At 70.0% G+C, this 93138-nt stretch carries 81 protein-coding genes, 3 tRNA genes, 1 rRNA gene and 1 pseudogene (1 of these 86 only partly in view); 44 read left to right on the top strand and 42 right to left on the bottom strand.

Features of this window, described 5'->3' with window-relative positions; translation table 11 throughout:
• Window positions 1-102: 102 nt before the first annotated feature.
• The 4 genes from rrf to CK500_RS02710 all read left to right on the top strand — a co-directional run bounded on the left by rrf (window position 103) and on the right by CK500_RS02710 (window position 1687).
• Window positions 103-224, top strand: a 5S ribosomal RNA gene (gene rrf, locus CK500_RS02725).
• Between the two features lie 139 nt (window positions 225-363).
• Window positions 364-439 (top strand) — tRNA-Cys (locus tag CK500_RS02720).
• Window positions 440-880: 441 nt separating this feature from the next.
• Window positions 881-1369, top strand: coding sequence for a hypothetical protein (locus CK500_RS02715; protein WP_095635731.1), 489 nt, complete (start codon window positions 881-883; stop codon window positions 1367-1369).
• A gap of 108 nt (window positions 1370-1477) precedes the next feature.
• Window positions 1478-1687: a hypothetical protein gene (locus CK500_RS02710; protein ID WP_095635704.1), complete on the top strand. Its 210-nt coding sequence runs from the start codon at window positions 1478-1480 to the stop codon at window positions 1685-1687.
• Between the two features lie 43 nt (window positions 1688-1730).
• On the opposite strand, the gene CK500_RS17305 is transcribed toward CK500_RS02710, so the two are convergent.
• Window positions 1731-1877 carry a hypothetical protein gene (locus CK500_RS17305; protein ID WP_198951484.1) on the bottom strand — a complete coding sequence of 49 codons (147 nt, stop codon included), beginning with the start codon at window positions 1875-1877 and terminating at the stop codon, window positions 1731-1733.
• Window positions 1878-2049: 172 nt separating this feature from the next.
• On the opposite strand from CK500_RS17305, the gene CK500_RS02705 reads away from it, so the two are divergent.
• On the top strand, window positions 2050-2664 hold the full coding sequence (locus CK500_RS02705) for a VOC family protein (protein WP_095635703.1): 615 nt from the start codon (window positions 2050-2052) through the stop codon (window positions 2662-2664).
• Entirely contained in the window at window positions 2661-3359 is a 699-nt protein-coding gene (locus CK500_RS02700) for an alpha/beta hydrolase (RefSeq protein ID WP_095635702.1), read from the top strand. The genes CK500_RS02705 and CK500_RS02700 overlap by 4 nt, the downstream gene beginning before the upstream one ends.
• A gap of 150 nt (window positions 3360-3509) precedes the next feature.
• Here CK500_RS02700 and CK500_RS02695 read toward each other — a convergent pair whose 3' ends face one another.
• The 4 genes from CK500_RS02695 to CK500_RS02680 are packed head-to-tail and all read right to left on the bottom strand — an operon-like array spanning window position 3510 to window position 11476.
• Window positions 3510-5591 carry a SpoVR family protein gene (locus tag CK500_RS02695; protein WP_095635701.1) on the bottom strand — a complete coding sequence of 694 codons (2082 nt, stop codon included), beginning with the start codon at window positions 5589-5591 and terminating at the stop codon, window positions 3510-3512.
• Window positions 5588-6970: a DUF444 family protein gene (locus tag CK500_RS02690; RefSeq protein ID WP_095635700.1), complete on the bottom strand. Its 1383-nt coding sequence runs from the start codon at window positions 6968-6970 to the stop codon at window positions 5588-5590. The genes CK500_RS02695 and CK500_RS02690 overlap by 4 nt, the downstream gene beginning before the upstream one ends.
• Entirely contained in the window at window positions 6961-9399 is a 2439-nt protein-coding gene (locus tag CK500_RS02685) for a PrkA family serine protein kinase (RefSeq protein WP_095635699.1), read from the bottom strand. Before CK500_RS02685 ends, CK500_RS02690 begins: the two co-directional genes overlap by 10 nt.
• Window position 9400: 1 nt before the next feature.
• On the bottom strand, window positions 9401-11476 hold the full coding sequence (locus CK500_RS02680) for a PrkA family serine protein kinase (RefSeq protein ID WP_095635698.1): 2076 nt from the start codon (window positions 11474-11476) through the stop codon (window positions 9401-9403).
• 432 nt (window positions 11477-11908) lie between these two features.
• Here CK500_RS02680 and CK500_RS02675 point away from each other — a divergent pair, with 432 nt between their 5' ends.
• A complete protein-coding gene (locus tag CK500_RS02675) occupies window positions 11909-12592 on the top strand; it encodes a DUF1028 domain-containing protein (RefSeq protein WP_095635697.1) in 684 nt (227 codons plus the stop codon).
• A 40-nt stretch (window positions 12593-12632) separates the two neighbouring features.
• Here CK500_RS02675 and CK500_RS02670 read toward each other — a convergent pair whose 3' ends face one another.
• On the bottom strand, window positions 12633-13496 hold the full coding sequence (locus tag CK500_RS02670) for an endonuclease/exonuclease/phosphatase family protein (RefSeq protein ID WP_095635696.1): 864 nt from the start codon (window positions 13494-13496) through the stop codon (window positions 12633-12635).
• A 144-nt stretch (window positions 13497-13640) separates the two neighbouring features.
• On the opposite strand from CK500_RS02670, the gene CK500_RS02665 reads away from it, so the two are divergent.
• From CK500_RS02665 to CK500_RS02655, 3 genes are all read left to right on the top strand, one after another.
• The gene (locus CK500_RS02665; RefSeq protein WP_095635695.1) at window positions 13641-14579 is read left to right on the top strand and encodes a DUF1616 domain-containing protein; all 939 of its coding nucleotides are present in this window, start codon (window positions 13641-13643) and stop codon (window positions 14577-14579) included.
• 105 nt (window positions 14580-14684) lie between these two features.
• The gene (locus tag CK500_RS02660; protein ID WP_144049512.1) at window positions 14685-16475 is read left to right on the top strand and encodes a glycosyltransferase family 2 protein; all 1791 of its coding nucleotides are present in this window, start codon (window positions 14685-14687) and stop codon (window positions 16473-16475) included.
• A 56-nt stretch (window positions 16476-16531) separates the two neighbouring features.
• Window positions 16532-17221: a hypothetical protein gene (locus CK500_RS02655; RefSeq protein ID WP_233138661.1), complete on the top strand. Its 690-nt coding sequence runs from the start codon at window positions 16532-16534 to the stop codon at window positions 17219-17221.
• Here the strand turns inward: CK500_RS02655 and CK500_RS02650 are convergent.
• Complete coding sequence (locus CK500_RS02650; protein ID WP_095635693.1) at window positions 17205-17477, bottom strand: hypothetical protein; 273 nt, start codon at window positions 17475-17477, stop codon at window positions 17205-17207. The two genes, CK500_RS02655 and CK500_RS02650, sit on opposite strands and share 17 nt — an antisense overlap.
• 185 nt (window positions 17478-17662) lie before the next feature.
• On the opposite strand from CK500_RS02650, the gene CK500_RS02645 reads away from it, so the two are divergent.
• Both CK500_RS02645 and CK500_RS02640 read left to right on the top strand, forming a co-directional pair.
• On the top strand, window positions 17663-18190 hold the full coding sequence (locus CK500_RS02645) for a metal-dependent hydrolase (RefSeq protein WP_095635692.1): 528 nt from the start codon (window positions 17663-17665) through the stop codon (window positions 18188-18190).
• 49 nt (window positions 18191-18239) lie between these two features.
• On the top strand, window positions 18240-19202 hold the full coding sequence (locus CK500_RS02640; RefSeq protein ID WP_095635691.1) for an NAD-dependent epimerase/dehydratase family protein: 963 nt from the start codon (window positions 18240-18242) through the stop codon (window positions 19200-19202).
• On the opposite strand, the gene CK500_RS02635 is transcribed toward CK500_RS02640, so the two are convergent.
• Window positions 19199-19687: a plastocyanin/azurin family copper-binding protein gene (locus CK500_RS02635; RefSeq protein ID WP_095635690.1), complete on the bottom strand. Its 489-nt coding sequence runs from the start codon at window positions 19685-19687 to the stop codon at window positions 19199-19201. The two genes, CK500_RS02640 and CK500_RS02635, sit on opposite strands and share 4 nt — an antisense overlap.
• Before the next feature lie 92 nt (window positions 19688-19779).
• Between CK500_RS02635 and CK500_RS02630 the strand changes: the two genes are divergently transcribed.
• A complete protein-coding gene (locus tag CK500_RS02630; protein WP_233138659.1) occupies window positions 19780-21750 on the top strand; it encodes a hypothetical protein in 1971 nt (656 codons plus the stop codon).
• Here the strand turns inward: CK500_RS02630 and CK500_RS02625 are convergent.
• The 4 genes from CK500_RS02625 to CK500_RS02610 are packed head-to-tail and all read right to left on the bottom strand — an operon-like array spanning window position 21726 to window position 25899.
• The gene (locus CK500_RS02625; RefSeq protein ID WP_095635689.1) at window positions 21726-22499 is read right to left on the bottom strand and encodes a glycosyltransferase family 2 protein; all 774 of its coding nucleotides are present in this window, start codon (window positions 22497-22499) and stop codon (window positions 21726-21728) included. The two genes, CK500_RS02630 and CK500_RS02625, sit on opposite strands and share 25 nt — an antisense overlap.
• Window positions 22493-23734 (bottom strand): glycosyltransferase family 4 protein, encoded by a 1242-nt coding sequence (locus CK500_RS02620; RefSeq protein WP_095635688.1) that lies wholly within the window; start codon window positions 23732-23734, stop codon window positions 22493-22495. Before CK500_RS02620 ends, CK500_RS02625 begins: the two co-directional genes overlap by 7 nt.
• Window positions 23727-24665 (bottom strand): glycosyltransferase family 2 protein, encoded by a 939-nt coding sequence (locus tag CK500_RS02615; RefSeq protein ID WP_095635687.1) that lies wholly within the window; start codon window positions 24663-24665, stop codon window positions 23727-23729. The genes CK500_RS02620 and CK500_RS02615 overlap by 8 nt, the downstream gene beginning before the upstream one ends.
• Window positions 24658-25899 (bottom strand): glycosyltransferase family 4 protein, encoded by a 1242-nt coding sequence (locus tag CK500_RS02610; RefSeq protein WP_233138657.1) that lies wholly within the window; start codon window positions 25897-25899, stop codon window positions 24658-24660. The genes CK500_RS02615 and CK500_RS02610 overlap by 8 nt, the downstream gene beginning before the upstream one ends.
• A 176-nt stretch (window positions 25900-26075) precedes the next feature.
• On the opposite strand from CK500_RS02610, the gene CK500_RS02605 reads away from it, so the two are divergent.
• From CK500_RS02605 to CK500_RS02595, 3 genes are all read left to right on the top strand, one after another.
• Window positions 26076-27242: a glycoside hydrolase family 55 protein gene (locus CK500_RS02605; protein WP_233138656.1), complete on the top strand. Its 1167-nt coding sequence runs from the start codon at window positions 26076-26078 to the stop codon at window positions 27240-27242.
• An 82-nt stretch (window positions 27243-27324) separates the two neighbouring features.
• Complete coding sequence (locus CK500_RS02600) at window positions 27325-28350, top strand: glycosyltransferase (protein ID WP_233138654.1); 1026 nt, start codon at window positions 27325-27327, stop codon at window positions 28348-28350.
• An 85-nt stretch (window positions 28351-28435) separates the two neighbouring features.
• Window positions 28436-28717, top strand: a complete 282-nt coding sequence (locus CK500_RS02595) for a hypothetical protein (RefSeq protein ID WP_158224020.1) — start codon at window positions 28436-28438, stop codon at window positions 28715-28717.
• A gap of 137 nt (window positions 28718-28854) precedes the next feature.
• Here CK500_RS02595 and CK500_RS02590 read toward each other — a convergent pair whose 3' ends face one another.
• From CK500_RS02590 to CK500_RS02580, 3 genes are all read right to left on the bottom strand, one after another.
• Complete coding sequence (locus CK500_RS02590; RefSeq protein WP_233138652.1) at window positions 28855-29976, bottom strand: glucosamine inositolphosphorylceramide transferase family protein; 1122 nt, start codon at window positions 29974-29976, stop codon at window positions 28855-28857.
• A 127-nt stretch (window positions 29977-30103) separates the two neighbouring features.
• The gene (locus tag CK500_RS02585) at window positions 30104-31435 is read right to left on the bottom strand and encodes a hypothetical protein (protein ID WP_095635684.1); all 1332 of its coding nucleotides are present in this window, start codon (window positions 31433-31435) and stop codon (window positions 30104-30106) included.
• Between the two features lie 18 nt (window positions 31436-31453).
• Entirely contained in the window at window positions 31454-33187 is a 1734-nt protein-coding gene (locus CK500_RS02580; protein WP_095635683.1) for a LamG domain-containing protein, read from the bottom strand.
• A 336-nt stretch (window positions 33188-33523) separates the two neighbouring features.
• Here CK500_RS02580 and CK500_RS02575 point away from each other — a divergent pair, with 336 nt between their 5' ends.
• A complete protein-coding gene (locus tag CK500_RS02575) occupies window positions 33524-34939 on the top strand; it encodes a PQQ-dependent sugar dehydrogenase (RefSeq protein ID WP_095635682.1) in 1416 nt (471 codons plus the stop codon).
• A gap of 3 nt (window positions 34940-34942) precedes the next feature.
• Here the strand turns inward: CK500_RS02575 and CK500_RS02570 are convergent, their stop codons facing one another.
• Genes CK500_RS02570 through CK500_RS02560 form a run of 3 tightly spaced genes read right to left on the bottom strand, consistent with a single transcriptional unit; the run spans window position 34943 to window position 38427 of the window.
• Window positions 34943-36412: a flippase gene (locus CK500_RS02570; RefSeq protein ID WP_233138651.1), complete on the bottom strand. Its 1470-nt coding sequence runs from the start codon at window positions 36410-36412 to the stop codon at window positions 34943-34945.
• Window positions 36413-37420, bottom strand: a complete 1008-nt coding sequence (locus CK500_RS02565; RefSeq protein ID WP_095635680.1) for an NAD-dependent epimerase/dehydratase family protein — start codon at window positions 37418-37420, stop codon at window positions 36413-36415.
• Window positions 37417-38427, bottom strand: coding sequence for a Gfo/Idh/MocA family protein (locus tag CK500_RS02560; protein WP_095635679.1), 1011 nt, complete (start codon window positions 38425-38427; stop codon window positions 37417-37419). The genes CK500_RS02565 and CK500_RS02560 overlap by 4 nt, the downstream gene beginning before the upstream one ends.
• A 94-nt stretch (window positions 38428-38521) precedes the next feature.
• On the opposite strand from CK500_RS02560, the gene CK500_RS02555 reads away from it, so the two are divergent.
• On the top strand, window positions 38522-38722 hold the full coding sequence (locus tag CK500_RS02555) for a hypothetical protein (protein ID WP_095635678.1): 201 nt from the start codon (window positions 38522-38524) through the stop codon (window positions 38720-38722).
• Between the two features lie 65 nt (window positions 38723-38787).
• Here CK500_RS02555 and CK500_RS02550 read toward each other — a convergent pair whose 3' ends face one another.
• Window positions 38788-40842: a glycoside hydrolase family 15 protein gene (locus CK500_RS02550; RefSeq protein WP_233138649.1), complete on the bottom strand. Its 2055-nt coding sequence runs from the start codon at window positions 40840-40842 to the stop codon at window positions 38788-38790.
• A gap of 155 nt (window positions 40843-40997) precedes the next feature.
• Here CK500_RS02550 and CK500_RS02545 point away from each other — a divergent pair, with 155 nt between their 5' ends.
• The 3 genes from CK500_RS02545 (at window position 40998) to glmM (ending at window position 43744) form a co-directional block, all read left to right on the top strand.
• The gene (locus tag CK500_RS02545; protein WP_095635677.1) at window positions 40998-41942 is read left to right on the top strand and encodes a hypothetical protein; all 945 of its coding nucleotides are present in this window, start codon (window positions 40998-41000) and stop codon (window positions 41940-41942) included.
• Window positions 41943-42076: 134 nt separating this feature from the next.
• Window positions 42077-42289, top strand: a complete 213-nt coding sequence (locus tag CK500_RS02540) for a hypothetical protein (protein ID WP_095635676.1) — start codon at window positions 42077-42079, stop codon at window positions 42287-42289.
• A gap of 120 nt (window positions 42290-42409) precedes the next feature.
• Window positions 42410-43744 (top strand): phosphoglucosamine mutase, encoded by a 1335-nt coding sequence (glmM, locus tag CK500_RS02535; protein ID WP_095635675.1) that lies wholly within the window; start codon window positions 42410-42412, stop codon window positions 43742-43744.
• Between the two features lie 88 nt (window positions 43745-43832).
• On the opposite strand, the gene CK500_RS02530 is transcribed toward glmM, so the two are convergent.
• On the bottom strand, window positions 43833-44315 hold the full coding sequence (locus CK500_RS02530) for an RNA-binding protein (RefSeq protein ID WP_095635674.1): 483 nt from the start codon (window positions 44313-44315) through the stop codon (window positions 43833-43835).
• Window positions 44316-44559: 244 nt separating this feature from the next.
• On the opposite strand from CK500_RS02530, the gene CK500_RS02525 reads away from it, so the two are divergent.
• The 3 genes from CK500_RS02525 to CK500_RS02515 all read left to right on the top strand — a co-directional run bounded on the left by CK500_RS02525 (window position 44560) and on the right by CK500_RS02515 (window position 46096).
• The gene (locus CK500_RS02525; RefSeq protein ID WP_095635673.1) at window positions 44560-45165 is read left to right on the top strand and encodes a 2Fe-2S iron-sulfur cluster-binding protein; all 606 of its coding nucleotides are present in this window, start codon (window positions 44560-44562) and stop codon (window positions 45163-45165) included.
• A gap of 167 nt (window positions 45166-45332) precedes the next feature.
• Complete coding sequence (locus CK500_RS02520; protein WP_095635672.1) at window positions 45333-45659, top strand: hypothetical protein; 327 nt, start codon at window positions 45333-45335, stop codon at window positions 45657-45659.
• 101 nt (window positions 45660-45760) lie between these two features.
• A complete protein-coding gene (locus CK500_RS02515) occupies window positions 45761-46096 on the top strand; it encodes a NifU family protein (RefSeq protein ID WP_095635671.1) in 336 nt (111 codons plus the stop codon).
• A gap of 30 nt (window positions 46097-46126) precedes the next feature.
• Here the strand turns inward: CK500_RS02515 and CK500_RS02510 are convergent, their stop codons facing one another.
• From CK500_RS02510 to CK500_RS02500, 3 genes are all read right to left on the bottom strand, one after another.
• Entirely contained in the window at window positions 46127-50119 is a 3993-nt protein-coding gene (locus tag CK500_RS02510; RefSeq protein ID WP_394338249.1) for a glycoside hydrolase family 97 catalytic domain-containing protein, read from the bottom strand.
• A 196-nt stretch (window positions 50120-50315) separates the two neighbouring features.
• On the bottom strand, window positions 50316-51779 hold the full coding sequence (locus CK500_RS02505; RefSeq protein ID WP_095635669.1) for a DUF402 domain-containing protein: 1464 nt from the start codon (window positions 51777-51779) through the stop codon (window positions 50316-50318).
• Window positions 51776-52216 carry a DUF7532 family protein gene (locus tag CK500_RS02500; protein ID WP_095635668.1) on the bottom strand — a complete coding sequence of 147 codons (441 nt, stop codon included), beginning with the start codon at window positions 52214-52216 and terminating at the stop codon, window positions 51776-51778. The genes CK500_RS02505 and CK500_RS02500 overlap by 4 nt, the downstream gene beginning before the upstream one ends.
• Before the next feature lie 145 nt (window positions 52217-52361).
• Between CK500_RS02500 and CK500_RS02495 the strand changes: the two genes are divergently transcribed.
• Window positions 52362-53372, top strand: a complete 1011-nt coding sequence (locus CK500_RS02495) for a PrsW family intramembrane metalloprotease (RefSeq protein ID WP_095635667.1) — start codon at window positions 52362-52364, stop codon at window positions 53370-53372.
• A 39-nt stretch (window positions 53373-53411) separates the two neighbouring features.
• Here the strand turns inward: CK500_RS02495 and CK500_RS02490 are convergent, their stop codons facing one another.
• The 4 genes from CK500_RS02490 to CK500_RS02475 form a co-directional block, all read right to left on the bottom strand.
• Window positions 53412-54392 (bottom strand): ROK family protein, encoded by a 981-nt coding sequence (locus tag CK500_RS02490; RefSeq protein WP_095635666.1) that lies wholly within the window; start codon window positions 54390-54392, stop codon window positions 53412-53414.
• Window positions 54393-54510: 118 nt separating this feature from the next.
• A complete protein-coding gene (locus CK500_RS02485) occupies window positions 54511-54966 on the bottom strand; it encodes a universal stress protein (protein WP_095635665.1) in 456 nt (151 codons plus the stop codon).
• Window positions 54967-55117: 151 nt separating this feature from the next.
• Complete coding sequence (locus CK500_RS02480; RefSeq protein ID WP_095635664.1) at window positions 55118-55501, bottom strand: DUF5611 family protein; 384 nt, start codon at window positions 55499-55501, stop codon at window positions 55118-55120.
• Between the two features lie 138 nt (window positions 55502-55639).
• Entirely contained in the window at window positions 55640-56794 is a 1155-nt protein-coding gene (locus CK500_RS02475) for a DUF7093 family protein (RefSeq protein ID WP_095635663.1), read from the bottom strand.
• A gap of 144 nt (window positions 56795-56938) precedes the next feature.
• Here CK500_RS02475 and CK500_RS02470 point away from each other — a divergent pair, with 144 nt between their 5' ends.
• On the top strand, window positions 56939-57253 hold the full coding sequence (locus CK500_RS02470) for a 2Fe-2S iron-sulfur cluster-binding protein (RefSeq protein ID WP_095635662.1): 315 nt from the start codon (window positions 56939-56941) through the stop codon (window positions 57251-57253).
• A gap of 225 nt (window positions 57254-57478) precedes the next feature.
• On the opposite strand, the gene CK500_RS02465 is transcribed toward CK500_RS02470, so the two are convergent.
• Window positions 57479-57673 (bottom strand): cold-shock protein, encoded by a 195-nt coding sequence (locus tag CK500_RS02465; RefSeq protein WP_004048101.1) that lies wholly within the window; start codon window positions 57671-57673, stop codon window positions 57479-57481.
• A 230-nt stretch (window positions 57674-57903) separates the two neighbouring features.
• On the opposite strand from CK500_RS02465, the gene CK500_RS02460 reads away from it, so the two are divergent.
• Complete coding sequence (locus CK500_RS02460; protein ID WP_095635661.1) at window positions 57904-58419, top strand: hypothetical protein; 516 nt, start codon at window positions 57904-57906, stop codon at window positions 58417-58419.
• Between the two features lie 90 nt (window positions 58420-58509).
• On the top strand, window positions 58510-58821 hold the full coding sequence (locus tag CK500_RS02455) for a zinc ribbon domain-containing protein (RefSeq protein ID WP_095635660.1): 312 nt from the start codon (window positions 58510-58512) through the stop codon (window positions 58819-58821).
• Here the strand turns inward: CK500_RS02455 and CK500_RS02450 are convergent.
• Window positions 58779-59270 carry a DoxX family protein gene (locus CK500_RS02450; protein WP_095635659.1) on the bottom strand — a complete coding sequence of 164 codons (492 nt, stop codon included), beginning with the start codon at window positions 59268-59270 and terminating at the stop codon, window positions 58779-58781. The two genes, CK500_RS02455 and CK500_RS02450, sit on opposite strands and share 43 nt — an antisense overlap.
• A gap of 309 nt (window positions 59271-59579) precedes the next feature.
• On the opposite strand from CK500_RS02450, the gene CK500_RS02445 reads away from it, so the two are divergent.
• Window positions 59580-60662, top strand: a complete 1083-nt coding sequence (locus CK500_RS02445) for an ICP22 family protein (protein ID WP_095635658.1) — start codon at window positions 59580-59582, stop codon at window positions 60660-60662.
• 286 nt (window positions 60663-60948) lie between these two features.
• Here CK500_RS02445 and CK500_RS02440 read toward each other — a convergent pair.
• Window positions 60949-61022: transfer RNA gene (locus CK500_RS02440), tRNA-Phe, on the bottom strand.
• A gap of 304 nt (window positions 61023-61326) precedes the next feature.
• Here CK500_RS02440 and CK500_RS17150 point away from each other — a divergent pair.
• Window positions 61327-62286, top strand: coding sequence for a WD40/YVTN/BNR-like repeat-containing protein (locus CK500_RS17150; RefSeq protein WP_095635657.1), 960 nt, complete (start codon window positions 61327-61329; stop codon window positions 62284-62286).
• A 52-nt stretch (window positions 62287-62338) separates the two neighbouring features.
• Here CK500_RS17150 and CK500_RS16750 read toward each other — a convergent pair.
• The 9 genes and pseudogenes from CK500_RS16750 to CK500_RS02385 all read right to left on the bottom strand — a co-directional run.
• Window positions 62339-63454, bottom strand: a pseudogene (locus CK500_RS16750) (group I intron-associated PD-(D/E)XK endonuclease); the annotation flags it as partial.
• Between the two features lie 371 nt (window positions 63455-63825).
• A tRNA-Pro gene (locus CK500_RS02420) sits at window positions 63826-63896 on the bottom strand.
• A gap of 78 nt (window positions 63897-63974) precedes the next feature.
• A complete protein-coding gene (locus tag CK500_RS02415) occupies window positions 63975-66029 on the bottom strand; it encodes a DEAD/DEAH box helicase (RefSeq protein WP_095635654.1) in 2055 nt (684 codons plus the stop codon).
• Between the two features lie 138 nt (window positions 66030-66167).
• Window positions 66168-66698, bottom strand: a complete 531-nt coding sequence (locus CK500_RS02410; protein ID WP_095635653.1) for a 50S ribosomal protein L16 — start codon at window positions 66696-66698, stop codon at window positions 66168-66170.
• A gap of 169 nt (window positions 66699-66867) precedes the next feature.
• Window positions 66868-67677: an endonuclease NucS gene (gene nucS / locus CK500_RS02405; RefSeq protein WP_095635652.1), complete on the bottom strand. Its 810-nt coding sequence runs from the start codon at window positions 67675-67677 to the stop codon at window positions 66868-66870.
• 432 nt (window positions 67678-68109) lie between these two features.
• Window positions 68110-69399 (bottom strand): adenosylhomocysteinase, encoded by a 1290-nt coding sequence (locus tag CK500_RS02400; protein WP_095635651.1) that lies wholly within the window; start codon window positions 69397-69399, stop codon window positions 68110-68112.
• A 101-nt stretch (window positions 69400-69500) separates the two neighbouring features.
• Window positions 69501-70859, bottom strand: coding sequence for a DNA primase (locus CK500_RS17145; RefSeq protein WP_158224019.1), 1359 nt, complete (start codon window positions 70857-70859; stop codon window positions 69501-69503).
• Between the two features lie 347 nt (window positions 70860-71206).
• Window positions 71207-72139, bottom strand: coding sequence for an NAD-dependent epimerase/dehydratase family protein (locus tag CK500_RS02390; protein ID WP_095635650.1), 933 nt, complete (start codon window positions 72137-72139; stop codon window positions 71207-71209).
• 76 nt (window positions 72140-72215) lie between these two features.
• Window positions 72216-73826: an ABC transporter permease gene (locus CK500_RS02385; RefSeq protein WP_095635649.1), complete on the bottom strand. Its 1611-nt coding sequence runs from the start codon at window positions 73824-73826 to the stop codon at window positions 72216-72218.
• Window positions 73827-73941: 115 nt separating this feature from the next.
• Here CK500_RS02385 and CK500_RS02380 point away from each other — a divergent pair, with 115 nt between their 5' ends.
• The 3 genes from CK500_RS02380 (at window position 73942) to CK500_RS02370 (ending at window position 77008) form a co-directional block, all read left to right on the top strand.
• Complete coding sequence (locus CK500_RS02380; RefSeq protein ID WP_095635648.1) at window positions 73942-74541, top strand: gluconate 2-dehydrogenase subunit 3 family protein; 600 nt, start codon at window positions 73942-73944, stop codon at window positions 74539-74541.
• A complete protein-coding gene (locus CK500_RS02375; RefSeq protein WP_095635647.1) occupies window positions 74538-76163 on the top strand; it encodes a GMC family oxidoreductase in 1626 nt (541 codons plus the stop codon). Before CK500_RS02380 ends, CK500_RS02375 begins: the two co-directional genes overlap by 4 nt.
• A gap of 191 nt (window positions 76164-76354) precedes the next feature.
• Entirely contained in the window at window positions 76355-77008 is a 654-nt protein-coding gene (locus CK500_RS02370) for a dolichyl-phosphate hexose transferase (RefSeq protein ID WP_233138663.1), read from the top strand.
• Between the two features lie 187 nt (window positions 77009-77195).
• Here CK500_RS02370 and CK500_RS02365 read toward each other — a convergent pair whose 3' ends face one another.
• Window positions 77196-78533: an amidohydrolase gene (locus CK500_RS02365; RefSeq protein ID WP_095635645.1), complete on the bottom strand. Its 1338-nt coding sequence runs from the start codon at window positions 78531-78533 to the stop codon at window positions 77196-77198.
• Window positions 78534-78663: 130 nt separating this feature from the next.
• Between CK500_RS02365 and CK500_RS02360 the strand changes: the two genes are divergently transcribed.
• The 8 genes from CK500_RS02360 to CK500_RS02325 all read left to right on the top strand — a co-directional run bounded on the left by CK500_RS02360 (window position 78664) and on the right by CK500_RS02325 (window position 87641).
• Window positions 78664-79041, top strand: coding sequence for a dihydroneopterin aldolase family protein (locus CK500_RS02360; RefSeq protein WP_095635644.1), 378 nt, complete (start codon window positions 78664-78666; stop codon window positions 79039-79041).
• A gap of 84 nt (window positions 79042-79125) precedes the next feature.
• The gene (locus CK500_RS02355) at window positions 79126-80982 is read left to right on the top strand and encodes an ABC transporter substrate-binding protein (protein ID WP_095635643.1); all 1857 of its coding nucleotides are present in this window, start codon (window positions 79126-79128) and stop codon (window positions 80980-80982) included.
• Between the two features lie 105 nt (window positions 80983-81087).
• Complete coding sequence (locus CK500_RS02350; RefSeq protein WP_095635642.1) at window positions 81088-82158, top strand: ABC transporter permease; 1071 nt, start codon at window positions 81088-81090, stop codon at window positions 82156-82158.
• Window positions 82155-83897: an ABC transporter permease gene (locus tag CK500_RS02345; protein ID WP_095635641.1), complete on the top strand. Its 1743-nt coding sequence runs from the start codon at window positions 82155-82157 to the stop codon at window positions 83895-83897. Before CK500_RS02350 ends, CK500_RS02345 begins: the two co-directional genes overlap by 4 nt.
• A complete protein-coding gene (locus CK500_RS02340; protein ID WP_095635640.1) occupies window positions 83897-85258 on the top strand; it encodes an ABC transporter ATP-binding protein in 1362 nt (453 codons plus the stop codon). The genes CK500_RS02345 and CK500_RS02340 overlap by 1 nt, the downstream gene beginning before the upstream one ends.
• Window positions 85255-86619, top strand: a complete 1365-nt coding sequence (locus tag CK500_RS02335; protein WP_095635639.1) for an ABC transporter ATP-binding protein — start codon at window positions 85255-85257, stop codon at window positions 86617-86619. Before CK500_RS02340 ends, CK500_RS02335 begins: the two co-directional genes overlap by 4 nt.
• A gap of 2 nt (window positions 86620-86621) precedes the next feature.
• Window positions 86622-87026, top strand: a complete 405-nt coding sequence (locus CK500_RS02330) for a DUF7555 family protein (RefSeq protein ID WP_095635638.1) — start codon at window positions 86622-86624, stop codon at window positions 87024-87026.
• Between the two features lie 48 nt (window positions 87027-87074).
• Window positions 87075-87641, top strand: coding sequence for a DUF7529 family protein (locus CK500_RS02325; protein ID WP_095635637.1), 567 nt, complete (start codon window positions 87075-87077; stop codon window positions 87639-87641).
• 9 nt (window positions 87642-87650) lie between these two features.
• Here the strand turns inward: CK500_RS02325 and CK500_RS02320 are convergent, their stop codons facing one another.
• Entirely contained in the window at window positions 87651-89369 is a 1719-nt protein-coding gene (locus CK500_RS02320) for a GTPBP1 family GTP-binding protein (protein ID WP_233138647.1), read from the bottom strand.
• A gap of 181 nt (window positions 89370-89550) precedes the next feature.
• On the opposite strand from CK500_RS02320, the gene CK500_RS02315 reads away from it, so the two are divergent.
• Together CK500_RS02315 and CK500_RS02310 are read left to right on the top strand one after the other, a co-directional pair.
• Window positions 89551-90399: an HFX_2341 family transcriptional regulator domain-containing protein gene (locus CK500_RS02315; RefSeq protein ID WP_095635636.1), complete on the top strand. Its 849-nt coding sequence runs from the start codon at window positions 89551-89553 to the stop codon at window positions 90397-90399.
• Window positions 90400-90793: 394 nt separating this feature from the next.
• The gene (locus CK500_RS02310) at window positions 90794-91783 is read left to right on the top strand and encodes an arsenic resistance protein (protein ID WP_095635635.1); all 990 of its coding nucleotides are present in this window, start codon (window positions 90794-90796) and stop codon (window positions 91781-91783) included.
• A gap of 88 nt (window positions 91784-91871) precedes the next feature.
• Here CK500_RS02310 and CK500_RS02305 read toward each other — a convergent pair whose 3' ends face one another.
• Window positions 91872-92900, bottom strand: a complete 1029-nt coding sequence (locus CK500_RS02305; protein ID WP_095635634.1) for a transcription initiation factor IIB — start codon at window positions 92898-92900, stop codon at window positions 91872-91874.
• 163 nt (window positions 92901-93063) lie between these two features.
• Between CK500_RS02305 and CK500_RS02300 the strand changes: the two genes are divergently transcribed.
• Window positions 93064-93138 carry the 5' end (the start) of a DUF7858 family protein gene (locus CK500_RS02300; RefSeq protein WP_095635633.1) on the top strand. Its footprint extends 477 nt past the window's final position, so only the first 75 of its 552 coding nucleotides appear in the window; it begins with the start codon at window positions 93064-93066; its stop codon lies off the right edge, out of view.

The raw sequence follows: 93138 nt of genomic DNA, 5'->3' as shown, positions 1-93138 counted from the left end.
CACGCATACACGGTCGGCCGATCGAGAGGTCGGAACCACCGACACAGGCGTCTCTTCCACAGATTGTGGAGAGAGTCTCGGTTCGAGTCCGAGAGTCGGCGTAAAGGCGGCCAGAGCGGTGGGGGAACACCCGTACCCATTCCGAACACGGAAGTTAAGCCCACCAGCGTACCGGGAAGTACTGGAGTGAGCGATCCTCTGGGAACCGCGGTTCGCCGCCTGCCCATTCATACGGGAGAATACTCCCACACACAGCCCACGGACACCGTGTCCGTGGGCTAATTTGCTGTACGGCGAGCGGCAGTGCTGTCTACCGCACGCGACCGCTAGGCTTAAACGCTCGACTGCGGTACCTTCGATAGCGCCAAGGTGGCAGAGTCTGGTCAGACGCAGCGGCCTGCAGAGCCGCCCAACGCCGGTTCAAATCCGGCCCTTGGCTTTCTTCGAACGTCGTTCCGACAGCGGTTCGCTCGCCGAATCGGGTGATCGCTGTCCCCTCTCTCAGAAGTCGTTCCCGTCGAACACTTCGCGGGAGCTGACCTCGTCGCGGAAGCGCGCGGTGTGGTGCGGCAGTTGGTCGGCCGTGACCACGACGGCACGTCCGGTCTCGAACCGCGGCCTCGGCGACGGCGTCGGCCGTTCCGAGCCGGATGCCCGGGCGTGTCTTCCTTCGCGTCGTGAGCGCGTGGGCTTCCGAACCGCCTCACTTGCTCTCTCTCCCGAGTTCGTCGCCTGGCATCGAGAGGAATTCATCGAGGCCTACGGATCGGCGTGCCGTGGCGATCCGCGCTCCGCGTCGCTCCGTTTCGCGTTTCGAGAGCACGGCTTAGTAACCGTTATACACCGGGTGACCCATGCTGGAACTATGCAACGACGCGCTGTGGCCGTGTACGCCGCGCTCTTCCTTCTCGTCGCGGGCGTGGCCGGTGTGCTCACCGTAACGGCCGAGAGTCCGGAGGTCGCGTTCGAGAATCCCGACTACGAACTGTCCGCCGGTGACTCGTTCGAAGTGGACGGCGCGGAGTACGTCGTGGCCGACATCTCCGAGGTGGAAGAAGGCGGTGGCGGCCACGGCGGGAGCGCCGAGACCTCGATCGTGGCGACGATCGAACAAGAGGGGTCGGAGGGCGGCGAGATAGAGGTCGAAGACGAGTCCATGGTGACGCTCGGTGAGACGGACTTCGTCGCGAACTTCCCCGACGGCACCGCGACGCTGACGCTGTCGTCGGACATCGACGGGTACGAGGCGCAAGTCGCGGAGATCGACCAGTTCGAACAGTACAACTCCGGGCTGACCCGCGTGCTGATCCTCGGGCTGTTCTCGGTCGTACTGCTGCTCTCGGCGGCGTTCATCCCCTCGCGGTACTGATCTCCTCTGCGGGCGGGCCCTCCGCGGGTGCCGTTCGCTTTCTGTTTCCGTTTTCGACTCCGTCCGCGCGACCGACAACCTATATCCGTCCGTCCCGTTCCGAGGCGTATGACCGATACCGCGGAGAAAGTCCGTCAGCTCGCCCCGCACTGGGGCGTGATGTTCGTCGTGATGTTCGTCGTGTTGGCGGCGGTCGAGCGTCTCGTCGGCTCGCTCTCGTTTCTCCCGTCGATGCTTCTCGTGTTCGTCGTCGCGTTCGGCTACCCGCCCGTCGTTCGGGCGCTCGGCGTTGCCCCGCCGGTCTGGCAGGGCTCGTAGTCGGCCGGTTCGACGGTCGGAGTCCCGGCTCGACCGCTCTCGGTCACTCCTCCGCGGACTCTCGGAAGGGGGCCGTGAGCCGCCGGCCGTACGTGGCCGAGACGACGCCGAGAACGAACGAGACGACCGCGGCGATCGCGATCCACAGGGTGTTCGGGTGTTCGAGTCCGGAGTGTAGCAGTATCTCCATGCCTCTCGGTTCGCCCTGTTCGGATTAAGCGGTTCGCTTCGGCGTCGCCGCCGCCCCGGGCGAGCCGTCTGCACCGCTTTCCGAGCCGGGTCCGCGCCCGGATAACACCGGTGTCAGCGGGTGGCGCGGCGGTCCCTCTCGCTTTTATCCGTGTCGACCTCCTATCGGTGGTATGAGCGACGACAGCCCGGCTCCGGTCACGACGGAGCTTCCGGACGCACCGTTCCACACCACCGGAACCGACCACATCACCGTCTGGGGGAGCAACGAGGCCGACACGATCGCCTTCTACCGCGACCTGCTCGGCATGCCGCTCGTCCTCCGCCAGCCGAACCTCGATGACCCCTCGCAGACCCACCTGTTCTTCGACACCGGCGACGGACGAATCTTGACGTTCTTCGTGAGCGACGACCGCCCCTCCGCGCGCGGTCAGCGCGCCGGCACCGGCGCTGTCCATCACCTCTGTTTCAGCGTCGAGCCCGACGAGTACGAGGAGATCATGGCGGCGTTAGAGGAGGCCGGCAAGGGGTACAACGTGTTCGACCGCGGGATCTTCCACTCGATCTACACGCAGGACAACAACGGCCTCGTCATCGAGCTCTCCGCCGACAAGTACGAGATTCCGGACGACCGCAAGGGCGAGGTGCTTGCGACCGCCCAGCGGCTCCGCGAGGAGGACGGCGCGGACTTCGCGCAGGACCGGCACATGAAGGGGGCCCTAGAGGAGCTCGGCCTCCCGGTGATAAAACACGACCTCCCCGACGCAGACGCGGGCGTCGGCGTATGAGCGGGCGTACTCCACACGCGGGCGACGACCCGCACGCCGACGAACCGCTGGTGACGGCCGGCGCCGCGGTCGAGGCGGCGGACGCCGCCGTCGTCCTCGTCCACGGGCGCGGCGCGACGGCGCGCAGCATCGTCGAGTTCGGAGAGCAGATCGCGGGCGACGGCGACGTCGCGATCTTCGCGCCGCAGGCGGCGGCGAACACCTGGTACCCGAACTCTTTCCTCGCCCCAGTCGCGGACAACGAGCCCGGTCGGAGCTCCGGGCTGCGGGCGGTCGGGCGAGCGGTCGAGGCCGCGACGGACGCTGGGATCCCGACCGAGCGGGTCCTCGTCGGCGGGTTCTCGCAGGGCGCCTGCCTGGCGAGCGAGTTCGTCGCGCGGAACCCGACCCGGTACGGCGGGCTCGCGGTCCTCAGCGGGGGGCTCATCGGCGAGTCGATCGACCGCGACGACTACGTCTCTCACGCGGCGGCCGCAGTCGACGGGGAGGCGGCCGACGCGCTCGCGGGGACGCCGGCGTTCCTCGGCTGCAGCGACGTGGATCCGCACATTCCCGAGGAGCGGGTCCACGAGACGACCGAGGTCTTGGAGGCGCTCGGCGGCGATGTCGACGAACGGATCTACGAGGGGATGGGTCACGGGATCAACGAGGAGGAGACGGACGCCGTCTCCGCGATGGTCGCCGACCTGGTGTAAGGCGGCGGTCGTTCGCGGCCGGTTGCGCTCGGTCGCGGCCGGTTGCGCTCGGTCGCGGCCGGTTGCGATCGAACGTCCGTGTCTCGGCGGTCGCGGCCGGTTACGACCGATCGTCCGTGTCCCTGCGCTCCCGCTTTTTTCCCGCGCTCGTCACGCTAGCCAGTCGTCCGGCTTCGTGTCGTAGTCGACCTCGTCGGCTTCGATCCGCTCTCTGATCGCCGGGTCGAGGTCGTGTTCGGTCACCTCGCCGCCGTCGTACTGGAGGCGTACGCCGACCTCCTCGCCCTCCGGCTCGGTGCCCCGTCGCTTGGCGCGCCGGATCGCCTCGTCGGAGTACTCGACCCGGATCGTCGCGAGGTTCACCGGCCGACCCCACAGCTCGAAGACGCGCTCTAAGGTCGCCTTCGCCGACTCCTCGTCGAGGGAGATGCCGTTGTACCGGTGGCCCAAGAGGAGCTCTCCCCGGTTCCGGAAGTTCCCGTCCAAGACGACGATCGTCGGCTTCCCGAAGTTCGTGAACCGGAGCAGGAGCTTCTTCCGCACGTCGTCGGCGTCGACGCTGGCGACGCGGTGCCGTTCGGTCGCCCGGCTGTACTCGTAGGTGAAGTAGTTCCGCTCGCGCACGAACTCGTCGGTGAGGAACGCGTCGATGAACGTCACGTCGTTGTGGCTCTCACGGATCTCCAGCATGCGGTCCCAGCCGGCCGCGCGGTCCGCGTCGGCGAGCGCCTCGTCGACGGTCGCGTACCGGTCGACGTCGAACATGTACCGGGCCCGCTCGGCGAGCGTCTCCCGCGAGACGTTCCGGAGGGCGCCACGGTGTTCGGGCCGCGACAGGACGTAGTGGCGCTCCGCGAGCCCCTCGCGCGTGAGCAGCTTCCAGGGGTAGCGCTCGACGTCCGGCCCGGCGTCGGGAGCGGTCTCGCCGTCGTCGCCCGCCGACTCCTCCTCGCTCCGGGCCGACAGCGCTCGGTCGACCGCCTCGCCGTCGACGCGCGGGTCGCCCTCGGCGGCGAGGTCGGCGAGTTCGTCGAGCGTCGCCGGTCCCGCCCCGGCGATCGCGGGGTGGGGTTCGAGCGCGTCGGCGACCCGATCGAGGTCGATCCGCGAGTGGAAGTTCTCGGGCGTCACCCCCTCGACGCGGAGCAGCTTGTCGATCACGTCGCGGCGGGCGGCCCGCAGCTCCACGTGCGTCCACAGCTCGAACCCGAGCTTGTACGGGTTGAGCCCCGGCGAGCCGAGCACCCGCGACATGTGGTCGGCGTACGTGAGGAACTCGTCGGGGCCGGCGAATCCCTCGCCGCCCATCATGACGGATTCCCAATATGTTGCCCACCCCTCGTTCATCACCTTCGTCTGCTTCTGACCTGCGAAGTAGTACGCCTCCTCGCGGAGCGCGTCGATGATGGTCGTCTCCCACGGCTCGCGATCGACCGCCTTCCCGCTGTCGGGGTCGTACCGCTTCCCGTAGTCGCGCAGGAACGCGAGCACGTCCGGGCGCGGCTCCTCCGGCTCGATCCCCTCGCCTCTGGCTTCCAGCCACTCGTCGTCGAACACGTCGCGGCGCACCTCCTCGGAGAGGTCGAGCTCGTCGATCCGGTCTTGGATCGCCGCGAGCGCGTCGCCGTCGGGGTCGCTCACGTCGTCGGCGACGCCCGGCTTCTCGACCGAGCGCGCGGCGTCGACGGGGCTGTGCTGGTCGATCGTGTCCTCCAGCGCCGAGACGGCGTCGATCAGGCGCTCGACCTCGTCGCGGTCGACGTCGGGGCGGTCAGCGATCGCCGCGATCCGGTCGGCGTTGCGCTCCAGCCGCGCCGCGGCGTTCGGCCCGTCCTCGCCGCGGTCGGCGTACAGCCCGAACCACCGGTTGTTCGCGAAGAAGTCGGCGTGCGCCTCGACGTGGGTGATCACGGCCTTCTGGTCGGCGGGCGAGTTCGACTCCTGGAGGAACGCGTGGCTCGGGTCGTCGTTGTTGACGATCTCGAACGCCTTTCCGAGCCCGTGACGGTCCTTCTTCCGCTGTTGCTCGTAGTTCATCCCCCACCGCCAGTGGGGGTAGCGCCGCTGGAAGCCGCCGTACGCGATCAGCTCGTTCATCTCGTCGTGGTCGACGACCCAGTACCGCACCGGGTACGGCTCCAGTCCGAGCCGCTCGGCCAGCTCGCGGGCCTCCGCGGCGGGCTCGTCGAGCGCGTCGGCCTCGCGTTTCGCCTCCACGCGCTCGTCCCTCATCGGCCCCCACCCCCGTCGGTCCGCCCCCTCGCCGCCTCACCGGCGGTCGAATCACCGCTGCCCTCTCCTTCCGTGCTGAGGATCTCGTAGATGGCGTCGGTCACGTCGTCGGGCTCCGACACGCGCGCGACGGCGACGTCGTCGGCGTCGCCCAGCGCGTCCTCGACCTCGTCGGCGTGGCGCGCGTTCGGCGCGGCGCCGCCCGGCTGCGTCTCCACGTACGCGTGGAGGTTGGCGTCGATCGACTCCATCAGCGGGATCACGGAGTCGGTCGTGTCGCTGCCGGCGTTCTCGGAGTCGCCGGCCGCGAACACGTAGCGGTTCCACTCGCTGTAGGGGTACTCCTCGAGGAGTTCTTCGACCAGCTCGTAGGCGCTCGAGATCTTCGTCCCGCCGCCCGACTGGATCCCGAAGAACTCCTCGCGGTCGACCTCCCACGCCTCCGCGTCGTGGACGACGTACCGGAACTCCGCGGCGTCGTACTTCCCGGTCAGGTACCAGTCCATCGGGGTGAACACCCGCTCGACGAGCTCGCGTTTCGTCTCCCGCATCGACCCGGAGGCGTCCCGGACGTTCACCACGACCACGTTGCGCTCGCGCTTCTCGATCACCTCCGGGTGGCGGAAGCGCTCGTCCTCCCGGCGGAAGGGGACGCTGTCGAGCCCCTCCCGCCGGATCCGGTGCGTGGCGGGTTCGCGGTCGACCTCGTCGTCGAGCGCGTCGAAGCTCTCCCACCGGTCGAGCGCTTCGACCGGCTCTCCGTGCGCTTCGGCCGCGGTCGCCGCGGCGTCGGCGATCCACGCCCGCGAGACGGGCACGCCCTCTCCCCGTGCCCACGCGAAGACGTCGTCCACGTCGGCGCCGGCGACGAACAGCCCCTCCCGGACGTACTCCTCGTCGAAGTCGGTCGCGAGGTGGCGCTTCAGCCCGCGCTTGAAGAACTCGTCGACGTCGAGGGTCCCGCGCGGGCCGGCGCGGGCGGTGTCGGTGAAGTCGCCCTCAACCTCCTCGACCACCCGCTTCCCCTTCGGTTCGAGGTCGAGCCCGAGCGCCTCGTCGAGCTCGCGCGCGAACTCCTCGGGGTCCATCTCGTAATACTCGTGTTCGCCGCCCTCCTCGCCGGGGTCGCCCTCCTCGTCGCCGCCGGGCTCGGGCTCGACCGGCTGGCCGGGCTGCGGCTGGCCGTCCCCGCCCTGCCCGACGCCACCGGCCTCTCGCCGATCGTACTCGAACTCCGGGAGGTCGACGATCTTGACGGGGATCCTCACTCGATCGGGACCGGAGCCGCCGAGGTCGCCGTGGCTGATGAACTCCGCGAGGTCCTCGCGGCGCTCCTCGCCGACCTCGCGGAAGCGCTCGCGGTCCTCGGTCAGTCCCACGACCGACCACCCCCGTTCCGGCCGGCGCGGTCGTCCTCCCGCCCGTCCGGGGGAGTCCCGCCGCCGGCGCCGCCGTCGGCGGTCAGCTCCGCCCACTCGTCGCGGACGCTTCGCATCACGGCGCGGCTCGTCAGCTCGGCCGACGCGGGGCTGTACCCCCGGTCCACGAGCCGGTCTATCGTCGCCGCCTTCGCCCGCTCCGTCTCGGTGTCGGCCGGCGGGTCGGCCCACTCGGCGGGGTCGAGGTCCGGGAACCGCCGCTTCACGTCAGCGAGGTCGTTCGACTCCAGCACCGCCTTCAGCTCCGGGATCTCGCCGAGCGCCACGTCGTCGACGCTGAACGCGTCGCCGCGGTTCCGCCACGCGTACCGGGTCAGCGCGCGGATCACCCGCTCGCGCCGGAACGTCGCGACCGGCTCCGTGGGGTCGGTCCCGCGGTAGTCGCCCTCGTCGAACCGGCCGAGCGTCTCCGTCTCGAACACCTTCATCGCGAGCGCGTCCGGCTCCTCCGGGCCGCGCTCGGTCTCGACCGGCTCGTCGGCGTCCCACGCGTACACGTGTTCGACGTACTCCGCCACGGTCGCCTCCGGAACGGTCTCCGCCGCGAGCACCGCGTCGACCACGTCCGCCCGCTGGCGCTCGCGCACGCGCTCGGCGACGGGCGCCCGCCGGCTCTCGAACTCCGCGACCTCCGACCGCGAGAACACCGGCGCGTCGGCGAGCCCCTCGGCCATCGCGTCGAGCACGTCCGTCGGCGTGACCACCCGCTCGACCGGCAGCTCCGGGTGGCTCCGGTCGGCGTCGGACCCGAGCAGCTCCGCGATGGCGTCCCGGACGTAGGTGACCGGGACCCCGTTCCGACCGTCGCCGTCGCCGAACTCGACGTCGTCGACGGCGATCCGCTCCTCCTCGCCGTCCCGCTCGCGCCGGATCTCGCCGGCCTCGTACAGCTCCGCCTTCTCGACGAGGTCGATCTCCGCGGGGAGGTCGTCGGTGTCGAGCCGCGTGACGACCGCGTACAGCGCGGCGGCCCCGACCGCGTGGGGCGCGAGCTCGCGTTCCGTCACGCCGCCGTCGCCGTCGCGGACGCCGACCGTGAGCGCCGCCGCGCCGGGTTCGTTCGCGGGGTCGCGCTCCGTCTCGCGCCCGTCCCCCCCGGCCTCGTCCTCCTCGACCCCGTCGACGGTCGGCACGCCGCGCGGCCCGCCGACCTCGCGGCGCAGCAGCTCCGCCTCCAGCCGCCTGTTCGTGAGGTAGCGGAACTCGTGGCGGGTGAGCCGGCGCTTCAGCGCCTTCAGCGGGTCCGCGCCCTCGCGCTCCGCGTGGCGGTCGAGCTCGGCGTCGAGGTCGGGGTTCGAGATAACGATGAGCTGGGTGTCCAGATCCATCCCGATCCCCTTGTCGAGCTTCACGCGCCGCTCGTCGGGGACGTTGAGGAGCCGGCGGAGGAGGTCGGCGTGCTGGCTGGCGTCCTCGACGACGGTCGCGACCCCGTTGCCCTGCGAGAGCACGCCGTCGTAGCTGAACGCCTGCGGGTTCTTCCGGCCCCGCGAGTCGAGCTCGCGGAGCATCCCGCCCATCCACGAGCCGACGAGCCGCTCCTTCGGGCTCCCGTCGTCCTCGGCGTGGAGCACGCCGATCCCCTCGCCCACGTCGACGACGTAGCTCGTCACGCGGAGGTGGTCGCGGTCGGTGATCGCCGAGAACAGGTCCCGGCGCCCCTCGTCGCGGTAGGCCGACTCGAGGTGGTCGTACGCCTCGCGGCTGAACGGGTCGAGATCCACGTCGGCCGCGATCGGGTAGGCGTCGTCGTCGACGGCGTCGGCGATCGACTCCCGGACCGCCTCCGGGAACACCGAGAGGGGGTGCGTCTGGACGGGGCTCCGGTACCACGCCCCGGCGTCGCCGCCGTCGCCGTACGAGAGCGAGGCGGCGCCCGTCCCGCTCCCGCCGCCCCCGGCCCCGGTGACGTTCCACTCGACGGTGTAGCGCCGCCCGGCCTCGGTCTTCGAGAACTCCCGGAGCCCGTTCACCAGACACCGCTTGAACTCCGACTTCCCGGTGGCCGTGGGGCCGTCGATCCAGACGATCGTCTCGTCGTTGCCGCGCCCCGCGGCGGCGGCTCTGAGGTCGTCGACGAACGCGTTGAGCGCGGCGGTGTTGCCCAACACGGCGTGTTCGCCGTCGTTGAACGGATCGTCGAAGAACCGGTACCGCTCCAGCCGCTCGCCGCGCTCGCGGACCTCGCGGGTCCCCTGCGACTCGACGGCGGCGAGGAGGTACCGCGCGCCGGAGGCGGCCGCGGTCGGATTTTCCAACACCCGGTCGACGTACTCCTCGAGGCTCATCGGCGGGTCGTACGCCCCCCGGAGTGCCTCGTCGGCGTCGCGGACGAACGCGTCGCCGTCCGGCGGATCGCGTCCGGTCATCTCAGTCCCCGCCGTCCTCGATCTCGGAGCGGGCGACGGCCGCGCCCGCGTACTCCAGCACCTCGGCGGCGCCGTCCTCGGAGTAGCCGCGGTCGACTAAGGCGTCGACCCACGCGCTCCGCTCCTCGTCGTCGAGGTCGGTCGCGGAGACCAGCGCCGAGAAGTTGATGTTGTGCTTCTTGTCCTCCCAGAGCTTGCGCTCTAAGGCGCGCCGGAGCCGGTCGTTCTCCCGCGGGTCGAAGCCGCGCCCCTCGCGGGCACGCCGGGAGACCCAGTTCGACACCTCCTGCCGGAAGTCGTCCTTCCGGTCCGAGGGCACGTCGAGCTGCTCCTCGACCGCGCGCAGGAACGTCTCGTCCGGCTCGGTCTCCCTCCCCGTCAGCTCGTCGTCGACGGTGGCGTCGTCGATGTACGCCATCACGTGGTCCATGTACTTCTCGCCCTGCCGGCGGAGCTCGTCCACGTCGTACGCCAACGCGTGGCGCACGTCCTCGATGGCGCGCTCGCGGTACTCCTCGCGGACGGTCTCTAAGAGGCGCTCGTACCGGTCGAGGTCGGACTCCGCGATCGAGCCGTGGCCGCCGAGGTTCGCCTCGAAGTGGTCGAAGACGGACAGCGGCGAGAGATAGGTGCGGTCGCGGTGGGTGGCATCCATGATCGCCTCGGCGATCTCGTCGCCGACGAACCGCGCGGAGATGCCGTCCATCCCCTCGCCCACGTCCGCGGACTCGGCGGCGTCTTCGCGGAGCTTCCGGCGGTCGATCTCCTCGTCTTCGAGCTCGCCGTTGTACGCCTTCGCCTTGTCGAGGAGGCTCACCGTCTCGTCGGTCGGCTCCTCCAGGCGGGTGAGCACGCCGAAGAGCCCGGCCATCTCCAGGGCGTGCGGCTCGACGTGGACATTGGGCACGTCGGCGTTGTCGAGCATCTTGCGGTAGATCTCCGCCTCGCTGTCGTACTCCAGCACGTAGGGGTAGTCGATCCGCTTGGTCCGGTCGTTGAACGCCTCCATCTTCTCGTCGCCGGTCTTCTCGCGGTACTCCGGCATGTTCGTCCGGCCGACGATCACCTGATCGATGTCGATCCGGGGGTTGTTCTTCGGCTTGATCGTCGACTCCTGGGAGGCGTGCAGGAAGTCGTAGAGGAACTCCCGCTGGAGTTTGAGCAGCTCCTCGCCGGAGAACAGCCCGCGGTTGGCGTTACAGAACGCGCCGGCGTAGTCGAACGCGCGCGGGTCGGACTCGCCGTACACCGCGAGCTTCGCGTAGTTGACGTCGCCGGTGAGCTCCGTCTCGTCCTGGTTCTTCTTGTCCTTCGGCTCGAACGTCTCGATGCACTCCCGGCGGTTCTCGTCGGCGACGAGCCGGACGACCTCGACGTGCTCGTCGAGGACGCGCTCCAGGTCGTCGTCGTAGTGGGCGAGCAGCTCGTTCAGGTAGAACTCCGAGGCCGGGTCCGGGTGCTGGTCGTTCCGGAGGGTGTAGGGGGCGTCGAGCCGCTCGTTGATCTCCGCTATCACGCGCTCGCGCTGCTCGCGCGGGATGAGCACGAGCGGGTCTTGGTTCATCGGCGACCGGACCACGTCGTCGCCGGGGTCCTGGTCGTCGATCACGGAACAGAGGTCGACCCACCGGAAGGTGTACATCCGGCCGGCCTCCTCGCGGGTGTACGCCTCGAAGTAGCGGCGGACCAGCCAGTCGAAGTGCGACTTCCCGGAGCCGACGGGGCCCAGGAGGAGCTTGATCCGCTTTTCCGGCCCGAGGCCGCGGGCACCGGACTTCACCTTGTTGACGAACTCGTGGATCGCCTCGTGGACCTCGCGGCCGTAGAAGACGTTCTCGCCGTCGTGGAGCGGGTCGTCCGCGGCGAGCCCGTACTCGACGACGCCGCGCTCCTCGTCGTAGCGGGTGCCGTAGTGGTCGAACATGTCCGCGACGCGCTGGTGAGCGTTCCGCGCGATCCGCGGCTCCTCGTACAGCGCGTCGAGGTACCAGTCGAACGAGCGGGGTTCCCGGAGGTCGTCCGGGACGTTCGTCCGGTACTCCTCGCTGAGCCGTTCGAGCGTGTGTCGGTCTGGCATTGTATCACGTCGCTCGGACGGGCGGGGACTCGACGACCGGGACGCGGTCGATCGCGGTCCGGCCGTCGCCGGACTCGCCCTGGACCCGTGTGGGGCCCGCGCCGGGGAGCAGCGCGGCTCTCCGTGCCGGAACGACGGCTCATGAAGCCGCGAACGCCGCTGTCGTCGAGGGGACCCGCCGCGGGTCGCCGGTTCGCCCGTAACCGAGGCTATATGTATGGGAGGGATTCTCACTCATAAGTGTGTCGGCAGTTACCGTGGCACGTACTCACTCGATCGTCCTCGCGGCGGGCGGTTTCCCGTCTCGACGGTTCATCGGCTATCGGCCGTCTCACGCCCCGTGATTGCGCTTTCCGACCGGCGAGGCGCGCCGAAAGCGGTAACGCCGCCCCCGGAGCGCAGCCTTTTGCCGGTCGCCGCCCCACGACGGGTGTGACGTTCAGCATCTGCGTTCGCGAGCGGTACACGGACGACGACGGCGGCGACCAGGTCCGGTACGGCGTGGCGGTGACCACGCGCCTGCCGGGCGTCGGGACGCTGTGTCCGTTCGCGTCGCCGGACGGCGCGGTGGCGACACAGTCGCTCGTCAACGTCGAGCTCGGGCGGAAGGGGATCGAGTACCTCGGGGACGGGCTCGCGGTCGACGACGCCCTGGAGGCCCTCTTAAACGCCGACGAGGGGAAGCCCCAGCGCCAGCTCCACGGCGTCGACGCCGACGGGACGTTCGCGTTCTCCGGCGAGGAGTGCAACGACTGGTACGGCCACGTCGTCGGCGAGAACTACACGGTCGCGGGCAACCTGCTGACGGGCGAAGACGTGATCGACGACACCGCGGCCGCCTACGAGTCGGACGCCCACGGCGACGCCCCGCTGGCCGAGCGGCTGATCGACGCGCTCGCGGCCGGCCACGAGGCCGGCGGCGACAAGCGGGAAGACCTCGAGGTCCAGTCCGCGGCGCTGCAGGTGACGAACACGGAAGCGGAGGCCGACGACCCCTACTACAACGACCTCCGCGTCGACGCGAGCGAGACGCCGGTCGCCGACCTCCGAGAGACGTACGAGACGGCGAAGCGCGGCTACGAGGCGGTGTTGGCAAAGTACGCGGACGAAGAGTAGGAGGAGCCGGTCCGCGCGGGGTCCGGCCTCCGGGAGCGTCTCACAGCTCCAACCGCGCGAGGATCGGCAGGTGATCGGAGGGGTACCGCCCCCGGTCGTCGCGGTCCGCGAGGGTCGCGAACGCCTCGACGCCCACCTCGGGCGAGACGAGCGCGTGGTCGATCCGGCGCCCGTCGATCAGCCGCGCGAAGTCGGTCAGGCTCGTCTCCGGGCCGTGCCGGAGGTCGGCGGCCGCGGCCGCGTCGCGGAGCGCGAGTCGGTCGCCGTCGGCCGGCTCTGCGGCCGGTTCCGTCCCCGCCTCCGGCTCGTCGCCGACGAGGATCCGGTGCGGATCCGATCCCGCCGTGCAGTTGAGGTCGCCGACGAGGACGACGGGAGACTGCACGTTAGCCCCGTCTCCGGTGTTGCCGCCGGCGTCTCCTCCCGCTAGCCCGGGGAGCCGCTCGCGGAGCAGCCGGGCGGACTCGCGGCGCGCCCGCGCGCTGACGTGGTCGAAGTGCGTGTTGACGAGGAAGAGCGCGGCGTCGCCGTCGGTCGCGCGGACCCGCGCCCACGTCGCGATCCGCGGGTAGTCCGCGTCCCAGCCGGTCGACGGCTCGCTCGGCGTCTCGGAGAGCCAGAACGTGCCGCCGTCGAGGACCTCGAAGCGGTCGGCCCGCACCGCGATGGGACACCCCTCGCCCTCGCCGTCGGCCTTGCGCCCCCGGCCGACGAACTCGTAGTCCGGCAGCCGTTCGCGCAGGTCCTCGCGCTGCTCGGGCAGCGGCTCCTGAAAGGCGGCGACGTCCGGGCGGTGGAAGCGGACGAGCCGCCCGACGGCGTCCCGCCGGTCGTGCCACGCGTCGTGGTGGTCGCCGCGGTTGGCGTAGCGGACGTTGTAGCTCAGCACCCGAATCGCGGTCATTACCGTGGGGGTCGGTGGGGAGGCGATTAAAAGGCGCGGAGCGATCGCCCGGTCCCGATGCCGCGGGGCCGGTCGCTCAGTCATCTCCGTCCCACCGTACCTGGTATCCAGCGCGTTTTTATGCTCTCTCGGATATCGGGTGTTATGTCGAACGTCGGGGGGAACAGTCGACCGCGTACGGCGGATCTCTTCGCCGTCGTCGCGAGCGTTCTGCTCGCGATCGGCGTCGCGTTCACGCCACTCGGGGAGTGGCGCCCGATTGCAGTGGCGTTCGGCCTCCCTTTCGTGTTGCTCGTACCGGGCTACGCCCTCGTGTCTGCGGTCTTCCCGCGAGCCGGAGAGACCGCGCCGCGCTCCGAGGGACAGACGTCGTGGACGGCCCGGCTCGGCCTGAGCGTCGCCGCGAGCACCGTCACCGTTGCCCTCGTCGGCGTGGCGCTCGATTTCACCGTCTGGGGGTTCGGACGAACGGCCGTCGTCGTCGGGCTGTCGGTCGTCACGCTCGGGGCCACGTCCCTCGCGTGGTACCGACGGCGCCGTCTCCCGGTGACCGCTCAGGCCGGTGCGAGCGTCGACGCGGTTCGGGCCCGCGTCCGCTCCGTCGCGCTCGGCGACGGGCTCGCCGGCGTCGCGCTGACGCTCGTCGTCCTCGTCGCCGCGGTCGGGGCGGTCGGCGTCGTCGCCGACGAGTCGACAGGTACCGCCTCAGTCACCGAGTTCTACGTGCTCGGAGAGGACGGTTCCGGGGACCTCGTCGCCGGGAGCTACCCCTCGAACGCGACCGCGGGCGAACCGACGACGCTCGGTGTCGGCGTCGGAACGCTTCGGTCAGACTTCGACGGTCGCGTCGTCGTCAGCCTCGAACGCGTCACCGTCGAGGGGGACGCGGTCAGCGTCGACGAGTCGCGGGAGCTCGACCGGTTCGACGTCCGCGTCTCGGCGGGCGAAACGAACGTGACCCGGCGGACGGTCCGACCGCGGACGGTCGGCGAACGGCTGCGACTGACCGCGCGCCTCTATCGGGACGGATCCGACTCGCCGGTCCGACAGGTCCACGTCTGGCTCACCGTCCGGCCGGCGTGAGACGGAACGCCCGCTCGGACGGGCCGGAGGGGTGTGCTTATTTAACCTTGCCCGCGCCGTATGGGAGTAACGAGCACGCGAGTCGTGGGCGCGGAGAGAGACGAGATGGGAGACACTGATGCAAGACAGGGGGACGAGGACGTCGCGGTGACGAAATCGACCCACAGGATCGGGGCGGACAGCCAGCTGGTGACGGTCTCGGTACGGGCGGACGGGGCCGAGCCGACCGACGTGACGATCGCCGACGCCGTTCCGGAGACGCACGCGCTGCGCGTCGCGGGCGCCGCAGTCGGGACTGGAGGATCCGACGGACCGGAGGCGACTTACTCCGACGGGGAAGTCGTCGTCGATCAGCTGATCGACTCGGACGGCGTCCGAGAGCTGGTTTATCAGCTCGACGGCCCGGCGGATCGGTCGCTGCCGCGCCCGACCGTCGAACGCGTCTCGTCGGGCCCCGCCGACCGCGACGCTTCGACGCGCGTCACGTGGGAGGACGCCGACGGGGAGGCGCGGCGGTTGACCGCGCGGACCGACGGTGGGTCGGAGTCCGTGATCGCCGCGTCCGAGGTCTCGGACCCCCACCCGATGCTCCGAGACGTGGCGATCGGCGTCGTGCTCACGGCGGGGAACGAGGACGCCGCGATCGGGACGGTCCTGCGTGCGCGGCGACGCGGCCACGCGGTGCTCGTGACCGCCTCCGGGAGCGGTCCGGACGCGGAGACGGTCGAACTGCTCGAGGGGATCGGCGCGGTGGTGATCGACCCTCCCTCGAAGCGGGCCGCCCAGGGAGACCTCCATCGGGCGCTCTCGACGGCCGCGCGGGAGCGGGGCCTCGCCGGCATCGTCTTCCAGACGCGCGACTGTCCCCCCATCGACTACGAGCGGACGGCGGCGGCGTTCGAGCGCGCGGACTACGAGGTCGTCGCGATCCCCCAAAGCTGGACGGAGTCGGCGTCGGCGCCCTCCGTCGTCGTCGGCGTCCCGGCGTACAACGCCGCCGCGAGCATCGCCGAGGTGGTCAGGCGGACCGCCGCCTACGCCGACGAGGTCGTCGTCGTCGACGACGGCAGCGCCGACGAGACGGCGGAACGCGCCCGGGAGGCCGGCGCGACGGTCGTGGTTCACGAGCGGAACCGCGGGTACGGCGGGGCGCTCAAGACGCTCTTCCGCGAGGCCGCGAAGCGGGGGGCGGCCCACCTCGTCGTCATTGACGCCGACGGGCAACACGACCCGGCGGAGATCCCGAGGCTCGTCGAAACGCAGCGGCGAGAGGGCACCGACATCGTCATCGGGAGCCGCTACGTCGGCGAGCGGACGACGAGGATCCCGCTCGTCCGGTCGGTCGGGCTGGCGGTGATAAATCACCTCACGAACGCCAGCCTCGGAAACCTCCGCCCCAGCGGGTTCATCCGCGACACCCAGAGCGGGTACCGGGCGTACAGCGGGTACGCGATCAAGTCGCTCGCGAACGACCGGTCGATAGGAGACAACATGGGGGCGAGCACTGACATCCTCTATCACGCGCACCGGAAGCGCCTCAGCGTCTCGGAAGTGGAGACGACCATCTCCTACGACGTCGAGAACGCCAGCTCGCAGGGATCGGTCTCTCACGGCCTCGACCTGGTTCGAAACATCCTCTGGACGGTGGAGTACGGTCGGCCGCTCCTCGTCCTCGGGCTCCCCGGTGCGATCGTCACGCTGTTCGGAACGGTCGCTGCGGTGCTGCTGTTCGCTCAGTTCTCGCAGACGGGAGTGTTGATTCCCGCTCGGATGATCGTCTCGATCCTGTACGTGATCGGGGGGCTGCTGCTGTGTATCACCGCGGTGATGATGCACGTGCTGAACAGGCACCCGACGATGAAGCGACTGAGGGACGACGAGGACGGAAACGGATAAGCCGTCGGCTCGACTGTCTCGCGGTATGACGACGCTCTGCTCGGCGGTGACCGATCGTGGCGACTGACATCGCGGCGGGCGGACGCCTTCGGGACCGCGTCGGCGCCCGCGCTCCGGCCTCGGTGTTCGCCGCGCTCGGCGTCGCGCTCGTCGCCGGCGGGGCGGTCGCGCCCGCGTTCGAGACGCTGCTTTTCGTCTGGGGCGGGACCGCGCTGTTCGTCGCCCTGTTGCTCCGGTTCGTCGCGACCGGCGACACGGTGTCGGCGGCCGTCGCGACGGACATCTACACCGCGGCGGCCGGCAACGCTCGCCGGGGGTCCCCGGCGGGTGACCATCGGTACGTCTCGGGCGCCGACGGCGTCGAGCTCGTCGTCGGGGACAGCGCGTTCGACGCCGTCGGCGAGCGGCTGCTGGCGACGAGCGGCGTCCTCGAAGCGGACGCGGCGGTCGTCGACGGGGGGACGGCCGACGGCGAAGCGGCGATCGACGAGCGGCTCGCGGTCCTCGCCGACGTGCTCGTCAACGACCTCGAACTGGCGAGGCGAGCGCGCGCGTCGACCGACGGTGGGGTCGCGACGGTGACCGTCACCGGGAGCCGCGTCGGAACGACCGAACTGTTCGATCACCCCGTCGCCTCGGTCGTCGGGGTCGGGCTCGCTCGGGGGCGCGACGCGCCGGTCGCCGTCGAGGCGACCGTCGAAGACGGGGAGCTGGTGGTCACCGCGACGCCTACAGCGTCCCGATGAACTTCTCGACCGTCCGCAGTCCGACGAGGGCGACGAACACGACCGCGCCGGCGAGCAGCGGCCACCGGAGCCGGCGCCGCCAGGCGACGGTGGCGTGAACCGGCGAGGTCAGCGCGGTCGTCACCACGAGCCCGACGAAGGAGACGACGAACGCGTGTTCGAGCGTGAGCGCCCCGACGCTCGCCAGGAGGGCGGTCCCGCCGAGCATCCACGCGGTCTGGGCGAACAGGAACTGCCGCTGACGTGGGGTCGTCACGGCGGGCGCTACGCGACCGCGGGTCATAATGTCACTGTCGGCCGGTCAGCGCGGCGCGGTCGCCCGCGGGACGGCTCCGGGAGTCGGCGTCGCAGGCGCCCGCGGCTCCCCGGCGTAATTCCCAGAGAGCGCCGCGCTCGGTCGGTCACCGGATTCAAGGCCACGCTCCGCGTCCGGTAGCGTGGATGTTACCGTGGACCCACGCGGCGTTCGGCTACCTGTTGCTGCTCCTCGCAGCCGTGGCCTTCAGGCGACGGCTCTCGCGGGCCGAGCTGGCCGCCGTGATCGTCGGGACGCAGCTCCCGGACCTCGTCGACAAACCCCTCGCGTGGTGGTTCGGCGTGCTCCCCTCGGGCCGGTCGCTCGCCCACTCGCTGCTCGTGGCCGTGCCCCTCTCGGCGGTCGTCCTCGCGTACGCCTGGCACCGCGCCCACCCCGAGGTGGGGCTCGCCTTCGCCCTCGGCTACGCCAGCCACCTGGTCGGCGACGTGTACGTCGCCGTCTTCTACTGGCGGCCCGAGGAGTTCACCTTCCTCCTGTGGCCGATCCTCCCCCCGTACCCGTACGACGACCTCGTCGGATTCACCGACTTCCTGCTCCGACAGACGGTCACGCGAGAGCTCCTCGTCTTCTTCTTTGCCGCCGCCGCGGTCGGGGTCGCGTTCCTCGTCCACTTCGCTCGCGCCCCGTGGTTCGCTCCCCGGCCGGAGTGACCGCCGCCGACCAGCGACTATTTACCGCCGTCCCGCGAGGGTGTTCACCATGTCACCGCCTCCCGCCGACGACGCGGCTTCGCCTTCGGTCGACAGCGCGACCCGGCCCCTCGTCGACAGCACGGTCCTCGTGACTGGTGGCGCGGGGTTCATCGGGAGCCACATCGCCGAGGCGCTGTGCCCGGACAACGAGGTCCGGATCCTCGACAGCTTCGCCGGCGGCGACCGGGCGAACTGCCCCGCGGGGGCGACGGTCGTCGAGGGCGACATCCGCGACGAGCGGACGCTGGCGACAGCCATGAACGGCGTCGACGTCGTCTTCCACGAGGGCGCCGTCGTCAGCGTCGCCAAGTCGGTCGACGACCCCGTGGCGAGCCACGCGGTCAACGTCGACGGGACGCTCGCCGTGCTCGAGGCCGCCCGCCGGGAGGACGCCCGGGTGGTGTTCGCGTCGAGCGCGGCCATCTACGGGGTCCCCGAGTCTCTCCCGGTGAGCGAGTCGGCGCCGAAACAGCCCACCTCCCCGTACGGCTTAGAGAAGCTCTCCGGCGACCACTACTGTCGGCTCTACGCCGACCTCTACGGCCTCGAAACGGTCGCGCTGCGGTACTTCAACGTTTACGGCCCCCGCCAGTCCGGCGGCGACTACGCCGGCGCGATCACCGCGTTCGCCGAGCAGGCCCGCGCGGGCGGCCCGCTTCGCGTACAGGGCGACGGGGCGCAGACCCGCGACTTCGTCAACGTCGCCGACGTGGTCCGGGCGAACCTGCTCGCGGCCACGACCGAGGCGACCGGCGAGGCGTTCAACGTCGGCACGGGGTCGGGAACGACCATCATCGAGGTCGCGGAGACCGTTCGAGACGCGCTCGCCCCGTCGGCGGAGATCCGTCACGTGGAGCCGCGGGCCGGCGACATCCGAGACAGCGTCGCGGACGTCTCGAAGGCCCGCGAGCGGCTGGGATACGAACCGACCGTCCCGCTGTCGGAGGGGCTGGACCGCTACCTGCGTTAGTCCTCGACGACGACGGTGCCCCGCATCCCGGACTCGTGGGGGATACAGAAGTAGGGGTACTCCCCCGCCGTCTCGAACGTGTGGCTGTAGGTCTCATCCGTTCCGACGCTCCCCTCCTCGGGATACCCCTCCCGCGCGGCGGTCTCGGTGTCGAACCCCCCTGAGGCGAAGTACCCCGCCCCGTCGGGCAGGTCCGCCTCATAGGCGGTCGCGCTGTGGGCGACCGCGCCGGTCGTCTCCCAGACGACGGTGTCGCCGACGGCGACGGTCACCTCCCGCGGATCGAACACGAGGTCGTCCGTCATCTCGACGAGGACCTCCTCGGGGTCGTCGCCTCCGTCGTCTCCGCCGTCTCCGCCCTCCCCGCCGTCTCCGTCGTCTCCGTCCCCTCCGTCGTCCCCGTCGCCCGTCGAGCCGCCACAGCCGGCGATACTGCCGGCCAACACGACGCCGCCTCCCCGGAGTACCGCCCGTCGATCGTACATACATCTCGATGGAGGGGAACCGGATTAAACGTGTCCTCCGGTGAAACACTTTTGAGCACACCGATGGAAGAACGCCTCACCGGACACTCCTGATGGTCTCTCTCACCCGCGTTCGTCGCTCGCCGGCGGTCCCCGTCGCCGTCTGCCTCCTGTCGGCCGCCGGACTGCTGGCGCTGGACGCGCTCGCCGTCCTCCCCCGGCCGACGGTGTTGCGAGCGGGGTTCTCGTTGGTCGGGGCCGTCGTCGCGCTCGCGCTGTTCGTCGCCTCCCGCGAGACGGCCTCTGACGGCGAACGGGCTCTCGACCCCGGCCGCCGCCTCTCGCCGGCGCTCGTGACGAAGGCCGTCGTCGCCCTCTCGTGCGGCGCGGTCGTGGCCGCCGCCCGCCTGAACTCGCGTCTGGTCCCCCTCGCCGTCCTCCTTCCGATCGGGCTGTTCGCGGTCGCGCTCCAGATCCGCGGCGATCCGTCCGTGCCGGCGGTGCTGACGCAGTTGGGAGCGCTGTTCGCGGCCGCGCGGCTCGGTAAGTACGTCACGACCGGCTTCTACTTCGGCGGGACCGACACCTTCGCCCACGTCGCGGCCGTCGACGCGCTGATCGAGACGGGCCGCACGACGGCCATCCCGCACGGGTACGACCTCTATCCCGTCTTCCACTTCGTCGTCGGCACGGTCGAACACGTCACGAGGCTGCCGTCGTACGACGCGCTCGTGCTGGCCGGGGTCGCGTCGATGACGCTCGTCGTCCCGATCGCGTATCTCCTCGGGTGGTCCGTGTTCGGCTCGACGCGGCTCGGCCTGTTGGCCGCGCTGTCGGTCACGCTCCTGGAGTTCTTCTCGTACCACGCGCTGTACTTCTACCCGCAGGCGCTGGCGAGCGTCCTCATTCTGGTCGCGGTCTACGTCAACAGCCAGCTCCGGCAGGCCGCGGACGAGCGGACGTTCCGCCGCCTCTCGGTGTTCGTCCTCGCGCTGGTGGCGACGATGGTCGTCACCCACCACCTCACGTACATCCTCTTCGCCGGCGTCGCCGCCGTGGCCGTCCCATTCGCGCTCGTCCGGCCGTCCCTGTTCGGTCGGGCGAAGCCGGCCGCCGCCGTCGGGGCGTTCCGCTACCGGTGGCTGTTCCCCGGTCTGGTCGGCGCGGTGCTCCTGCTCACGTACTGGGCGTACTCGCCCAGCCTCATCACGGTCGGCATCGTCGAGCTGACCGCCGGCGTGCTGTTGGACGTGGCGACGATTCCGGGCGGCCAGCTGTACACCTACGGGGCGCCGCTCCCGACGGACACCGTCGGCCGCGCCGTCGAGTGGCTGCTGACGCCGACCGGGGTGTACGCGTCAGGGCTGACGGCGCTGGCGCTGCTCGCGGGATACGAACTGCTGGCCGAGTTCAGGGCCTACCGGCGCGGGTTCACGCTCGCCGCGACCGGGCTGGTGCTGTCCCCGCTCCTGCTCCCGCTGCCGATCCCGGTCCCGCAGCTGGAGCGGCTCAAGTTCGTCGTGACGCTCGTTGTGCTGTTCCCGCTGAGCGTCGGCCTGAAGCGGGCGCTGTCGGTCGACCGCCGGTACGTCGTCGTCGCGCTGGTCCTCGTCGCCGCGCTCGGCGGAGCGACGGCGTTCACCGTGCTGGCGGCCGACGACATGTCCGAGACGTACATCGACGAGCCCAGGGAGCAGGTGACGATGACGGACGGCGAGTACGGCTCGGTCGGGACGACGGCGGCGTTCCTCCGGGAGTACGGCGACGGGCCGACCGCCACCGACCGGGTGACGAACCGCGCGTTCGAGACGGCGTCGTTCAACGCCACGCGCCAGCTTCGGGCCCGGCAGCCCGGATTGCGGGCCGACGCGACGTACCTCGTCGTCCGGGAGCGCTGGACCGACCACGTGGTCGCGCTCGGCGACGGCCTCCGGAGCGGCGAGCTGAACACCTTCACCGTCTCGCAGGCGCGGTTCGACCGGGCCGACAGCACGCGGGACAAGGTGTACACCACCGCCCGCGTCAGGGTGTACCGGAGCGACGACGGCTTCGAGGGCGTCTACGGCAACGGCACCGACCGGTAGGCGAGGCTCCGGAGCAGGGCGACGAGCGTCCACGGGTGCGGCGAGATGCGGAGCGCCCGCGAGAGGAACTCCACCGCGCGGTCGTACTCGCCGGCGGCGTGACAGGCCCGCCCGAGGTCGGTGTACAGCTGCGTGTAGTAGATCGGGAGGTACGGCTGGGCCGCCGGGACGCGCTGGCTGACGAGGTAGCCGAAGCGCTTCGCGTGCTCGCGGTACGTGTCGACGTCCATCCCTGTCGCCGTCATGCTGGCCTCGTGGCGGCGGCGCGAGAAGAGGTCGGGACAGCAGCAGATGCCGGCCGCGGTGGCGGCCTCGAGGACGTACAGCAGGTCCTCGCCCCGGTCCAGCCCGGTCTCGAAGCGGACGTCGACCCGATCGGTGTCGACGAGGACCGCCGAGGTCACCTCCGAGAGGTCGCCGACGAACACGTCGTAGACGAAGTCGTCGAGCGTCGTCGGCGACCCCTGGACGCAGAGGCCCGCCCCGGTCTCCGCCATCCGGTCGAGCTGGCGCTCCAGCTTGTCGGGCACCCAGAGGTCGTCGGCGTCGAGGAAGGCGACGTACCGGGTCGACGCGCGGTCGAGCCCGGCGTTCCGGGCGTCCGCCGGGCCGGTGTCCACGTCGTCGACGACGACGAGCTCCGTCGGGACGGTCTGCTCCGCGACGGTGCGTTTCGCCTCCTCCAGCATCGACTCGGGCGTGTACCTCGGGCTGTAGGGGATCACGACCGACACGGGCTCGGTCACCATTCGGCCATCACCTCGCGGTGGACCTCGTTGAGCCGCTCGGCGTGGCGCTCCCACGTCCACCCCTGATCGAGCAGCCGGCGGTGGCCGGCCTCGCCCATCTCGCGCAGGCGCGCGGGCTCGTCCAGGAGGGCGTCGAGCGCCTCGGTCAGCCGCTCGGGGTCGCGCGGCGGGACGAGGACGCCGGTCTCGCCGTCGACGACCATCTCCGGGATACCCCCCACGTTCGAGGCCAACACCGGCGTCTCCGCCGCCATCGCCTCGTAGATCACCGTCGGGCGCCCCTCCTGCCGGCTCGGGTGGACCAGCACGTCGGCGGCGACGTGCCAGCGGCGCAGCGCCACCGGGTCGAGCCGCCAGAACGAGCGAGCAGGGTGCGAGAGCTCGCCCAGCCGGTCAAGCAGCCACCAGCGGAGGTCCCCCTCGTGGCCGACCGTCACCAGCAGCACGTCCTCGCGGTCGAGCGCGTCGACGGCCTCGACCAGCTCCCGGAGCCCCTTCTCCTCGGTGTAGGCCCCGACCGAGAGCACCACCTTCGTCTCGGGGTCGATCCCGAGCTCGTCGCGTATCCGGTCCCGGCGGTCGGTCGGGAACTTCGACGGGTCCTCGCCGATGGGCACGGTCAGCACCTTCTCGTCGGGCGCGAACCGCTTGGCGACCCCGGCGAGTTCGTCGCTGACCGTGAGGATCCGCGAGGCGTAGTCGATCGTCTCGCGGATCCGCTCTTTCGCTCCCCGGTTGAACGAGTCGTAGTTGTGGAGGTCGACCGCGTGGCTGTTGACGACCAGCGGAACGTCGTGTCGCCGGCAGTACCGGAGCATGCCGTAGCCGTCGAGGTAGATGTCCGAGACGTGGACGAGGTCGTGGGGCGTCTCGAAGGCTTCCTCGACGTAGGGGGTGACGCGCTTCTGGATCGAGTCGCCCGAGCGGTGGTAGAAGTACCGCTTGGGAACCAGGTAGAAGAACCGCGGGTAGTGGGCCACGTAGGTCCCCCACCGCTCCGTCTTCGGGACGTGTCGGTACTCCGAGTGCGGGCCGACGGGCGGGGCGTACGGCGTCGGCACGACGAGGTCGAGCTCCGCGGCGGTCCGGTTCAGCGCGTCGAACGATCGGTGGTTGAACGGAGAGCGCACCGCGAGCGGGTGGCTCTGGTGGTGGACGCAACAGCCCAGCACGCGGTAGGGATCCCCCACGTCGGTCGCTCTCGCGGGCCCCGTCGACTCCGATCGGTCAGTCATCGCTCCCCCCGGCGACGAGCGCCCGCACCCCCAACACCGACCAGAACGCGAGCCGAGCGAGGTCCTTGGGTCGGACGAGCGCCCCGGCGTCCACGTACTCGCCCGCCTCGCCGAACCGGCCCTCGGCGAGGAAGTGGCCGACCAGCCCCATCCGGTGGACGCGCCGGACCGGGACGCCGCGGGCCTCGAGGTCCGCGACCAGGTCCGCGTTCCGCTCGAGGTACCGCCGGTCGTTCTCGACGTACGCCTCCGCCGGCGCGTCGCCGGTGAAGTGGGTCACCGCCAGCGGCTCGTCGACGTACGCGAGCTTTCCGGCGGACAGCACCCGGAGCACGAGGTCCCAGTCCTCGTAGATGGAGAGTCCCTCGTCGAACCCGCCGACGGCGGTCACCGCGTCACGCTCGACGAGCAGCGTCGATCCGGGACCCATGAACGCCCGCATCGACAGCAGCGCGTCCGCCAGCTCGCGGCCGCCCTCCCGGGGGGCCGACGACCGGAAGAGCGTCTCCGAGACGGCGGCGGCGAGCTGACCCATCCCCGAGAGGCCGGCGGTGGCGACGTCGCAGTACGCGCCGATCCACCCGTCTCCGCGGTCGGCGAGCGTCGAGAGCTGGCGTTCCAACTTCCGGGGGAGCCACTCGTCGTCGGAGTCGAGGAAGGCGACGTAGTCGCCGCGGGCGGCCTCGACGCCGGTGTTGCGGGCGGCGCTCACGCCGCGGTTGGTCTCGTGCGCGAGGTACCGGACCCGCGGGTCGTCGATCCCCTCCACCGCCTCTCGCGTCCCGTCGGTGCTGCCGTCGTCGACGACCGCCACCTCGATGTCCTCGACCGTCTGCGCGAGCGCGCTGTCGACCGCGCGGCCGACGAGGTCGGCCCGCTCGTACGCGGGGACGACGACGCTGACGCGCGGGCTCTCGGTCGTCTCACTCATGCATGACCTCGCGGTGGATCTCGCCCAGCCGCTCCGCGTGGCGCCGCCACGTCCACCCCTGATCGAGCAGCCGCCGATGCCCGGCCTCGCCCATCTCGCGCAGCCGTTCGGTGTCGTCGAGGAGGTAGTCGATCGCCTTCCTCAATTCCTCCGAGTCGTGCGGAGCGATCAGCGTCCCGGTCTCGCCGTCGACGACCATCTCGGGGATCCCCCCCACGTTCGAGGCCAGCACCGGCGTCTTCGCCGCCATCGCCTCGTAGATCACCGTCGGACGCGCCTCGAAGTGGCTCGGGAGGACGAGTAGGTCGGCGGCCACGTGGAGCCGGCGGACCGCGATCGGATCCAGCTCCCAGTAGGCGTGAGAGGGATGAGACAGCTCACCGAGTCGATCGAGGAACCACCATCGCAACGTCCCGCCGTGCCCGACGGCAGCGACGGCCACGTCGTCGCGATCCAGCGCGTCGAGAGCGGCCGCCAGCTCGCGAACGCCCTTCTCCTTCTCGAACCGGCCGACGAACAGCAGTAGCTTCGTGTCCGGGCCGATCCCGAGCTCCCGACGGATGGCCTCGCGGCGGTCGGTCGGATATTTTTCCGGGTCCTCGCCGATGGGGAGGGTCGTGACCTTGCTTGCGGGCGCGAAGCGCTCCGCGATCTCGGCGAGCTCGTCGCTGACCGTCAACACCGCCGAGCAGTAGTCGATCGTCTCGCGGATCTGCGACTGGACGGTCTCGTTGAACCGGTCGAAGTTCTTCAGGTCGCCGGCGTGCGAGAGCGCGACGAGCGGCACGTCGTGCTCCCGGCAGTACGAGAGCGCGGCGTAGCCGTCGAGATAGAACCCGCAGGCCTGGACGACGTCGTGGGGCGTCTCGAAGGTCTCTTCCACGTACGCTTCGACCCGCTTTTGCGCGGAGTTTCCAGAGACGTGATAGAAGTATCTCTTGGGCAACATATAGAGGAACCGCGGGTAGTGGACTCGGTAAGACCCCCACTGTTCGGTCTTCGGGACGCGCCGGTACTCCGAGTATGGCCCAATGGGCGGGGCGTACGGCGTCGGCGACACCACGTCCAGATCGACCCCGGTGGCGTTGAGCGCGTCAAACGACCGGTGGTTAAACGGGGTTCGCACCTGGAACACGTGGTTCGGGTGTTCGGTCGCACAGCCGAGGACGCGGTAGCTCGGGTCCTCGGCTGGCCCCGAGGTCGGATCGGTCGTGGGTGCCTGGTCGTCTGCCATGGTGTGGCGCCGACACGGCCGGCCGTGTCGGCTCGTTCGTACGACATACCTCGGGGGGGCATCATATCCTTTCCGGAGCCGACACCGGGCGGCGATCGCCGAGCAACGCTTTTTATCCCTCGGACGGGTATCGGGGCGCGTGTGTTCCCTAACGCCCGCCGTCGTCGGTGGTTCCCGTGACCGCACCGCTCGACCGCCGGTCGTACCTCGCCGCCCTCCTCGCTTCGACGGCGGGCTGTTCGGGATGGGGCGGTGACGGCGACATGACGACCGATCCGCCCGCGGAGCCGATCGACTCGCTGGTCGCCGGTCACGTCGTGGCCGTCGGGCTTGACCTCGAGGAGACGGTGATCAGGACGGCGGACACGGAGACGCCGGTCCAGGACGCGCTCGACGCTGTCGCCGACTCGGGCGGCCGCGTCTACCTGCCGCCGGGGCTGGTGCGGGAGCGCGGGCCGGTGCGGCCGCACCGCAACACCGGGATCTACGGGTTCGGGATGAACGTCTCGGTGCTCCAGATCGCCGAGGCGAACACCGACGGGATCCTGTTCGACCGCGACCCGCGGGCCAGCCGCGTCGCGTTGGACGGGTTCGAGCTCCGCGGTCCGGGCCGGAACACGTCCTCGGGTGTAGCGATACACTTCCGAGACAACGACGCCGACCCGGTGAGCGATCCCGCGGACTTCTACGTCGGCCGCCTCTACTGCTGGGCCTGGAACGACTCGGTGTACCGGGTGGACGAGGGGGTGGGCCCGTTCCAGTGCCGCCACGACTTCCTGCGGATGGACGACTGCGACGCCGGCGACCGGGACGCCCTCATCGAGTGGCGGTCCTCGTACGGACCGGCCAACTGGTTCGGCACGGTCGTCGCCTACCCGTCGGCGGAGCGGAGCGGCGCCGACAGCGGCCTGCTGTACCAACGCGGCGGCGAGATCACCGTCGAGAACATCACGACGGGGACGACGACCGGCCGCCTCGTGGACAAGGCGTACGGTCGCCTCCACGTCGGCCGCCTCCACTACGAGCCGGTCGAACAGCGGGCCGTCCCCGACTCGCTCGTCCGGATCGGACCGGGCGGCGCGACCCGGATCAACGACGTGATCGTCGACTCCGGCGCGGCGGAGTACGCGTACGAACTCCGTCGAAGGGCCGGTAACGCGGTCCTGTTCGCTCCCGCCGACGGACGGGGAACGATCCGCGAGAACGCGGTCAACGTCGCCGGACAGCTCTCCGCCGACCGGCCCTCGTGGTACTTCGGGTCCGCGGCCGACGTGGACGTGACCGGCCGCTCGCGGACCGGGAACCTCCGCGTACTGGGGACCGCGGGACGGGGGATGGGCTGAGCGGGGTCGCCGCCGACGAACGGACTCGCGGCGGGGGCGGGATCACCGACAGCGTTATTCGAAACGGCAACGAGTCCGAACCGTGTCGAGCCAGCCACCCGACGGCGACGACGCCCCTCCCCTGGTGTCCGTCGTCGTCGTCACCTACAACTCGGCGGCGACCGTTGGCGAGACGCTCTCCTCGCTCTCCGAGCAGACGTACCCCGGCGACCGGTACGAGGTCCTCGTCGTCGACGGCGGAAGCAGCGACGAGACCGAGGCCGTGGTCTCGGAGTACGACGCGGCGTTCCACGTCGTCGAGGGCGGCAGTATCGGCGCGTGTCGGAACCGGGGCGTCGCCCTCGCGACCGGCGAGTACGTCGCCTTCACCGACTCCGACTGCGCGGTCCCCGCGACGTGGATCGCCGCCCACGTCGATCGGCTTGAGGACCGGGAGGACGAGACCGTCGTCGGCGTCGGCGGGCCGAACCGACCGTTCCCCGACGACCCGCCGTTCGCCAAGCTGGTCGGGAGTCTTCAGGGGACCGTCTTCGGGTCGGGCGGGTCGCCGCAGTCGCACGCCATCGACGAGGTGCGGACGGTTCGGTCAGTCGCGGCCTGTAACGTCGTGTACGACGCCGCGGTGTTCGAGTCGCACCGCTACGACGACGCGGTCAACGTCGGCGAGGACGCCGAGTTCCACCACCGGCTCGCGGAGGAGGGGTACCGATTCCTCTTCGACCCGGCCACCGCCGTCTCCCACCACCTCTCGGCCGACCTCGGCTCCTTCTCCCGGAAGAACCGCTCGTACGGCCGCGCGATGGCTCGCATCCAGCGCCGCCACGGGGCGCTGATCCGGTGGTACTCCCCGCTGCCGTCGCTGGCGCTCGGCGGCGGGACGCTCGCCGCGCTCGCGGACGTCCGGCGTCGGAAGCCCCGGTACGTCCCGCTGTTGGCGCTCGCCTTCTTGGCCGTCAGCGCGTACGCGACGCGTCAGGTGTACCGCGACCGCCGGAGCCCGCTGGCGCTGCTCGTCCCACTCCTGCTCGCGGTCCAGTACGTCTGCTACGGCGTCGGCTTCTTGGAGGGGCTGATCGCGTCGGACCCGGAGCCGACGGATCGCTCCTAGCCGAACTCCGAGGCGGACGCGGCCTCGCCGCTGTGACGTGACCGCACGCGCTCACGACTGCTGTTGGTGTCTCCTCACACGACGCATGACGCGTCTGTCTCCGTTCGAAAAGGACTATCAAGTGACGGTCGAGAGCGACCGGGAGTACCTCTCGCGGGCGGACGCGCTGGACGGGTTCCTCTTCGCGGTCGCTGAGGGAGACGACCTGAACGCGACGATCGGCGGGAACGACGGGTCGGAACACGCCCTCTGGCTGGACGACCTGCTCGGAGTGTTGATCCTGGAGATCGCGAGAACGCACGACGTCGATCCGGCCCATATCGGACACATGGCCGTCCGGTTCGCGCTGGAACACATGGGCGACTAGGTCGTCCCGAACTCCCCGAGCGCACGTCTCGTCGTTTCGACCCCCGCTCTCCGACGCTCGGTTTTCGACACCCGCTTCTCTGACACTCTTTCGGCATTCGATTCCATTGACCCCGCTTTCAGACCCTCCGGCGCCCGCTACGCCCGGTAGATCCCGATCGCCCAGTGGTGTTCGCCCAGCACCTGATACCCCAGCCCTAGGTTGCCGTCGACCGCGCAGTGCCACCCATCGCCGTCGAACCACGGGTCGACCTGGTGCATCGCCCCGGAGTTCCACCCGATTCCGCCCGGCGGGTTCACCACCGGCGAGTCGTCCCGCCGCCGGTCCTCGTACGTCGAGGGCGTCAGATCCGAGATCTCGTAGGCGTGGACCCGCTCGCCGTAGCGGTTCGCACAGTCCTGATAGAACGCGAGCACGCGGTCGTCGAAGACGAGCGGGCGGCCCCCCGGTCGGGCGGCGCGCGGGCGGTCCTCGACGACTGGGTTCCGCTCGTGAGGGGTCCACTCGGCGGCCTCCAGGTCGTCGCTGTGGTAGGCGTAGAGGTCGGTCCCGTCGCCGAGGAGCCCCCACCAGCGGCCCTCCCACCGGAAGGCGCTGAAGTCGTGGAGCGGCGCCGCGGGCTCGACGAGGTCGGCGACGGGCGTCCACTCGCGGGGGAACGACTCGGCCCGGAACAGCGTGACCGGCGCCGGGCCGCGCTCCTTGCCCCAGCGGTCGGGGATCATGTAGTGGTCGCCCTCCCACCGGAAGACGTAGGGGTACGAGAGGTGCTCGTCGGTCTCGAGGACGACCCGGTCGTACGTCCAGTCGTACCCGTCGTCGCTCTCGGCGTGGGCGATGGCGGCCGTCGGCTCGCGGTTGTGCGTGTACACCTCGAAAAAGAGGTGCCAGCGACCGTCGCCGGCGACGAACAGGAAGGGGTCCGCGACGCAGTCGGTCCGCCCGAAGTCGGTCACGTCGGCCGCCGTCAACACCGGATTGATCCCCGGAACCGGTTCGAACGCCGCGGGCGGACGGGGGGCCTCGACGGGGTACGACGGCACCGTCTCGCGGTCGTACCGGCCGCGCAGGTCGGCCGCGGCGGGCGGATCGCGGCCGGACGGCGTTCGCATGTGGAGCCGCTCGCCGGCGTGCCACGCGGCCCGCTCGACGACCGGGACGCTCGCGAGGGTCCGTCGGAGTTGACCCAGCGCCGGCCCTGCTCGGTGGCGCGCGTGGGCGAGCAGCCGCCGGGGTTGCTGTGTGCTGTCGTCGGGCATTCTGAATAGTGTCCCCGTCGAATGGGGCGTACTTAACCCTCCCTCCTGGACGGCGGCGGCGATCACGATCGGTGTCCGAGCCCGGATCGGTGTCCGGGGTCGGGGATCGGAACCCGGTGCCGGCAGATTAGAACCCGGTGCCGGCCGTGCCGAGCGCGCGAAGGCCGCCGGTCGATCCCTGGTTGTGGGTGACGGACACGTCGTCGGGAGAGCCCTGGTACAGCGACGGTTCGGCCGGGTCGACGGGGTACGAGAGGTTGACGACGTTCTCCGCGATGTCGGCCGCCGCCCCGAGTTCGATGTAGGGGCCGAGCAGCTTCCGCCCCGGGCCCCGGCCGTTGTAGTCGTCGTACCCCAGTTCGTACACGTAGTCCGCGACGCCGGTGACGTGTTTGACCGAGTCGATCACGGCGGTCCCGTGGCCGCGCAGGCGGACGATCGCGGGCGGGTTCGTCGGGTTCGTGGTGGGCTCCCAGTGGACGTTCCCGAACTCGACGACGCTGTCCCACGTCTGGTCGATCGCGATCCCCGCGGACCCGCCCATGGTGAGGTAGTCGACCGTCTGGGTCCCGCCGCGCGAGAAGAACACGGTGGTGTTGTTCCCGGTGACGGTCGCGCTCGGGTACGCCGCGATCGTCCCGAACCAGTTGGCCGGCCCGTACCACGAGCGGAACTCGAAGAGCCCATCCTGGTCGCCGGCGTCGCACTCGTAGATCGTGATCTGCTCGTGGCGACACTGGAACGGTCCTACCCCCTCGTCGACCCGGTACACCGAGTTGTTCCACCCCCAGAACAGGAGGCGGCCGACGAAGAGGTCCTGGGTGTCCCGGTTCGTGTGATGGATCGCGACCCCGGTCGGCCCCGTTCCCGCGGGTCCGTTCAGCGCGAACCCGTCGAGTCGGACGCGGCTCACGCCGGAGTCGCGGTCGAACAGGATCCCGTCCGCGTCGCGGTCGGTGATCGCGACCTTCGAGATCTCGACGCCCAGCCCGAGGATCTGCGTCTCCTCGTAGGGGCGGATCGGGCCGGTCTCCTCGACGACCCCTGTCGGGAGGCGGACCTCCCCGCCGCCGGCCGCGGCGACGATGTCGAGCGCGTCCTGGATCGGCGTGTCCGTCCCCGCGGGGTCGACCGCGCGGGGGCTCGTGTTGTTCTTCCCGATCGCGACGACGTTGCCTGCCAGCAGCAGCGAGAAGACGCCGTCGCCGGACCCGTCTCCCGAGGATCCGCCCGATCCGATCGTTCCGAGCTGGCTCCACGAGCCGCCGTCGCCGAGATACACGTTCCCGGTGTCGGTGGCGAGGAACTTTGCGCCGGCCTTGGCGGCGTAGTTCGACCGACTCGCGTCGGTGTCGCGGATCTCCACGTCCGTGTCGATGCGTTCGAAGTTGCGGTTCAGCGGTTCGTCCCAGTCGAGGGTTCCCTCGGCCGGAGTCTCGTATTGATGGTTATCGGTCATTGTCGTTCGTTGGTTCCGTTATGCTTGCTCCTCGGGGACGCCGCCGTATCCGTGGCTCCCGTATCCCGACTCGCCGAACTCGTCGTTCGGCACCGTCGGCTCGTCGTCCGGTTCGTCGCCGTTCGAGTCCTCCGGCTCCTCGGTCGTTCCGCCCTCGACGAGGGCGGTTATCTGTGATCCCGTGAGCGCGGCGTCGTACACGCGGACGTCGTCGACGCTCCCGTTCATCGGGTAGTGGCTGGCGTAGCCGTTGTCGCCGCGGCCGACGTACAGCGACCGGGCGCTGTGGACAACGTCTCCGGACTGCGAGTCGTCGCGCGCGACCTCCTCGCCGTCGAGGTACATCACGAGCGAGCTCCCGTCCCACGTGCACGCGAGGTGGTGCCACTCGCCGTCGTGGGTGGTCGTGCGCGGATTCACCGCGGCTCGGCCGCTCTCGACGGCGACGTGCGCGCGTAGGCTGTTCGGGGTCTGGACCTCGGCGGCGTACCCCTCGTCGCCGAAGCGGGCGTCCGCCTTCTGGACGAGCGTCTGCTCGTTCGCGCCGCTGTCCGTGCGGAACCACCCGCCGAAGGTGAGCTTCGCCGGCCGGAGCGCCGCCGCGTCCGCGACCTCGACGTAGTCGTCCGGACCGTCGCCGAACGCGATGCCGGAGTCCCCGAAGACCCCCTCCGCGTCGAGCGCGGGGGAGCCCCGGACGAAGCCGTCGGCCGCGCCGGCACCGTCCTCGACCGTCACGCCGGACGTCTCGGCGAACCCCCAGCGAGCCGCCGGGGACGGCTGGGAAGCGGGATCGGTCGGCGCCGGCTCCGGCTCGGGTTCGGGTTCCGTTTCCGTCTCTTGGCCGTCGTCCGGCTCGGGTTCTGGTTCCGGTTCGGGCTCCGGCTCCGCCTCTTGATCGTCGTCCGGCTCGGATTCGGGCTCCGGTGCCGGCTCCGGAGACGTTTCGATACCCTCGAACAGCGAACCTACCTCCTCGGCGCTCAGCGCGCGGCTGTACACGCGGACGTCGTCGACGCTCCCGTTCATCGGGTAGTGGCTGGCGTAGCCGTTGTCGCCGCGCGCGAGGTACAGCGACCGGTCGCTGTGGACCGCGTCTCCGGACTGCGAGTCGTCGCGCGCGACCTCCTCGCCGTCGAGGTACATCACGAGGGCGCTGCCGTCCCACGTGCATACGAGGTGATGCCACTCGCCGTCGTGAGTGGCGACCCCCCAGGGGTTCACGCTGGCGCGGCCGCTCTCGACGGCGACGTGCGCGCGTAGGCTGTTCGGGGTCTGGACCTCGGCGGCGTACCCCTCGTCGCCGAAGCGGGCGTCCGCCTTCTGGACGAGCGTCTGCTCGTTCGCGCCGCTGTCCGTGCGGAACCACCCGCCGAAGGTGAGCTTCGCCGGCCGGAGCGCGGCCGCGTCCGCGACCTCGACGTAGTCGTCCGGACCGCCGAACTCGTAGGCCGTCGAGTCGTAGACGCCGGGAACGCTCCGCGTCGGCGCGCCGCGAACGCTCCCGTCGTTGCCGCCGGCGGCGTCCGTCGCCGTCCCGTCTGACTCGTCGAGCGACCAGTGGGCGACGAGCCCGTCCGCGGGCCCGATGACGGCGCGCGAGAGGACGGCCCCGCCCGAGAGCGCCGCCGGAACGCCCCCGTAACCGAAGCGCGTGGTCGACGGGACCTCTCCGTTCAGCGGGTCGGCGACGCCCAGGCAGCCGGCGACCGAGCTCGCGCCGAGGGTCGTGACCCCCGTTATCTTGAGCATCGTCCGTCGTGTTACTCCCCTCGCGTTCCCCTCCGGAGGCGGATCTGTGACCATATGTACCGTCCAGAGGTCACTGACAGAGATAACGCTGTCTCCGACACGTATCTGTAATATTACTAGAAGAAGTCAAAAAACACTCCCGAAGAAAACGCGTTCGTACAGTCTCTGGAACACCGATTGGGTATTCGACGGTTGCGATCGCAGCCGGATTTCCCCGGCTCGTCGACGGGTCGCCCCTCGCTGTCGGCGACGTGAGGCGCGGACGGCCGGAGCGTCGCGGCGCCCACGGCATCACCGCGTGAGAACAGTTAAGAAATCCCGTCCAGTGGTGTACCTATGCAGCGTCAGCGCTCGGACCGGCCGCGGTCGACCAACCGTCGGGAACTACTGCGCGCGCTCGGCAGTGTCGGTCTGGCCGGCGCTCTCGCGGGGTGTTCCTCGGACGAATCGCCGCCCGAGGAGGAGCCGAACGGGACCGAGGAGCCGCCGAACGGGACCGACGAACCGCCCGAGGCCGAGGAACCGCCGGAGGAAACGGACGGGCCGAACTACTTCGAGCAGGGGGAGGCGATCGGTCTGGAGGAGGTCGCGACCGGGCTCACCTCGCCGAACGCGCTCGTGACGGCCGACGACGGCACCGAGCGGCGATTCGTGCTCGACCAGGTCGGGACGATCCACGTTCTCGGCGACGACGGGCTCCGGCCGACGCCGTTTCTCGACATCTCCGACCGTCTCGTCGCGATCGGGGAAGACCTCCCGTCTTGGGTCGCATTCGACGAGCGGGGGCTGCTGGGACTGGCGTTCCACCCGGACTTCGAGAGCAACCGGCGGTTCTACGTCCGATACAGCGCCCCCACCGACGACGGGACCATCGACCACCTGGAGCGGCTCTCGGAGTTCTCGGCGACCGACGACGGCGAGACGGGCGTTCCCGACAGCGAGCGCGTCCTCTTGGAACTGCCGTGGGAGCGTCCGCTCCACCAGGCCGGGTCGATCGAGTTCGGTTCCGACGGCTACCTGTACGGGGCGCTCGGCGACGGACTGAACCCCTCCAACGGGCAGAACCTCACGAACCTCAACGGGAGCGTCATCCGGATCGACGTGGACGGTCGCACCCGAGATCTCCCGTACGGGATTCCGGAAGACAATCCGCTCGTCGGACGAACTGGACGCGACGAACTGTACGCGTGGGGGCTTCGAAACCCCTGGAAGATGGCCTTCAGCGGCGATCGGCTCATCGTCGGCGATGTGGGACAGGCCACCTGGGAGGAGATCAACGTGATCGAGGCGGGGAGCAACTACGGCTGGCCGCTCAAGGAGGGCACCCGCTGTCACAACCCGCAGTTCGGCACGAGCACCGAGGAGCGGTGTGACGTCGAGTCCGAACAGGGGGAGCCGCTCGTCGATCCCGTGGTCGAGTTCCCGCACTTCGACGAGGAGGGGTACGCGGTCGGTTTCGCGGTCATCGGGGGCCACGTTCACGCCGGCCCGATCGACGCCGTCGACGGCTCGTACCTCTTCGGCGTCTACACCAACTCCTTCACGTCGGCGGCCGGCCGCCTCCTCACGGCCGAGCCGCGGGAGTCGGGCGAGTGGCCGGTGCGGGAGCTACAGGTGGAGGGCGGCCTCGACATTCAGGTGCTCTCGCTGGGGCAAGCAGGGTCCGACAGCTACGTCTTGGGGACCCGCGCGGCCCTCTCGGAGGACCCCCTCTCACGGCAAGAGGGCGTCGTCTACCGGCTCACGGAGTGAGCTTCACTCCCTGACGTTCCGAACGTTCTCGACGATCTTCGCCCGGAGCGACGGGGAGGCGAGGACGCCGGCGCCGTAGACGACCGCGGAGAACGCCACCGCGGCCGCGAGCGTGACCGGCGTGTCGACCGCTATCGTCCGCACGAGCGCGACAAGCGCGGCGCCCATCGCGAGCGCGGCGGCGACCAGCCAGCCCACGTCGCGAGCGGGGAAGCGGACGGTGGTGAGCCGACGGAGGTAGTAGCCGAGTATCGCGGTGTTGACGACCACCGACAGCAACGTCGCGGCGGCCGCACCGACGAGCCCGTACCGCGGGACGAGGAGGACGTTCAGTCCGATGTTCATCGACAGCGAGACGACCGTGGCGATGGCGCCGTACTTGGGCCGGTCGAACGCCTGTATCGCCTTGTCGAAGACGAGGTTCACCGCCTGCGGGAGCTTCTCGATCATGAGCACGAGGAAGGCGGCGGCCGCGATCGCGTACTCGGCGCCGAAGATGACCCCGAGGATCTCCCGGCCGATGACGGCGACCCCAACCACCGAGGGGACGATCAGCAGCAGCGACACCGTCATCGCGTCCGAGACGAGGTCCCGGACCCGCTCGACCGCTCCGTCCGCCTGCCACGCCGAGAGCTGCGGGAAGAGGACGCGCGCGAAGACGGTGCTGAACATGATCGCCGTCGTCGTCAGCCGCCACGCCAGCTCGTAGGCGCCCACGGCGGCCTGCGAGAGGAAGAAGCCGATGACGATGACGTCCATCCAGTTGTAGACGTGCCCGCCGAGCCCCCAGATCCCGTTGAACTTCGCGTAGTCGTAGAGCGACCGGAGGTGGCGGCGGCCGGGCCGGGCGATCGGCGTCGACACGCGGAGGCTCGCGCCGACGAGCAGGACGGTGTAGCTGACCAGCAGCGCGTAGACGAGCGCCCTGACGCCGTACCCGTACTGGAGGAGCGCGACCGCGACCGTCACGAACGTGAGGCTGCGCAGGAAGTGGAGGACCGCGGTCTGGGCCACCCGCAGCTCCCCCTGCAGGACGTGAATGACGAGCATCGACAGCTCGAACGCGATCACGACGCCGATCAGCTCCCACGTGAGGTCGGTCCCGATGTACGCCGTCAGCGGGTCCCGGATCGCGAGGACAATGACCGACACGACGGCGATCAGCAGGAGCTTCAAGGCGAGCGCCGCGCCGAACATCCGGCTCGGGTCGTCCCCGGCGCTGATCCGCTTCTCGACGGCCCCGCGCAGCCCGAAGTCGACGACCGTGGCCATCGTGTACAGCGTCGCCTCGAAGAGGAAGAAGATCCCGAGCAGCGTCGCGCCGAGCTCGCGGGCGAAGTACACCGTCCCGAAGAACCCGATCGCCGTGTTCACCAGTTCGACGCCGAACAGGAGCGAGCTCGCCCGCGCGAGGTTCATCGTGCGCCGCAGCGGCGGCGGCGCCAGCGTCCCCCGTGGACCCCGGCCGCGCATCTACAGGATACCCACCCGTTCGTACCACTCGATCGTCTCGCCGATCGCGTCCTCCCACGACCGCTGGTCGACCGGGGCCCGCTCCGCGAGGTCGGGATCGACGGTCCCGAAGTCCCCCCGTTCGAGGAACCCGTCGCCCGGGACCGGGGAAACCCCGACCCGGTGCAGGAGGTCCATCGCGGGCTTGACCCCCCACCGGATCACGCCGTAGGGGACGGACACCACGCGACAGTTCCCCGGCGCGTGGCGCGCGATACACCGGAGCACCTGCCTGTTCGTGAGGTTCGGCCCGGTCACGAGCTGTCGCCCGCTCGCGTCCCCGTCGAGACACGCGACGACGGTCCCGGTGACGTCGTCGACGTGGACCACGTTGTACTTCGCGTCGGTGTACAGCGGCGGGACGAGCACGCGGTTGGCCGCGACGGGCCGGACGTGTTCGTACCGCGTCAGCCGGTAGTCGCGCGGCCCGAAGATGTAGGTCGGGTAGACGGCGGACACCTCGAAGGGGTGGTCCCGGCCGAACAGCAGCCCCTCGGAGGCGACCTTCGACTGCTGGTACGTCGAGTCGGCGTCCGCCGGAACCTCCGGGTGCGCCCCGATCGTGCTGAGGAAGACGAACCGGTCGATTCCGGCCTCGCCGGCCGCTTCGACGAGCCGTTCGGTGCCCGCGGCGTTAGTGTGCGCCATCGCGGCGGCGTCGTAGACGGCGGCGGCGAGGTGGACGACGGCGTCGACGCCGTCGGTCCCGCCGCCCCCGTCTCCCCGGTCGGCGTCGTCGGCCTTGTCCCCCCCGTCGGCCTCGTCGCCACCCCCCTCGCCCCCCGCCATGGCGGCGGCCAGCGAGTCGGGATCAGAGAGGTCTCCCTCGACTGTGTCGACGCCGTCGGGAAGCCGAGCGGTCGACGCGGCCGGGCGGACCATCGCGACCGGATCGTGGTCGGTGCCGTCCAGCGCCGCGAGCAGGTTCAGGCCGATGAACCCCGTCGCGCCGGTCACGAGGACTCTCATCGCTTCACCTCCCGGTCGACCCCGCTCCGGTCGTACACCGCGTCGATGACCTTCGCGACCGCGACGCCGCGGTTCGCCGGCGCCGACGTGTCGCGGTCGCCCGCCGCCGCGTGGTCGGCGAAGTCGTGGATCCGCGCGGTGTGCGCGTCCTCGTCGCTGGCGGGATAGAGGGTCGCGACGCCGAGGTCGACGAGCGGGAGCTCCCCCCGCTGGAACTCGAACGGGCGGCCGTGAACGTCGCCGCTGAGGCTCTCGGCGTCGAGCTCCAGCCACCCCTCGGTGCCGACCACGAGCACGCGGCTCACGCCCTCGGTCTGCGTCCACGACGCCGAGAGATCGACCGGGACGTCGCCGAACGCGAGCGAAGCGCGGGCGGCGTCCTCGACGGCGCGGTCCCGGAGGTGGCGGACGCTCGCGTCGGTCACCGCGGGCGGCTCGTCGAACAGCTCGAGGAGGAAATCGAGGGTGTGCGGGAACAGGTCGCGGGCGACGCCGCCGCCGGAGAGCGCGGGGTCGTAGTACCAGCCCTGCGAGGGGGACGCGGAGTGATGGGCGACGGTGACCTCGACGACGTCGCCGAGGAGATCGTTCGACAGAATCTCCAGGGCCCGTTCGTAGTTCCGGTAGTAGCGGTGGAGGTACCCCACCTGCGTGACGACGCCGGCCTCGTCGGCCGCCGCGACCATCCGCCGCGCGCTCTCGGCGCTCAGGGCAAGCGGCTTCTCACAGAGGACGTGGCAGCCGGCCTCGACGGCGGCGACGAATATCTCTTCGTGGGTGCTGGGCGGCGTACAGATGGTCACGACGTCGAGATCGTGTGCTTCGAGCATCGCGGTGACGCCGTCGTACCCCGGTATCGAGAGCTCTCCTTCGACGGTCGATCGGCGGTCGTCGTCCCGCTCGGCGAAGGCGACGACCCGCGTCCGCGGGTGAGAAGCGAACGCCGGCACGTGGTAGTCGGTGGCCATCCAGCCGGCTCCGACCACCCCGACGGCAAGTCTGCTCATACGGTCTCACTCGTCCGTCTCGGGATAAATCCACCTAGCGCGTCCCGCGACGCGACCCATAGAGTTAGGGTCCCGCTCGCGGACAAGACGGTCGATGACCGAGCTCGCGACGTCGGTCCACCGGTCGATAGCCGAGGTGAAACGGGGCGAGTGGAACGCCGTCGTCGCCCAGCAGTCCCGGACGGGGAGCGGCTTCGAGCGCTACGAGTGGCTCGGGTCGCTCGCCGGCCGGGTCCTCTGCGCGCTCGGGAGCGACCGCATCGTGTCGCGGCTGTTCGCCCGGCGGGCGCGATAGCGGTCGGCCTCGGCCGCCTCGCCGCCCGCGCCCACCTGCCTCGGCTGACCCGTCGTCGCCTGCGCTCACTTGCCGGGCGCCATCCCGTACGGCTCGCCGCGCCGGAGGCTCTCGGCGAGCAGCACGTAGGCCGCTTGGCTCCAGAGCAGGTTGGCGTTCCAGCGCGACCGACCCGCCCCGTCGACGCGCTCGGGGAGCAGGTTCGCGCTCGTCGCCCACTCGGGGGCGTGGTGGTGGAGGTAGTCGGCGACGGCGTCCGGGTCGTGACCGCCCTGCCAGCGGACCACGTCGGCGTACGCCTCGCAGATGGGCCAGCCGCCGTCCTCGTCGACGCCGGTCGGCGTGTAGTCGTCGCCGGGGTACCGCCCCAGACACGGGGTCCGTTTGGCCCGCCAGGGCGGGCCGTCGGCGTGCTCGAGCGTCGAGCGCATCGTCTCGTCGTCGGCCGCAACGACGTTCCACGGCCAGTACGCCATGAAAACGGCCCCGTCCGGGCGGCGGTCCGCCGCCGGGGAGTCCGCGTACTCGGGGTCGCTCGCCGTGACGTAGTGGGCGCCCAACAGCCCGTCTTCCTCGAAGCAGTACGCTCGGAAGTTGCTCGCCCACGCGTCGGCGCGCTCGCGACAGCGCTCGGCGTACGCGTCGTCGCCGGCCGCCTCGGCGAGCTCGGCCATCGATCGGAGGCCGGCGATCGCCGCCGCCGAGCCCTCGGTGGTGTGGCCCCAGATCTCCTCCCACGGGTCCTGGTGACGCTTCGGGAAGCCGCCGTCGTCCCACGAGAGGAGGAAGTCGGCCGCCCGGCGGCTCATGGGGTAGTGCGCCTCCAAGAGCGCGTCGTCTCCGGTCTCCTCGTAGAGGAGCCAGTGGGCGTAGATCGGCCCCCCGACCTGGTCGAGCTGGAGCTCCCGCCAGTGGTCGCTCCCGTCCGCGTAGTAGTTCTGCCACCACGTGCCGTAGCGGTCGGTCCCCCGCTCGTCGGTCGCGTGGTCGTCGATCTGGACGTGGTCGAGCCAGTCGAGCGCGCGGCGGGCCTCGGGCGTCGCTCCGACCGCGGCGAGCGCCTGTATCATGATCACGAGGTCCCGCGGCCAGATGTAGCGGTACGAGAAGTGCTCCGGCTTGAACGCCCCGGCGATGATGCCGCCGCGGCGGTCCTGTGCGCACTTCAGGCTCGTCACGGAGAGCTCGTACAGCTCCCGGGCGGTCGCGTCCGCGGGGGGCGAACTCGAGAGGGTCTCGTGCCACGACTCCCAGAACGCCTCGAACGTGGTCCGTTCACGCTCGTACCCGGCGTCCAACGGCCAGCGGACGTTGTCGATCGCCTCCCGCTCGCTCCCGCCGAAGCCGATGCCGGTCGTCCACCGGACGTCGGTGTCGGCCCCCGCGTGGAGCCCGATCGCGGCGTCGACCTTCCCCTCGCGGCGGGTCGTCTCGGTGAGGCTCCCGTCGCCGTCGACGTAGAGGTCCTGCCACGCGCTGCGGTCGGGGCCGGAGTCGACGCCTTGGAGGCCGATCCGCTGGCCGTCGAAGGTGGTCTGCCCGGTCTCGGGGTTGCGCTGAGCGATCGCCAGGTACCGGGCCCCGTCGTGCGCGACGACGAAGTCGTAGCCGTCCTCGTGTCGGCGGACCGCTTCCTCGACGTCGTCGCCGGTCCGGGGGTCGTCCATGCCGAGGCTGGCGAGCGTGAAGAGGGAGTGGCCCCGTTCGTCCGCGAAGCGGGCACGGTTGTCGATCAAAAGCGCCGGGGCGGTCGGGCTGACGAGCACCCGCTGGTCGAGGATCGCCGCCTCGCCGTCGGGGAATCGGAACTCGTTGCGGATCTCGATCTCCGGAACGCGGCTCGAGCCGTAACCGGCGGTGCTCGCGACGGCGTCGTTCCGTACGTCGAGGACGGTCCCCGAATCGGTCCGGCTCAACAGCACGTGGATGTCGTACAGCTGCTCGACGTCGAGTCGAAACGCCGACACCTCCTCGATCAGCGTCCCGTTCCACCCCCGGTAGCCGGCCCCGGGATACTTGTTGACCGCCGCGAGCACGTTTCGACCGCCGCCGAACGGCGCACTCACGATGGCGTCTTTGTCGCTCGGACGGAGAGAGAACGACCCGTTCGGCCCCGTCATCGCCGTCTCTCCGGACGGGAGGCCCCCCGTCCACGCCGAAGTGTCATCACCGGCCTCAACGCGCAACCGCTCAAAAAGCGTTCCGCTAAGGGCGTTCCGCTAGGGGTAGGGTTATGTCCACCCCCGTCGCAACGTGAGAGAACGGGAGCACAGCCGTGCCGACGATCCTCTGTCACCACACTCACACGGCGGACTCGAACCGGGCCGAACGCGAGGTCAGGGGACACACCAACGGGATCCATCACGCGGACTACGTCTCGACGGTCGGCGCCGCCCCGCCGAACCTCGACGTGATCTTCACTCGGACCGAACACTGGCAGGCGGACCCGGCCCGGTTCGATCGCCTGGCCGAGCGCGTCGCCGCCCGCGACGGCGCGGTCGATCGGTTCGACTCCCACGTCGTCTTCGAGGTGGGCGGCAGCCGCGGGGCGGTCATCAACGGGGTCGAGACCTCCGTGGAGACCGACGACAGCCACGTGACGGTCTGCGGACTCCCAATCGAGGACCGCCCGCCGGCGCGGGCCTGCTCGCTCGACGAGCTCTGTGCCCTCGCTCGGGAGGCCGCGTGGGTCGCGCCCGCTCACCCGCTGTTCCCGGGGCTCGGGTTTCCCGACGAGCGGCTCCGTCGCTTCCTCGAACGCGTCGAGGGGGAGCCGTTCGGCGTCGCGCTCGGGTACACGACCGGCTATCCGGCCGCGTTGAACGCCCTGGCTCGCGGGCGACACACCGCCCGTCCGATCCGGGCGTACGCCCGGGAGTACGACGTGCCGCTGCTGCCGGAACTCGACTGGCACGCGCCCCTCCCGCGGACGCCGTCCGGGTTCGGCGTCGTCGACGACGAGGCGTTCGCCGCCCTCGTCGAGGGGGAGATACCGACAGCCGACCTGCTCAATTCGAGGGTGCTCAAGGCCGGACGCTGGCCGGGCGGCGTGGCGTGGACGGACTTCGTTCAGACGTTTCCCGGGGCCGTGCCGGCGCCGTTCCGCTCGTTCGCCGGCACCGCCACGCCGACCCCCGACCGGCTCCGGGCCGTTCGCGACCGGACGACCGCCGAGCTGTTCGCGCACTCGTTCTGGCGGCGGTTCTGCCGCTCTGCGTAACCGACCCCGAGACGAAAGAGCGGATCGGCACCGTGAGTGCCTTTTCGGCCCCAAATCCAGGTTTCTTTCCCACGAAATCGCGAGACATATTCCGTCGTATTTATTCTATTCATATCGAAACCGGAGAAATAACGATGATCCGACGCTGGATCAGGTCCCTCTCCCGGGCGGGTGCCCTCGTCGGAGCCCTGCTGATCGGCGTCGCCGTCGCCTCGACGCTCTTCATGGTGTTGTCGGCCGCGGACGTGGTGGACGAGGTGGTGTTGTTGGTCGTCCTCGGAGTCGGGTCCGCGACCGTCGCCACCGGCGCGGCCGTGTACGGGTACATGCAGACCGACGGAGAGTGAGACGAGTCGCGCGACCGAGCCCGCCGCGGACGGGCTCCGGGCGACCGCCGCTTGGAGGCGTCGCCTCTCGGACGCATCGGTGGTGACCATTTATACGAGGCGCTTCCGCATTGGCGGACGATGACCGAGCGAGAGTACTTCGGAACCAGCGGTATCAGGGGGCGCGTCGGCGAGGAGGTCGACGCCGACCTCGCCCTGACGGTCGGGCGCGCGCTGGCGGGCGAGACCGATCGGGTCGTCGTCGGACGGGACGCGCGCACCAGCGGCCCGACGCTCGTGGACGCGCTGGCGGCGGGGTTGACCGAGTGCGGGACGGACGTGATCGACGTCGGCGTCGCCTCGACCCCGACCGTCGCCCGCGCGATCGCGACGTGGGACGCCGACGCCGGCGTGGCGGTGACCGCCTCGCACAACCCCCCGCAGGACAACGGCCTCAAGCTGTGGCAGCCCTCCGGACAGGCGTACGACCAGTCCGGACAGGACCGCCTCGTCGAGCGGATCCGGGCCGCCGACTTCGACCGGCAGCCCTGGGACGCCCTCGGCACGCGGTCGACGCGGACGGAGGCGCGGGCGGCCCACGCCGAGGCGATCGCCGACGCGGTCGAGGTCGCGGACCCGCCGTCGGTCGTCGTCGACCTCGGCAACGGGGCGGGGGGCGTCAGCGTCGACGCGCTCGGGGCGATCGGCTGTTCGGTCGAGACGCTCAACGCCCAGCCGGACGGGCGGTTCCCGGGGCGACCCAGCGAGCCGACCGCGGAGAACTGCTCGACGCTCGCCGCGACCGTCGGCTCGACCGACGCCGACCTCGGGATCGCCCACGACGGCGACGCCGACCGCATGATGGCCGTCACCGGCGAGGGGGAGTTCGTTCCGGGGGACGTCCTGTTGGCGCTGTTCGCCCGGGACGCCGCCGGTCCGGGGGACCGTGTCGCCGTCCCCGTCGACACGAGCCTCCTCGTGGCCGACGCGCTCGCCGAAGTCGGCGCGGAGGTCGTTCGGACGCGCGTCGGCGACGTGTACGTCGCCGAGCGAACCACGGAGGAGGGCGTCGTCTTCGGCGGCGAGCCCAGCGGAGCGTGGATCTTCCCCGAGGACACGCTCTGTCCGGACGGCCCGCTGGCGGCGGCGAAGCTGGTCGAACTCGTTTCCGACGCGGGGCCCCTCGCGGAGCAGGTCGCCGACATCGAGCGGTACCCAATCCGCAGAACCACCTTCGAGGTTCGCGAGAAAGCGGCGGTCATGGAGCGGATCGGCGACGCCGTCGAGGCCGACTACGAGGACGTCGACACCCTCGACGGCGTCCGGGTCGATCTCGGAGACGCGTGGTTCCTCGTGCGCGCGAGCGGAACGGAGCCTCGCATCCGGGTCACCGCCGAGGCACGCGACCCCGAGCGGGCGGACGCCGTCTTCGAGTCCGCCTGTGAACTGGTCGAGACGTACAGCGAGGGGGAGTAAAACCGTCCCTCCAGTTCGGCCGCCTTCGGTGTCCCGGCCGGATCGATGCCCCCACCCGTTTATAAGCGAATCTCCCGTTCGGCCGCGTTCACGCCGAGAACTCGTACAGCTCGTCGCCGACGTGGTGGATCGACTCGACGACCTTCCCGCTGTCGCCGACCATCTCGTCGCCGTCGACCATCGCGCGGCCGACCGCGAGCACCTTCCCGTGGGTCTCCTCCGCGATCACGACGAGGTCGCCCTCGCGGATCGCCGCGTCGGCCTCGACGATGCCGGGACGCATCACGTCGGCACCGTCGGAGACGAACGAGATGGCGCCGGAGTCGACGGTGACGATGCCGGTCTCCGGCTCGTAGTCGTTCGCGCCCCGCACGGTGAGGAACGGCTCGTCGTCGTCGACGTAGAAGACCGCCGGCTCGCCGTCGACTAACACGAGCTCGACGTCCGCGTCCACGAACTCGACGAGCTCGAAGGCGTCCCCGTCGATGTCGACGCCGAGGTGGTCGGCGACCGCCTCGCGGATCGCCGCGATGTCGTCGCTCCGGAGGTGGTGCCGCGATTTCACTTCCATGCGGGTCAAGTCGACCGCTCGGCCGATAAATGGACCGCTCCGTCGGCGGTCGCCCGGGATCGACGTCCAGACGCCCGGGATAGACGTCCGGACGCCACGGCGACGGCCCGGTGACGCCACGGCGACGGCCCGGTGACGCCCCGTCGACGCCCCGGTGACCCCCCGGCGACATCCCGGTGCCGAGCCCGCTCGCGCGGTTGGACCGATCAAAACGGCCTTAAACCACCTCTTCTAATCCGTTCGTATGCTCAACCCGCTCATTGCGAACGTCGCGAACACGCCCGCGATCGTTCTCGGGGCGATCGCGACGCTGCTGGTCGTTTTCGTCAGCAGCCTGAAGGGGACAGGGTGGGAGCCCGCGACCGACATCTCGGACGAGGTGCTCGAACGCCGGGCGTCCGCGGTCCCCGAGACCGAGTTCCCCGAGCCCGGGAACCGCGCCATCGGCGGCGGCGGTGGCGGCGGGGCGATCCCCGCCGGGGGCGCCGAGGGCGAAGGGGGCGAACTGGAGGACGGCGAGGCCGGCGGCTCCGGTCCCGGCGACATCCCCGAAGACGAGGTCGAGTACTTCGAGGTCGAGTTCGTCAAGCAGGGCGAGACCGTCGAGCTCTCCAACGACCAGCCGATCTTAGAGCAGGGCGAAGACGAGGGGTGGGACCTCCCGTACGCCTGCCGTCAGGGCCAGTGCGTCTCCTGTGCCGGCCACATCACGGACGGCCCCTCGGAGGACTACGTCGAGCACGACAACCAGCAGATGCTCGAGGAGGCCGAGATCGACGACGGCTACACCCTGACCTGCGTCGCGTACCCCCGCGATTCGTTCTCCATCGAGACGGGCGAGGCGCCGTAGTCGTCGCGCTCTCCGCCGCGGTCCGCGGGGCTTTTCTCTTTCCTCTTCTCCCTCTCCCCTCTCTCCCTTTCTTCCTCTCTCTTCCATCCCTCCGATTCGCTTTCCGTCTCACGCACTCTCCCGTCCGCTCGCGACACCCTTTTTCGCCTCTCGACCGAACGATCGGTATGTCCCTCACCACGGTCCTCGGCGCCGGGATCGCCGCGGCCCTCGCCGCGGTCGCGGCCGCGCTCGTCTACCGCGACGCCGAGGCGGTCGGCGTCGACCTCGGATCGCCGGGCCTGTGGGCCGCCTTCGTCCTCGTCACGTCCGGCGTCGCCGCGACCACCGTCCTCCTCGTCCCCGACGCGCCGATTCCCGGCGTGCTCGTGATCGCGGCCTTGGGGCCCCTCCTCTATCTCCTCGAACGCGACGACTCGATGCACGGCGACGACCCCGCGGACCCCACTCGGCTCCCGAACGACGGAGACCGACGGGATCCGCCCGAGGAGTGACCGGTCTCTCCCGCAGGATCGACGGTGACACAGTTCCTTTCTCGCTTTCGCCGTGCTCGCAAACCGCAAGCTTCCATAGGTTCGGCCGCGAAGGCGTGGTAATGAGCGACGAGAGCGACGAAAGCCTCGCGGACCGGGTCGAGGAGTGGATGGTCGGACAGATGCCGATCATCCAGATGCACGGCGGCACGAGCGTCGTGCGCGAGGCGGACGCCGAGACCGGCGAGGTCGTCGTCGAGCTCGGCGGCACCTGCTCCGGCTGCGGAATCTCGAACATCACCGCCGACAACATCCGCCGCGACCTGATCATGGACTTCGACGAGGTGGAGAACGTGACGGTGCGGACCGCCTCCTCCGGCGACCAGGGCGCCTCCACCGTCGAGGGCGGCCGCGGCGGGGAGCTGAAACACGAGACCGAGTCCGCGAACCACTTCTGAGCGCGGCGGGCCGACCCCGCCCTCCTCCCCCTACAGCGACGTGAACGGGAGCGTCGCGAGGGTATCGGCGCCGTAATCGAGCGCGTCCGCCTGCGAGACACCGTCGGGTGTGATCAGGTCGATCACCCGCGGGGCGTTGTCGGCCGCGCCCTCGCGGGCGCCGCCGAAGACGTAGTTCTTCGCGTCGACCGCGACCGGCCGGAGGCTGCCGCGGTCCTCCGAGCCCACGACCGGGAGGACCTCCCAGTCGGAGAGGTCCGCGCCGCCGAGCGCGGACTTCGGAACGGAGAGGACCGCGACGTTCGACTCGAAGCTGACGAACACCTCCGGCGTGCCGAGGCTCGCCCCGTCGGCGTCGGCGATCCCCCTCCCGAACCCACTCGCGTCGATCCGGTACTGCCACGGGTCGGCGAACTCGGCGGTGAGTCCGATGTCGTCGAGCGCGTCCGTCCGTCCCCCGTCCGCCTCGGGATCGCGCAGGTACACGAGGAAGTAGTGCGGCGAGAAGTCGCCGCCGAACGTGTCGTACAGGTTCTCGACCTCGAACGCGAATCGGTACTCCTCGTCCGTCTCCAGCACCCGGAACGAGCGCAGGTCGAACGCGCCCTCTTGGAAATCTCCACTCGTGGGGTAGACGTACTCGCCGGGGCCGTGGTCGTCGCCGGCGGGATCGGTGAGCTCCGAGACGAGGTCGCCGGGGGCGATCGTCACGCTCTCGGACGCCAGTTCGGTGCCGCCGTCAGCCTCGCGGACCGCCACGTCGAAGGTCCCGATCCGCGAGATGTTGAAGCCGAGGTCCACCGTCTCGTCGGTCGCGTTCGGCGGGAGCCGGACGTTGTCGAGCGCGGCGACCTCGCCGTCGACGACGACCTCGACCGTGGTCCCGCCGACGAAGGGCGCGTCGTTGGAGCCGGTCCCGGTGATAAACGACTCCCCGAGGTCGGCCTCGTCGGCGATCGACACGGAGATCGTCTGTTCCGGTCGCTCGTACTCCGGGAGCCGGTTGATCTCGCGGCCCCGCGCCGGGCGCAGTTTCACCGCGGTCCCGCCGCTCGGCGCCAGCGACGCCAACAGGGTCGAACTCGGCGTGACGACCGCCTCGTCGATGCGGACCCCGGTCGGGTCAGCGTCGACGCCGGCGCCGAGCGCGTCGGAGTGGATCTCGGCGACGTACTTCGGACCGTTTCGGCCCCTCCCGTTGCCGGCGTTTCCGTCGCCGCGTCCCCGCCCATTGCCGTTTCCGCGTCCCTGCCCGTCGCCGTTGCCGCGTCCCTTCCCACCCCCGTTGCCGTTTCCGCCGTCTCGGTTCCCCTTCCCGCCCGAGTTCCCGGGCGCGAGGAAATCAAGCGGCACGTCGACCGCCCGGCCGTCGCCGTCGGTCATGACCCCGAGGTACCACTCGTCGCCGTATCGGCGCGCGATCGCGAGGTACTCGCCGATCGCGGAGCCGACGACGCGGGTCTCGTCCCAGCCGGCCGCCGGGACCGACTCGATGAACCCGAACTCCGGCTCGGCGTCGAAGTTCTCGCTGTCGGGCTCGTACCCCTCGTACTCTGCCGGGACCGGGGAGGGCTCGCCCGACTCCGTGACCGCGACCGCGTTGAGGTTGAAGCCGCCGACGTCACCGGTGAACCCGTTCTCGTCCTCCGCGTAGTCGAGTTCGATCGCAATCTCGTTGTCGCCCGCGGTCAACTCGACCTCGGTCGTGAACACGTCCCAGTCGTCCCAGTAGTCGGTGAACTCGGGCTCGATCGTCCGGCTGCCGTCGTTGACACGCAGCGTCGCGCGGGGGCCGCCCGCGCCGATCACCCGTCCCGCGTTCTCCTCCGGGGCGCTCGCGTACCGGAGGTGGAGGTCGTAGGTCCCCGCCGCCGGCACGTCGCGGACCGTGAAGGAGACCGACGACCCGCTCGGCGCGCGGTTGGGGTCGACCGCGACGAAGTTGGTCCCGAACGCGTTCCGCCACGAGTCGTCGGTGACGAGTCCGTCGAGCTCGCCGGCAGCGGCCTGGAGCGCTTCGCCGACCTCGAACGTCTCGTCGACGTACGCCTCGATGCGGTCGGCGGCCATCTGGAGCCCGCTGAGGTAGGTCGGGTACATCGCGAGCTGCTTCGCGCGGGTCGTCTGGACCTGGTCGCCGCGGTCGTCGCCGAAGGTGATGTCGAAGATGCCCGGCTGGAAGCTCACCGGCCCCGCGAGGTTTCGCGTGAACGGAAGCGTGACGTGGTGGTCGCGGCCGACGTTCGACCCGAGCTGGCCGAACCCGTCGTACTCCTGGGCCTTCACCACCTCGCGGTTGGCCACGTTCGGGTAGGTGCGGATCTCGCCGGTCGGCTTGATCCCCTCGTGGATCTCCAGCAGCTGGCGGTTCGCGGCGGCCTCGCGGATCACCAGCCGGTGGTGGTTCACCGCGAGCTGGTTGTGCTGGTTGTGGGTCGGCTCGGCGCCGTCGCCGTCGATCCCGAGCCCGGGGTCGGAGACGTAGCCGTTCTTGATCGAGCCGATCCCCTGGCTCTCGTACCCCGCGAACACGTCCTCGTCGACGACCGCGGACTCGTACTGCGGGAGGTTCCCGGCGGTCTCGTTGTGGATCGTCATCTCGACCGGGTCGGACAGGGCGGCGCCGAAGCCGGTCACCTCGGGTACGTCGAAGTCCGGGTACGAGTCGCCGACGCCGAACCCGAACCCGCTCCCGTCGCCGGGGTAGGTGTCCCACCCCTCGTTCCACCCCTCGACGAGCACGCTGTCGATGCCGTTCTCGCTCGCGAACCGCATGTACCGCTTCATCCGCTCGGTCCGGGCGCCGTGGGTGTAGGCCGCCGGATTGCCCCCCTCGCCCGCGATCGCGTCGTCCGACCTGTACTCCCAGTTGGCCGACCCGGCGATCATCGTCCACCAGATGCCGACGTACTTCCGGGGCTCGATCCAGCTCGTGTCCGCCTCGCCCCCCACCGCCGGCAGCGCCGACTCGTCGAGGGGGTCGGAGAGCAGGGGGACGAGCTGCGACTCGATCAGCTCGCCCGGCCGGTCGACGAGCTGGATCGTCCGCCACGGCGTGGTCGCCGGCAGTTCCAGCGACGCCTTCGTCCCGTCGGGAAGGGGAGTGAGCTCGGTACCGAAGGCGGTCCCGCCGTCGCCGCCGCGGGGGGCGAGCGTCGCCGCGGCGTAGTCGTCGAGGTTCGCCTCGTGGACGCTCAGGTACGCGCCGTCGCCGTCGCCGCTGGCGTCGACGGTGAGGGGCGTGTGCGCGCCCGTCCGGATCGGCGTCCCGGTCGGCCGCGTCTCTCGGGTCCCGCCCGGTATCTCCGAGAGGGGCGTCTCCGCGTACTCCTGTTCGAACCGCGGGTTGGTCACCTCGTTCGCGATCCACCACGCGTCGTAGTCGTCCGCGAACGCCACGCCCGTGTTCTCCGCCTCGATCACCGCCCGATCCTGGTTGCTCGCGAACCCCTCACCGAGGACGACCCGCAGCCCGATCCCGTCGTCGAAGACGCGGATCTGGAGGGTGGCGCTACGCCCGTCGGTCTCCGTCTCGCTCTCGCCGCCGGACTCACCCTCACCGCCCGCTTCCGCGAGCCCGACGCTGAGCTGTTCGTACGCCGCGGACACCTCGTCGAACGCGCCCCAGACGGGCTCCCACGCCTCGGTCGCCGTCTCGCGCTCGGTGCCGGTGACGGTCAGGGGAACGTCTCCCTCCCCCTCCCCGCCGCCGGCCGCCGACGCCCCGAACGCCGGCTGGTTCCGGAAGTCGAACCCGAGCGCCGACGGCTCGACGTAGGTCGTCCCGCCGCGGGCGACCTCGTAGGTCGGGATCCCGTCGGCGACGTCGACCGTCACCGCGATCGACCCGTCCGGCGACGAGACGGTCTGAACCGGGTCGTCGTCCCCGTTTGCGACCCGCGCCGCGTCGTCGGCCGACACGTCCCGCGAGTAGGCGGCCGCGGCCACGAGCGCCCCCACGCCCCCGAGGAACCCTCGCCGCGTCGATTCGCCAAACGTTTGCTGTGATTCTTTCTCACGCATCCTACCGACACGTGAATACGGTGAACAATAATGTTATTGTAAGGATCTGATGTGATTGGATTTCGAAACGATCGAGTCGAAATCGCGTACCGGGGCCGCTCGCGACGCGGTCTCCGTCTTCGACGTAGCGGCCCTACCGTGCGTCTGGCTTCGACGCGTCCGTCTCCGCCGTGTCCGCCGCCGACGCGTCGGCCGCCTACAGCGCGTTCTCCAGCGCCGACGCCACGCTCCGCGCCTTCTCCGCGAGCGGTTCCGGCACCTCGCCGGCCGCCTCCGCCTCTCGCAGCTCGTCGTCGTCGACGCGCTCGACGCTCCCGTCCGGGCGCTTCACCACGTCGACGTGGAGGTCCACGTAGCGGGCGGCGTTCGGGAACACCTCGACCGGAGTGCAGACGTTGACGTAGGTCCCGCGCACCGCCCCGTCGCGCCCGCGGTACGTGGTCGGGTACCACCACCGGCCCTCCTTCAGGCTCGTCTCGGCGACGTCGCCGGCCTCACGGGGCACGTCCAGCCCGTCGTAGGTGCCGCCGCCGGTCATCTCCCGTTCGACCGTCACCGACCCGTCGGCGTCGACCGCGGTCACCGTCGCCTCGCCGAGCGTGATCAGCCGCCCGTCTGGCTTGCCGTGTTCGAGGCGGAGCGCGTCGCCCTCGGCCGGCCCGAACGCGTCCGTCACGACCCCGAACGGGAACGCGGCGTCCGGGTCGGGCTCGCAGAGCGCCTCAGCGAGGTCGACGCCCGCGGACGCGTCCGCCGACCCCGCCTTCACGCGGTGGTGGCCCGGCATCGTCGCGGCCACCTCGCGGCGCCGGTCGTCGAGCGCGAACCGGCTCTCGCGCCCGAACCACACCCAGACGCCGGCGTTCGGGGTCGCCAGCGGCGCCTCGCGGACGAGGTCCGAGCCGTCGAGGACGCCGGCGCCGCCCGCCGCGTCGACGGCGTCGTCGAGCCCCTCCGCGGCCGCGACCGCCCGGTCGAGCCCGGCCTCGAGCGCCTCGGTGTCCGCGTCGACCGCGGGCGGCTTCCAGACGGCGCGCCACCCGTCCGGCGGCTCCAACCCGAGCAGGTCGAGCATCCCCGACAGCTCCCGGGCGGCCTCGTCGTTCCGCACGTCGACGCGGGTGCCCGAGCCGGGTTCGAGCGCGACGAGCCCGCCGCCCGCCCGGAGCGACCCGTCCAGCTCCGGGCGGCGGTCCGTCCACGGCGCCGCGGACTCGCGGACCTGCACCCGGACCGAATCGCCCGTCTCGACCCGGTCGTCGACGCTCCCGTACGGGAGGTATCCCTCGGCGGTCTCTCCGGCGCCGTCGCCGCTTTCGCTCCCGCCGACGCGAAGCCGCACGGCCGCCCCGCCGCCGAGCGTCTCGGTCACCTCGCCGTCGAGGACGGTTCCGGGCGGGGTCGGATCGGCCCACGCCAGCGCGTCGAGCCCCGCACCGGTCAGGAGGTCGCGGAGGGCCGCCACCGCCTCGGGGTCGCCGTGCGCGCCGACACCCTGCCGGTCCTCTGTCGTCGCGATCCGCGCGTCCGGCGGGTCGCTTCCGAACTCGGCGTCGAAGCGCCGTCGGATCGGCGGCGAGGCGTCGACGACCTCGTGGCCCGCGTCGAGCAGGACTTCGGTGAGCGCCGTCGCGTAGATGCCGCGTACGCGGGCCTTCATAGCTCGTCGCGATCGCGCGCGAACCGGACGCGGTCGTGGACGGTCGCGCCGAGCGAGAGTTCGATGAGGACGGGCATCTCGTCGCCGCCGTCCTCCTTGCTGTCTCCCCCTACCGCGTCGTCGCCTCCCGCCTCCGCCGTCCGCAACACCCGCCCGCCCTCGACCGGGACGCCCCACCCGTCGAGCGAGAGGTAGCCGCGGAGGTCGCTCCCGTGGGTGAACAGGTCGACGTCGGCGGTCGCGTGCTCCTGCGTCTCGGCGGTGCTGTGGGCCATCTCCATGTCGGAGTAGTAGGGTCCGTCCGGCGCGAAGAACGCCCGGAGCCGGTCGGCGTCCTCGTCGACGAGCTCGGTGACCCGGTCGGACGCGGACGCGATCGCGTCCGCGTCGAGGCCCGCCTCGCGGAGGGCCCGCTGGGTCCGTGAATCGAAGTGCATACCGCCCCTTCGGTCGCCGCGGTTTCAATCCTGTCGGGTCGTCGCGTCGGGGCAACGCGACCGTGCGATCGCGACCGGGCGCTCGCGACCGCCCTGGCCCCGACTCCCGCCACGGCTTAAGTCCCCCCGGTCCGAACCTCGGGGCATGCCATCTCGGTCGGACCCGGTCGAGTCGCGCGCCGACGACGACCGCGACCTCTACGACATCGCCACGTGGGAGGAGCGAACCTCCCTCGACGGGCTCTCCGTCGCGCTCCACTGGCTCATCACCCGGTCGGCGAAGGCGCTCGTCGTGTTCGTCGCACTCTTAGGGCTCCTCGCGATCCTCGGCTCGTTCGGGCTCGGGCTCGTCTTCGACCCGGCGGTCGCGATGCTCGTCGGGCTCTCCGCGGTCCCGGCGCTCGGGCTCGCCGCGTACGTGTACGTGTCCGACGTGACGACCGGGGAGCCGCTCTCGCTCCTGGTGGCGACGTTCCTGCTGTCGATCCTGACCGCGACGTTCGCGGCGGTCCTCAACAGCGAGCTCCAACCCTTCTTCAACCCGCTCGGCTTCCCCGGCCTCGTGCTCTTCTTCTTCCTGATCGTCGGCCCCGTCGAGGAGTCGGTGAAGCTGCTCGCGGTGCGGCTGTACGCGTACACCGACGCCCGGTTCGACGCCGTCATCGACGGGGCCGTGTACGGCGCCATCGCCGGGCTCGGCTTCGTCGTCATCGAGAACCTGGTGTACATCGCACAGAACGTCGAGCTCGGAGAGCTGACGCTCGGCGTCGCCGTGCTGGGGGCGGGAGACGGGATCGCCGCGCTCCGGGCGCTCGCCGGGCCGGGCCACGTCATCTACTCCGCGTTCGCGGGGTACTACCTCGGGCTCGCCAAGTTCAACCCGGAGCACCGCGGGCCGATCGTCGTGAAGGGGCTCGTCATCGCCGCCGCGATCCACGCGCTGTACAACTCGCTCGTCGGCCCGGTCACCACGGTGCTCTCGCTGGCGACCGGGCTGCCGCAGGTCGTCTCCCTGTTCGTCTTCGTGCTCCTCTTCCAGGGGGCGTTCGGGTACGTCCTCGTGCGGAAGCTCCGCCGGTACCGGGACGCGTACGTCGAGACGCGCGACGCGATCGATCCGGAGTTCGAGCCCGAAATGACCGAGTTCGAGGACTGATCGGGGTCGCTGCTGATCCGTCGCTTCCGACTCCCCCGCTCACCCCGGGGGCGACTCCACCCGCGACCGGTCGCCCGTGCCGCCGGTGAGCGCGCTCGCGAGCGCCCCCTTCACCACCACCTCGTCGCCGAGCTCGGTGAGGCGCACCTCGGGGACGTTGATGAACACCATGTCCGCGAGCTTCTCGCGGATCGGGTCGAGCACCCGATCGGGGTTGTTGAGCGCGACCGCGCCGCCGATCGTCACGACCAGCGGGGCGTACGCGTGGATGACGTTGGCGACGCCCATCGCGTTCCAGTGGGCGACCTGCTCGATCACGTGGTCGGCGAAGGTGTCCTCGCCGGCCGCCTCGAACACGTCGACCGCGGAGAAGTCGGGGTCCTCGATCGGCAGCGAGGTCTCGATCGGGTCCTCCTCGTGGAGCTCGCGCGCGTACTTCGGGATGTTGTTCCCCGAGCAGTACCCCTCCCAGTGGCCGTCGAGCCCGCAGCCGCAGGTCATGAACCCGTGCGGGTCGACGGTCATGTGTCCGACCTCCCCGGCGTTGCCGTCCCAGCCCGAGAGCACGTTGCCGTCGACGGCGACGCCCGCGCCGATCCCCGAGGAGATGGTGAGATACACCATGTCGTCGGGGTTGCGCTCGGAGTGGAACCGCTCGCCGATGACGCCCGCGATGGTGTCGTTGTGGAGGTGGACCTCGTCGGTCTCCAACAGCTGCGACACCGGCCCGACGAGGGGGATCCGCTCGACGGTGTCCGGGAGGTTCGCCGGCCCCTGCACGACGCCGGCCGCGAGGTCGAGCGGACCGATCGACCCGATCCCGGCCGCGACGGCTGCGGTCGGGTCGATCCCGGCGGCATCGCACGCGCCCCGGACCACGCCGAGGACGGCCTCGGTGACCGCGATCCCGTTCGGGCCGCGCGGGGTCCCTCGCGAGTCGGACCCGAGAATGGTCGCGGTCTCGTCGCCGACGACCGCTCGGACGTTCGTCGCTCCGAGGTCGACGCCCACGTAGTACATCGGATAAACGCGCGGACCGGTGTCACTTAAGCGGGACGCTTCGGAGGACACGCGCCGCGGGGGACCGCTTCCCATATCGCTGACGTGCGCTTCACGCCTCGAAAAGACGATTCCCCGACTACGACGCCGAACGCACGAACGTCACCGGACACGGCGACGAGAGGATGACCTCCTGGGCGACGCTCCCGAAGACGGCCTTCCCGGTCGGCGACCGGCGGCGTCCGCCGACGACGACCCGATCCGCGTCGACCGCCGACGCCGCCTCGACGACCTCGTCGGCGTGGTCGCCGACCGCGCCGCGGATCGTGTGCGACACGCCGGCCTCGTCGAGCGCCATCGAGAGCTCCCGCGTGGTCGTGTGCCGCTCGGCGACGGCGTCGGGAGTCGACTTCTCGCTCGTCTCCTCGATACCCAACCGGGACTTGACCCCCTCGAACTCCTCGTCGCTGAACACGTGGGTCAACACGATCTCCGCGCCCGCGGGCTCGGCCACCGCGATGGCCTCCTCCGCGAGCCGCTCGGCCCGCTCTTCGTCTTCTGTTCCGACCGCCAACACGACTGTCTCGATGCTCATACCTCTCCTTGTCCCCTCGACGGCTTAAAACCTCCGAACAATTTACTCGATTCCGAATAAACTTTCTCACCGATCGATCCTGACACTCGCCCGATCGGCGGAGCCGCGGCTCGCGAGGCGTCGAAAATCGCCGAAAACCGGGCGTCTCCCCTCAGTAGTCGGGCGCGTCGTCCTCGACTTCGCGCTTCAGCGAGTCGCGGCGGGACTTCGCGTCGCGGCCGGTCGCCTCCAAGAGGAACTCGTTTTTCGCGTCGACCGCGTCGGCGGCGGCGTCAGCGTTCCCCTCCGCGATCACGTCCTCGGCGGGGCGCTCCTCGAAGTGGACCGCGAGCTTGTCCTTCTTGCTGCCGTACTCGGCCGCGCCGGCGACGATGCGGTCGAACACGGGGTTGTCCGGGTCCTCGACGACGTACAGTTCGTGGCCCTCCCACTCTTCGGTGCCGGTGACCTCGCCGAAGTACTCCTCGATGGAGCCTTTCAGGTCCGGCATGCGGTCGTCCAGATGCTCGCCGCGGCGCATCTTGTACTCCTTCATGCCGCGTTCGTTCGACAGGGGGCCGTAAACCAGTTTCGTCACGGGGTCTTCGCCCGGTTCGCCGGGGGATCGAGCGAACCGGTCGACGGGCGCTCGGGGAGGGGCGCTCGGGGACGGGAGAACTCGCGGGGTCCGCGCTCAGAGCGGTCGCTCGTCGACGTAGCCGCGCTTGCACTCGGGACAGATGTCGCCGGCGCGCATGGAGTTACCGTCGGCGGCGCGGGTCATCTCGCACTCGGGACAGTAGTACTCCGTCGTCACCTCCGAGCTCGACGTCTCGAGATCGGGGCTCTCGCCGCGGGTGATTCCGGTCCCCTCGTCGACCGCCCCGCCGGTCTCCTCCGGGTCGTCGATCCCGCCGGACCCGCCCGCCGTCCGCGCCGGCGCCTCGACGTACTCCGCGTCCTCGTCGTCTGCCGGCGCGTCGGCCGCCTCCGGCGTGAGCCCGCCGCCGAACTCCACGTCGCCCGCGCCGCCCTCGCCGACCTCGGCGCTGAACCCCTCGTCCTCGCCGCCGTGTTCGGGCCACGGGGTCGCCTCGCCGTCGCCCTCGTCCGACTCGTCCACGTCGGGCCACGCGCCGCGCTCGCGGTCGTCCGCGTCGTCTCCCTCCTCGTCGAGGATCACGCCGTCGTCGGTCTCCGCGCGCTCCTCGTCGGCGGGCGCGTCCGCGGTCTCGGCCTCCGGGTAGGCCGCGTACTCGCCCTCGTCGCGTTCGAGGCCGTCGCCGTCGCCACGGTCGCCCTCTCGGTCCCCGGCGTCGTCGGCCGACGGACCGCCGCCGATCAGCTCCGCGTCGTCGCCCTCGGCGGACGCGCCCGCGTCGAGGTCCGCTTCCGTCGCCGCGGGCTCGGCGTCGGCCGACCCGGGCGCGGAACCGCCGGGCGCCTCGTCGGCGCCCCCGACGTCGTCGTCGATGATCACGGCGTCGTCGATATCGTCCCCGTCGTCGCCGATTCCGTCTCCGTCGTCGAGCCCGACCGCGGCCGCGGTCCCCGCGTCGGGTCCGACTTCGACGCCGTCGGAGCCGCCCTCACCGACGCCGGGTCCGGGCGTCTCGCGCTCGGGGCCGGTGTCGGGCGCCGTCGGCTCGTCGCCGGCGGCGGCGGCCTCGTCGGTCAGCTGCTCCATCGTCGTGACCTCGGTGTTCTCGCTGACCACCTGCGTCTCGCCGCAGCGAGCGCAGGTCTTCACCTCGGTGACGGTGGTGACGACCTCGTTCCCGTCCTCCTCGCGCTCGCGCCGTAGTTCGGGCTCGTCGAAATCGTGCCCGAGCAGACACCTGAGTCCCATTACGCTTCACCTGCGGTTCCGAGGGTAAAAAACGCCCCGTCCGGCGTCCGACGCCCGGCAGACGGGAGCCGAGGCGGGTCGCTACCCTCCCGTCGCCGCTCCCGACGATTCTTTGTGGTTCGCTCGCGTACCACTCGATCGTCCATGCCGACCGTATCCTACCAAGGCGAGGAGATCGAGTGCGAGGAAGGGGCGATCCTCCGCGACGTGCTCAAAGAGGCCGGCCTCTCCGTGTACAACGGCAAGATGAAGCAGCTCAACTGCCGGGGGGCGGGGTCGTGTGGGTCCTGCGCCGTCCAGGTCGACGGCGAGGTCAGCGAACCCGGCAAAAAGGAGAAGCTCCGTCTCTGGGCCCCGCCGCACCACCCGAGCCACGACGTGCGCCTCGCCTGCCAAGTCCGCGTCGAGGGAGACGTCGAGGTGACGAAGGGACGCGGGCTGTTCGGACAGCACGTCTGAGTCGGCCGTTACGCCGCTCATTGTCCAATCCGAAGCGGGCCGGCGCTACCGCTTGTCGCCGCGCGCCACCGATCCTTCCGTTCCGTCGGGATCGGCGGCAGCGACGCTCAGTGTCGTAATAAGAACCCGCGTCGGACGTGAATCCGGGGGCGGGCAGAAGTCTCGTTGTCGCGTGTCAGAGTCGCGTTCGGCGTCAGCCGGACCGACCCACCGTATCGGATCGGCTTACTGCCGAACGACGTTGGACGCGCGCGGCCCCTTGGGCGAGGACTCGATGTCGAACTCGAGCTCCTGGCCCTCTTCGAGGTCCGGCCCTTCGACGTCTTCCATGTGGAAGAACACGTCGTCGTCAGCGTCGTCAGTCTCAATAAATCCGTAGCCGCCAGTGTCGTTGAAGAAATCAACCTTTCCGGTCGCCATTGCATCCTAACGGACGCCCCCTCGGAAGATAAGGATTGCGAGTGTACAGTTACCACGAGTGTATCCGGACAATCGTTCCTGTTTCTAGCGACTATCGAGACGATCGGTGACCGTACACGCGGGCTCGCGCGGAGAGCCCGACCGATCCGGCGGTTCCGCGCCGAAAACGCGCCGACACCGAGATTCGGTCGCCCCGACGCTTATCCCCCGTCGCGCCGAACCGCTCGGTCGTGCTCCGACCCCTCCGCGAGAACGGGCCGGCCCTGCTCGTGCCGGCGGCGTGGCTCGTCGCCGCCGCGACCGCGCTCGGCGCCGTCTCGACGCACGCGCTGTTTGTCGCGCACGTCGTCATGAGCGTCCTGCTGGTCGCGTTCGTCGCCGCCTCGCGGCGCGAGATGGCGAGCGGCGTGCTCCGGACGTGGAAGCTCGTCATCGCCGCGGGCACGCCCGTGACGCTCGCGGGCGTCGCGGGGTTCCTCGCGCTCGGCGGATCGCTGGACGTCCCGCCGACGGCCCTGCTCGCGGTCTCGCTGTACGGCTGGGCGCTCCTCCCGGCCGCCGGATTCGTCGCCACTCGGGGCCGCGTCGAGTCGGGGACGCGGATCTACGACCTCGGCGCCGGCTGCTGCGTCGCCGGCGCGGTCGGCGTCGCGCTGGCGCCCTCGGCGGCGTGGACCGCGGTCGCGCTCGCGGTCGTCGGCGCCGGGCAGACGGCGGGCATCCTCGACGCCACGCTGCGGTACTGAGCGCTTCTACCGCTTTTCACCGCTTTCACCACTGATCTTGTGGCGTGCGATCACCCCACAATATCTCCCGCTGCGGTCCGTACGGGTCGTATGGTCGATCTCGGGATCCTCTACGTCGCGATCACGGGCACGCTCCTGCTCGTCGCCCTCGGCGTCGGGATCCGCGTGCTCCGCGACGTCGTCGGCGAGGCGCGCGAGCGCCACCGCAAGCGCCGATCCGGCGAGCTGGAGCGGTACACGAAAGACGAGGAGTACGATCGGGTCCACCGGGATCCGACCGAGGGCGGCGACGGCGACGGAGACGGAGCGACCTCGACGCCGTGCCCGCACTGCGGGGCCGACAACGACGCCGCGTTCGACTACTGCCGCCGCTGCGCGTCGCCGCTCCCGCCCGGCGGGTGACCCTCGTCGTCGACCGCGTCGGGCCGGGTGTACCACCACGCCCACAGCAGCAGCACGCCCTGTAGCGGGAGCCGCGCCCACGCCGCCGCGCGGGCGACGCCCGAGAGGCGGTCCGGGGCGAACTCGGCCGCCACGTCGTCGGTCGCCATGTACACGTTCGCGGGGAAGACCGCGCCGAGCAGGGCCATGATCCCCCACGCCGACCCGCGCCGCGTCCGATCGCAGGCGACGCCGAGCCCCAGCCCGATCTCCGCGATCCCGGAGAGGTAGACGAGGGCGCGCGGTCTCGGAAGCCCGGGCGGGACAACCCGTGCGAACGCCTTCGGGGCCAGGAAATGTGCGATCCCCGCGGTCACGTACGCCGCGCTCATCGCGTAGCGAAGCGGGCGCTTCCGCCGGGCGAGCGGTCCGTCGTCGGGGTCGTCGAGGTCGTCTCCGTCGTCGCTCACCCGCGTGGATAGCGACGGCCGGCTAATGAGCGTTCCTCCCGCTCTCGGCGCGGATCGCGACGGTCGACTCGATCACCGGTCGTCGCCATCGAAAGCGGATCGCCGTCGAACGCGGGTCGCCGTCGAACGCGACTCGACTTCGAACGGGGGGCGGCGTCGAAGGCCCGTCTCCCCGATTCGAACGAGGCACCTCGGGCACCGGCGACCCGAAGTCGCAACGAATCACGGACGAAATTTGAACGGACTTTCGGCGAACCACGATCGGATGTTGAAAAATTGCCTTTAGACGGTCTCACGTGTCCGTTAGTGATGTCGAAACAATTGACCGACGAAACGCGACGACGCGTCCTGACTGCCGGCGGCAGTGCGGCCCTGATGGGGTTGGCCGGCTGTCTCGGTGGCGACTCCGGCGACGAATCCGACGGCGGGATGGAGGAGGAGTCGGACGGCGGGATGGAAGGCGAGTCGGACGGCGGGATGGAGAACGAATCCGACGGCGGAATGGAGGAGGAGTCGGACGGCGGGATGGAAGGCGAGGGGATGGAAGCGGAGCCGACCGACCCCGACGAGGCTCCCCGCACGACCATCGACCGATTCAGCGAGGCCGCCGGCACCCTCCACGTCCGGGGTTCGGACAACGACCTGCCGGCTGCCGGCGACCCCGTCGACTTCGACGAGCGCTTCCTCGTCGACGGGTTCGGCCCCGACGGGCAGCGCGTCCGGTACTACGACTTCGACGTTCAGCCGACCGCCCCGGCACCGATCTACGCGTTCGTCCGCGAGAACGGCGACCCCGTCGAGGGACAGCGGAACGTCGTCGGCGTCGTTCCCGGCGACGACGGCTACAACGACTTCTGGCACGTCCACAGGGTGACCGTCTCGGACGAGTACGTTGCCAACACGGTGACCGGCGTCGAGGGCGTCCTCGGCGGCGACTTCGAGGTCGAGGCCACCGACACGATCAAGAACTGTCCCGTCGTCCCCGACGGGTCGACGGCTGAACGACGCCACGGCGCCGACGAGAGCGCCGCCGACCTCGTCGAGGGGTGGTACGACGGCGAGATCGTCTACTACTTCCTCTTCGAGGAGCGGGCGCTGGAACCCTCCGACGGCGAGGTCCCGCTCTCCCCGATCTACGTCTCGTTCAACACGAACCCCGGCCAAGAGGGCGGCGGTCCGCAGTCCGGGTTCGCGACCGAGGCGGGCAACGACCAGACCCACAACGTCACCTCGACGGTGCCGAGCGACGCGGCGTACTCGCCGCTGTGGGACGTGAACATCTACGACAACGCCGACTTCGACTCCGTCTCCGACCTCGACTCGGCGCTCGACGCGGCGATCCTCGCGTCCGGCGCGGCACGCGTCAACTGTCCCGTGGTGTCCGAAAACTAGGTCGGGCTGTCCGCGTCTACCGATGCTGCCTCCCCGATTTGAACGCCGGAAGACGGTCGCGCTCACTTCGTTCGCGCGCTGCGACTTCCGTGCTCAAATCGGCTCGGCGTCGTTTCTTTACCCGCTCGCTGCGCTCGCGGGTTCAGAATATGCCGCCTCCCCGATTTGAACGCCGGAAGACTTCGCTGCGCTCGTCTTCCGAGCCCCCGCTCGCCGCGCTCGCGGGGACGGGGGACAGCTCGATCTTCAGTCGAAACTCCCGAATCTAAACCGTGTCAAAAAGCCATGCCGCCTCCCCGATTTGAACGGGGGACAGCTCGATCTTCAGTCGAGTGCTCTCCCAGTCTGAGCTAAGGCGGCTCGCAATCTGACCAACGCCGATTCGAGACAAAAGGATTTCGAAAGGCGGCGACCGGGTCGGCGCGTCGCGTCGCCCCGCCGTCGTCCGCGCGCGCGGCCTCGCTCGGCGCCGCCTCGAACGCGATCGAGACCGGCACCGCGGCTCGATTCGATTCTTCACTTCAAAGCATCGGCCGTTTCGATCGCTTACTTGAAAGCACCGTTCGTTGACCCGATCAACTCCGTTCAAGTCGCCCGAAATCGGTTCAATTCACCGCCACGGTTTCCGGTTTTTACCACCCTTCCGGCACACCGACCAGATGCGATGACCCGACACACTCGACGTTCGGTCGTGAAGCTCGCAGGTGCATCGGTCGCGGCCGCCGCGGTCCCCGGCGTCGTGTCGGCGGCGGATGAGTCGGCCTCCGACTGGACCGCCGCGAAGACCCCGGTCGACGGGACCCTCCACGACGTTCGGTACACCGCCGCGAACCCGCACGCGGTCGGGGCGGGCGGCGTGCTGATCGAGCGGACGGCGGCCGGCTGGGAGACGGTGTTCCGCGGCGGCGTCTCCGGCAACGGCAACGGGCTCCGCGGCGCCGCGGTCACCGACGACGGCGAGCGCCTCTGGATGGTCGGCAACAGCGGCGCCGTCGGTGAGTACGACGTGACCACCGGCAACCTGGTCGACCGGTCGCAGCCGAACGACGCCTCCAACCAGTTCAACTCCGTCGCGGTCACGGGCCCCGCGGGCGACGCGGACGTGTACGTGGTCGACGACTCCGGGCTGGTGTACTACAGCTTCGAGAACGGCGAGGAGGGCACTTGGAACTACCTCACGCCCGGCTCCGGCGCCGGCATCCCCGCCGTCGACTTCTACGGCGCCCGCGCGGGGACCCTCATCGACACGAACGGGAAGGTGTTCGCCACCGACGACGGCACCACGTGGGAGCCGTTCGGCATCGAGGACGCGGACACCACCTTCGCCGGGCTCGACGCCGACGCCCCCGACGACGTGACCGTCGTCGGCGGGAGCGGCTCGCTCTACGTCTACGACGGCGTCGAGTGGCGGTCGGACCGGATCGCCGAGGCCGGCCTCAAGGACGTGATCACCGGTGGCGCCGGCGGGGTCGCCGTCGGCGGGAGCGGCACCGTCGTCGAGCGCGAGGACGGCGACTGGACCGTCGTCGACACGCCTTCCGGACAGAACCTCCGCGCCGTCGCGGCGTTCGACGGCGACCGCGACTACGTCGTCGGCGCCAGCGGGACGGTGCTGGAGCGGTGAGGACCGTCCTCGGTGATTTGACACTCGGAATAACTTTCGGCAAATAGTCAGCTCACACTGGCCACATTCTTTCTAGTAGATAATCTTTTGCAAAATTAATCCGATAATCTTCTTTTTCCGGTGGATCTACTCGAAGTGAGATCGAACTACCAAACGAATCGTCCGATACGAGATACCATTCCTCTTTCTCAGGATTCTCAAATGAATAGTAATCGACGTTGTTTCCGTTCGCATTGAATCGGATCAGTCCGTTCTCGATCCATGCCGATTCGACACGGATTCGAAAATAAGATCCTCCACAATACACTTCTACCTCCCTTTTACCGTCGTATTCTACACGGTTATACGCCATCTGTTTGTCTTCCAGTCTACTGATGAACCGGGTCAGTTCCGGCGTTGGATCTGTCGGTGAAGTCCCGACAATGGATGGCGGCCAGTTATTCTCGAACGTATACTTGTCTACTGGATTTGTGCCCTCTCGAGTATTCTCGCTGTCTACTCGGAAGGAGATGGACTCGTTAAATTCATCAGAATGTACAGACAGCAAATCGTCTAACTCATCACAGTATACGAGATGATACTCTGCGGCTTCACTCGGGGTGAACCGGACTCGGCCATTCACAATCCATCCGGTCTTGGCTCCAATTCGATGTGTTTCGTCGTCTGCGTCGACAAACAATAAGACCTGATCGCCTTCTCTGGTCGGATCAATATATACAGTGCCTTCTACGCTTTCGAGCGCGTCGATAACCGCAGTAACTGTCGAGTCTCTTTTGCTGTGGTCGGTGGGCGGCCATTGTTGCTCGAGGTGGTACTCTTCGGCCCAATTGATCTGACTGGTTTTCTGAGCAGGCGGATCGATACGCAAGTGCATCGAGGTCCCAACCTCTTCAGAATCGACGAAATAGGTTTCCTCTGTTTCGTTGGAGTGTACGAGAAAACAGTCGACATCGTCGCCGTACTGCTTGTACACGTGCCCAGACGAGTTCGTGTGCTGGCTTACCCCCTTGAATCGGACGACTCCGTCTTTCACCCGCCCTGTTTTGATCTGTGCACGCAACAGATCGCCATCCGGCTTTTCCAAGACGAGATCGTATCGTTCGTTGTCGCCTACTGGCGTTGACACGCTAATATTACGCTTTTTCAGCTCTGTGATGACAATTTGCTCGGTGAGACCCCCTTACCTGTGTGACTCCATATCTGTCGTGATTCGTTATCCGGTTTGTAGATCCTCCCACTCACATTTGTATATTTGCAAACTGATCGGACAGCGTCGAACCGTTACCAGACAGATGCAGTGTACACTTACCAGACAGATGTGTACACAAACCATGGCACGAACACGTGCTCTCCTTACTGAAACCGAGCGTGAACATCTCCGATCGAAGAACACCGGTCCGAATCAGTATCAAGCCGTATCACGAATCCGAAATCGAATTCACGAAGAACTCCAAACTGACGTAGAGGTTCTCAGGAAACACCATCCCGATCTTCATGCAGAACTCGAACAGGTTGTCTGTAACGGCCAAGAATAACGGATGGGGCCGCTGAGAGTCGAACTCAGGTCCACTGCACCCAAGGCAGCGAGGATACCACTACCCCACGGCCCCGCACCCATACGTACCCGCATCGGCCGGTAAAGCGTTTCGTTGCGCGGGCGGGGTACGCCCCGGTTTCCCCTCTGGTCCTCACTCCTCGTCGTCGCGCAGTTCGAGGTCGGCGACGATCTGGTAGGGGTCGGTCCCCTTCCGGATCGCGTCGAGCATGAAGAAGGCCTCGTCAGGTGCGAGGAAGTGCCTCGTGATCCCCCGACCGAGCGGCGTCGGCTCAAAGCCGTCGATGAACTCCCACTCCAACAGTTTGCCGACCGCGTGTTTCGTCGGCACCTCGCCGATCATTCGGTCGTTGAGCCGCTTGGCCTTCTTGCCCGCGACGACGACGTTCGCGAGGGTCTCCTCGACCGCGGCGGTCTCGTCGTAGTGGGTCGCCACGTCCTCCATCTCGCCTTTCAGGAGCGTGAAGGCGACCTCGTCCTCCGTGCGGTCCATGGAGTTGTGGTAGACGCCGTCGGGCTCGACGAGGAGGTAGACGCGGCCGCGGTCGTGGTAGTCCGGTCGCCCGGCCCGGCCGAGCATCTGGGAGAACTCCTGGACGGAGAGCCACTCGATCCCCATCGCCAGCGAGTCGAAGATCACCTGCGAGGCGGGGAAGTCGACGCCGGCGGCCAGCGCCGCGGTGGTGACGACCGCGGAGAGGTCCTGGTTCCCGAACTGCCGTTCCACCTTCTTCCGGCGCTTGTAGTCGAGGCCGGCGTGGTACGGCGCGGAGTCGTACCGGAGCTTCCGGCTGATCTCGTGGCACCGCCGCCGGGAGTTCGTGAAGATGATCGTCTGCCCGCGGTACCCCTTCGACGACTTCGTGTCGAACTCGCGTTTCACGAGCTTGTCGGCGATCTGCGCCTTCTCCCGGCTGTCCGCGAAGGTGACGTGGCGCTCGATGGGGACGGGGCGCTCCTCGAACTCGATCAGCGTCGCCCGGAGCTTCTCGGCGAGCCACTCGGGGTTGCCGACGGTCGCGGAGAGGTAGACGAACTGGGTGCCGTCGTACCCCGAATGCGTCTCCATCCGCTTCTCGCTGTAGTGCTTCAGCCGCGAGATGAGCCCGTCGAGCCGGTGGCCGCGCTCGCCTTCCTTCAGGGTGTGGACCTCGTCGATGACGACGGTCCCCACGTCGCCTAAGTCCTTGCCCGTCCGGAGCGCGTGGTCGATCCCCTCGTAGGTGCCGACGATCACGTCGGCGTTCGGGTCGAACCGGTTGCCGTCGTCGTTCACGCGCGAGGAGCCGACGCGGATCGAGACGTTCAGCAGGTCGCCGTAGCGGTCCTCGAAGTCCTCGTGCTTCTGGTTGGCGAGCGCGACGAGCGGGACCAGAAAGAGGAGCTTCCCGTCCCCCTTCAGCGCCCGGTCGATCCCCGTCAGCTCGCCGACCAGCGTCTTCCCGGTCGCGGTCGCGCTCACGACGAGCTGGTCGTTTCCCTCCAAGAGGCCGTTCCGCACGGAGAGGCTCTGGACCGGCAGCAGCTCCTCGAAGCGTCCCTGGAGGTGCGCGGAGAGATCGGGATGCAGATCGAGGTCCTCGGTCCGGACCGGCGAGATGTCGTCGACGTTCGCGGAGACCTCGTCGTACTTCGTGAGGTCGGGGTCGAGCCCGCCCTGCAGGAGGTTGACGATCCGGTCTAAGTCGCCGGACTCGTAGAGGAGCTCTTCGAGCCGCTCCTCGGCGGCGCCCGTGAATTCGCCTTTGTACGACAGCTCGCGCTCTAACTCCCGGCGCGCGCAGTCGCGGCAGATCAGCTCGCCGTTGTGCTCGATCGCGCTCTCGCTCGTGATGGGGCCGTACCGCCCGTCACTCGCGCAGCGCCGGCAGGTCCGGACCGCCGTCGCCTCCAGCTGGTAGCCGTCGAGCATCTCCTTCAGTCGCTGCCGGTTCTCGGGGGCGGTCTGCTCGGAGATCCGGATCCGACCGGCCGCGCGGGCGAGGTCGACGAACTCGTCGGGCTGGCGGGGGTGGTCCTCGCCGTCGCGGATCACCCGGAACTTGCCCGGTCGCGGCCCCGCGGAGGTCTCCTTGAGTTCGAGCCGCCCGCGGAGCACCCGGTTGCCGTCGCGGTTCGCGACGACGGTGTAGTCGCTCCGCGCCTCGTGGAGGAACAGCGTCTCGACCTCGGCCAACTGCTGTGACACTGCCGTTCGGTACGCGATCGAGGTATTTCAGGTGTTCGGCTCGGCGCGTGACGCCGGAGCCGTGCGCGCGGCGCCGCGGCTCAGTGACGCGATCGCGCGGAGAAGGACCCGCCTCGAACGGACGGGGGTCGGTTGGCTCTACGAGACGAGCAGCTTCTCGCCGCGCTCGACCGTGATCCGGCACGGCGGCGAGAGCTTGTTGTACGCCCGGCGGAACGCCTCCTTCACGACGGGGGCCTGGTCGACGTCGCAGTAGGCCGTGAAGACGACGTCGTCCTTGTTGAGTCGTGCGGCCGTCCCGACCGGCTTCCCGAACGCCTGCCGCATCCCGTCGGAGACGCGGTCCGCGCCGGCGCCGGTCGCCTGCTTGTTCTCCCGGATGACCTGGTGGGGGAACTTGCGGAGCGTCATCTTGTAGTTGCCCTCGCCGAGCTCCTTGATGAGGTGGCGGTTCGCCGAGAGGCGCGCGCTCTCGAGCGAGCCGTGTCGGATCTGGAGCTCCTCCTCGACGCGGAGGCTGATCTGGACGGGGTAGTCGTCCGGCTCCGCGGAGAGGTCGCCCATGTTGTGCTGGGCGATCTTCGAGCCGGGAATGCCCGTGATGTATTCGCGGCGGGTGTACGACGGCTTGTCGATCGTCCGATACATAGAGGCGGGTTTGTCAGACATGGCTACTTGTCCGATGTAGCCCGCGCTGCGGCGATAAAGCCTTCGATAGCGAGGCGTCGTCGTCGGCCTCTCGGGGGTCAACGCCGGCTCTCGACCCGATCGAGTCGCGTGTTGGCACGCCACTCGCTCGGGCGCCACCTCACGTCACCGGCCGCTTCGCGCCGCCCGATCACTCCTCCGGCGTCGGGTCGAGCGCGACGTGGTCGAACCCGCGGTCCGCGAGCCGCTCCGCGGCCCGGTCGGTGACCGAGGGCGCGACGAGGACGCCCCGGACGGTCGGGGCGCCGCCGCCGTCGGCGTCGGAATCGCTATCCCTGGAATCGCTCTCCTCCGAATCGCCGGCGTCGGAACCGCCGCCCCCGCCCTCCGCGCCCAGCTCCTCCCGGAGCGCCCGCACGTACCGCGCGAGCTGGCCGACCGCATCCGGACCGACCCGCCGCCGTTTCAGTTCGACGATCACGGGGGTCCCGTCGGCGTCGACGCCGAACACGTCCATCGGGCCGGCGCTGGACGGGCGCTCGGTCTCGCGCGGTTCGAACCCCGGCTCGACGAGCTCCGGCCGTTCCAAGATTCTGGTCCGGAGGTCCTCCTCGCTCCCGTGGAGCGTGAGGTCGCGCCCGCCCGTGACGGCCATCGCGGAGAGCTGGTGCACGTCGGAAAAGCGGACCGTCAGCGTCTCGGCGGGGCTGGTCCGCGTCGAGACGACGCGAAGCCGCCCCTCGCGGACCGCGGCGCGGTGTTCCGACCCCGGCGGCTGCCAGTTGACGGGCTGGCGCCCCTCGTCGGTGTGGACGAGGGCGGCGCCGTCCGGCTTCAACACGAGCAGGCGGTCGCCGGCGCCCAGATCGGAGGCGGCGCGGCCCTCGTAGCTGACGGTGCAGCGACCGAACACGCTTATCAGGTCGCCGCGCTCGAACGCGTCCTCAAGCTCCCAGAGGGCCTCGCGGTGGCTCGGGTCGTGGACGCTCGTGACTGTCACTGCGATCCGTACGTGATTGTCGCTCAAAAAGGGTGTGAGAACGACGGAGACGATCGGGGGGCGCTCGGGACCGTCTGACCGATCGCGACCGAGACAGCCGAAGCCCCAACCGCTCGGCTGGACGATGATACTGTTTATAAATCGCTGGGCGACACGACCACCACCGAAGCCCCAGTCGCGAGGCGGGCGCACGCTCGCTTCGCTCCTCGCTCAGTCGCTGTCGCTCCTTCGCTGTGGTGCTTACGTCGCCTGCGCCCGCCTCGCGACTGCCCCTTCGAGTCCCGCCCCGCACAGCACCGCACCTCACACCTCCCCAGCCTCGCGGCTCCCTACGGTCGCCGCGTCCCTCGCGCGACGCTCCTCGGCCGCGATGCGGCCTCGGAGGCGCGCGCCGACCGTTCGTGTAGTGGAGCGTCGTCGGCTAGTCGTCGCTTACGTCCCGTGCTCCCAGCTGTCCATGTACTCGCGCTGTTCATCGCTGAGGTCGTCGTACTCGACGCCCTCGGCGGCGAGCTTGATATCCGCGACCTCGCGGTCGAGCTCGTCGGGCACGTCGTGGACGCCGGCCTCGTACTCCTCGCCGTTTGCCGCCAGTTCGCGGACGACGACCGCCTGCACCCCGAAGCTCTGATCCATCACCTCGACCGGATGACCGAGCGCGATGGGGGCGGCGAGGTTGACGAGCCGCCCCTCGGCGATGACGTTGAGGACGCGACCGTCTTTCATCTCGTAGCCCTCGACGCCGTCGCGGACCTCGTAGCGGTCCACGGCCAGGTCGTCGAGGTCGTCGAGGTTCACCTCGACGTCGAAGTGGCCGGCGTTCGCGAGGAGCACGCCGTCCTGCATCTCCGCGAAGTGCTCGCGGGTGATCACGTCGCGGTTGCCCGTCGTCGTGATGAACACGTCGCCCTTCTTCGCGGCCTCCCGCATCGGGAGCACCTCGTACCCCTCCATGTGGGCCTCCAGCGCCTTCCGGGGGTCGACCTCGCAGACGATGACGTTCGCGTTCTGGCCCGAGGCCTTCTTCGCGACGCCCTTCCCGCACTGGCCGTACCCGCCGACGACGACGTTCTTACCGGCCCACGAGAGGTTCGTCGTCATCGCGATGGTCGCGAGCGACGACTCGCCCGTGCCGTGGACGTTGTCGAACAGCTGTTTCATCGGCGTGTCGTTCACGGCGAAGACGGGGTAGTGGAGCTCGCCGTCGGCGTCCATCGCGCGCAGGCGGTCGACGCCGGTGGTCGTCTCCTCGGCGCCGCCGACGATGGAGTCGATCAGGTCGGGGTACTCCTCGTGGACGAGCTTCACCATGTCCATCCCGTCGTCGACGGTGATGGTGGGCTCGTGGGCGATGCAGGCGTGCATCGCGTCGTAGTACTCCTCGTCGTCGACGCCCCGGACCGCGTAGGAGGTGATCGACTCGTGGGTGTCGAGCGCGGCCGACACGTCGTCGTGGGTCGACAGCGGGTTACAGCCGGTGATCGCGACCTCGGCGCCGCCCTCAGCGAGCAGCTCGACGAGGTTCGCCGTCTTCGCCTCGACGTGCATCGCCATCGCGATCGTCTCGCCGGCGAGCGGCTGCTCGTCGGCGAACTCCTCGCGGAGGGCGTTCAGGATCGGCATGTGCTGGAGCGCCCAGTCCATCTTCCGGCGCCCCTCCTCGCGGGCCGTCTCGACGTCCGAGAGGTGCTGTGACACCGGCGGATACGAAGTCTCGCTCATACGCCTCGCTTCGCTCACGGCGCACTAAACCCTGCCGACACCGAGTGCGTCCCGAAAAAGAGCGTCAGCGATCGCGAACCGGATCGGCGCGCGCTGCGCCGTCAGTTGTTGGGCCCGTTGCCCTGTCCGTTGCCGTTGCCCGGGCCGCTCCCGGCGTCGTCGTCATCGTCCTCGTCGCCATCATCGTCCTCGTCGTCTTCTTCGGTGTCGTCTTCTTCGGCGTCGTCCTCGTCGGCGTCGTCGTCACCGTCCGGACCGGCGTCGCTCGGCGGTCCACGGTCGTCGTCGCTCTCGTTCGCGTCGTCGTCACCGCCCGGCCCGGCGTGGTCCGGCGGTCCCTGCTCGCCGCCGTTCCCGTTGCCCTGACCGGCGTGGTCGGGCGCGTTACCGGGGCCGTCGCTCGCGTTGCCCGCGTCGCTCCCGTTACCCGCGTCGTCCGGGCCGCCCGGACTCCCCGCGTGGTCCGGGGCGTTCCCCGGGTTGTTCTCCGTCACGAAGTCCGAGACGGCGGCGCCGATGCCGCCCTCACGGTCCTCCAGGCGGTCGATGAAGTCCTGCACGAGCTGGCCGAAGGGCTGGTCCGCGGCCTCCTCGCCGTCCGCGGTCAGGTCGACGGTCGCGGAGACGGACTCGCCCTCGTACTCGACCGTCACGTCGACCGTGACGTTCTCCTCGGCGTCGGGGAGGGTGACGGTGCCGTTCTCGTCGGTCGTGTACTCGCCCTCGCCGACGTAGCTGACGTTCTGTCCGTCGGCGGTGGTGACGTTCACCGAGGCGTTCTCCGCGCCCTCGCCGTCGTCGGTCACCGTGACGACCGGCTCGCCGCCGGTGTTCGACACGTCGAGCGCGAGCCCCTCGGGGGCCACGAGGTCGACGGTCGTCGAGACGGAGTCGTTCTCGTACTCGGCGGTCACGTCGACCGTCACGTCCTCTTCCGCGGCGGCGAGGGTGACGGTGCCGTTCGCGTCGGTCTCGTAGTCGCCCGCGCCGACGTACGACTCGTTCTCGGCGTCGGCGGCGGTGACGTTCACCGAGGCGTTCTCGACCGCGGTGTCGTTGTCGGTCACCGTGACGACCGGCTCGCCGTCGGTGTTCTCCACGGTGAGCTCGAGCCCGTCGGGGGCTTCGAGATCGGCCGTGGTCGAGGCGGTCTCGTTCCCGTCGCTCGCGGTCACGTCAACGGTCACGTCCTCCTCGGGGGCGGGGAGGTCGACGGTGCCGTTCGCGTCGGTCTCGTACTCGCCGGCGCCCGCGTACGACTCGTTCTCGGGGTCGGCGACCTCGACGAGCACCGTGGCGTTCTCCACCGCGCTGTCGTTCTCGGTCACCGTGACCGTCGACGTTCCGTCCGCGTCCTGTTCGACGGCCACTTCGAGGTGTCCGTCGGCGGCCGCGACGCCGGTCATCGCGCCGAGCGCGACGACCGCGATCAACAGCAGGCCAATCGTGCGTTTGCTCATGTGCGTCCGGGCCGTGGCGCCGTTACCGTATAAAAAGGTATCTCCGTTAAGCCGGTTTAATCCGGATTTTATCCGGGTTAACGGCGCCCTCTCCACGATTCGGCAAGCGGGCGGGATCCGGCGGCCGATCGGCCGGGATCGCCGGCGAGCCACGCCCGGCGGCGATCGATCTGCGGCTCGGGCGCAGCGGAGAGCGGCTCGGGCGTGACGGGAAACGGCCCGGACGCGACGGGGTACGTTCGGAGAACGACTTGCCGCGGCGGCGCGTCCGAAGGACCGTTTCAGACGATCTCGTCGACCGTTTCAGACGAACTCGTCGACCGTCTCAGACGAACTCGTCGACCGTCTCAGACAATCTCGTCGATCAGTTCGCGCGCGCTCCGGCGGACAGCCTCGTCGCTCTCGATCGACGGCTCCCAGCCGAGGTCGGCGAGCCGCTCGATCGACAGTCGCATCCGCGGCACGTCGCCGGTCCAGCCGCGGTCGCCGCCGGTGTAGCTGTACTCGGGGTCGACGCCGAGCTCCTCGCTGACGATGTCGGCGATCCGCGTCACGGAGGTCGTCGTCCGCGTCCCGAGGTTGTAGACGTTCAGGTCCTCGTCCGCGTGCTCGACCACGTGCTGGATGGCGTCGACGCACTCGGTGACGTGCATGTACGACTTCTCCTGGCGGCCGTCGCCGAGGATCTCCAGCTCGGTCGGGTCGGCGTCGAGCTTCTGGACGAAGTCGGGGATCACGTTGCCGCGCTGGCGCGGGCCGACGATGTTCGCGAACCGGAACACCCACGCGGTGAGGTCATAGGAGTGCGCGTGCGTCGAGATCAGCGCCTCGTCGGCGAGCTTCGAGGAGCCGTAGATGGAGATGGGCTCCAAGGGACCGTAATCCTCCGGCGTCGGCCGCGGGGCCTCGCCGTACACCGTCGAGGAGGAGGTGAATGCGAGCCGGTCGACGCCGACCTCGCGCATGCGCTCGATAACGTTGTACGTCATCGCCGTGTTGGCCTCGAACAGCTCCCGGTCGTCGTCGTAGTTCGTGTCGGTGTACGCGGCGAAGTGGAAGACGACGTCGAGGTCGCCGGTGACCGCCTCGGCGACGTCCTCCGGATCGGTGAGGTCGGCCTCGACGAAGTCGACGCCGTCCGGGACGCGGTCGCGGGTCCCCTTCGAGAGGTCGTCCGCGACGCGGACCGCGGCGCCGCGGTCGCGGAGCGCCCGCGCGAGGTGGCTCCCGACGAGCCCCGCGCCGCCGGTGACGAGCGCGGTCGAATCGGTGAGGTCCATACCCGACCCCTGGGGCGGTGTCGGGTAAGTAGGTGTGGAAACGCGTCGCGGCTCGCGGGGAGCGGGAGCCGCGCCGTCAGAGCCCCTCCTCGCCGCCCTCCTGCGCGAGCATGACGACCATCGAGAGCCCGGAGATGCACAACAGAAGGAGGGTGGGGACGACGGCGTACTGGTAGAGGCCGGACTCCTGTGCGCGCCAGATCTGCGTGACGATCGTCTCGAAGCCAGAGGGGCGGAGGATGAGCGTGACCGGGAGCTCCTTCATCGTCGTGAGGAACACGAGGGCGGCGCCGGCGACGATCCCGGACCGAACGAGGGGGAAGGTCACGCGCCGGAACGACCCCACCGACGACTCGCCGAGCGCCCGGCTCGCCTCGACCAGCCGCGGGTCGACCCCCAGGATCGAGGTCCGCGTCGACCCGACGACCTGCGGCAGGAACCGGACGACGTACGCGAACACCAGCAGCGGGAGCGTCTGGTAGAGCCACGGGAGGTAGCTGGACCCGAAGTAGACCAAGGCGAGCGCCAACACGATCCCGGGGACCGCGAACCCGACGTAGGTCGTCCGCTCGAACAGCGTCGACAGCGGAGAGTCGTGGTTCGCGGCGAAGTACGCGACCGGGAGCGCCGCCAGCGCGGCGACGACCGCGGCCGCCCCGGCCACGGACACCGAGTTGAGCGCCTGGACCCACTCGAACGCCATCGACGGGCGGCGGCCCGCGTCGGTGCGGACGAGCCACAGGAAGAGGATCCAGAGGGGGACGAGGAGCGCGACCGCGGACACCGACGCGGGCAGCAGCGTCGCCGGCCAGCGCCACCGCCCCAGCCCGACGAGCCGGTCGGTGTTGCCCGCGTCGTCGCCGTGGGCGGTGCGGTCGGAGCGGACGAGCCACTCCAGCGCGAGCACCACGAGTACCACGGCAAGCAGCTGCAGCGAGAGGAGGGCGGCGTAGTCCCGGCCGAAGGAGTTGTACTCGACGTAGATCTGGCGGGTGAAGACGGGGAGCCGCATGATCGTCGGCGTCCCGAAGTCGGACACCGCGTACAGCGCCGCGAGCAGCGAGCCGGCGGCGATCGCCGGCCGGATCACGGGGAGCGTCACGCGCCGGAACGCCGCGATCCGCCCGTGGTTCAGCGTCCGCGCCGCCTCGATGAGCGTCGTGTCGAGCGAGAGGAGCGCGGCGCGGGTGGTCAGGTAGACGTACGGGTACGTGTAGAGGGTGATGACGAGGATCGTTCCCGGGAGCCCGTAGATCTCGGGAATCCGCTCGATCCCCAGCGGCGCGAGCAGGTCGTGGAACTCGCCGCGGGGGCCGAACGCCGAGACGAAGGAGAACGCGCCGACGTAGCTCGGCACGACGAGCGGGAGCGCGACCGCGATCGACCAGAACCGGCGGAACGGAAGGTCGGTCCGGGCCGTCAGGTACGCCAGCGGAACCCCGATCAGGACCGAGAGCGCGGTGACGCCGCCCATCAGCAGCAGGCTGTTCGCCAGGATCTCGGCGGTTCCCGGACTGAACAGCAGCTCCGTCGCCCGCGCCCGGTCGACGGTGACCGCCTCGATCACCAGCCACGCCAGCGGGAACACCAGCGTCCCGGCGATGGCGGCCGAGAGCAGCGTCAGCCCGAGGGGTAGTCGGCCGTCGCCGTCCGTCAGGAGGTCGCGGATCCGCTGTGTCAGGCTCATGATCCGGTGCGGGAGGGTCTTGGCGGGGGAAGGCGGCACCGACCGTTAGCAGTTGCGATTCGGTCGGCGATCCGGGTCCGACGGATATAATAGTTTAGGGAAGCCTAAACCGGGCATGGAACTGACGCGGCGCGACGCGGCGGCCGCGCTGGCGGCCCTCGGCGCGACCGGCGGCGTCGCCCTCGCCGCCCGCCGATCGGGTCGCGGGAACGACTCCGACGCCGCCGGGGGCGCGGACGGCGAGGAGGACGGTAGCGGAGACGGCGGCGGAGACGGCGGCGGGACCGAGCGCCCCCTAGACGACGCGGCCGTCCGCGCGTCGATGGCCGCGGTCGCGACCGTCCTCTACCCGGAGGCGGTCGACGGCGTCGAGGCGTTCGTCGACGAGTTCCTCGACGGCCGGCTGGACGGGTCGCCCCACGCCGACGGGGTCCGCGCGACGGCGGGCGAGGTCGACGAGGCGGCCCGCGACTGGTACGGGGCGCCGGTCGCCGAGCTGTCCGAGGGCGACCGGGACCGGCTCCTCCGCGAGCTCGGCGCCGACACCGCCGACGAGGACCCTGACGGAACCCTCGCCGAGCGGGTGCGGTACTACGTGGTCAACGAGCTCCTCTTAGCGCTGTACGCCTCGCCGACCGGCGGCGAGCTGGTCGGGCTGGAGAACCCGCAGGGCCACCCCGGCGGGACCGAGAGCTACCGGCGGGGGCCGCGATGAGCGGCGCGGAGAGCGCCGGCCCGACCCGCGGCGACGACGGGGTCGACCGCGCTCCCGTCCCGGACGCGGACGTCTGCGTGGTGGGCGCGGGACCGGCGGGCGCCCTCGTCGCCGACCGGCTGGCCGACGACCGCGAGGTGGTCGTCCTCGACGCGGGCCCCCGGTTCGACCCCGCGGACCGACTCGCGCGACAGGAGCGGTCGATCCGCCCGAGCTACGACCGCCCCGACGTGTGGGACGGGGGCGGCGAGCGCGACGCGCACGCCAACTCCGGCGAGCGGTTCTACCCACTGAACCACGCCCGCGTGAAGGGGGTCGGCGGGTCGACGCTCCACTGGCAGGGGATGGTGATGCGGCTCCACGAGGACGACTTCAACTCGGGGAGCGCGCGGGGGGTCGGCCCGGACTGGCCGATCGACTACGCCGACCTCCGGCCGTACTACGCCGAGGCGGAGCGCGAGCTGGGCGTCGCGGGCGCCTCCGATAACCCCTACGCGCCGCCGCGCGAGGAGCCGCACCCGATGCCCGCGTTCGAGCCCTCCCACAGCGACTCGCTGTTCGCCGAGGCGTGCGAGGAGCTCGGGATCGACATGCACTCGGTGCCGAACGCGCGCAACTCCGAGGCGTACGACGGTCGGTCCGCCTGCGTCGGCTACGGCACCTGCCAGCCCGTCTGTCCGGCCGGGGCGAAGTACGACGCGACGGTCCACGTCGAGCGCGCGGAGGAGCGGGGCGCGACCGTCATCGATCGGGCCCCGGTCCAGCGGCTCGAACACGACGCGGACCGCGTCACCGCGGCGGTGTACGCGACCCCGGACGGCGAGGAGCACCGACAGACCGCCGACGCCTTCGTCGTCGCCTGCGGCGGGGTGGAGACGCCGCGGCTCCTCCTCATGTCAGACTCGGAGGAGTACCCCGACGGCCTCGCCAACTCCAGCGGGACGGTCGGGAAGTTCTTCATGGACCACCTGTTCGCGGGCGTCGGCGGCACCCTCGACGAGCCCACCCGCCAGAACCACGTCGGGTTCTACACGAGCGCGTGCGACCAGTTCTACGACGAGGCGGACGAGGCGGTCGGCCCGTTCAAGCTGGAGTTCCTCAACTACGCCGGCCCCTCGCCGGTCGAGATGGCCCTCACCGGCGACGACTGGGGCGACGACCTGTTAGGGCGGCTCCGCGACGGCTACGGCACTCACGTCGCCATGGGCGGGCTGGTCGAACAGCTCCCCCGGTCGGACAGCTACGTGACCCTCCATCCCGACCGCACCGACGACCGCGGGAACCCGGTCCCCGAGATCCACTGGAACGTCGACGAGCGAGCCCTCCGGACGATCGAGCGCGCCAACGAGATCCAGCGGTCGGTCCTCGAGGAGCTGGGCGCGGAGATCGAATGGGTCGCCGGCCCCGACGCGACCGGGCCTGCCTACCACCACATGGGCACGACCCGGATGAGCGCCGACCCCGACGCCGGCGTCGTCGACGCCGACTGCCGGACCCACGACCTGGACAACTGCTGGATCGCCTCGAGCAGCGTCTTCCCCACGGGCGGCGCGATGAACCCCACGCTGACGATCGCCGCGCTCGCGCTTCGCGTGGCCGACGACGTTCGAGAGGGGCTCTAACAAACGCTTTAGGCAAACCTAAAAACTCAAGTGGGTGGGGCGGCACCTCGGAGGTAATGAGTTCGATCACGGCGCCCGACGACGAGGCGACCGACGGAGCCGACTCCGTCGACGTCGACGCGACCGCGCGGGGCGACGACGGGAGTACCGACACGGACGACGAGTACACCTTCGACGACCTCAGCGTCGTCATGGGGACGTACAACGAGGAGGAGGCGATCGCGACCGTCCTCGACGACGTCGAGCGCGTCACCGACGGGAAGGCGGAGGTCGTCTGCGTCGACGGCTCCTCGGACCGGACGCCGGAGATCGCCCGCGAGCGCGGCGCGACCGTGATCGAACAGGAGCCGCAGGGGTACGGCGTCGCCGTCCGAGAGGCCGTCCTGACGCCCGACCGCCCGGTCGTCGTCACGACCGACTGCGACGACACCTATCCGATGGAGGCGCTGCCCGAGTTCCTCGCCGAGATCAACGACGGGGCCGACGTGGTCAGCGGCGACCGGCTCTACCACGGCGCGGACGCGATGCCGGCGTTCAACCGGTTCGGAAACCACGCGTTCGCGGCGCTCGCGTCCGTCCTCATGGGCGAGCGCGTCCACGACACCACGACTGGGATGCGCGCGTATCGTCGGGAGGTCGTGCAGGACATCGGGTGGACCGAGAACACGGGCCTCTCCGCCGAGCTGCTGATCCGCCCGCTGATGCGCGGCTACGACGTGCGCGAGGAGCCGATCGAGTACGCCGAGCGGCTGGGGGAGACGAAGCTCGACCCGATCGAGGGCGGCGCCGCCATCGCGAAGTCGATCGCGACCGTCTGTCTCGAAGAGCGGCTGCGACGGTTCTGAGGGCGGTCCGGCCCGAACGTCGAACGGCCTCTCGCCGCCGGCACTATTTATAGGGGGACACGAGAGGTGTCCGCCACTATTTATAAACAGATCTTGCGAACCGTGCGGAACCATTTAAACCGACCAGGCCGGCGATTCGCGTCGCGCTCTCCCGCCGTCGCCCGCGGTCGTCCCGCCCCCCGGCGCTCTACTCGCCGACCCGGTCGACGAGGTCGTTCGCGGCCGCCGCCGCCCGTTCTCGGACCGCGTCGGCGTCGAGCGTCAGGACCTCGCGGTCGCGCATGAGGACCTCGCCGTCGCAGACGGTGTGACGCACGTCGCTCCCGCGCGCCGCGTACGCGAGGTGCGAGACGGGGTCGTGGACCGGCGTGAGGTGCGGGGCGTCGAGGTCGACGACCGCGAGGTCGGCGGCCGCGCCGGGCTCGATCCGCCCGCCGGGGAGCCCGAGGGCGTCCGCGCCGCCGGCGGTCGCCATCTCCACGACCGCCGCGGCGGGCACCGCGCTCGCGTCGTCCGCGGCGAGCTTCCCGAGCATTGCGGCGTCGCGCATCTCGTCGAACACGTCTAGGTCGTTGTTCGAGGCCGCCCCGTCCGTGCCGAGCGCGACCGTGACGCCCGCGTCGCGGAGGCGCTGGACCGGGGCCATCCCGCTCGCGAGCTTCATGTTCGAGGCCGGGCAGTGGACGACGGCGGTCCCGGCGTCGGCGAGCCGGTCGATCTCCGAGCCGTCGAGGTGAACGCCGTGCGCGAAGAAGTCGTCCGCGCCGAGCGCGCCCAACTCCTCGGCGTACGCGATCGGTCGCTCCCCGCGCTCGTCGACGATCGGGTCGACCTCGTCGGTCGTCTCGTTGGCGTGGAGGTGGATCGGAATGTCCGCCTCGCGGGCCTCGGCGACGCCCTCGCGGAGGAACGCCTCGCCGACCGTCGTCAGCGAGTGGGGCATGAAGGCGGTCCGGATCCGCCCGTCCGCGGCGCCGTCGAGCTCTTTCGCGACCGCCAGGCTCTCCTCGACGTCGGCGCGGGCGTCCGCGTCGTCTTTGCCCACGGTGACGACGCCGTGGCCGAGCCGGGCCCGCACGCCCGCGCGATCGACCACGTCCGCGACGCGGTCCATCGCGAAGTACATGTCCGCGAACGCGGTCGTCCCCGACCGGATCATCTCTAGGACGCCGAGCTCGGCGCCGGCCTCGATGTCGTTCGGCGTGAGCTCGGCCTCGGCCGGCCAGATGTCCTCGCGCAGCCACGGGTCGAGCGGCTTGTCGTCGGCGTACCCGCGGAGGAGCGTCATCGCGACGTGCGTGTGGGCGTTGACGAGCCCCGGGATCACGAGCCCGCCGTCGGCGTCGAGGGTCTCGTCGGCGGTCGACGGGAGGTCCGCGTCGGCGTCGTCCGCCCTCTCGCCGCTCACCGTCTCGTCACCCACCGCGGCAATCGTCCCGGCGTCGCGGTCGATCGTCACGTCCGACTCGGTCACGCGGCCGTCGGGTCGGAGCACCCGGCCGCCCGTCACGCGAAGCGCGTTCATACCACCCGGTTCCGGCGGGCGGACCTAACGCCTTCCGTTCGGGAGCGACGCGGACCGTTCGGTCGGGGGAGCCGCTCTCGGCCCCTCCGCCTCCGAACGTTCTTTCCCCGCCGCCGCCGGAGGTCCGCCCATGGCAACCGACGCCCAGCAGGCGTGTTTCGAGGCCGGGATCAAGTTCGGGTCGCTGTACCACCAGTTCGCGGGGACCCCGGTCAGCCCGGCGAGCACGCGTAGTCTGGAGGCGGCGATGGCGGAGGCGATCGAGAACCAGCCGTACTGCGAGTCGGTGACCGTCGAGATCCGCGACGACCGCGTCGCCGACGCGATCGACCACGAGAACGGCTACACGGAGCTCACCGGCTCGCTGATGGACGTCGAGATGCGGATCGACTACGAGGGCGTGACGGTCCGCACCCGGATGGCGATGCGGGACGGGTACCCGCTGATGGAGCTGGTCGCAGTCGAGGGTGAGTCGGAGGCTACCGACGGGAGCGGCACAACTAATTAACTGTTTACTCAAGTTGCGATTCTCCCTGAGTCTGTAAGGAACTTTGAGGAAGACTTTAGTGTACCCTACCAAAATCGGTACACTATGCCCGATCCAGCAAATGGTGAGGCAGTTGAGAGCACGAAGCGACGGCGCCTCCTCGGCCTCCTCGGCGGCGGGGCGGCGGTAAGCCTCGCCGGCTGTTCCGATCAGGAGCCCTCCGACGGCAGTGACGGCGAAGACGGCGAAGACGGAATGGACGGCGAAGACGGCGAAGACCAGGGGCCCACCAACGCCGACAAGGCGCAGGCCGCTTGGGAACGCGCCGTCGACAACCCCCTCCCGGAGGACGAGGAGCTCCGTCAGGAGGCGTACATCGAGATGGAAGAGGCGGCCCGCGACGACGCCGTGCTCATCCCGCTGTATCACGGCCTCACCGAGCTGTTCTGGTACGACTACGTCGACGTGCCGCTGACCGGTGCGCTCGGCAAGCACTGGCAGCAGCTCAACACGACGACCGTCGAAGGGAAGAGCGACCTCAACCTGATCAACAGCACCTTCGACGAGCTGGACCCGATCATGTCGACCGACACGGCGTCGTCGATCGTCATCACCCAGATCTACGAGAACCTGACGGCGTTCCCCAACGGCGTCCCGGAGATCGAAAACCAGCTCTTAGAGGAGTTCGAGGTCTCTGAGGACGGCACCACGTGGACGTTCACGCTCCGCGACGACGTCCAGTTCCACGACGGCACCGAGATGACGGCCCAGGACGTGAAGTACTCCTGGCGCCGCACCGTCGAGTCGGAGAACTCCGAGCGCGCGGGCTTCACCCTCAATCAGCCCGTCGGGCTCGGCATCGACGCCGAGACGGACGACGATGGGAACGTCGTCCCCGACTCGCTGGCGGTCGAAGTCATCGACGACTACACCATCGAGATCCAGCTCACCGGTCCGAACCCGGACGTGCTCGACGTCATCGCGTACTCCAGCTTCTCGGTCATTCCCGAGGGGTACGTCGGCGACATCGAGGGGTACGACGGCGAGGTCACCCACCAGGAGTTCTCGACCGAAGTCGCGAACGGGACCGGTCCCTTCGAGCTCGACGTGTTCAACGTCGACGAGGACGTCACGGTCGTCCGCAACGACGACTACTACGGCGAGGTCGCGAGCGTCGACGCCGTCAACTGGGAGATCATCGAGGACTCCCAGGCGGCGTGGACCTACGCCCTCGAGCAGAACGCCGACCGGTTCGAGATGCCGACGTTCGCCTACGAGGCGGACGCCATCGACGCCGAGGCCGACGACCGCGGCCGCGACGTCGGGACGTACGGTCCGGCGGGAGAACTGGAGGAAGAAGTCAACTATCTCGGCCTCTCCGAGATCAGCACGTTCTACTTCGCGTTCAACGCCGCGAACACGGACCGCGCGGTCCGTCAGGCGATCGCGTACGTGATGAACAAAGAGCAGATCGTCGAAGAGGTGTTCGCCGGCCGCGGCACCCCGGCATACAGCTTCCTCCCGCCGGCCATCTGGCCCACCGGGAACGACGGCTACAACGACTTCCTCGACGACTACCCGTACAGCCGCGGGGAGAGCGACCCGCAGGGCGCGCAGTCCGTCCTCGAAGAGGCGGGCATCTCGTCCGACAACCCGGTCGACATCACGCTCACCACCTACGAGAGCGAGGTGTTCCAGACGGCCGGCGAGCTCATCCGCGACCTGATCTCCGGGACCGGGATCAACATGTCGCTCGAGACGTCGCAGTTCTCCGTCCTGCAGGGCCGCGGGGAGGACGGTGACCTCGAGATGTACAGTCTCGGGTGGATCTGGAGCTGGCCCGCCGTTCCGTACGGGATGTTCCAGCTCGAACCGCTCAACACGCGGACGTCGACGATGCCCAACGAGACCAACGGGTTCTACCTCGACTGGCAGACCGCGCTCAACGAAGAAGCCGAGTAGACCCGCTCGGCCTCCCGTTATCGAAGCATTTAGTTACCGAACGAGAAACCCTCTCATATCGAGTCGATCCATGCCCACCACGACCCCAAGAGACCGTAAGATACCATGAGCCGCTGGCAATATTTCGTCAAGCGGTTACTGCTCACCGTCCCGGTGTTGTTCGCCGTACTGACCTTCCTGTTCGTCATGCTCCGGGCGGGACCGATCGATCCGGTCGCCGCGCGGCTCGGCCCCCAAGCGGGCGCCGCGGACCGGGCGCAGCTCCGGGAGCGGCTGGGCCTCAACGATCCGCTGTGGGAACAGTACGTGGACTTCATCACCGACTTCATCACGTTCAACTTCGGTCAGTCGTGGGTGGTCCAGGCCGAGCGGGACATCCTCGACATCGCCATCAACGCCGCGCCGGCGACGCTCTGGCTGGGCTTCTGGGCGATCCTCCTGCCGCTTTTCATCGGGATCCCGCTCGGCTTCTACGCCGGGCTCAACCCCAACACCCTCGGCGACTACACGGCCTCCCTCGGCGGCATCATCTGGCAGGCGCTGCCGAACTTCTGGCTGTGCGTGATCGCGCTGGCGGTGCTCCGCCGGACCCGCAACGGCGGCGGACCGTTCGGCTTCGACTGGTACGCGTTCGGTCCGGACTTCGCGTCTCGGAACCTCAGCATCACCGGCACCCCGAGCCTCGAGTGGTTCTCGACCACCGACATCCTGTTCCTTCCGGTACCGTACGTCAGCGACTGGACCGCGCTCGCGATCGACATCAAGCTCATCCTCCCGGCGGCGATCATCCTCGGCTCGGCCTCGATGGCGGCGGAGCTTCGGATCGGGCGGACCGCAATGTTAGAGACGGTCAACTCGAACTTCGTCGAGACCGCGAAGGCGAAGGGACTCCCCGACCGCGTGATCGTCTGGAAGCACATCTTCCGGAACGCCCTCATTCCCCTGCTGCCGGTGATCACGAGCGAGGCGTTCCTGCTCATCGGCGGCTCCGTGATCGTCGAGCAGATCTTCAACATCAACGGGCTCGGGCGGATCTTCTTCCAGGCGCTCACGCAGGGTGACCTGCCGATGGCCGGGGCCCTGCTGTTCCTCTTCACGCTGATCATTCTGGGACTCAACATCCTCCAAGACTTCCTGTACACCGTCATCGATCCCCGCGTGGGGTACGACCAATGAGCACGAGACAGCGCGATTCCACGGACGGACTCGAGGAACCGGACGACGACAAGCTGCTCCGCGACCGCGTCCGGGAGAACCCGCGGCCGGCGATGGTGTGGCTCGCCGGGCTCGCGTTCCTGCTCCTGCTCGAGATCGGACGCGTGTTCGCCGGCGTCGGCCAGGCGTTCGGGATCGTCGGGTTCACCGTCGAGCTCCTCGCGGGCATCCCGACCTCCGTCGGCGATAACGTGGCGGGGACGCTCGGCTCCGCGGCCGGGTTCGTCGCGACTGCGATCACGGCGGTCCTGATGGCGTTCGCGGTCACGGTCCCCGTCTCCGCGAGCGTGCCGGACGCCGCGGTCGACATCCTCGGCCTCGACCTCTCCCGGCGGGGTCACCGGTGGGCGAAACGCGCCGAACTGACGTTCGTCGTCGTCGCCGCCGCGGGGCTCGTCGCGTACACCCCGGTCGGCGGCGCGTTCTCCGCGCTGATCGGCGCGATCACCGGCGGCGTCGACGCGCTCGCCTCCTCGCTCCCGTCGATCACGAGCCGGGAACTGATCCCGAACGCGGGGCACCGGCTGCCCGAGGGCGGCTGGGAGGGGACGTTCCTCGGCCTCTCGCCGGCCGCCGCGTGGGCGATCCGGACCGGGCTCGTCTTCGCGTACGCGACGACGGTCCTCGTCTGGCTGTGGCGCGGCTTCGACGTCTACCGGACCCACTACCGGCTCGCCGACTGGACGCCGCGAGACGACACGGTCCGCCGGTTCCGGAACAACTACTGGGGGCTGTTCGGCTTCGCGATCGTCTTCCTGTTCGTCGTGATGGCGCTGTGGGCCCCGGCCGTGAGCCCGGTCGAGGCGCAACACAACATCTACGAGCCCAACTCTCACGAGTTCCAGTACCTCGACGAGAACGGCGAGGTGACCTCGACCACGCACGTGTTCGCTAACCTCGACAGCCGCTCCGACGGGCAGAACACGATCGGACCGATGAGCTACGACGACTACAACCGGTGGGCGCCGTTGGGGACGACGAACAGGGGGCAAGACATGATGACGCACCTCTCGTACGGCGCTCGGACCTCGCTGGTCATCGGGATCACGGCGATCGGGCTCGGGGCGCTCATCGCGGTCGTCCTCTCGCTCCTCTCGTCGTACTACAAGGGGATCACCGACATCGTGACGGTGATGGCGAGCGACACCATCCAGGCCGTCCCGGCGCTGCTGCTCATCATGCTCGTCTCCGTCGTCTTCCAGGAGGCGAACCACCCGATCGCACAGCCGCTCGACGGCGGCCTCCTGTTGGCGCTCATCTTCGCGTTCGCCTACTGGCCGGGGATGTGGCGCTCGATACGCGGCCCCTCGCTGCAGGTGTCCGAACAGGAGTGGGTCGACGCCGCGAAGAGCTACGGCCAGACGCCCTTACAGACGATGCGCAAACACATGGCACCCTACATCGCCGGCTACATCCTGATCTACGGATCGCTGCTGATCGGCGGCGTCATCATCTCGACCGCCGCGCTGACCTTCCTCGGACTGGGGATCAACCCGCCGACCCCCGAGTGGGGACGGCTCATCGACGGCGGGCAGTCGTACGTCTCCACCTCCTCGTGGCACGTCGCGACGATCCCGGGCATCGCGATCGTCCTGGTCGTCGTCGCGTTCAACGCGCTCGGTGACGCGATCCGCGACGCGATCGATCCGGAGGCCGACGTCGACGAGAGCGAGGCCGCCGCCACCGGAGGTGGTGCGTGATGGCCGCCGACGAGCGGTCCGCGTCCGCGGCCGCGGCGACCGACGGGGCTCGCGACGACGATCCCCTCATCGACGTTCGGAACCTCCAGACCGCCTTCTTCACCGACAAGGAGACGATCCGCGCCGTCGACGGGATCGACTTCTCGATCGACTCCGGCCAGACGGTCGGCATCGTCGGCGAGAGCGGGAGCGGGAAAAGCGTCACCGCCCGCTCGCTGATGGGGCTGATCGAGTCGCCCGGGCGCGTGCTCCGCGGGAGTAGCGTCCGCTACCGCGACCTCGACGCGGTCCGCGAGTTCGCCCGGACGTTCGCGAAGCGAACGGTCGCCGTCGCGGACCTCGCCGAGCGGTACGACCCCGCGGAGGTGTTCGGCCGGACCGACGCGACCCCCGAGGAGTTCGGCTACGCCGACCCCGCCGACGTGCCCGTGGTCGACGTGGCCGCGGCCGGCTACACCGACGAGGTCGGGCTCACGGACGGCGACGAGTGCGTCTTCGTCCTCGACGGCGACGCCGGCTCGCCCGAGTCGATCCGCGACGGGTTCGTCGAGATCACTCGGCTCTCAGGTGAGGCCCAGCGCAAGATTCGGGGCGGCCGGATCGCGATGGTGTTCCAGGACCCCCTGACCAGCCTCAATCCGGTGTACACCGTCGGCAACCAGATCGAGGAGGCGCTGGAGCTCCACCAGGGGCTCTCCGGGAAGGCGGCGACGCAGGAGGCCGCGGAGCTGCTCGAAGCGGTCGGGATCCCGGACGCCCGGCGGCGGGTCAACGAGTACCCGCACCAGTTCTCCGGGGGGATGCGTCAGCGCGCCGTCATCGCGATGGCGCTGGCCTGCGAGCCAGACATGCTGATCTGCGACGAGCCGACCACCGCGCTCGACGTGACGATCCAGGCGCAGATCCTGGACCTGATCGCGGAGATCCAGGAGTCGCGGGACGTGGCGGTGATGTTCATCACCCACGACATGGGCGTGATCGCCGACGTCTCCGACCGAGTCAACGTGATGTACGCCGGCGAGATCGTCGAGTCCGCGGACGTGGAGCCGCTGTTCGCGGACCCGAAACACCCGTACACGAACGGGCTCCTCGACTCGATCCCGGGCGGACAGGTCGGCGACAAGCTGTCGACGATCGACGGCAACGTTCCGACGCCGAACGAGCCGGCGACGTACTGCCGGTTCGCGCCCCGGTGCCCCAAGGCGTTCGACGAGTGCGAGTCGGTCCACCCGGTCCCGACGCCGGTCGACGAGGAGACGGACGACCACACGGCGGCGTGCCTGTTGTACCCCGACGACGTCTCGACCGAGGAAGCCGTCGCGCGTCATCGGGGACGCGACCGACGAGGTGATCGAGAATGAGCCAGAACGCAGCTTCGACGACGACCGGCGATGAGGCGACGACCGCGTCCGACACGATGGTGAAGGTGCGGGACCTGAAGACGTACTACGACACCGGCGGCCTGCTCAGCGACCGTCCCGTCAAGGCCGTCGACGGCGTCAGCTTCGACATCAAGCGGGGCGAGACGCTGGGGCTCGTCGGCGAGTCCGGCTGCGGGAAGACCACCCTCGGTCGGACCCTCATCCAACTGGAGGAGGCGACGGACGGCGAGGTCCTGTTCGACGGCACCGACATCACGGAGCTTCGCGGCGACCAGCTCTACGAGTGGCGTCGGAACGCCCAGATGGTGTTCCAAGACCCGGACTCCAGCCTCAACGACCGGATGACGATCGGCGAGATCATCCGGGAGCCCCTCGACGTCCACGACTGGAAGACGCCCGCCGACCGCCGGAAGCGCGTCAAGTCCCTGTTGGACGAGGTCGGGCTCTCGCCCGAGCACTACTACCGGTACCCGCACCAGTTCTCGGGCGGACAGCGCCAGCGGATCGGTATCGCCCGGACGCTCGCGTTGAACCCCGAGTTCATCGTGCTCGACGAGCCGGTGAGCGCGCTCGACGTCTCGGTGCAGGCCGAGATCATCAACCTCCTCGAGGAGCTCCAAGACGAGTTCGACCTGACGTACCTGTTCATCGCGCACGACCTCTCGGTCGTCCGGCACATCTGCGACCGGGTCGCGGTGATGTACCTCGGCAACATCATGGAGATCGGTCCGACCGAGGAGCTGTTCACCGACCCCGCGAACCCGTACACGCACGCGCTCCTCTCGGCGATCCCGAAGCCCGATCCGACCGCGAGCCGCGACCGGATCACGCTCCACGGGACGCCGCCGAACCCGCGGTACCCGCCGACGGGCTGTCCGTTCAGCACGCGGTGTCCGGTCCGCATCCGGCCCGACGAGTACGAGGGCCTCGACGACGAGATCTGGACGGGGATCAACGGGCTCCGCGAGATCATCCGCGAGCGCATGCGCGCCGACCGCTCGATCCGGGAGCGGGTCCGCGAGCGGTTCGGGCTGGAGACCCGTTTCGCCACGATCGACGAGACGTACGACGAGCTGTTCGGCGGCCTCGCGGTGCCTGACGACGTCGAGCGCGTCCTCTCCGAGGTCACCGACGCCGCGGGCGCCCACGAGGAACGCGAGGCGCTCGACCGGCTCAACGCCGAGTTCGGGAGCGTCTGTGACGGCGTCGGTCCGGACGGCGACGGCGACCCCGTCGAGCCCGAGTACTACGAAGTGAGCGACAGCGGCCGTCTGAGCTACTGTCACCGCCACGCCGACGAGCACCGAGAGACGGCGGCCGTGCTCGACGACCGCAGCTAGCGATGGGTGTTCCCCGGTCGCTCTCGCTTCGCGCCCGCGCGTGGCTCGACGCGCTCGCGTACGCGCTGGCGCTGGCGGGCGCCGCGACGCTCGGGGCGGTGGCGCTCGGGCTCGCGACCGGCGGCGGGTTCGTCCGCGGGAAGTTCCTGGCGTTCGTCGCCGGATGGCTCCTCGTCGGCTACGCCACGGTGCGGCTGTGGCCGACCTCCGTCGACGACCTCGACGGACCGGCGGTGAGCGCGCGGGGCACGCGGCTCGAGGGGCTCGTGCGTGCGGTTCCGCCGGTCCGATGGATCCGGCTCCCGGCGCCGCCGGAGCGGGTCCGCGTCGCCGGAAAGGTGTTCCTCGCGGGCGTCGTCACGCTCGTGGGCTCGCTTCTGATGGAAACGGTCTTCGGCGTCGCCTGAGCGGGTCGAAAAGAGTTATCTTCCTCCCCCGACCAGTCGCACACAGCAATGGACCCCGAGGAGGACGCCTTCGTCCGTCAGCGACAGCGGTTCGGCGAGGAGCACATCACCGCGTGGGAGCAGACGCTCGAAGAGACCGACCTACTCGCGGAGGAACGCCGCGAGGACGGGTGGGAGACGACCGTCGTCATGGTCCCCCACACCGACACGGTCAGCCGGGACATGAAAGAGCACGACCGGTTCGGGCTGATGCACGTGGTCCCGAACAACTACGCCGACGCGTTCGTCGAGGCGTACGACGAGGAGGCGTTCTCCGAGTACCTCGTGTACGGGGACGCCATCGACGGGGTGATGTACGTCGCCATCGAGCTGATCGACCCGGAGGAAGAGCGGTCGATCCTCGTCCCGTGTAAGTACGACATGACGATGGCGGAGGGGATGACGCAGTCCGCCCTCGACGAGGGCGCGCTGTACAGCCACTTCAAGACCATCTCTGGAGAGACTCTCGGGCGGTTCCGCTACGAGGAGTTCGAGCCCCTCGTCGCGCCGCCGAACAAGGACGCCGCTACGAGCGTCGCCACCGTCGCTGACGCCCCGGACGACGGCGGCGCCTGACCGACCGGGTCACTCCTCGGAGCCGATTCCGTCGCGGACGCCGCCCTCGTTCCCGCCGTCTCGGTTCCCGGTGTCCTGATTCTCGTCGCCCTCGTTCCCGCCGTCCCCCCCGATCGACCGGACGGTCCCGACCCCCTTGCTCGACCCCTCGCGGAAGACGAACCGCTGGCCCTCCTCGATCAGGTACGGGCGGAACTTGAACCGGACCGCGGTCCGTCCCGTGTCGCCGGGGAGGAGCCGCCCCCCCTCGGGGGCGAAGACGGCCGCCTCGGAGACGGTCTCGACGTGGACGACGGGCTCGTACCCCTCTTGGATCCGCGTGGGGTGGTTCAGCACCATCACCTCGGCCTCGAACTCGCGGACCGGCCGGGGGTCGCTCCCGCGGGGCACCAGGGCCATCCCCCGCTCGATCTCCGCCTCGTCGACGCCCTTCAATGCGATCCCGACGATCCGGCCGGCCGTCGCCTTGTCGACCCGGTGGTAGTGCATCTCGATCGATCTGACCTCGACCTCGCGGAAGGAGCCGTCGGCCATCGGCCCGAGGAGGAGCTCGTCGCCGGCCTCCACCGTGCCGGAGTTGACCGTGCCGGACGCCACCGCGCCGACGCCGGTCACTTTGTAGCTGCGGTCGACGTACATCCGGAACGCCTCTCGGTCGGGCGTCGCCCGCTTCGGGAGCGCCTCGAACAGCCGGTCGAGCGTCTCGATCCCCGCCTTCGTCACCGCGCTGGTCCGGAGCAGGGGAACGACGCCGTCGCCGACCTCCGCGACCGCCGTGTCGATCCCGTGACGGTCGACCAAAAGCGGCGTCTGGCCGGCGTCTCGCAGCATCGACTCGGCCTCGCGCTCGACCTCGGCGAGCCGCTCGTCGGTCACGGCGTCCGCCTTCGTGATCGCGACGATCGTCGGCAGCTCCGTCGCCAGCAGGATCCCGAGGTGCTCGCGAGTGGTCTTCGTCGGGCCGTCGTCCGCGGCGACGACGAGGAGCCCGTAGTCGAGCTTCTGCCCGACGAGCCCGCGGATCGTCGTCCGCAGCCACGGCTCGTGGCCGACCGTGTCGACGAACGAGACCAGCCGGTCGGCCTCCTCGACGATCCGCGCGCGGTCGGACTTGCGGTGCGGGTTGTCCATCCGGACCGGCTCGGCGCCGCCGTCTTCGAACCCGTAGACGGCGTACGAGAGGTCGGCCGAGAGCCCCCGCTCGACCTCGTGCGGCTGGACGTCGAGGAAGCCGCGCGTGCCGCCCTGCCCGTCGTCGGCCCGACCGGTGACGAGCGTGCCGACGAGCGTCGACTTCCCGTGGTCGACGTGGCCGGCCGTGCCGATCACGAGGTGGTCGTCGTCCGTCTCGAACATCCCGCCGTCGCGGAGGGTGGCGAGTCCGACGAGCCCCGCGGCGCTCCCGTTCCCGTCGGAGCCGGCGCTCCACGTCTCCACGTCGGCGATGTGGGCGTCCGCCTCGTCTGCCAGAAGCGAGAGCACGTCCATCGTCTCGGAGAAGGCGTCGGGGGAGATCCCGGCCAGGCCGCCGTCGTCGGTGACGCCGAGGACGTAGGTCGCCTCCCCGTCGCCGGAGAGCACGCGGTGGCGGAGCTGGGCCACGAGCGACTCCATCCGGCCCTCAGCCAGGTGGACCTCGCGTGTCAGCCGCTCCTTGAACTCGATCTCGCCGCCGTCCCGTTCGCCGCGCTCGATGGCCCGCCGGAGGGCGGACCGGTCAGCGCTCATACCCGCTCGTAGGCGACAGCCGTGCTTAACGGTTTTCGTGCTATGGGTCCCCACGTCACGTGATCGGTACCGAGGAATGGGGAGCGGTCCGGACGGCTCCTCCCGTCCGGACCGCTCCCCGCTTCCCGCATGAACGCGCCCGCGACGCACCCTTTAAGCGATCGCCGGAGGGAACGGCTGTATGGACACATCGGTCCCCAGCGTCGCCGAACGGCGCGTTCACGTCGCGCCGCTCGGCCACGAGCGCGACCGGATCGTCGAGCCCCTCCGCCGCCACGGCGCGGACGTGGTCTACCTGCTCGCGGACGCCCCCGGTCGCGAGGCCGCCCGGGGGGCCGTGGACTTCGAGGCGGCTAACGCCGCGGACCCGGCCGACACCCGCGTCGACCTCGACCGGCTCACCGACTACCAGCGCGACGCCTGGACCGCGGCCGCCGAGTTCGCGTCGGTCCGCGCGCTCCCCGTCGAGCTCGCCGACGTGTACGACGTGCTCGGCGTGACGACGACGGTCGCCGCCCGCCACGGCGCCGGCGAGGACGACGGCGACCGGCTGTTCGCCAACGTCTCGACGGGACCTCGGATCGCCGCCGTCGGCGTCGCGATGGCGTGTATGATCGTCGGCGCCCGCCCCTACAGCGTCGAGCCCGAGCGCCACCGCCACGACGTGCGCGAGGAGCCGCTCACCGAGGGCGTCGAGCGCACCGTCGACCTCCCCTTATACCCGATGGACGCGCCGACGACCGACCAGGTCGCGGTGCTCGGCCGGCTCCTCGACCGCGACGACGACAACGTGACGACCGACAAGTGGAACCTGATCGAGTGGGCGCGCGAGCGCGACCTCGCGTTCCTCCGCGAGGCGGGCGCGAGCCGGACGGCGAAGTACCGCGCGCTGGAGACGCACGTGCTCTCGCCCCTCCGCGACCGCGGCTACGTCGAGCTGGAGGACGTGGGCCGATCGGACACCGTCCGGCTCACGGAGACCGGCCGCCGCGTCTTCTTCGCGTTCCAGCACAAGCTCGGCGGGGAGTGAGCGCAGCACGCGCGTTGCGGTTCCTCAGACCGGAACGAATTGTACGCTTTATCCGGACTATACACGGCTAACGTAGAAACGGGAATCGCCCCTCGATCCAGACGCGTGACGCCCGCCGGGCGGTCGCGGCACTCCCTCTGCCCTCCGCGCCCTCCCTCTCGCCCGCCGTCGGTCACCGGCCGTCGTCGCCCCCTCGGCGACGGTCGATCGCCGTCGGCGTCGCCGCCGTCGGGTTCCCCACCGGCGGCCCCCGCTGACGCCGCCGCGCTCGCCCGCGGACCGTCACGAAACGGCGGCTTCGCCGTCGTTCTCGCGTTGCGTTCCCGTTTTCTACTCGCCGCCCCGCCGACGCGAACCCACAGGCTTAGCACGCCGCCGACGCAGGACGGAAACGATGGACGCCGTCGAGAAGTACCAGTCGGCCCTCGTCCTCGCCGCCGTCGCGGTCGGGGTCGCGGCCGGACAGATCGACGGCGTCGCGCCCGTCGCGGACCGGCTCATCGTCCCGTTCCTGATGGTCATGCTGTTCGCCGCGTTCGTGGGGATCCCGCTGTCCCGGCTCCGGGAGGCGTTCGGGAACCGCCGGGTCGCGGGGTCGAGCTTACTCGTCAACTTCGTGTGGAGTCCCCTGCTCGCGGTCGGGCTCGGCGCGGTTTTCCTCCGCGATCAGCCCGCGCTCTGGGTCGGGCTCATCATGCTCCTCGTGACGCCGTGTACCGACTGGTACCTCGTGTTCACCGACCTCGCCGACGGCGACGTGCCGCTCGCGACCTCCCTGCTGCCGTACAACCTCGTCCTCCAACTGGTGTTGCTCCCGGTGTACCTCTACGCCTTCGCGGGGGCGCTCGTCGACCTGCCGCTCGCCCTCCTCGCGGAGAGCGTCCTGCTCGTCCTCGTCGTCCCGCTCCTTCTCGGCGGCGTCGCCCGCCGGGGCCTCACCCGGGCGAAGGGGGAGACGTGGTTCAGGGAGCGATTCCTGCCGCGGCTGAGCCCGGTCCAGATGGTCTTTCTGGCGCTCGCTATCGGGGCGATGTTCGCGTCGCAGGGCGGGGTGATCGTCGAGAACCCCCGCCTGTTGGCGCTGATGGCGGTCCCGGTCGCGCTGTTCTACGCGATCAACCTCGGGGTCGGGTTCGCCGCCGGCCGCCTGCTCGACTTCTCGTACGGCGAGTTGGTCTGTTTCAACAACACAATCCTCTCGCGGAACTCGCCCACCGCGCTCGCCATCGCCGTCGTCGCGTTCCCGAACGAGCCGTTGATCGCGCTGGCGCTCGTGATCGGGCCGCTGCTCGAACTGCCGCTCTTGGGCGTCATCTCGCAGGTCCACCTCGCGGTCAGAGGCCGGTGGACGGCCGGTTTCGACGCCTCACGGTCCGATCGGTAGACCGATAGCTCGCGCTCGTCGGTTTCGACTCGCGGTACAGAAGCTGACGATCGCTCCGATCACTCCACGGTCGGGTCGATCTCCGGTCTCACTCGTCGGTCAGGTCCACGTACGTCCGGCGGACGGTCACGGGCGTCACGTCGGCGGCGTCGGCGGCCTCCTGCTGGGTGCACTCCGCGCCAAGCTCGCGGGCCGCGGTGTACAGGCAGGCGGCGGCGACCCCGACCGGGTTGCGGCCGTTCGCGATCCCCTCCTCGACGGCGCGCTCGGCCAGCTCGCCGGCGCGGCGCTCCACGTCGGCGCCGCAGTCGAGGTCGCTGGCGAACCGCGGGAGGTATTCGGCCGGGCCGGTCGGCGCGATCGGTAGCCCGAGCTCCCGGTTCATCGCGTCGAAGGCGGCCTGATGCTCGTCCTCCGTCGCCTTCGCCTCGGCGCAGATCTCGCCGACGGTCCGGGCCACGTCGGCGGTGCGGCAGGCGACGTACAGGCAGGCGGCCGCGAAGCCCTCCAGCGACCGGCCGCGGAGCAGGCTCTCCTCCTGCGCGGAGTCGAACAGCGTGCAGGCCGTGTCCCGGACGCTGTCGGGAAGCCCCAAGGCGCCGGTGAGCCGCCGGATCTCAGTGTACGCGTACACCTTGTTGCGGTCGCGCTTCGTCGAGATCTGCGCGCGGTTGTGCTGGGTCCGCATCCGGGCGAGCCGCCGGCGCTTGCGCCCCTTCACCTTCGTCGACCGACCGATCTCCGTCGAGAGCCCGCGGTCGTGGCGCGAGCGCGTCAGCGGCGCGCCGGTGCGCTTGGGGTTCGTGTCGTCGTCGGCGAACGACCGCCACTCGGGACCGTGGTCGATCCGGTCGGCCTCGACGACGAGCCCGCAGTCGGTGCAGACGCGCTCCGCGCTGTCGGCGCGGGTCCGACCGCCGCACTCGGGACAGGTCTCGCGGGCGGCGGTCTCGTCGACGGCCGCGGTCTCGTCCGCGTCGGTCGCTGCGGCGCGGTCGGCGGTTTCGGTTCGGTCGGCCGTTTCGGCGCGGTCCGCGGTCGCGGCGCGGTCCGCGGTCGCGGCGTCGTCGGTCTCGGCGCGGGGCGAACGGGTCTGGGTCGAGCGTGCCTCACTCATCACACGTCGAACTCGGGCCCGATGCCTTACTTAAACCCGGGAGAATTCGGGGTCGATTGGCCGGATCGGCGCGCTCGAACCGACCGGTAACCGATCGGTGGTTTTTGAGATTACCCTGCTGCAGTACGGTGGTTTTAACCACTCGGACAAGCGAGGTGTTCGCATGACGCTGTCGGAGATCGCGGACGGCCTCGAAGTGACCGCGAGCCAGCGCGACCGCGGGGTCGCCGTCGCGGAC

The sequence above is a fragment of the Halorubrum salipaludis genome (assembly GCF_002286985.1).
In the GTDB taxonomy this organism is placed as follows: Archaea; Halobacteriota; Halobacteria; order Halobacteriales; family Haloferacaceae; genus Halorubrum; species Halorubrum salipaludis.
The sequence above is the reverse complement of the archived record's forward strand: the minus strand, read 5'-3'. Positions and strand labels throughout refer to the sequence as shown.

Excerpts from the sequence above, each read along its gene's own strand:
- CK500_RS02305 (WP_095635634.1), bottom strand. The coding sequence starts at position 92,900 with ATGAGTGAGGCACGCTCGACCCAGACCCGTTCGCCCCGCGCCGAGACC.
- CK500_RS02615 (WP_095635687.1), bottom strand. The coding sequence starts at position 24,665 with ATGAGTGAGACGACCGAGAGCCCGCGCGTCAGCGTCGTCGTCCCCGCG.
- CK500_RS02500 (WP_095635668.1), bottom strand. The coding sequence starts at position 52,216 with ATGCACTTCGATTCACGGACCCAGCGGGCCCTCCGCGAGGCGGGCCTC.
- CK500_RS02555 (WP_095635678.1), top strand. The coding sequence starts at position 38,522 with ATGACCGAGCTCGCGACGTCGGTCCACCGGTCGATAGCCGAGGTGAAA.
- CK500_RS02485 (WP_095635665.1), bottom strand. The coding sequence starts at position 54,966 with ATGAGCATCGAGACAGTCGTGTTGGCGGTCGGAACAGAAGACGAAGAG.
- CK500_RS02380 (WP_095635648.1), top strand. The coding sequence starts at position 73,942 with ATGGAACTGACGCGGCGCGACGCGGCGGCCGCGCTGGCGGCCCTCGGC.
- CK500_RS02385 (WP_095635649.1), bottom strand. The coding sequence starts at position 73,826 with ATGAGCCTGACACAGCGGATCCGCGACCTCCTGACGGACGGCGACGGC.
- CK500_RS02505 (WP_095635669.1), bottom strand. The coding sequence starts at position 51,779 with ATGAAGGCCCGCGTACGCGGCATCTACGCGACGGCGCTCACCGAAGTC.
- CK500_RS02625 (WP_095635689.1), bottom strand. The coding sequence starts at position 22,499 with ATGGTGACCGAGCCCGTGTCGGTCGTGATCCCCTACAGCCCGAGGTAC.
- CK500_RS02680 (WP_095635698.1), bottom strand. The coding sequence starts at position 11,476 with ATGCCAGACCGACACACGCTCGAACGGCTCAGCGAGGAGTACCGGACG.
- CK500_RS02525 (WP_095635673.1), top strand. The coding sequence starts at position 44,560 with ATGCTCAACCCGCTCATTGCGAACGTCGCGAACACGCCCGCGATCGTT.
- CK500_RS02475 (WP_095635663.1), bottom strand. The coding sequence starts at position 56,794 with ATGGGACTCAGGTGTCTGCTCGGGCACGATTTCGACGAGCCCGAACTA.
- CK500_RS02340 (WP_095635640.1), top strand. The coding sequence starts at position 83,897 with ATGGCCGCCGACGAGCGGTCCGCGTCCGCGGCCGCGGCGACCGACGGG.
- CK500_RS02565 (WP_095635680.1), bottom strand. The coding sequence starts at position 37,420 with ATGAGAGTCCTCGTGACCGGCGCGACGGGGTTCATCGGCCTGAACCTG.
- CK500_RS02580 (WP_095635683.1), bottom strand. The coding sequence starts at position 33,187 with ATGCTCAAGATAACGGGGGTCACGACCCTCGGCGCGAGCTCGGTCGCC.
- CK500_RS02570 (WP_233138651.1), bottom strand. The coding sequence starts at position 36,412 with ATGCGCGGCCGGGGTCCACGGGGGACGCTGGCGCCGCCGCCGCTGCGG.
- CK500_RS02540 (WP_095635676.1), top strand. The coding sequence starts at position 42,077 with ATGATCCGACGCTGGATCAGGTCCCTCTCCCGGGCGGGTGCCCTCGTC.
- CK500_RS02455 (WP_095635660.1), top strand. The coding sequence starts at position 58,510 with ATGGTCGATCTCGGGATCCTCTACGTCGCGATCACGGGCACGCTCCTG.
- CK500_RS02465 (WP_004048101.1), bottom strand. The coding sequence starts at position 57,673 with ATGGCGACCGGAAAGGTTGATTTCTTCAACGACACTGGCGGCTACGGA.
- CK500_RS02705 (WP_095635703.1), top strand. The coding sequence starts at position 2,050 with ATGAGCGACGACAGCCCGGCTCCGGTCACGACGGAGCTTCCGGACGCA.
- CK500_RS02635 (WP_095635690.1), bottom strand. The coding sequence starts at position 19,687 with ATGTACGATCGACGGGCGGTACTCCGGGGAGGCGGCGTCGTGTTGGCC.
- CK500_RS02490 (WP_095635666.1), bottom strand. The coding sequence starts at position 54,392 with ATGTACTACGTGGGCGTCGACCTCGGAGCGACGAACGTCCGAGCGGTC.
- CK500_RS17145 (WP_158224019.1), bottom strand. The coding sequence starts at position 70,859 with ATGAGCAAACGCACGATTGGCCTGCTGTTGATCGCGGTCGTCGCGCTC.
- CK500_RS02400 (WP_095635651.1), bottom strand. The coding sequence starts at position 69,399 with ATGAGCGAGACTTCGTATCCGCCGGTGTCACAGCACCTCTCGGACGTC.
- CK500_RS02480 (WP_095635664.1), bottom strand. The coding sequence starts at position 55,501 with ATGAAGGAGTACAAGATGCGCCGCGGCGAGCATCTGGACGACCGCATG.
- CK500_RS02530 (WP_095635674.1), bottom strand. The coding sequence starts at position 44,315 with ATGGAAGTGAAATCGCGGCACCACCTCCGGAGCGACGACATCGCGGCG.
- CK500_RS02630 (WP_233138659.1), top strand. The coding sequence starts at position 19,780 with ATGGTCTCTCTCACCCGCGTTCGTCGCTCGCCGGCGGTCCCCGTCGCC.
- CK500_RS02550 (WP_233138649.1), bottom strand. The coding sequence starts at position 40,842 with ATGACGGGGCCGAACGGGTCGTTCTCTCTCCGTCCGAGCGACAAAGAC.
- CK500_RS02660 (WP_144049512.1), top strand. The coding sequence starts at position 14,685 with ATGGGAGACACTGATGCAAGACAGGGGGACGAGGACGTCGCGGTGACG.
- CK500_RS02445 (WP_095635658.1), top strand. The coding sequence starts at position 59,580 with ATGTCGAAACAATTGACCGACGAAACGCGACGACGCGTCCTGACTGCC.
- CK500_RS02335 (WP_095635639.1), top strand. The coding sequence starts at position 85,255 with ATGAGCCAGAACGCAGCTTCGACGACGACCGGCGATGAGGCGACGACC.
- CK500_RS02560 (WP_095635679.1), bottom strand. The coding sequence starts at position 38,427 with ATGAGCAGACTTGCCGTCGGGGTGGTCGGAGCCGGCTGGATGGCCACC.
- CK500_RS02710 (WP_095635704.1), top strand. The coding sequence starts at position 1,478 with ATGACCGATACCGCGGAGAAAGTCCGTCAGCTCGCCCCGCACTGGGGC.
- CK500_RS02370 (WP_233138663.1), top strand. The coding sequence starts at position 76,355 with ATGGGGACGTACAACGAGGAGGAGGCGATCGCGACCGTCCTCGACGAC.
- CK500_RS02345 (WP_095635641.1), top strand. The coding sequence starts at position 82,155 with ATGAGCACGAGACAGCGCGATTCCACGGACGGACTCGAGGAACCGGAC.
- CK500_RS02610 (WP_233138657.1), bottom strand. The coding sequence starts at position 25,899 with ATGGCAGACGACCAGGCACCCACGACCGATCCGACCTCGGGGCCAGCC.
- CK500_RS02375 (WP_095635647.1), top strand. The coding sequence starts at position 74,538 with ATGAGCGGCGCGGAGAGCGCCGGCCCGACCCGCGGCGACGACGGGGTC.
- CK500_RS02595 (WP_158224020.1), top strand. The coding sequence starts at position 28,436 with ATGACGCGTCTGTCTCCGTTCGAAAAGGACTATCAAGTGACGGTCGAG.
- CK500_RS02470 (WP_095635662.1), top strand. The coding sequence starts at position 56,939 with ATGCCGACCGTATCCTACCAAGGCGAGGAGATCGAGTGCGAGGAAGGG.
- CK500_RS02495 (WP_095635667.1), top strand. The coding sequence starts at position 52,362 with ATGCCATCTCGGTCGGACCCGGTCGAGTCGCGCGCCGACGACGACCGC.
- CK500_RS02350 (WP_095635642.1), top strand. The coding sequence starts at position 81,088 with ATGAGCCGCTGGCAATATTTCGTCAAGCGGTTACTGCTCACCGTCCCG.
- CK500_RS02520 (WP_095635672.1), top strand. The coding sequence starts at position 45,333 with ATGTCCCTCACCACGGTCCTCGGCGCCGGGATCGCCGCGGCCCTCGCC.
- CK500_RS02355 (WP_095635643.1), top strand. The coding sequence starts at position 79,126 with ATGCCCGATCCAGCAAATGGTGAGGCAGTTGAGAGCACGAAGCGACGG.
- CK500_RS02515 (WP_095635671.1), top strand. The coding sequence starts at position 45,761 with ATGAGCGACGAGAGCGACGAAAGCCTCGCGGACCGGGTCGAGGAGTGG.
- CK500_RS17305 (WP_198951484.1), bottom strand. The coding sequence starts at position 1,877 with ATGGAGATACTGCTACACTCCGGACTCGAACACCCGAACACCCTGTGG.
- CK500_RS02590 (WP_233138652.1), bottom strand. The coding sequence starts at position 29,976 with ATGCCCGACGACAGCACACAGCAACCCCGGCGGCTGCTCGCCCACGCG.
- CK500_RS02700 (WP_095635702.1), top strand. The coding sequence starts at position 2,661 with ATGAGCGGGCGTACTCCACACGCGGGCGACGACCCGCACGCCGACGAA.
- CK500_RS02310 (WP_095635635.1), top strand. The coding sequence starts at position 90,794 with ATGGACGCCGTCGAGAAGTACCAGTCGGCCCTCGTCCTCGCCGCCGTC.
- CK500_RS02670 (WP_095635696.1), bottom strand. The coding sequence starts at position 13,496 with ATGACCGCGATTCGGGTGCTGAGCTACAACGTCCGCTACGCCAACCGC.
- CK500_RS02685 (WP_095635699.1), bottom strand. The coding sequence starts at position 9,399 with ATGACCGGACGCGATCCGCCGGACGGCGACGCGTTCGTCCGCGACGCC.
- CK500_RS02645 (WP_095635692.1), top strand. The coding sequence starts at position 17,663 with ATGTTACCGTGGACCCACGCGGCGTTCGGCTACCTGTTGCTGCTCCTC.
- CK500_RS02330 (WP_095635638.1), top strand. The coding sequence starts at position 86,622 with ATGGGTGTTCCCCGGTCGCTCTCGCTTCGCGCCCGCGCGTGGCTCGAC.
- CK500_RS02320 (WP_233138647.1), bottom strand. The coding sequence starts at position 89,369 with ATGAGCGCTGACCGGTCCGCCCTCCGGCGGGCCATCGAGCGCGGCGAA.
- CK500_RS17150 (WP_095635657.1), top strand. The coding sequence starts at position 61,327 with ATGACCCGACACACTCGACGTTCGGTCGTGAAGCTCGCAGGTGCATCG.
- CK500_RS02365 (WP_095635645.1), bottom strand. The coding sequence starts at position 78,533 with ATGAACGCGCTTCGCGTGACGGGCGGCCGGGTGCTCCGACCCGACGGC.
- CK500_RS02410 (WP_095635653.1), bottom strand. The coding sequence starts at position 66,698 with ATGTCTGACAAACCCGCCTCTATGTATCGGACGATCGACAAGCCGTCG.
- CK500_RS02585 (WP_095635684.1), bottom strand. The coding sequence starts at position 31,435 with ATGACCGATAACCATCAATACGAGACTCCGGCCGAGGGAACCCTCGAC.
- CK500_RS02390 (WP_095635650.1), bottom strand. The coding sequence starts at position 72,139 with ATGGACCTCACCGATTCGACCGCGCTCGTCACCGGCGGCGCGGGGCTC.
- CK500_RS02510 (WP_394338249.1), bottom strand. The coding sequence starts at position 50,119 with ATGCGTGAGAAAGAATCACAGCAAACGTTTGGCGAATCGACGCGGCGA.
- CK500_RS02665 (WP_095635695.1), top strand. The coding sequence starts at position 13,641 with ATGTCGAACGTCGGGGGGAACAGTCGACCGCGTACGGCGGATCTCTTC.
- CK500_RS02640 (WP_095635691.1), top strand. The coding sequence starts at position 18,240 with ATGTCACCGCCTCCCGCCGACGACGCGGCTTCGCCTTCGGTCGACAGC.
- CK500_RS02620 (WP_095635688.1), bottom strand. The coding sequence starts at position 23,734 with ATGACTGACCGATCGGAGTCGACGGGGCCCGCGAGAGCGACCGACGTG.
- CK500_RS02695 (WP_095635701.1), bottom strand. The coding sequence starts at position 5,591 with ATGAGGGACGAGCGCGTGGAGGCGAAACGCGAGGCCGACGCGCTCGAC.
- glmM (WP_095635675.1), top strand. The coding sequence starts at position 42,410 with ATGACCGAGCGAGAGTACTTCGGAACCAGCGGTATCAGGGGGCGCGTC.
- CK500_RS02315 (WP_095635636.1), top strand. The coding sequence starts at position 89,551 with ATGGACACATCGGTCCCCAGCGTCGCCGAACGGCGCGTTCACGTCGCG.
- CK500_RS02325 (WP_095635637.1), top strand. The coding sequence starts at position 87,075 with ATGGACCCCGAGGAGGACGCCTTCGTCCGTCAGCGACAGCGGTTCGGC.
- CK500_RS02575 (WP_095635682.1), top strand. The coding sequence starts at position 33,524 with ATGCAGCGTCAGCGCTCGGACCGGCCGCGGTCGACCAACCGTCGGGAA.
- CK500_RS02360 (WP_095635644.1), top strand. The coding sequence starts at position 78,664 with ATGGCAACCGACGCCCAGCAGGCGTGTTTCGAGGCCGGGATCAAGTTC.